An 89,978-nucleotide genomic window follows, 5' to 3' on the forward strand; every position below is an offset into this window, starting at 1 on the left:
CGCCGTCCATCACGCGATACTCCATGTCCACCGTGTGCGGCGACGCGGGCTCGATCGCGTCCGCGGAAGCCATTTCGATCGCCGCATCCGCGATGTCATCCGCGGAGGCCGAGTCGTCTGATGCCGGCTCGTCCACCGTCACCGCGCTGTCTGTCTTCAAGGCGTTTTCCGTGACTTCCGGTGAGATGGCCGCCGCGGTCACGGTCGGCTCGACGGGGATGCGCTCTTTTTTCACGCGCACCTTGAGCGACTGGCCGGGCTTGAGTTTGGCGTTTTTCTTCAGGCCGTTGAGACGCGCGATCTGATCGACCGTGGTGCGGCTGCGCTTGGCGATCGCCGAAAGCGTGTCGCCCGACTTCACCTTGGCGCGCTCGACGCGCTCCACGGTGCGGAAGGTCGGCGCGGCGGCGGCGACCGGTTCGGGCACGTTCGCCGCGAGGTCGGTCTGAGGAGACGCCCCCTGCGTCGGCATGGGAACCTCGGCGGCCGCAATCGGCTTCGTCGGCTCCGCGTTCGACGCGATCTGTGGTGTGTCGCTGTCGTCTTCCCAGGCGCCGGCCACGGGCACCTGGATCGAAACCTGTTTGCGTGTCTGCACCTTGAGGCGTCGGCCCGCCTTGAGCGCTTTGCTGCTCTTCAGGCCGTTCCAGCGCATCAGGGTGGCGGTCTTGACGCCGTATCGACGTGCGATGGCCGAAGGGGTTTCTCCCTTGCGCACCGTGTGACCGGTCCAGACCGTTTGCCAGTCCTTGATGGTCTGGAACTTCGGCATCGGACCGCGATCGACTTTGTCCAGGCTCGCCAGCGGGATGTAGCCGTTTCCCGGATGGCGCGGCGTGCCGGCCTGCGCGAGGCGCGCGAGCTGCTCGTCGGAATAGAAGTAGTTGCGCGCGGCGGCCACGGCGATGGGCGACCAGAAACGCGCATGAATGTGGTTTCGGTGGCCGCGCGCGTGGCGGATCATGGCGCGCCGGTTGTGCCCGTTCACCTCGAAGACCGTGTCGAGGTAGGAGTCGGGCGCTTTGAGCTTGTACTTCACGTAGTTGTACAGCATCGCCTGAACGCCGCTGTCGATGAAGATGTACTCGGTCTTGTTGTCTTCCATCAGGGCTTCGAGCAGCGCCCACGTGCGGGGCACGTCGAGGTTTTCCGCCGTGGCCGACTCGAAGAAGCGCGGCTGGCCCTTGCCCTTGTGATAGAAGCTGATGTCCACGTCGCGGCCCGACTGGTGCGATCGGTGCGGACGCAGTTTGCCGCCGTTATGGGCGGAGATGTCGCCCACGACGAGCAGGTGCGTGCCCCTGGGATACTGCTGGTTGACCTTGGCCACCGCGTACTTGAGCGCGGCGACGGTTTCCGGCGTGCCCCAGTTATGTCCGTCGCGCACGATCATGCCGGGCGCGGACGCCAGTTGAACGCCATTGACGAGGCGACCGCCCGAGGCGGCGCCCACCGACAGACACGGAGCCGCGGAAAGATTGCGGCCGGTCAGGTCGATGTTGTCCGGATTGATGGCCGCCAAGGTGGGGTCGACATCGTCTTCCACCTCGTCGGCGACGTCATTCTCGTCTTCCTCGCCCCCTTCTTCGGGTGGCGACGAGTTGAGGTTGCCATTCTCCGCCGGCTCTTCATCCGGCGAATTGCCCTGATTGAGATCCGAAGCACTTGCGTACGAATCCACAGAGTCTTGCTCGTTCGCGTCGGCGGAGTTCGCCGAGATCGTGTCGGTCAGGGGAGCGGCCTCGGGATCCATGGCGGCGAGTGCTCCGGTTGCCCAGAGCGCGACCACGAGGATCACGAAGATGCGCACGCCCCTCGCGGACTTGCGTTGCTTCATGCCTTGCCTTCCTTTCGTTGGACCAATGCCCATTGCGAAAGAACACCGTTGCGGTTTGGAAAAGAACATTCTGACGCGTTTTGGGCAAAAGCCGCTGAGCCGGTCGAATTTACCCGGATCGCAACGGGTCTGTCAACCGGGATAACCGGATGAAAAGCTTGGGGAAATTGGCCCTAACTGCTGAGAATCGTTCTCAAATCGGATCGTCGAGCCCGGCGAGCGCCGATGCGTCGCGCTTGTAGACGTCCGCCAGAAAGACCGCGTGGCCTTCTTCATTCGTCGAGACGGTGCTGTACTCGATGAAGATCGGCACCTTGTTCTGCAGGTTGATCTCGCGGGTCCCGTGCCCTGCCAGGATCTTGTCAATCTCGGCCACCGCGGGGTGATTGTCTTTCGTCAGCAGGAACGCGGCCATGTCCAGGGGGTTCTGGAGCCGAATGCAACCGTGCGAAAATGTTCGGATTGTCTGGTTGAACAGGGGCTTGGTCGGCGTGTCGTGCAGGTACACGTCGTGCTTGTTCGGGAACAGGATCTTCACGCGCCCCAGGGCGTTGCCCGGACCTGGGGGCTGGTAGGCCGCGACGGGCATGCCGTCCTTGTTGAAGTGGGCCTTGTAGCCCTTCTTGGTGAAGTACTCCTCGTCGGCGACCCACTTGGGGAGTTCCTCGTTCTTGAAGATCCGGGGCGTCATGAACCACGCCGGGTTGTAGACGACCTTCTGGATTTCGGCCTCGAACTCGGGCGTGTGGTTGAGCGGATTCAGGTTTCCGACGATGACCTTGTGGCGACGCAGGATCTTGCCGTCCTCGACCACCTCGACCGCGAACTCGGGCACGTTGACCCGCACATAGTAGTTCTTCCATCGCGAGCCGGACTTGCGCTGTTTGGCCATGGCGAGGCGAATGCGCTTCACGCGGTCCGAGAAGGGGATGTTCATCGCGTCGATGGTGCCCTTGCCGACAACGCCGTCCGTCGGGAGCTGGTGCGTCGCCTGATATTGGACGAGGGCTTCCTTCGTCGTGTCGTCAAACGTGCCGGTGATGGGTCCGGTATAAAAGCCCGTCATCTCCAGCCGCTCCTGGACGGCCTTGACGAGGTCGCCGCTGGATCCTTTCTGCACTTTCGACGCGGGTGCCGGAAGCTTGGGAAGGTCGGCGTGCTTGGCGGCGAGCTTGCGGTAACGGTCGAGCTCGGCCCGTAGCCGCAGGTAGTGCGGTGTGTTGGGCACGGCAGCGGCGATGGCGCCGGAGAAGTCGGCGAGCGACTTCTCCCAGTTCGCGAGGAGCATCTCGTCCTTGAGACCCATGGCGCGGACGTACTTGAAATATGCCACCGCGTTGTCGAGCTCGGTGTTGAACTCGGCCTGCGACCTCGCCAGGATCGCGGCCTTGGTTTGATCGTACGCCTTGTGCACGACTTCGTACTTCGCCCCGAACTTGGGCTGGAGCATCCATTCGAGAATCGCCGTCCCGGTGAGTTCGGGGGCGGCGTCGTTTTTCGACTCCTGGGTCAGGTGTTCGATGAGCGCCTGCTTGCCCGCTTCGTCGAGGGAAACCCGACAGGCCGCCTCGACCTCGTTGGCCCGCTCCGCAACGCTTTGTGCCTCGGCCTTGAGTTGGTCGGCCAAAAAGTTCGTCGGATTCATCCCGTCGTCGAAGGACGAGTAGAGCGTCGCGATCAACGCCTCGTGGTCCTTCGTGAGCTTGCGATCGACGACGAAACGGAATTTCTCGCCGAAGTCCTGCGTGTAGATCGCCTTCGTCTGCGGCTCGATCTCGTGGATGTCGGTCAGGCGCGCGCCGTAGAGGGCATTGATCTGGTCGCGCAGCGCGGTGTCGTTTTCGGCCCGCGCGCGGATGAGGTCGGGAAGATTGAGGCCAAGCGCCGTCACTTCCCGGGTGGCCTGCGTGCGAAAGACAGCCGTGCACGCGCTGAGAATCAGCACGCCCGCCAGCGCCGTCAACGCCGCCCTTCCGGCTTTGGAAAACCGTCCGTTCACGCCGTGCATCCTATCCGCATCGCGTTCGTGCGAGTTATGATCTTTCCCGCATTTTCCGATGCGATCGCGTTGCAGGGAGCGCTATTTACACGACCTGTGGAAAAAATTCCAGAGATTTTTCCGGCATTTTCGCGCCGCGATGGGAAGAGCCGAGAAATATTCAAAAAAATCAAGGTTTTACGCCGGGAAAACCGAATATGCGTCGATTATTCTTGGCTTCCCGGTCGAACTGTGGTACGAAATTGCCCTCGTTGGGGGAAATCGAGGTACGATTCCTTCGAGCGTACGGCGCGGTCGGGCCGATTCGCGCCGGTGATCTGCGTGATCCCTAAACCCATTTTTCGGAGAAGGACCATGAAGAAGACGCTGGTGTTGTCCTGTGTGCTCGTTCTCGTGCTCGCCGGTTCGGCGATGGCGTTCGGCGTCGGCGATATCGCCAAGGCGGCCAAGAACGTCGCGTCGGCCAAGAGCAACGATCTGATGCTGGGCGGCGCGTCCGCCGATCTCAAGAAGTACGAAGGCACGCCCTACGATCCGGGCAAAAAGACCTACAAGACCTTCGGCGACGCCACGTGGGATACCCTGGCCGCGTCGAGCTCGAAGACCGCGATGGTCGTGGAATTCTCCGACAAGGTGCTGGCCGACGCCAACGCGAAAAAAGAAGACGTCGATGCGGCGATCAAAGCCCTCGAGCCCCTCTCCACCGAAGCTCCGAAACTCGTGAAGAGCCTGATCGATTTCGTGACCGGCGTCGCGAGCGACACCTCCAAAGCCGTCATGCTGGCCGAGGCCAAGAGCGTGAAGGACAACCTGACGACGATCGCCGAAAAAGCGCCGAAGGTTTTGGCGGCCCTGAAGGACAAGGCGACAGCCATGGCCGGCGCCGCGATGTAATCGCACGATCCGAACTTCGAATTTCGAATCGCCCCGGGGGAAACCTCGGGGCGATTTTTTATTCTGGTATTGGGTGCGCTCTGGTATTCCGTGTGGTCTGGTATCCCATGTGGCGCGGGCGCCCCCGCCCGCGACGTTGGTCAATGGGTCGTCGGTCGGTGGTCATGGTCGTTGGTCGGGCGCGATGGGCGCGATAAATCGCGCCCCTACGGCCCCCGTCCATCCGTGGAATCCGTGTCCCCGGATCGCGCCGCACGTTCCCCAAACAAATCGGCGCGGACCTTGCGGCCCGCGCCGATGCGCGTTCGGGATGGTGCGAGGATTACTCCTCGAAGATGAACTCGACGCGGCGGTTGTTTTCCTTGCCCTCGTCGGTCTCGTTCTCGGCGATCGGCCGCGACTCGCCGTAGCCGATGGGCTCGAGCAGTTCGGCCTTGATGCCGTTGTCGGCGAGGTACTTGGCGACCGACGCCGCGCGCTTCTGCGACAGGTTCAGGTTGTACTCATCCGTGCCTTCGGCGGAGGTGTGACCCTCGATGATGAGCTTCTTGTAGCCGCCTTCGGCTTCCTTCAGCTTGATCTGGCGGATGACATCCTGCAGGACCGGGACCGACTCGGGCCGCAGGTTCGCGGAGTCGTAGTCGAACCGGATCGAGCCGATCTTGATGATGATCTGACGCAGTTCGATGGTCAGCACGTTGGCCTTGTTGGCGACGACCTCGAAGGGCTGATCGACGCGCTCATAGCCCTGCGCCCAACTGCTGATGACGAGGTTGCCGGCGTCGTACTTGTTCTCCCACTTGCCCTGGATGGCCTTGGCCGCCTCGACCTTGCCGCTCACCGTGTTCTTGATGAGGATCGCGGCGCCGTCGATGGGTTTTTGGTCTTTCTTGTAGACGACGTTGATGGTCAGCGTCGTGGGCTGCTTCTTCATTTCGAGCTGGATCACGACCTCGGTGGTCTTGCCGATGAGGACGAGGCCCTTGCCCGACTTGGGATTGTAGCCGTTCGCCGTGGCGACGATCGTGTACTCACCGGGGTTCATCATCGCACGGTACTCGGCCGACTCGTCGGTCGGCGTCTTGAAGGTTTTGGACGGGGTCTTGGGATCGGTCGTCTTGGGACCCGCCACGGTCAGGGTCGACACGACCGGCTTGCCGTCTTCGGAGACGACGCGGATGTTGAGCTTGCCCTGCGTGGGGCCTTCGCAGCGCGGGTAGTAGTCGATACCCGCGATCACGCGATACGACGGGGAGCCCACGCCGCTCGTGAGGCCGGCGCCGGCGCCGCCGATCACGCGCGGACCGTTCTTGCCGAACTTGTAGCGCAGCGTGCCGATGACTTCCATCGGGTTCGCCTGAAGCTGCTCGTTGGACGACGAGTCGAACTGCTGGCCCCACCATTCGATCGAGAATCCGAGGCCGTTCTTGAAGTCGCGCGAAAGGCCCGCGCCGAAAAGATAGGCGTTGCCGATGTCCGTGCCGAACACGGTGCGATTCGGACGCACCAGATATCCACCGTTCAGTCCGATGTTGAAGACGCGGAAGTCTTTTTCCAGCATCATCTTGCCGCCGAAGTTCGTCGTGCCTTCGCCGAGAAAGATGTCGGGATCGCCCGTCGGGAAGGTCGCGAAACCCGCCAGCGCGAGGCCGAGCGTCTTGTTGCGCTCCTCGTTGAAGACGCCGAGCTTGATCTCGGCCTTGATGTCGCCGAGCGCCGCTTTGTCCTCGAGCGGCGTGTCGCCCGGGTCCTCGCCCGCATCGGGATCGTTTTCCACGTTCTCGAAACTCTTGGCGCGGCTCTGCAGATGGAACGGGACATCGACGCCGAGGCTCAACCAGCGCCACGGCGAAAACGCCGCGGTCAAGTTGGCCGACGTCACCGCGTTCAGAATGCCCGAATCGAATTCGTCATCGACGCGGACTTCGACCACGCTGCTGGCGTAGTTCGCATACAGACCGAAGCCGTAGCACAGCTTGTCGAGCGTGCGCGCGTCTTCGATCGCGAGGAAGTGACCGTTGAAAATGCTGGGCCGGAACATCTGCGCGTCGATGGCTTCCTGCGCGAAAGCCGGGGCGGCGAACAATGTGAGAACGACCGCGAACAACCCCGTGACGATGCCGAAACGACGCATCCCGCACCCTCCGAATCGCCAAGCACAAAGACCGACCGTTCGCGATCGGGATCGCGGCACGCGGCCGGCGCAGGCGGATTTTCCGACCAAAACGAACGCCGTTTTGGTTTTGTCAGGGAAAAGAGAGCAAACTCGCGCCCTTCTCGCATAGCCCCCCTACCTTGTCAAGAACGAACGACCTGTTTTCGCACGCGATTCGCGTCGCCGCGAGGGCGATGGCGGGCGGACCGGATCGCGGCGCGCGCACGCGGCATATCTCGAAAACAGTTGACCGTTCATGCGATGCGACCGGGCGGGATGTGCGGCCAAATATTTACGACGTCGTGATCCATGGATCTGCCGGCGTGACCGGAAGCGATCGACGGGATGGCGAGCTCGCAACGCCCTCCGCCCGATCACCCCCGCGTCTTGGTCGCGCATGTCCCGCGCGGGACCGGAAGAAAATCCAGGCTGACCGTCCGCAGGCGCGGGTCATTCCCCGGGGGAGGATGCGCTCGGTATTTCGAAGCGGAAATCGATCTGCCGCCCTCGAATGGTCTTCATGCCCGGGATTTGAAGGCGCTCGGCGTCCGTATACGCGAGGCTGTGCGGGAAGCCATTCGGGTCATGTGGCACAGCCGCCCCCGGCTGTGCCCCGTCTTGTGCGCCCGGCATGGGCGCTGTCTTGTTGGTGGAAGTCCGACCGAGAGGAGGCCATCCCGATCGAAGCGAGGCGCAACCGCGGAAGGGCGACCGACCGTGGGGAGGAAGCGTGGAGCGAAACCGCGGACCGACGTACAGAAACCGGATTCGAGGCGCTGCCGAGCGGGGCGAGCGGGCGAGCGACCGCGAAGCTCGGACGGCCGAAGCTTGGGCGGCGTAGATCCGGCGGTCGTGCGGGGAAGGACAGCGTTCTTTCCTGGGGAGATCTCGCCTTGCGCTTGAAACGACCGCGTTCGTGGTTACGTTGAATGCACGGGCTCGTTTGGAACCCACGGAGAACGGACATGCGAACGGACAAATTCACCCTCAAGACGCAGGAGGCGCTCGCCGACGCCGCTTCGATCGCGAAAAAAACCCGACACCAGGCCGTGGACGCCGATCACCTGCTGCTGGCCGTCATCGAGCAGGATGGCGGCATTGTCGGTTCGATCCTCGAACGCCTCGGCGCGCACCGCGACGTGATCGCCCGTGAAATCGAGGAGAAGCTTGCATCGATCCCGGGCGTGAGCGGCACGAACTCCGAAACCTACATGTCGCCGCAGCTCGGGAGCCTGCTCGAACTCGCGCAGGTCGAGGCCGACCGCATGCGCGACGAGTACGTGAGTACCGAGCATCTGCTGATCGCGGCGGCGGGGATGGAGGGCACACGCGTTCACGCCATCCTCAAGACGCACAACGTCACGCCCGACGCGATCTACCGCGTGCTGGCGGCGATTCGCGGCTCGCAGCGCGTGACCGACGCAAATCCCGAAGACAAATACGAGGCGCTCAAGCGTTACGCCACGGATTTCACCGAGGCCGCGCGCAAGGGAAAACTCGATCCGGTCATCGGGCGCGACGAGGAAATCCGCCGCGTCATCCAGGTGCTCAACCGGCGCAAGAAAAACAACCCGGTGCTGATCGGCGAGCCGGGCGTGGGCAAGACGGCCATCGCCGAGGGGCTCGCCCAGCGCATTGTCGCGGGCGACGTGCCGACGTCGCTGAAGAACAAGCGGCTCGTCGGGCTCGATCTCGGCGCACTGATTGCGGGGGCGAAGTATCGCGGCGAGTTCGAGGACCGGCTCAAGGCCGTGCTGAAGGAAGTGATCGAGTCGAACGGGGACGTGGTGCTTTTCATCGACGAACTGCACACGCTGGTCGGCGCGGGCGCGGCCGAGGGCGCGATGGACGCGAGCAATCTGCTCAAGCCGAGTCTCGCGCGCGGCGAACTGCGGTGCGTGGGCGCGACGACGACGGACGAATACCGCAAGCACATCGAAAAGGACCCGGCGCTGGAGCGCCGATTTCAGCCGGTGCTCGTGGGAGAGCCGGACGTCGCCGAAACCATCGCGATTCTGCGGGGACTCAAGGAGCGCTACGAGGTGCATCACGGCGTGCGCATCACCGACGGCGCGATTGTCAGCGCGGCGACGCTCTCGAACCGCTACATCGCCGACCGCTTTTTGCCCGACAAGGCGATCGATCTGGTGGACGAGGCGGCGGGGCGGCTACGTATCGAGCTCGACTCGATGCCCATGGAACTCGATGCGCTGACGCGGGAGATCGTCGGGCTCGAAATTGAGCTGGAGGCGCTGAAAAAGGAAACCGATGCCGCGAGCGGAGAGCGACGCCGAAAGGTCGAGGAGCGAATCGGCGAACTTCGACAGCGGCAGGGCGCGATAAAGGAGCGGTGGGAGGCGGAGAAGATCGCCATCGACCGCATCAGGGAGTTGAAGGAGGAGACCGAGCGATTGCGCGCAGAGGAGCGCGATCTGGAACGCCAGGGCGACTTGGGTCGCGTGGCGGAGATCCGCTACGGGCGCGCACAGTCCCTCGCGCGCGATCTGGAACGCGCCGAAGTCGAACTCGTCCGCGTGCAAAAAGACGGCAAGATTCTCAAGGAAGAGGTCGATTCCGAAGACATCTGCGAGATCATTTCGCAGTGGACCGGCATTCCCGTGACGAAGATGATGCGCGGCGAAATGGACCGCCTCGTCGCGATGGAAGACGAACTGGGGCGCCGCGTGATCGGGCAGGACGAGGCCGTGCGCGCCGTCGCGAACGCGATCCGCCGTTCGCGCGCGGGGATTCAGGACCCCGACCGCCCGCTGGGCAGCTTCATTTTCATGGGTCCAACAGGCGTCGGGAAGACGGAACTCGCCAAGGCGCTCTCCGAATTTCTCTTCGACACCGAAGACGCGATGGTGCGCGTGGACATGAGCGAGTTCAGGGCGACGCACTCGGTGTCGCGGCGCATCGGCGCGCCGCCGGGAGACGTGGGATACGACGAGGGCGGCTACCTGACCGAGGCGGTGCGTCGCCGGCCCTATACCGTTGTGCTCTTCGACGAGATCGAAAAAGCGCACCCCGAGGTCTTTAACGTCCTGCTCCAGATTCTGGACGACGGACGCGTGACGGACTCGCACGGGCGCACGGTCGATTTCAAGAACACGATCCTCATCATGACGAGCAACATCGGCAGCCAGTTCATTCAGGAGTTCGACGAATCGCGCTACGACGAGATGCGCCGCATGGTGACGACAGAGCTGGGCGCGCACTTTCGCCCCGAGTTCCTGAATCGCATCGACGAGGTCGTGATCTTCCACCGACTCGGCCGCGCCCATCTGCACCGGATCGTGGACATCCAGATCGCGCGGCTGCAAAAGCGCCTGGGCGACCGGCGCATCGCGCTCGATCTCGACGCCGCCGCGCGCGACCTGATCGTCGAACACGGGTTCGATCCGGTCTTCGGCGCACGGCCGCTGCGCCGCGCCATTCAGACGCTGCTGATGGATGAACTCGCGAAAAAGATCCTCACCGGCGAGATCCGCGACGGCGAGTCGGTGCGCGTGAGCGCTCGCGAGGGCGGTCTGAATTTCGCGTCGCGCGCGGTTTGATGCCCACGCGCGATCGTGGCGGTCGCGGGGCCGCGGGCGCGCGAAAATGGCTCCCGGACGCGCGGCCTCAGCGTTTCTCTTCGGCCCCGCGACGCCGCGCCTCGAAGAACCCGCGCCCCTTGGCCGGTGCGCCGCCCCATTTGCCGCCGATCTCGACGCCGCCTTCCCAAAGGACTTCGTCCACCTCGTGATCGGGGAAATCCGCGGTCACGATCAGGTTCGCCCGATATTCCGGGATGCTGATCGTCCATGATGTCTCCCACGAGATGCCCGTGCGCGGCGAGAACCATGTGGATGTGGGCGTGCTGTTGAACTTGAGCCCGTGCTTGGCCGTGCCGTCGGGCAGGTACACGTCGCCGAACTGATGGATGATCCGGTCGCCCTTCCAGAAGACGAAGAGCAGCAGCTCCGTATCTCCGTCGAGTTGAAGCGAATACCAGTCCCAACGGTCGAAGTCGTCGACGTACCAGTTGCCCCACTGGCGGTCCATCCACGCGCGGCCCTGAAGCGTGACGGCCTTGTCGTCCAGCAGGCCGGTTCCGCGAATGTTGGCGTTCGTTACGCTGTAGTACCAGCTATGTCCCTTCTCCCCCATGCGCACCTGGCCATCCTGATCGACGATCAGCGGCGGCTTGTTGGCGCACACCTCGAGATCGAGTGCGAGCCGTTCGTGCTTGAAATCGAAGGTGTAGCACAGGAATTTCGGGTCGGGCTGCGTGATCGTGGCGTCGCCGATTGTATACGAGCGCGCGTAGGCGTCGTGCGACGCCGTCGTTTGCGGCGCGAGGATGGGGATCGTGATGTCCGCCGTGTGCTCCGCGACGATTCCGAATAACCGGCCGTCCTTGAGCATGGCGATCATCAGCGTGAAGCGGTTGTCGAACTGGTCGTAGAGATGCGCGTTGAGATACCACCACTCGCGCACCGCGTCGTCGTGAAGAATCGCCACGTCGAACGCGTCGCGCTGCGCCTTCGACATGCTTGGGAAATCCAATCGACGAAGCTCGTAATTCTTCGCCGCGGGGGAGGGCGTCGGGGCGGTTTTTTCGAGCTGCGTGCGGATCCAATCGCGACCCACGATGGCGGCCACCAACGCGACGGCGACGATCGCGAGAAACGCGGCCGCGGCGGCGAGCGCGAGGGTTTTGTCGGGTTTCTTCTCGGTGGTCATTTCCGCACGGTCCAAGGCCCGCGAATGTAGCAAAGGGGGGTGGGCCTGCCAAGGCGGGTCAGGGGTTCCCGACCGATGGCCACCAAGTCGTCGGCCAAATCGGATCGAACTCCTTGGGCAGCGGCGTCCGCCCGACAGGTTCGTACCCCGCGATTCCATAGGTGCTGATCGGCGCGCGCTCGGCGATCACGTGGATTCGCGCGTCCTCGTCAAGTTCGCGAAACAGGTTGCGCGCCTGCTCCGGCGGCACGCCCGACGAACGCACGAACTCATCGAGCATCGCGACCTCGCCCTCGGGGTCGTTCCAATCGACCACGACGCAACGCACCCCCTCGGCCTCGAGCGCGCCAACAATGCCGCGTGCGTATGCGTCGAGCAACCGCTCGCGGGGCAAATCGACGAGCCACGAATAGTTATGCGTCCCGCGCAGGAGCAGGTGGACGCCATCGCCGCCGCCGAGCGTGTCCGATGTCGTTCCGCACTCGACGAGCCCGGCCACGCGGCGCTGGTAGAGTTCGGCCTGTCGGGAGAGCGCGACGCGCGTGTGGATCGCGGCGTACGCCAAGGTCGAAATCGCGAATACGGCGAGTGCGGCGATGACCGCGCCATGAGCGGACGGGCTCGTCGATCTCGCGCGACCCGCCGCGAAACCGACGGCGAACAGCCCCGCGACAATGAGGGCGAAGACGGCGGGCTGGACGCGATCGAGCATCCCCAGCATCGCCATGCGAGAGGACGACGCCTCCGCGCCGACGAGCGCGAGGCCGAGGGCTGAAACGAACGCAATCACCCAGATCGAGGCGCTCCGGCGCGCGACCAGATCGCAGAGCCCGATCGCCGCAAGGAGCGCCATGGGCGCCATCGACGTGAGCAGCACGCGCGGGAATCGGTTGACCGGATTGAGCAGGTACACGGCGAGGTTGAGCGCAACGAGCGCAAGCGAATAGATTTCGATCGGGGACCGCGTGCGGCGACCGGCGAAATACGCCCCGAGCCCCGGCGCGAAAACAAACGGCGAGAGCGAATAGAGATTGGTGAGGCCCTCCCAACGCACCGACCACACCGGAATGGCGATCTCGAATCTCCAGTCCATGAGATAATCGTTGAAGATCGACCACCCGAAGGCCGGGAAGCGCCACGCGACGAGCAGTCCCGCCACCGCGCCGAAGCCGATCCCGGCGCACAGAGTTGGCACTCGGCGACTTCGCCGCTCGGGGCGCAGAAACGAAGTGACCCAGATGAACGGCAACGGCACGGCCGCGAAGGCGGCGAAGGTGTGCGTGGCGAATGCGGCACCGAATGCCAGCCCGGAAAGGAGTCCGAACCCGACCGCCGCCCAGCCGGTGCGGTCGATCGCCACCGCCCAGCAAACGACGCCCGCGAACACGAAGAACGCGAGCAGGGTGTAAGGTTTGGGCAGCGGTGCGTAGAACATCGCCAGCGCGCAGACGGCGTACAATCCCGCCGCCGCGACGCCGGTTTCCCGGTTTCTCGCCGCTTTCCCAGCGGTGAAACAAAGCGCGATGGTCCCCAGCCCCGCCAACAGGTTCGGCAGCGTTGCCGGCCATAGTCCCTCGCCGAACACGCCGAACATGGCGGTCACGATCATCGAGGGCAGCGTCAGGGATGGACTGATGCCTTGCCCGGCGAGGGTGTTGCGGGCCGACATCATCAAATTCACGCCGTCGTTTTCGATGATCGGCAGGGTGAGGAAGTCGAGGACGCGGATCGCCGCTCCGGCCGCGATCATCGACGCGAAAACGATTCGAATCGGCATTGCGCCCGAGAAATCGTCCGGTTTCTGGAAATCCATCCCGACCAATCTACGGGGGATTTCCGGACGCGCACAAGCCGGGAGGGTTTGCGCTCGGAATTTGTCGCGCCGGTCGCGCGCGCTGCACTTTTCTTTGGACTATTGGCACGGAATCTGCTATAACTGGCGTGCTCTGATGGTTGTCTTACGGATTTTCTTATTGGTTTCAATGACTTGGGCGCTGGCGACAGCGTGCGGCGAACATTCCGCGCCGACACCAGTCGCCGCGGCGGACAGCGAAGAAGGGAATTCGTCCAGGGCGCAGGGATTCACATTCACGCGAACGCAGAGCGGGCGCGTGGAGTGGGAGATACGGGCCAAGGAAGCCGTGTACACCGAAGATCGAAAAACCGTCGAGTTCCACGAGATCGAAGCGTTTTTCTACCCGGACGACGCGGGCAGCCTTCGTCTCGCGGGCGCTCATGGGAGCCTGAACACCGAAACGCAGAACGTGGAATTGGACGGCGGAGTGCGTCTCATCAGTTCCAAGGGCTATACACTCACGACCGATCGCATGAACTACACGCAGGCCGACCGCACCATCCGAACCGACAGCCAGGTCTTCATCCGGGGCGAGGGGATGGCGATGTCGAGTGTGGGCATGACGATCGCCATCGAAGACGAGCGGCTCGAGTTTCTTTCCGAGGTGAAAAGCACGCTGTGGAATGTGGACGTGCTCAAACAGGCGGCGAAATGACGCGCGCGCAGGCTGTTGCGGCGATCGTTATGGTGTTTGCCTCAACTGCGCTGGCTTCGTCCGCACTGGGGCAGGGGGCGACGGGTTCCGCCAAGTCGCCGCCGACCGCCTTCGTGTTCGATACGACCAAGCCCATCAGCCTCGCGGCCGATCGGGCCGAGGTGGACAACAAGCTCCAGGTCGCCCGGTTCATCGGAAATGTCGTCGCCTTGCAGGACACGGCGGTGTTGAACGCGGATACCGTCGTGATCCAATACGAACGCGAGCAGGCCGAATCGCCGAAACCGACGATCGATCAGCCGGCGAGCACGGGAATCGCGGCGCTCACGAGCGGCAACGGCGGGATCAAGACGCTGGTGGCGTCGGGCTCGGTGAAGATGATCCAGAACGAGCGCCGCGTCTTTTGCGAGCAGGTCACCTTCGACCAGGCGAAGGGAACCGTTACCCTGACCGGGAACCCGCGCGTGTATTCGGGAACCGATCTGCTCACCGGTAACCGCATCGTCGTACACATCGCCGACGAGCGCGTCGAGGTGATTGGATCCGGCAGCAGCCGCGTGCAGGTCACGGTGGTCCCGCAAAGCGCGCAGGATTCCCTGAACCCCGCCGCGCAAAAACGGCTCCAGGAACTCTCCGAGAACCCGCCCCCGAAAGACGAAAAACCGAAAGCGGTCAAGACCGGCGACGATGACGCCGATGCCAAGGATGAGAAGCCGATCGTCGAGGAACCCACGCCGTGAATGCGCAGCAGCTTTCCACGGAAGGGCTCGTCAAACGATTCGGCGCGCGAACGGTGGTGAGCGGCGTCTCGGTGAATGTGCAGAAGGGGGAGATCGTCGGACTGCTCGGACCCAACGGCGCGGGCAAGACCACGAGCTTTTACATGATTGTCGGTCTTTACCGACCCGAGGCCGGCACGGTTCGTCTCGGGGACGAGGACATCACCGGCGAGCCGATGTATCGCCGGGCGCGGCTCGGGCTGAGCTATCTGGCGCAGGAGCCGAGCATCTTTCGCAAGCTGACGGTGGAGGAAAACATTCTCGCGATTCTGGAAACCATGGGCCTGTCGCGACGCGACGAGCGGGAGCGCGTCGATCAGCTCCTCGAGGACCTGTCGATCACGCACATCCGCAAGAGCCCGGGATACGCCCTGTCGGGCGGCGAACGCCGGCGCGTCGAGATCACGCGCGCGCTCGTCACGAAGCCGTCGTTCATTCTGCTCGATGAACCCTTCGCGGGCATCGACCCCATCGCGGTGGCCGAGATCCAGGGGATCGTGGAGAAGCTCCGGCAAAAAGGCATCGGCGTGCTCATCACGGACCACAACGTCCGCGAGACGCTCGGCATCTGCGACCGCGCGTACATCATCCATCAGGGCCAGGTGCTCGAGCAGGGCGATCCGGAGTCGATCGCGAACTCTCCGAAAGCCCGCGAGATCTACCTGGGCGAAAAATTCCGTTTATAGGGGCGACGATGGCGCAGGAACTCCGACAATCGCTGAAACTCACGCAGCAGCTCGTGATGACGCCGCAGTTGCAGCAGGCGATCAAGCTGCTGCAACTCACGCGTCTGGAACTGGCCGACGCGATTTCGCAGGAACTGCTCGAAAATCCCGTGCTCGAGGAGATCGACGAACTCGAAGAAGCCCGTGCGGCCCAAAAGGAACTTCCGGACTCGGTCGGAGAGCCCGAAGCGCACGACCTGGGAACGGATCATGACACCGAACGGCTGCCCTCGTTGTCGGACATCAAGGACATCGACTGGCGGCAGTATTTCGAGCAGCAGGGCGTCGAGGATTATCAGGGCGGATACGAGGCGCCGGAGGATCGCGAGGAATTCGAATCGCCCATCACGAAAACCGAAACGCTGGCCGAGCACCTCGAATGGCAGGTGCGCCTATCGGATGTCGACAATGCGATTCGCGGCATGGCGATCTATCTGGTGGGCGAGATCGACGACGACGGTTATCTCAAGCGGCCGCTCGCCGAAATCGCCGAATCGCAGAAGTGGGACATCGACGACGTGGAGGAAGCGCTCGCGGTGATCCAGGAATTCGATCCGCCCGGCGTGGGCGCGCGCGATCTGCGTGAATGCCTGCTCCTGCAACTGCGCCAGATGCCGGGCGACCATGCGAATCTGCGAAAGCTGGTCGAAAACCACCTGCACGATCTGGAAACGCGCAATTACAACGCCATCATGAAGGCGATGGGCATCACCTCCGACGTCCTGTCCCGGTTGTTGCGCGAGATCGGCTGCCTCGAGCCCAAACCGGGGCGACCCTTCGGCGGCAAGCCGGTGCAGCACATCGTGCCCGACATCTACGTCGTCAAGGTCGGCGACGACTACGAGGTGCTGCTCAACGACGACGGCCTGCCCAAGCTGCGCGTATCGAACTACTACAAGGACATGCTGGCCGTGCGCGACGCGGCCACGTCGAAAAAGGAACGCGAGTACATTCACGAAAAGTTGCGCTCCGCGATGTGGATGATCCGGTCGATCCACCAACGCCAGCGCACGATCTACAAGGTCACGCAGTCCATCGTGAAACGCCAGCGCGGCTTTTTCGACCGCGGTGCGGTGGGACTCTCGCCGATGGTGCTCCGCGACGTCGCCGAGGACATCGAGATGCACGAGTCGACCGTGTCTCGCGCCACGACGAACAAGTACGTGCACACGCCGCAGGGAATCCATGAACTGAAGTTTTTTTTCAATTCGGGCATCGACTCGTCGAGCGGCGACCAGATCGCGTCCGAAGCCGTGAAGCAGCACATCCACAAGCTGATTTCCAGTGAGGACCCGAAGAAGCCGTTCTCGGATCAGGAGATCGTCACGATCCTGCTGAAAAAGCACGGGATCGTGATCGCGCGGCGCACCGTCACCAAGTATCGCGAGTTGCTCGGAATCCTGTCGTCGAGCAAACGCCGACGCGTGCTATGACCACCCGGCAGGCCAGGAGAGATCCATGAAATTTTCGGTGACTTTTCGGCACACGGAACCCACGGACGCGATCAAGGAGTATGCCGAACAGAAGCTCGGCAAAGTGAAAAAGTACCTCAACGAACCCATCGACGTGAACGTCGTCCTCAGCGTGGAAAAATTCCGGCACATCGCCGAGGCGTCGCTCACGGCCGACCGCCAGACGATCACCTGCCACGAGGAAACGCAGGACATGTACAGCGCGATCGACGGGCTCGCCGACAAGCTGGAAGTTCAGGTCAAGAAGGCGAAGGGCCGGATGCATTCGCGTCGCGTCGCGGTCGCGGAAACCGAGGCGGAAACCGACTGAACGTCCCGGCGCGGGGGTATCGTTCGCGCGGCGAACGATCCGGACCGACGGCGACGTCATGGAATCGAAATATGCGGATCGTGGAATATCTCTCACCGGGAGTGATCGCGCCGAGCCTCGCGGCCGGGGATCGTCGGGACGTCTTGCGCGAACTCGTGGAACTCGCCGGACGACAGGACCCTGACCTCGATCCGGCCGAGGCGTTTCGCGCGCTTTGGGAACGCGAACGTCTCGGCAGCACGGGTGTCGGCGATGGCGTGGCGATCCCGCACGCCAAGGTGCCGGGCCTGCGACGTATTCTCGCGGCGTTCGGCCGTTCGGTCGCCGGGATCGAGTTCGAGAGCATCGACGAGCGTCCCGCGCATTTGTTCTTTGCAATTCTGGCCCCGGACAATTCGGTCGGCGCGCACCTGTCGCTGCTGGCGCGCATCAGCAGGGTTTGTCAGACGCCGGGCGAGACCGAACGACTCATGGCGGCGGTTGACGCGACGGAGATTCGGCGCATCATCGACCTCGCCGATCAGAACGAGTGAGGGGGACGCCGTGGCGTATATCCGCGTCGGCGAAATGCTGGAGCACGAGCAGGACAACCTCGAGATGACGCTCATCACCGGGCAGGGCGGACTCGACAACAAGATCTACGTCCCGCACATCCAGAAGCCCGGCCTCGCCATGGCGGGGTACACCAAACACGTCGTCAACCACCGGATGCAGGTCTTCGGCAAGACCGAGATCAGCTATCTGCACGACCAGAAGCCCGCCGCGGCCCGCAAGATCCTCACCGCGTTTTTCGAAAAGGGCGTTTGTTGCTGCGTCGTGACGCGGTTTCAGAAAGTCCCCGAAGTCTTCGTGGAGCTGGCCGAATCGTCGAAAACGCCGGTGCTCAGGACGCGCTTGACCACGCAGGAGTTCATCAATCGCGCGACGCGGTTTCTCGAATCGCGGTTCGCGCGGCGCACCACCATGCACGGCGTGCTCGTCGATGTCTTCGGCGTCGGCGTGCTCATGCTCGGCAAGAGCGCCATCGGCAAGAGTGAATGCGCCCTCGATCTCATCCTCAAGGGCCATCGCCTCGTCGCCGACGACATTGTCGAGCTCGCCCGCGGCGGACCCGATTCCATCAACGGGCGCGGCCCCCAGATCACCAAGTACCTCATGGAGATCCGCGGCCTCGGCATCATCAACATCAAGGAGATGTTCGGCATCGGGGCGATTCGCGACAAGAAGAAGGTGCACCTGGTGGTGCGTCTCGTGGAGTGGAACGAAAACACCGAGTACGACCGCGTCGGCCTCGACGACCAGTTCTACCAGATCCTCGGCGTCGAGCTGCCGATGGTGACGATTCCCGTCCGTCCGGGCCGCAACCTCACCGCCATCGTGGAGGTCGCCGCGCGCAACCACCTGCTCAAGCTCGAAGGCTATCACGCGGCCAAGGAGTTTCAGGACGGATTGCTCGCGAAAATCGCGGGGCAGGAGGAGAAGGTCTCCGACGACGACGTGCTCGAGGAAGCGGAATGAAAGACGTCTCGATCCTCATTCTGACCGGCATGTCGGGGTCGGGGAAAAGCATCGCGATCAAAGCGCTCGAGGACATCGGTTATTTCTGCATCGACAACATGCCGATCGCCCTATTGCCCAAGCTGCTGGAGCTTTCGGACACGGCGTCGGAATACACCCGCTATGCCCTGGTCATGGACAGCCGCGCGGCGAACTTCACGGACGAGTACGACCAGATCCGCAAGTCCTCGATCGACGCGGGCTATCCCATCCACACGGTTTTTCTCGACGCGTCGGACGAGAGCCTCGTGAGACGGTTCTCCGAGACGCGTCGCCCGCATCCGCTCGACGCGACGGGCGACCTGATGGAGGCGATCCAGAACGAACGCGAGCGCCTCGCGCATCTGCGCGCCGCGGCCGACGACGTGATCGACACGTCGAGCCTGTCGGTGCACGATCTGCGCCGCGACCTGCAGGAGCGATTCGGACCCTCGGGCGACAAGTTTCCCCTGCGCATCACGTTTAAGAGCTTCGGCTACAAGTTCGGCGTGCCGACCGACGCCAACCTGATGTTCGACGTGCGCTTCCTGCCCAACCCCTACTTTGTTCCCGACCTCAAACCGTTCACCGGACGTGACGAAAAGGTCGCGGAATACGTCCTGAATCAGGACGTCACGAAACGTTTCGTCGACACCGTCGCCGAGTTCCTGCGCTTCCTGTTGCCGTATTATGAGAAAGAAGGTAAGCACTACCTCACCGTCGCCATCGGCTGCACCGGGGGAGCCCACCGTTCCGTCGCGATCGTCGAACATCTGGCGAAGACCTTTCGGACGGGGAAACACCAGTCCACCGTGGTTCACCGGGATCTCAAACGATATCAGGAGCCCTGAGCGGGACGCGCCGGGCGTTCGCGCGGCGCCGGGAGAGTTCGACGCATGGTCGGCATGGTTGTTGTGGCCCACGGAATGTTGGCCCAGGAAATCATCAAGACGACGAGCACGATCGAGGGCCGTCCCGTCGAACGCGCCATCGCCGTGGAAATCGACGCGCTGGAAGATCCGTCCGCGGTGGCCAAGCGCATCGACCACGCCGTTCGCGCGGTGGATGACGGCGACGGCGTCCTGATCCTGACGGACATGTTCGGCGGAACGCCGTCCAACGTCGCCCTGTCGCTGCTGGCCGAAGGGCGGATCGAGGTCGTGAGCGGCCTGAACCTGCCGATGATGATGTATCTGGCGCACCACCGCGACGGCCTTTCGCTCGCGGAATTGGCCCGCTCCATCATCGAAGTGGGTCGCGAACACATCTCGCTCGCCAGCGAGTTCCTGAGCGATGGCGCACGATAAAGACCCCGGGCTCACGGTCACTCGCGACGTTTTGGTGCGCAACAAGCAGGGCATTCACCTGCGCCCCGCGTCGAAGATCGTCAAGGCAATGGCCCGCTTCGAGTGCGAGATCTACCTGCACAAGGGCGATCGCGCGGCGAACGCGAAGAGCATCATGAGCGTGACCACGTTGATCGCGCCGAAAAACACCGTGCTGACGATCCGCGCGGTGGGTCCGGATGCCGAGGAAGCGAGCGCCGCGCTCGAAACGCTGTTCGTCGAAAAGTTCGGAGAGGAGTGATGAGCGACTCCGAGCTCGTCTGCCGGAAATTCAAGGGAAATGTCGGCGCGCCTGGCGTGATCGTCGGCCTCGCGTATTGCATCGACCGCGCGAAGCTGCGCGTCACGATGCGCCTCGTGCTCCCCGAGCTCGTCCTGCTCGAAAAATCCCGTGTCCACGACGCCATCGAAAAGAGCCGCGCCCAGCTCGAAGCCGCGCTCGGACGCGATCTGCAGGAGGATCACCGGCTGATCCTCGAGGCGCACCTGGCCTGGCTCGCCGACGAGTACATGATCCAGGAAGTGCTCCGGCACATCGAAACCGACCGCATCAACGCCGAATGGGCCGTCAAGAAGCTCTTCGACGGGCTCAAGGCCACGCTCGCGGGCGAATCCGAACGCACGCGCATCGAGCGCACGCAGCTCTTCGACGAGGTCGCCCAACGCCTGATCCGCAACCTGATGGGCGTGCAGGACGAGAGCCTGGACGGCGTGCCTCCGGGCGTCGTCATCGTCTCGCACAACATCTCGCCCGGCGACATGGCCCATATCGACCGCGAGCGCGTGGTCGGGCTCGCGACCGATCTGGGCGGCCCGACGAGCCATTCGTCGATTCTCGCGCGCGGGATGGAACTGCCGACGGTGGTCGGCCTCGAGCACATCACGTCGCACGTCAAGACGGGCGATGTGCTGATCCTCGACGCGCAGGACGGCCTCGTCTTCGTCCACCCGAGCCTCGAACTCATCGACGAATACCAAGAGAAGATCCGCAAGCGCGCAGCCCGCACGGCCGAGCTGCTGGAAATGAAGGACCTGCCGTGCGTCACCGCGGACGGCGTCGCCGTCGGATTGCAGGTCAACATCGACCTTCCCGAGGAAATGCGCCTCGCGACGAACGTCGGCATCCGCGACATCGGCCTGTTCCGCACGGAATTCATTTTCCTCGCCAAGGGCGGTCCCGCCAGCGAGGACGAGCAGTACGAAATCTACTCGCGACTTCTGCGGGAGGTCGGCCGCGACCACTACGCCACCATCCGTACGCTGGACATGGGTTACGACAAGGTGCTGCCCGAGTTGAACCAGCCGGGCGAATCGAATCCCGCCATGGGACTGCGCGCGATCCGGTTCTGCCTGCAACGCGAGGACATCTTCAAGGATCAGCTCCGCGCCATGCTGCGCGCGTCGGTGCACGGCAACCTTCGAATCATGGTCCCGATGATCTCGTGCCTGTCCGAACTGCGGCGCGCGAAGGGGATTCTGGAGGAAGTGCGTCAGGAGCTCGAACTCGAAGGGCGCGAGTTTTCCGATGACGTACGCCTGGGGATCATGATCGAGGTGCCCAGCGCCGTCATCATCGCGGACATCCTCGCGGCCGAGGTCGATTTCTTCAGCATCGGAACGAACGACTTGATCCAATACACCATGGCCATCGACCGCGAGAACGAAAACGTCGCTTATCTCTACAGCCCCATCCACCAGGCGATTCTGCGAATGATCAAGCAGACGGTGGACGCGGCGCGCGAGGCCCGGATCGAGGTCTCGATGTGCGGCGAAATGGCCGGCGACCTGCAGCTCACCATGCTGCTCATCGGCCTCGGAGTGGACAACCTTTCCATGAGCCCCGCGGCGACCCTGAAGGTCAAGGACCTCGTCCGGCGCATCGACATGGGTGAGGCGCGCGCACTGGCCGGGCGTGTGCTCGGCATGAAGACGCGACGCGAGATCATCGCCCTCGTCAAGGACACGATGCACACCCGGTTCCCCGTCGAATTTCGCGACCATTCCTGGACGATCTAGGGTTCAGAGCGACGCGTTCGCTCGCTCATGCCGCGTCCCCGTTCGTGGGACGATCGGTCGGCGAGAACGGCCGCGTTTCATGACCGGTGGTCATGCTGATTATTTTCTCCAACAAAAACGAACTGTTACATGGTTATTGCGTTCTGAACCGCGGTCATGATAATGTGCGTTTGGGCATGGCGGAGTTATCTTGACACGCAAAGCAGGAATGACCGGCGGTCACCATGCGTTGGGATAACTCCCCGAGACCCGGTTGGCAAGGCCAAAATTCACCGGGAGCGAGTCGAATGACGATCCAGTTGGCGGGGGCGGTCGAGCAGTTTCAGACGGCATGTCGATCGGAGCTCGGGCTCTCCGAAAAAACGGCGAGGGCGTACTCCTACGATCTCGCTCAGTTTGTCGATTTCACCCATGTCGCGAGCCTCTCCGATGTCGGCGTCGAGCGCATCCGCGCCTACGTCGAGGACCTCGAAAGTCGCCAGGATCTCAAACCGACGACCGTGCGTCGAAAGGTCATGACCCTCAAGGCGTTCTTCGGCTATTTCCGCGAACGGGGCGCGATCCCCGGCAATCCCGCGGATGAACTCGGCTACAAGCAGCAAATCCAGAAGACGCAGCCGCGCATTCTGAATTCGGGCGACCTCGTTCGCCTTCTGCAGTGCGTGGACGGCGAGGTCGAGCGTTATTCGGAGATGCTGCGCCCCGGTTGCGGTCGGCGTATTCGCCTGTTTCACGACAACGCGATTCGCGACCGGGCCATTATCGAGCTGCTGTTCTCCACGGCGATGCGCATCGGCGAACTCACCGAGCTCGACATCGAAGACGTGGACCTCGACCTTGGAACAATCCATGTCGAGGGAAAAGGCAATCGCGACCGGCATCTGGTGGTCGCGGGCGAAAAGACCCTGGCGGCCCTTCGCGAATACTGGAAGATCCGCCGACTGGCGAACGGCGGCTGCCCGGCGTTCTTCCTCAACCGCTGTCCCGGACGGCTCTCGATCTTCGCCGTCGAGAATATGTTCGAACGAATCCGCAAGGCCGCGGGCATCCGCCGCCGGGTGACCCCCCACGCGCTCCGACATACGATGGCCACGATGCTGCTCAACAACGGCATGGCCATGGAACGAATCCGCGACATCCTCGGTCACAGCTCGCTCGTGACGACGCAGGTTTACGACGAGGTCGCTCCGCGTCGGCAAAAGAAGGTGCTGGATTTTCTCAACGAGGAACGACGTCTCGACGTCGGCGTCCTCGGTGAGGACGAAGCCGACGAACCGGTGTTGCCGGTGATCGCGACGCGCGGATGAAATCGGCGGGCGCCGATGACGCGGGGCGGGAATTGTCCAGAGACGAATTCTCGGCGGACAAATCCTTGCCAGACGAGACGTTGCGCGGCTAATTTGAAGCCGTGAAACCCCAAATCGGGCGAACAATGACGAAGACTGTCATGGCGCGTGTCGTCCTGCTGATGGCGCTGTGCGCCGCGCTCGTCGCCGCCGGCGCGTGTTCGAAGAAGGCCGACGAGGACAAACCCCCCGCGCCATCGGTGCCCACGGAGGTTCCCGCCCCGGACGTTCCCATCTTCGAGCCCGCCGTCATGGACGCCCGCGAAGCGGGTCCCGGCGGGTATCGCCTCATGTACACGACGCACTCGCCGATGGAATCGGTCCTCAACTTCATCGAGACGCGTTGGGTCGAGCGGGGGTGGATCGCGGTCGCGAGCGTGCCCGAAAAGGAAACGCGAAAGATGCTCTACTTTCGCAAGGACCAGCGTCTCCTGATGGCCGTCGTGGAGTTGACGGGCGAAGACGGCGGATGCCGTTTCACCGTCATGGAGACCCTCGGCGAGAGCCCGCGCGGAAACGTGCTGACCGGGCCGGCCGAGGAAGGCGCACCCCCCGAAGCGCAGGGAGCGCCGGAAGGCGAGGCCGCGCCGTCCGGTCACTGACGCGCGTGCGTGTCGATCCGTTCATCCAGCAGGTTCTGAAAACCGCGCGCCGCCACGAGATGTGGCGCGCCGGGGACATCGTGCTCGTCGCGCTGTCCGGCGGGCGCGATTCGGTGGCGCTCGTCCGCGCGCTCGGGTCGATCGAGCGCCTGTGCGGCATCCGTGTCGTCGCGGGACACGTCGATCATGGTCTTCGCGACGGCAGCGCCGACGACGCGAAATGGGTCGATGCGTTGTGCGCCCGCGAGGGCATCCCGCATCAGCAGTCGAAGCTGGATGCCGGCGCCATCATGCGTTCGCCGCTCGGCATCGAGGCCGCGGCCCGCGAAGCCCGGCATGCGGCGCTGGAAACGATCGCCGACGATCTCGGCGCGACGAAGATCGCCACGGCGCACCATCGGGACGATCAGGCCGAGACGGTTCTGGAGCGTTTGACGCGCGGAGCGGGGACTCGGGGCTTGCGTGGGATCCTGCCCGTTAAGGGCCGGTGGATCCGACCTTTCCTCGAGGTCGACCGCGAACGCATCGCGAATTTCGCGGCCTCGAAACGGCTAAAATGGCGCGAGGACCCCACCAACGCCGACACGAATCTCGCGCGAAACGCGCTTCGCCACATCGTCCTTCCGGCGCTGCGGGAGATTCGGCCGGGTTGCGACGAGGTGCTGGCCCGTGCCGCCGAGATCGCCCGGCGCGAGGACGCGGCCCTGGACCGGGTCTTCCGCGACGTGCTCGCGTCCTGTGCGCGGCTCGAATCCGGCATCTGGGTCCTTTGCGTCGAGGCACTCTTGGCGACGGATATCGAACGCCGACGCGTGTTCTGGCACCGGTTTTTGTGGGAAATCGGCTCGAATCGCGTGGATCTGGACCTCGCCGACGACCTGGAACGGCTCATTTTCGCGGATCACCGTCAGCCGGGATTCCCGATCGGGTCGGACTTTTTCGCCCGCCGGGAGAGCTTCGTCATCACGATCGCCCCCGCCAGGACAGCCGCTCGCGGAGCGTGATCGTCGCGTTCGGTGGTCCCGATCGGATGATTTTCATCATCAATCCGCATTTTCATTTTAACAACCGTCGGTTTCCGCCGATAACTCCATTTGACGAATGGGGAGCTTGTCATGCTGGTCGTTCGCGATTGGTTTCCGGAAGAAAACTGGCTCAAGACCATGGAAAAACACTGGAAATCCCAGCCGGTGATCGTGGCCGTGGACGACGTGGTCGAGGACCTGTGGGCGCTGGACGCCCTGCTTGAAAACGACGGTTACAACGATGTGAGCCTCGTCGACGACTACACCCGCGCCATGGACCGCATCCGGTCGCAGAATCCCGACCTGCTGATGGTGTCCCTGTCGGCGTTCTGCGGGCGGGGGATCGAACTGATCGACCAGATCGCCCGTGACCCCTACCTCAAGGGCATCCCCCTCGTCGCGCTGTCGTCGTCCTCGGACAACGGCCTGCGCGCCAAAGCCTCGGCCCTGGGAGTGCTCGAGATCCTGCCCAAGCCCTACGACGCGGTGGAAACCTCCCTTCGGCTGCGCAACGTGCTGCGCGTCAAGGCGTTTCAGGACTTCCTGCAGGACGAAAACCGCATCGTCGAGGACCTCGTCCAAAACCGCACAAAGCTGCTTGTCCGCACCCGACTCGAGGTCATCCAGCGCCTCGCCAAGGCGGCGGAGTTCCGCGACAACGAAACCGGTCGCCACGTCATCCGCGTGGGGCTGTATTCGGCGCTCATGGGGCGCGGGCTCGGGCTGCCGCAGGACCAGGTGGACATGCTCGCCCACACGGCCCCCATGCACGACCTCGGCAAGATCGGCATCCGCGACGGCATCCTGCTCAAGGCCGGCAAGCTCACCGCCGAGGAATGGGACACCATGAAGACGCACACCCTCATCGGCTACGAGATGCTGATGGAACGCACGGCCACGCCCGCCGACGTCCGCTCCGTGCTCGGTGCGAAGTCCGAACACCTCGACGACAACCACTTGATTCGCACCTCGGCGATGATCGCGCTGACGCACCACGAGCATCTCGACGGCACCGGCTACCCCTTCGGACTTCGCGCCTACGAAATCCCGCTCGAAGGCCGTATCGTCGCGATTGCCGACGTCTATGACGCGCTCCAGTCCGAGCGCCCCTACAAGCGCGCGTTCCCCATGGAGAAGTGCCTCCAGATCCTGCGCGAATCCTCGGGCACGCACGTCGATCCGATGATCCTCGAGGTCTTCATGGAACATCTCGACGACGTTCGCCGCATACAGGACGAGTACGCCGAACCGCTCGGTGAGGCCGTCTGAGCGCGGTTTCCGCTCCCCATTGATCCCGGCCATATCGTCGCGAACATTCCTGCGCCAAAATGTCACATTTCCCGGATTGGGGGGCGGCATGACGGCGTGGATCGAATTCCAGGAAGGCGGACACGGCGGACCGGAGACGGAGCGTGCGCTGGACAACGTCCGACTGCGTCGCGGCAAGGTCGCGAACGTGTTTCGCGCGCAGGGTCTTCTGCCGCACACCATCGCCCCGCATCTCGATCTCTACACCGCGTTGATGTTCGGCCCGGGCCCGCTTTCGCGGGAGGATCGGGAACTCGTCGCCGTCGTCGTGTCGAGTTTCAACGACTGCGAGTACTGCGTGGCGCATCATTCGGAGGCGCTGCGCGGTTCGTGGCGCAACGACGAGCGCGTTCGCACGGCGGCGCGCGACTTCCGCCGTCTGCCTCTGCCGCGCAAGACGCAGCTTCTGCTCGAATACGCCGAGCAGCTCACGCACAAGCCGTTTTCGATGGATGTCTCGCTGATCGACGAACTGCGCGAGGCCGGGGCGGGCGACGACGAGATCCTTCAGGTCAATCTGATCACCGCGTATTTCAACTTCGTCAATCGCGTGGCACTCGGTCTCGGCGTGACGCACACCGACGAAGAGGTGTCGGGGTATCTCGACGAAGAGCGGTAACGCCCGCCGCACTTGGCCCCGCCCCGGTCTTCGTTGACGCTGCGCGGGATTTCCCCTAGGTTTTTCGCACTCCATCTCCACCCGCGCGGGGCGGTTCGGGGGCTCGGATGCGATCGTTTTCTTTGCGGATTTTCATCGGCCTGTTCGGGATTTTCGTGCTGGTTTCGGTCGCGGCCGCGGCCGGAGGAAAAGCCCCCGCGTTTTCGCTCAAGGACGCGTCGGGCAAGAGCTACGCCCTGGCCGATTACGCCGACAAAAAGGCCGTGCTCATGACGTTTTGGGCGAGCTGGTGCAAGCCGTGTTTGCTCGAAATGCCCATGATGGAAAAGATCTACCAGCAATACAAAGACCAGGGCTTCGAGATCCTGTCCATCAACACCGACACGGCGTCGGGCGTGCCCAAGGCCAAGCAGATCGTGGAGCGCAAGGCCGTCACCTATCCCGTTCTCTACGACACCGACTCCAACGTGACGGGAATCTACAACCAACAGGGCGCGTTCCCGTACACCGTGCTCATCAACGCGGCGGGCGAGATCGTGTACACGCACAAGGGATTCACGCCGGGCGACGAAAAGGAACTCGACGAGAAGATCCGCGCGGCGATCGGCGCGAAGTGACATGCGTGGCCGTACCGTCATCGTCCTCGTGGCGTGCATCGCCCTATCGGTCGGCGCCGCCGATGCGTTCGAGTGGCAAACCCCTGTCACCGACTCGTTCAACATCCTGAACAGCGCGAAATTTCTCTACGACCAGACCGCCGTGGACGAGGACGAGCGCTTCGGCGCGTGGATCAACCGCCTGAACCTCACGGCGATCAAGGGTCCGTTCACGGCCGGGGTGCGTTACGACACCGAGTTCTATTTCGAGAAGGAACAATACGCACTCAAGTACCTGCTCGAAAAGGCGTACGTGCAGTACCAGGACGGCATGTGGTTCGCGCGGGCGGGCGACTTCTACAACCGCATGGGCAGCGGCCTCGTTTTGTCGCTCACCAAGCGCGACGAATTCGGCCAGGACAACACGGTGCGCGGCGGCGTCGGCCAGTGGAGCGCCCGGGACGGTTACGTGGAGCTGCGCGCGCTGGGCGGCTTCGTCAACGAGGGCGACGACCTGTATTTCGAGCCCGCCCGAACGCGCGAAGAAGAGCCGGGCTTCGACGAGGAAGACACGGTGTACGGCGGGCAGATGGTCGCCGGCGTGCCGCGGTGGGGATTCGTTTCGGCCCGTTACGCCGGAGGAACACTTCGCTACGACGAGTCGCTGGGCGCGACGGCGCAGGAAGAGGACGACCCCTACCACGTGTTCGGCGTCGGCGCCGAGTGGCTGCAATTCGGCGGGCACGGTTCGTTCGCGGGCGAATATGCGTGGTATGAGTTGACCGACCAGAAGAAGGCCGTCGAGGACGTGGAGACCGAAGGCCGCGCGGCCTACGCGAGCCTGAACCTCAACTTCGGCCCGGTCACCTTCATCGGCGAGGGGCAGGACTATTTTCGATTCGCGTATCCGCACTGCGAGCCGCCGATTCTGGAGTTCGAAAAGCAGACCTTCGGGCACCTGCCCGATCGCACCGACATTCTCGGCGCTCGCGGGTTTCTCGAGGTCGAGGTTCCGGTGATCGACGTTTCGGTGTTCGGCAACTACTACCGCGCCGACCGGCACAATGCCGCGCCGGGCGATCTCGCCGCGCACTACGAGGCCGAGGACCTGGAGCAGTGGGTCGAGCACTCGTACGGCGGCGTTGAAAAGCAGTTCGCGAACGGCGCGTACGTGATGGGCAGCGGCGGTTACCGCGAGGAGCCCGAGGGCCGATGGCTGCACGGCGAGTTCGACGCGGGCGCGCCCGTGGCCGCCGAACACGAACTCACCATCGAGTCGCGCTGGAAGGACTTTTCCGGCATGGCGATTTATATGGGCACCGAGTACGGTTCTTACTCGGTCGCGCCGACATGGAACTGGGCGTCGCGACTGTCGGTGACGGGCCGGTACGAGCACTCGGACGAGCCGCTGTCGTCCGGGTCCGGACTCTCGCGCGAGACCAAGGACGATCCCGAGTTCTGGTCGGGCGAGGCGACGATCACGGCGGGCACGCACGTCGATGTCACGCTGTTCTATGGGCGCATCAAGGGCGGGCTCGTCTGTTCGGGCGGCGTATGCCGCGAGGTCCCGCCCTTCGACGGCGCGCGGGCCGATCTGACACTGAAATTCTAGGCCGAGAACTTATTTGGAGTGAATCATGACCATGCGTTTTGCGAACAAGGTCGTGGTGGTGACGGGCGCGAGCCGGGGCATCGGGCGCGAGGTGGCGCTGCGTTTCGCCGCCGAGGGCGCGAAGGTCGTGTTGGTCAGCCGCAAGCTCGACGCGCTCGAGACCGTCGCGGGCGAGATCCGCGCGGCGGGCGGCGAGGCGGCGGCCGTCGCTTGCCACGTCGGCGAGGTCGCGAAGATCCCCGAGGCGGTCGCGGCGATCAAAGCCGCGTATGGGCGCATCGACGTGCTCGTGAACAACGCGGCGACCAACCCCATCTTCGGGCCGTCGCTCTTCGCCGAGGAATCGGCCTTCGACAAGATCTTCGCCGTCAACGTGAAAGGTCCGTTCTTTTTGTGCAAGGAAACTTTGCCGACGTTTCAGGAGCAGGGCGGCGGCGTGATCGTCAACATCGCGTCCACGGCGGGGCTTGTTCCCATGCCGGGGCTCGGCGTGTACTCGGTCAGCAAGTCGGCGCTCATCGGCCTCGGCAAAATGCTTGCGTCCGAGTGGGCGCCGTTTCACGTGCGCGTCAACACGGTCTGCCCGGGCCTCATCAAGACGAAGTTCTCGCAGGCGCTGTGGGGCACCGACGAGATCCTGAGTCAGGTGATTGCCATGCAAAAGGTCCAGCGCCTCGGCCGGCCCGAGGACGTGGCCGGGGCGGTGCTCTTTCTCGCCTCCGACGACTCGGCGTTCATGACCGGACAGACCATGGTCGTCGACGGCGGCGTGCTGTAGGGCCGCGCGGCGCGATGCACCGACACGAAACCGACATCGACCGAATCCGCCGGGAATGCCGCGACTTCCTGCGGCAGCACTCCCTGCTCACGTGGTATCACCGCACGCAGGGCTCGACGAAAGACACCACCGGCGTGTACGCCGAGCACGAGCACCTCTTCACCTCCGAGACATTGGCGGTCGTCGTCGCGGCGATGAACGCTTCGAGCGAGGGCCCGGAGCGCCGGGCGCTCGAGTACCTGCACGCGTACCTGATGCAGGAAACGATCTACGCCGAGACGCCGGAGCTCGACGACGCGATCGGGAATTTTCTCGGCAACGCCGTCTTCCTCATCGACGGGCAGGAGTACGACTTTCAGGAGCTTTCCTCGCTGCTCGGCCGCGAACCCGACCCCGCGCGTCGCGCCGATCTCTCGCACGCCGCCACGCCGATTCTGCGCGACCTGCAGCCGCGAATGATCGAGAAGATCCGACGGCACGAAGAGCTGGCGCGCTCCTTCGGACTTCCGGGATATATCGAATTGTCGGAGCGATTGCGCGCGACGTCGTTCGCAACGCTCGCGGAACAGGCCCGCGCGTTTCTCGACGACACGCACGCCGCGATGCACCGCCTGCTCGAGTGGGCCGTGCCGCGCCGACTGGGGATTGCCGTGACCGGGCTGCGCCGTCCGGATTTGCCCGCGCTGCTTCGCCATCCCCGCGCCGATGCGTTCTTTCCTCGCGAGGGCATCGTCGCGGTGATGGACCGGTTCCTCGACCAGCTCGGCATCGACCCGGGCGTGGTCATCATCGACGATGAGGACCGACCGAAAAAGAACCCGCGCGCGGCATGTTTTCCCATCGACGTGCCCGGTGACGTGCGCATCTCGATCAAGCCGGGCGGCGGGCTCGAAGACTACACGACCTGGTTTCACGAAATGGGCCACGCGATGCACTTCGCGCACACGGCGACACCCGTCTTCGAGTTTCAACAGCTCGGGCCGAGCGCCGTCAGCGAGGCGTTCGCGTTCCTGTTCGAATCGGTGTTCGAATCGCGATATTTTCTGCGCGAGGAGATGGGGCTCTCGGTCGAAGCCGTCGAGGAGACCGCGCGCCACGGCGCGTTCGTCAAGCTCTACATGGTCCGCCGACATTGCGCGAAGCTGCTCTACGAACTCGACCTGTTCGGCGGGGTCATGGACCCGCGCGACTCGTACCGCCGCCATCTGTCGCGCGCCTACGGTATCGACCTGACCGCCGAGGACGCCGAGCGATTCCTGCTCGACATGGACGATTTTTTCTACTGCGCCGACTACCTGCGGGCATGGTTTCTCGAATCGCAACTCGAACGCGCGCTCACCTCGCGATTTGGCGAGCGTTGGTATCGAACCGTCGAGGCCGGGACGTTTCTGAAGGATCTGTGGAGCCGCGGTTCACGCGAAACGGCGGAGGAGATCGCGGCGAGCATCGGCGACCACGGCGTCACGCCGCACGCGCTGGTGGCACGGTTGACGTCGGCCGCGGCCGAGGGTGGGATCGGCGAATGAGCCCCGTGAAACTCCCTCCGCCGTGCATGGAATTCCTCAACTCGGAACTGATCGAGGCCGGCGAGGGGCGGGCGCGAATCCGCTTCGTTCCGGACGAACGCATGGAAAATCCGTACGGCGTTATCCAGGGCGGTATCCTCGCGGCGATGCTCGACAACACCATCGGCCCGGCGGTCGCGTTCACGCACCCCGACCGCGCGTCGTCAACGATCCATCTCGCCGTGAACTTCCTTCGGTCCGTGCGCGCGGGTGAGGTCATCGTCGGTACCGCCGAGGTCGTGAAGAGCGGCCGCCGCCAGGTGTACGTCGAAGCGCAGCTCGAACGTGAGAGCGACGGCGCGCTGCTCGTGCGTGCGTCGGCGACCAACGTTTTCATGGACCTGCCGGACGGCGGCGGGAAGCCGCCCGCGAATATGTGAAGAAACCCGCACGAATCGGCTATCGCGCGCGCAATTGATGCGCGTCAATGCGACAATTCCCATTCGCGCGAAAATGCCCACGTCAACCTCGAAGCCCGAGACGGGCGGAATTCAAACAGCGGAGAAGCCATGAGCGAACTCATCAACAACCGCGAACACCGCATCGAAACGATGAAGACCGTCATCCGCCACCTGCACGCGGGAAAGCCCGCCGATGAAGTGCGCGGCATGCTGCGCGACCTGGTGCGCGAGACCGACGCGACCGAGATCGCCGCGATGGAGCAATCGCTGATCGGCGACGGCATGCAGATCGAGGAAGTGAAGTCGATGTGCGACCTGCACTCCGCCGTGCTGCGCGAGGTGATGGTCGAGCGTCAGGAGGCCGTGCTCGTCCCCGGCCACCCGGTGCACACGTTCAGGGCGGAAAACGACGCCTTGCGCGGCGTGATCGGGCGGATGCGCGAGATTCAGCAGCGCATCGTGGACAGCCCCGACGACGCCCCCGTGGATGCTCAACTCATCGCGTCGTGGCGTGGCGCGGCGAACGAACTGGCTGACGTCGAGAAGCATTACGCACGCAAGGAAAACCTGCTGTTTTCGTTCCTCGAGGGCCACGGCATCACCGGTCCCTCGAAGGTGATGTGGGCGAAAGACGACGATGTGCGCGCGCTGGTGAAGAACCTCCACGAAGCCCTGCGTGCGGGCGAAGCCACCCTCGCCGAATGGAAGCTCGTCGTCTGGGGCGTCGCCGAACCGACGCTCGCGGCGATGGAGGAGATGTTCTTCAAGGAAGAGAACATCCTGTTCCCGCTCTCGATGTCCACGCTGACCGACGACGAGTGGGGGCAGGTGTACGCGCAGTCGCCGGAATACGGCTGGTGCCTCGTCGCACCCGAAAGCGGATACACGCCGCCCGAACCGAAGCACCCCGATCAGGTGCATCAGGTGCCCGCGGGCAAGTCGATCACGTTCCCCTCGGGGCATCTCACGTTCGAGCAGTTGCTCGGCCTCTTCATTGCGCTGCCCGTCGATCTGACCTTCGTCGATGCCGACGACCGTGTGCGTTTCTTCTCGGAAGGACCCGACCGCGTCTTCGCGCGCAGCCGTGCGATCATCGGGCGGCTCGTGCAGCACTGCCATCCGCCCAAGAGCGTCGACATGGTCGAGCGCATCCTGCACGACTTCAAATCCGGGACGCAGAGCGTTGCCGAGTTTTGGATCGAAATGCACGGGAAATTCGTCCACATTCGCTATTTCGCGGTGCGCGACGAGAAGGGGGCCTATCAGGGCACGCTCGAAGTCACGCAGGACCTCACGCGGCTTCGCGCTCTGACGGGAGAGCGCCGGCTGCTGCAATACGACAGCGCTCCCGCCGGGAGTCCGTCATGAACGCGGCGCGCAGTGAAATTCTCGCGACGACCCGAGTGGGCGCGCTGCTCGACGCCTATCCCGAACTCGAAGCGGAACTGCTCGACATCTCGCCCGCGTTCTCGAAGCTGAAAAACCCCATCCTGCGCAAGACGGTCGCCAAGGTCGCGACGCTGCGCATGGCGGCGGAGATGGCCGGCGTGCCGGTCGGCGAACTCGTGAACCGGCTGCGTCGCGCGGCCGGGCAGGGCGAGACGACGGTCGAATCGGCCGCGCCCGTGGATGACGACGCGACGTGGATCGCCGCCGTGCGCGAGGTGCATCGCTTCGACGCCGAGGAGATGCTGTCGCGCGGCGAGCACCCGCTGGAGCCGGCGATCGACCGTGCTGCGTCGCTCCAGGCCGGCGAGGCGATCGTCGTCGCAAGCCCGTTCCGCCCCGATCCGCTGATCGACGCCTTCCGCAAGAAGGGCTATCGCGTGGCGTGCCGTCAGGTCGAAGCGTCGGCTTTTGAGACGTGGATCTCGCCCAAGGGAACGAATGGCGCGGGCTGAAACGGAAAGAACAATAAAATGTTTGACACGGGGTGAATATGGTGAGATATTGGTGAAAAGGAGGAACGATCATGAAATCAAGGCTGGCGCGACGAGCTAGGGTTCGGTTCATCTGCCTTGTCAGTTTCCTTCTTCTCAACTCATCTCTCGCGCTGACCCAAGCGCAGGATCAGGCAATTCCCGCCCTGACGCGCGACCCCGAAATTCTGGCGCGTCTCGACGATGCCGCGCCGAATGCCCACCACGCCGAGGCGGCCTATTATTCCGAGAAGATTTTCGATGTGAACGGTAATTTTTACCGCGACGACGTGGAAGGCGCACTCTGGGGATCGGACGAAAGCGGCGAGCCGCAAAGGTTGGATGACGCCCGGACAACGGATGGCGGCTTCGAGTTCATTCACGTTGCGGGGACTGATCCCATTGCCGACGAAAAAGGGAGAGTACGGATATCGCGCGTTCACGGCGTTGACGCCGGCGGACTCGCAGCGCTGGACCGCAAGGGACTACGAGTCGTTTCTCCGCGAGTCAGGTCTTTCCGAAGACGAAATCGCGCGACGTGTTCAGAACTTCAACCGCCCGACCCCGAATGGATTCACAGCGGATTCCGACAACTCGCCGTTGATGCCAGAATTCCTGGCCGAACTTGAGAAGATGCCACTCGACGAGCCCGTTCGAGTGATGATCCGCCTGAAGTATCAGCCGGAACTCTCCCTTCCGCGACCCGATCTGACCTACGACGAGGATTATCCGGAATTTGCTCTCGAAATGGAGCTTCGCCGCGCGGAAGCCATCGACGACCGTATCGCGGAGATGGACTCGCTCCAACAGGATCTCGTCGAGGAGCTTCTCGCATCCGGTGCCGAGGACATCGTTCAGTTGTGGATCATCAACGCGGTCGCGGCGACTGCGTGCGTCGAGACTATCCTTAGCGTTAAGGAGAGGCATGATATCGAGGCTATATCCGAATATTCCGAGGCAGTAAACGATTCAACCGTCGTAAAACCAACATGGGTGCGAACCAATACCCATGGCGAAATGTTTCGAGACTATGATTTTGACGGCTCAAGATATTCGAGTCGAGGATTTAGCAGAATTACAGTCGGTGTATTGGAGTCCGCGTTTTTCGAAACCGATCATGATGCTTTTATGGACAATCAGTCGGCTAGTAGAATTTTTGGTAAAGTAAACTGTAATTGCATTGTGCCAGTCGAGGGCACCTTCTGCCAAGATTGGGTTCTCGAACCCGACGACGGTTGCATTTTAAACGGTCCATATTGTTTTGACGATCATCGCGACTACTGTTTCTTGGAATCACCCCCAGTGCCAGAAAACAGTTCAGATTATGTTAGATACGTAAAAGACAATTTTCATGCTACGTCCGTAATGGGGATCATAGGCGCCGACTGCTTGGACAGCCAATGTTCTGCTTGGGGTGGAGACGTCGACGAGCAGGCGAAACATTCCGGCGTCGCTCCGGAAGTAGGATTAGTAAGCATTAACAGGGGAAATGGCGAAGAAAGTTTCGCGGCTGCCGTGGAAAAGATGATAAAGCTAAAGTTGGATATAGCTAATATCTCCGCAGGTTACACAGGAGGGACGTATGCTCCTTGCCCTGACGCGTTTCATGCTACTGGGCGAGATCCAGTATCGCTGGCTGCAAATAACGCATATAGAGATGGCATCTTCTTTGTAGCGTCAGCGGGAAACCACAATCCAGACGGCGATACAACAACTAGTTCCGAAGATTGCATTAATGGACCACCTATCTACTCATGGGCTTGCAGTGTGCGAGCTCCGGCCACAGCGGCAGGTGTTTTGGCCGTTGGTGCGTTTGATTCATTTTTGGAATTTCCTTGGTGGCAGTTCGATACTTCTGGATTCGCAAAATCGTATAGTTCTCGAGGTCCGACTTATGATCGACGTGTTAAGCCAGATATCATGGCCCCCACAGATATAGCCTGTCTGCCAAGGTTCGACGATCCTCACCGGTTTTATGATTGCGAATCGCCGTTCGACGATACCGAGCTCGGGGGAACGAGTGCTGCCGCTCCGGTTGTCGCGGGAGCGGCAGCGGATTTGAAAGACTGGATGATTTATAACTGGGACGCGGCCACCGCAAATGACCCCGGGCGTATTTTCGCTAATATTATCAATTTTGGCGACCGGATCGATACCGGTGGACCCATGCAGTTCAGCAACACATATGGCGCAGGTCGCATTCGTTTGCGTCTTCCCACAATTTCGGGTCTTGACACACCATGGTCGTATCGAACCTATCGCTTGAGTTTTGTCGGTGCCGGGCAATCCTACACGCTACCCTTGGGACCTAACGCCACGACAAGCCCGATCCCCGCTAAGGCAAAACTGATCAAGGTAGCCGCATGGTGGTTCGAGCCGGAATTGGAGGCCACACCACTATCCAGCGCGCAACCGTCTCGTTTCGAGATGTGTCTTCGAAATACTGATACGATGGAAACTCATTGTGCACAATCGTACGTACCGTTGGGAGGATCGACGCTGTTGCAGGATCAAAAAATGCATTTGATTCTCGATTCGGTTGGAAACAGTTTTCCAGCGTTCGATTCTGGGCATCCATGGAGTCTTATTTTGACCAATACTTATATGAAGTCCAGTTTTGATATTCGACAAGTGTTTCTCACGTATTTCTGGGAGGATTCCGATCGCGATGATCTTGATTGCGCACCATGCCACGATATCCGAGGTCCTGCCAGGTGTCAATGTGATTTTCAAAACAATCGGTATCTATTTTTCAAGTGAGGTGTGCAATGAATGCAAAACCATTGCAGTCGGCGACGACAATATGTATTATTATAATTATGGCACTTGCATGTGAAGTCCAGAATCGCGGGTCGCGGGATGCCGAAACGGATGCCGAACGAGATGTGGACATAGAGGTTCGACATTTTCAGAGTGACGATGAATCGTGTGAGGCGCTCGGTTATCCGAATTTCCGAAATCAAGCAACTACTGTGAACGTATGCTTGGAGTCTCTCGACGACTCCGATAATCGTGCGTGCTTCGACGGACACAACACCGGATCAATTCTTTCATGTCGAACGAACGACCCGGCGCAAGAACGATACTCGATGAGTATTTTCAAGAGCCAAAGTGATATCGATGAATGTGATTACGCCGGACAGAGTTATTCTGTGTTTGTAGATGCGAACTTCAATTCGGAGGACGTCGTTTCGCTCGTCGAACTCTGCCACTCCTGCCGCCTCGACATCTGTCAAGTGGAATTCACGGAGTCTCGCATTGAATTCGCGGCGGTCGCCTTGGACTGCCCCGTGCTGCAGGACCCTGGGACGGACGACAAGTCGCGGCCCGCAGCGAAGGCGTTTCCGGAAGGGAACCCGAGTAATCACGTTCATGCGGTTCGAATTCCGAAGTCCGACCTGCCGATCCACGTGACGATCTACACCCAGGAACCGGAGACGGAGGAGGCGTGCTGGTACCCGGACGTACCGCCGCTGCCGGCATCATGACGCGCCGCCGAGTCGTTTGGTCGCTCGCCGCGATGCTGATGCTCGCAGCCTTCATCGCGGGTGCGTTGGCGATGGCGATGGGGACCGGCCGATCGGCGACACCGACGGCGGATAGCGGCGTCGAGAGCGCGATCGTGGCGCGCGTGAACGGTGTGCCGATCACGATTGCCGAACTGGAGCGCGCGATGGCCGCACTTCGGGAATCGTCGCGTGGGAATAATTTCGCCGCGTGGCGCGCCCGTGTGCTGGATTCCCTCATCAACGCTGAACTGTTTCGGCAGGCTGCGCGAGCCCGCGATGGCGACGATACCGCGCCGCCGGAAGCCGTGCGCGACGCGATCGAAGACGCCCGGGCCGAGAGCTTCGCTCAACCCTCGAACGCAAAGGAAGCGGGCGTCGATTTGTCAGCCGGCCATTTCGTCGATCGGGACGAATACAAGCGCGACCTGAGTGTCACGCGCGAAACGGCCCGCCGGTATCGCGAGCGTGTCGAGGCGCTGCGCCGGAGTGCAAACCTCGAGGTCGATGAGACCGCTCTGGCAGCGGCGGGTATCCGTCCGAGATGATCGTCCGCGCGCTTGCGTTTTCGGGGGTGCGTGCGTAAAACCTCGGCCGAGGGGGTCGGGCCTGACCATGAAGCGCGTTTGCACGGCGTGTCACGCCGTTTCCGACATCGATGGCGACACGTGTCCGCGCTGCGGCGGAAACGCCGTCACGCTCGACGCGTGGCGCAACTTGCGCGCGCAGATTCCGCCGGCGGGCGCACCCTCTCCCGCGTCGCCTAATCCGACCGAAGCCACGACCGTTCGGCTTTCGATGTCGAAGCCGTCGGGGCGCGGCGAGGCCGAGCGCGGCGACGGCACGGCATTCGTGCTTGGAATGTTCCTGTCCTTCCTGTGTTTCGCCATCGCGTTCATCACGGTCTACGTCGTCATCGACTGGATCGGGTGAACGCCAGACGGCAGTTTCAGACACCTTCCCGGCATTCCTTTCCTCTGAGAACCTTCGCGCACTCCAAAATAATCTCAATAAATCCAGCAGCTTAGGTTCGCATTCCACTCGGCATCCGAATTGCTTTGTTCCGGGCCGGAGGTGAGTTCATGGGGATCGAGAGTTTTCTGTTCGACAGTCCCGTCTACCGCGCGCTGGAGCGGAATCTGGAGTTCCAGACCAAGCGCATGGAAGCGGCCAGTTCGAACATCGCGAATATGGATACACCGGACTACCGAGCTGTCGAGGTCTCCTTCGAGCAGCGACTCTCGACGGAAATTCGCCGAGTGAACCCCGAGATCCCCGTCTCCACGAATCCCCGGCACTTCGGTCTCTCCCTCATGGCCGACCGCCCCGTCGCGATCACCGAATCGAGCGACCGGTCGATGCGCGTGGACGGCAACACGGTGGACATGGATCAGGAACTGATGTCCCTCGCGACCGCCCAACTCGAATACTCCGCTTCCGTCACGGGCCTTTCGCGCAAGTACAGCCTTCTCGCCACAGCCATCCAGAGCCGGTTCTAGCCGGTCCCCGTGCCCTCGTTCCTGCCCGGCGGCCCTTTTGCGTCCGCGGGCCAAATCTGTTAACACGTCGGCGGCCAGAAAAAGGGGTGCGCGGCGTGCGTGCGAATCGGAAAACCGATCGGCGGATTTGCGTGGCGATGGCGCTGGTCGGCGCGGTCGCGGCGCTCGCGTTCGCCCTGGCGGCGTGCAAGCTCGGCCCGTCCGAAACCGCGCCGACCTTCGCCGAGGGTGTGCTCGTCACCGTGAACGGCGAGGCCATCACCGTGGACGACTTCCACGCCGCCTTCGCCAAGGCATCGAAAGGCAAGTCCGGAGTGCCCGACGACCCGCCCACGCAGCTCACGATCAAGGGCTTGTTCCTCTCGGAACTCGTGGACAAGAAACTTCTCGAGCAGCAGGCCGCAACGCTCGGGATCGCCGTGACCGATTCGGAGATCCAAGAGCGCGTGACGAAACTCGCCGCCGATTATCCCGCCGGCGAATTCGAGAAAATGATGGCGGATCGCCAGGTGGACGCGGCCGGGCTTCGTGCGCAAGTGGCCGGTCAGATCCTCGTCGATCGCATTGTGGAAAAGGCGATCGCGCCATCGGTGCAGATCTCGCCGTCCGAAGTCGAGGCCGACTACATCTACCATCAGGACGAATACCGCGAGCCCGAACGCGTGCGCGCGAGCCAGATCCTCGTCAAGACCGAGGTCGAGGCCGAAGGACTGGTCGCGCAGCTTTACGCCGGGGGCGATTTTGCCCAGCTCGCCCGCGAACGCTCCATCGCCCCCGAGGCGCAGACCGGCGGCGATCTGGGCTTTTTCGGCGAGGGCGAGATGCCCGAGGCCATCAGCCAGGCCGCGTTCAACATGGCGGTCGGGCAGACCTCGGGCGTGTTGCGCACGCCGTTCGGATTCCACATCATCCGCCTCACCGACCGCCGGCCCGAGCACAATATCGCCTTCGAGACGGTGCGCGATCGGATCGCCGAGAAAATCCGGCAGAAAAAAGCGCAGGACGGCCTGCAAAGCTATCTCGAAAAGGTGCGCGCCGCGGCCGAGATCCGTTACAATCAGGCGCTCATCACGGAGATGTCATTTTGAATCGCTTCGTTGCCATTCTCCTCGCAATCGCGGTCGCGCTCGTCGCGACGGTCGCCGACGCCGAGGTCGTCAACCGAATCGCGGCTATCGTCGACGACGAAATCATCACCGTGTGGCAGGTCGAGCGCGAGTCCCGCCCGGTCGTTGCGGCCTATCTGGCCGCGTCGGAAGAGGACACCGCCGAACAGCGCGCCGCGCGCGTGAGCGAGATCAAAGCCGACATCATGCGCCGGATGATTGAAAACATTCTGCTCGAACGCGAAGTCGCCCGCTTGGGATTTCCGGTCGAGGAAGCGGATATCGACAAGTACATCGACCGCATTCTCGCGGGTAACCGCATGACGCGCGAGCAGCTCTCCGAGACGCTGGCGCGCGAGGGCAAAACGCTCGACGACATGCGCGACCAGATCCGAAAGCAGATCATGCGCGAGCGCTACGTGAGTTTCCGCATGAAGGATCGCATCGCCGTCTCCGAGGACGAGGCCCGCTCCTACTATCAAGCGAATCCGGATCAGTTCGTGGACGACACGCGGATCACGCTCGCGGAGATCCGTTTCAACCTGCCGCCCGACGCCGATCCCGAGGCCGTGCGCGGCATCTTCGACCTCTCGGCGCAGACCTACGAGAACCTGCTCACGGGTGCGGACTTCGAACAGACGGCGAAGACCGTGTCGCAGGGGCCGACGGCGAAAAACGGCGGATTTCTGGGCTCGTTCCTCATGAGCAAGGACCTCAAGCCCACCTACCAGCGCGCCGCGGAGACCCTGGAGCCCGGGCAGATTTCCACCGTTTATCGCGATACGGTGGGTTTCTTCATTCTCAAATGCCTGGAACGCACGGCGTCGGGCACGCGACCGTTCGAGGACGTGCGCGAGCAGATCGAGATGAAGTTGCGCAAGGACCTGTCCGAGCGCGAGATGCGCAAGCTCGCGCAGGAGCTCTACAAGAAGAGCTTCGTCGACATCAAGGTCAAGGAGTTTCCGGGAAACTGATCGCCCGGCCACGCGATGGGCACCGACGACAAATTCTCGATCGCCATCACGATGGGGGATCCGCTCGGTATCGGTCCCGAAGTGATCGCGAAGTCGCTGCACATCGCCGAGGCCATCGCGCGACCCGTCCTCATCGGCATTCCCGACATTCTCCGAGACGCTATTCGCAAATACAGTGACGAGTCCGTCGCGGTACGCGCCGACGAGTTCTCGATCGTGGCGCCCGAAAGTCCCACGGGCGATTCCCCCGCGGCGCGCGGAAGATTGCAGGCCGAGTGCATCGAGATCGCCGTGGCCATGACGATGCGGGGCGAGACCGCGGCGATCGTCACCGCGCCGAGCAGCAAGGCGAAATTCGACGCGGCGGGCGTGGACGTCCCCGGCCAGACCGAGCTGATCGCCCGTCTGTGCGGCGCCGAGACGCCCGTGATGATGTTGGCCGGGAAAAAACTGCGCGTCGTTCCCCTCACGACGCACTGCCCCGTCGTAGAGGTTCCTTCCCGTCTCTCGATCGAAATGATCGTGCGACAACTGCGCGTGATCGACGCGGACCTTCGGCGCTGGTTCGGCATCGGTCGGGCGCGCATCGCGCTCACGGGTCTGAATCCGCACGCGGGGGAGGGCGGTTTATTCGGGCGCGAGGAGATCGAGATTCTCGCACCCGCGGCAGCCCTCGCGCGCAGCGAAGGCATCGACGTCACCGACCCGCAGCCGGCGGACACCGCGTTCCACTTCGCGGTGCGCGGCCGGCACGATGTCGTCGTCGCGCCCACGCACGATCAAGCGCTCATTCCGCTCAAGCTCCTGCACTTCGACGACGGCGTGAACCTGACGCTCGGCCTGCCGTTTCCGCGTACGTCTCCCGACCACGGCACCGCACCCGACATTGCCGGACGAGGAATTGCGAATCCCGCGAGCATGATCGCCGCCATCCATACGGCGGTGGCGATGGCGCGGCGAGGTTCACCGGGACGGTGAACCCGACCATCGCCAACCCCAAACGGGTCAAAAATATGGACCGATCAGGCAGTTAATCGGTCATGTTTTCGTGCCGATTTCATCGTTCGGCACGCTCCCTCCACCGCGCGAGTGTGCTATAAGACGGCGCTCTCGGGGGGCGTCGTCGGGATGAGCAACAACGTCATCGCCATCAAAGGCGCGCGGGAACACAACCTGCGCAACATCCACTTGGAACTGCCGCGCGACCGGCTCGTCATCATCACGGGCCTTTCCGGCTCCGGGAAAAGCTCGCTCGCGTTCGACACGATTTACGCCGAGGGGCAGCGTCGATACGTCGAAAGCCTCTCGGCCTACGCGCGCCAGTTTCTCGAGCAATTTTCCAAGCCCGATGTCGACTCGATCGAGGGCCTGTCGCCCGCCATCAGCATCGAGCAGAAGACCACCAGCCGGAACCCCCGCTCGACCGTCGGCACCGTCACCGAGATCTATGACTACATGCGACTGCTTTTTGCGCGCGTCGGCCGCCCGCACTGCTACAAGTGCGGCAAGCCGATCGCGGCGCAGTCGCCGCAGACGATGGTCGACACCTTGATGGGCTATCCCGAGAGCACGCCGATCACGGTCATGTCGCCCGTCGTGCGTGGGCGCAAGGGCGAGTACCGCAAGGAACTGGCGCTGTTCGCGAAGCAGGGTTTCGTGCGCGTGCGCATCGACGGGCAGACGCACGAGATCGCCGACGCGCCGGCGCTTCAGAAGAACCTGAAGCACGACATCGATCTCATCGTGGACCGCATCAAAGTGCGGCCGGGCGTCGAGCGCCGATTGACGGATTCGGTCGAGACGGCGCTGCGTCACGCGGAAGGGTTGGTGAAGATCGAAGTCGGAGGCGAGACTCGGTATTTTTCACAGTCGTTCGCGTGCATCGACTGCGGCGTGAGCTACCCTGAAATCGAGCCGCGTCTGTTTTCGTTCAACAACCCCCACGGTGCCTGCCCCAACTGCGATGGTCTCGGCTCCAAGATGTTCATGGACCCGGATCTCGTGGTGCCCAATCCGAACCTGTCGATCCGCGAGGGCGCGGTGGTGCCGTGGGAATCCCGCGTGTCGTCGATGCACTTCCACGAGGTGCTCGAAAGCCTGGGCCGCGTGTTCAGCTTCTCGATTCACACGCCCTGGAAGGATCTGCCGAAGCGCGCGCAGGACGTGCTTCTGCACGGCAGCGACGGGCGCGAAATTGATTTTCACTACGGCGACGGCAAGCGGCGCTACACCTACACCAAGGCGTTCGAGGGCGTCATCACGAATCTCGAGCGGCGCTACCGCGAGACGAACAGCGAGGCGATGCGCGAAGAGATCCGACGCTTCATGAGCGTGATGCCGTGCGCCGAATGCGCGGGCTCGCGACTGCGTCCCGAGGCGCTCGCCATCAAACTCGGCGGACTCTCCATCGCCGTAACCAGCGCGAAGTCGGTCAAGGACGCGGTCCGTTTCTTCCGCGAACTCGACCTGAACGAAAAGGAAGCGCAGATCGCGGGTCGCATTCTCAAAGAGGTGAACGAGCGACTCGGGTTTCTCGAATCCGTCGGGCTCGAATACCTTTCGCTCGACCGCACGAGCGGCACGCTCTCGGGCGGCGAGAGCCAGCGAATCCGACTCGCCACGCAGATCGGTTCGTCGCTCGTCGGTGTGCTCTACATTCTCGACGAGCCATCGATCGGCCTGCATCAACGGGACAACGAGCGTCTGCTCGCCATGCTCAAGCGCCTGCGCGACCTGGGCAATACGGTGATCGTCGTCGAACACGACGCCGACACGATCCGCGAGGCCGACTGGGTGGTCGATCTCGGTCCCGGCGCGGGGCGGCACGGCGGCGAGGTCGTGTTTTCGGGCACGGTGCCCGAACTGCTCGCCGACAAAACTTCCGTGACCGGCCGCTATCTGTCGGGCGATCTCGAAATTCCCATTCCCGAAACGCGGCGCCATATCGCCAAACGCGCGATCGAACTTGTGAACTGCACCGGCAACAACCTGCGCGGCATCCACGTGTCGTTTCCGCTCGGGGTGTTCACGTGCGTCACCGGTGTGTCGGGCTCGGGGAAATCGACGCTCGTCATCGACACGCTGCGTGCCGCGCTCGAACAGCATCTTTACCGCACGAAGGAGCGGGCCGCGCCGCACGGCGGCATCAAGGGGCTTTCGTTCGTCGACAAGTGCATCAACATCGACCAGACGCCCATCGGACGCACCCCGCGCAGCAACCCGGCGACCTACACGGCGCTGTTCACACCGATCCGCGACCTCTTCGCGTCATTGCCCGAAGCCAAGGCGCGCGGGTATTCGCCGGGGCGATTCTCATTCAACGTCAAGGGCGGCCGGTGCGAGGCGTGCGAGGGCGACGGCGTCATCAAGATCGAGATGCATTTTCTGCCGGACGTTTACGTGACCTGCGACGAGTGCAAGGGCCGCCGCTACAACCGCGACACGTTGGAAGTGCACTTCAAAGGGGCGAGCATCGCGGACGTGCTGGATATGACCGTCGATCAGGGCGTCGAGTTTTTCGAGAACGTCCCCGCGATCGCGACAAAGCTGCGCACGTTGCAGGACGTGGGCCTCGGCTACATCCATCTCGGTCAGCAGGCGACGACGCTCTCGGGCGGCGAGGCGCAGCGCATCAAACTCTCGCGCGAGCTGTCGAAGCGCTCCACGGGGCGCACGCTCTACATTCTCGACGAGCCGACGACCGGCCTGCATTTCGAGGACATCCGCAAGCTGCTCGACGTGCTCGCCCGGCTCGTGGACGCGGGCAACACGGTGATCGTGATCGAGCACAACCTCGACGTCATCAAGACCGCGGACTGGATCATCGATCTCGGCCCCGAGGGCGGCGACGGCGGCGGGCAGGTCATCGCGCAGGGGACGCCGGAGCAGGTCGCGAACGCGCCGGGCAGCCACACGGGAGTCTTTCTGCGCAAGGCGCTGCATCTCGACCAGCCGCGTCGTCCGAAAAAACCGGCGAACGCCGCTCCAAAAAAGCCGTCGAGGCCACGACAGGTGCGTCTGCCGGAGATCGACTTCTAGGCGGTGAGCGATGCGAACGCGCTCGCGACGGCGGCCATGTCGTCGTCGGTGTGACCGGCGCACGCGGTGAGGCGGATGCGGCTCGTGCCTCGCGGCACCGTGGGGGGGCGGATCGCCCGAGCGAGCACGCCGCGATCGAAGAGCCGTTGCGACGCGTCGAGGGCATCGGCTTCCGCTCCGATGACAAAGGGCACGACCGCGCCGGAGACCTCGGGCCGTGCATGGCCGGTCGACTCCACGAGGTCGGCGAGTTCACCCGCACGTCCGCGCACGCGCGAGGCGAGATCCGAACCCTCGGCGCGAATGATGCGCAGCGCTTCGTGCGCCGCGCCGACCGCAGCGGGCGGCAACGCGGTCGAAAAGATCGCGCTGCGGGCGTGGTTGATGAGCGCATCGCGAAGCGCGGCGCTGCCGGCGACGAACGCGCCGAACGATCCGAACGCCTTGCCGAAGGTGCCGACCACGAGATCCACGCGCTCGATCAGGCCGAGCGACGCCGCAAGGCCGCGCCCGTCGCCGACCACGCCGAGCGCGTGCGCTTCGTCGAGAGCCAGCGCGGCATCGTGGCGCTCGCAGATCTCCACGAGCGCGGCGAGATCGGGCGCATCGCCGTCCATGGAAAAAATCGTCTCGGTGATGACCATCGCCATCCGGTAACGCGACCGGTGTTCGGCGAGGAGCGCGTCGAGCTGCGCGAGGTCGCAGTGCCGATAAATCATTCGCGTCGCGCGCGACAGGCGGCAGCCGTCGATCAGGCTCGCGTGGTTCAGTTCGTCCGATAGCACCAGGTCGCCGTCGTCGCAAAGCGCCGGGATGAAACCCGTGTTGGCGTGGTAGCCGGACCCGAAGAGCAGCGCGGTGTCCGTGCCCAGCCACTCGGCGAGGTCGTGTTCGAGGGCGACATAGGACGGCGGATTGCCCGTGACGAGGCGGCTTGCTCCCGCGCCCGCGCCCTCATCGCTCGCGGCGCGTGAGGCGGCGGCCGTCACGCGCTCATCACGCGACAGGGCGAGGTAGTCGTTGCCGCACAGGTTGACGAGTTCGCGCCCATCGAGCGCGACGCGGGGTCCCGGCGGCGACTGGAGCGCGAGGAGTTCGCGGTGAAGTCCGGCGCGCCACGTCCGCCTGGACAGCTCGTCAAGACGCTGTTGCAGAGACGAATTCAACGCGCGTCACCGATTCCGTCGCGGCAGGGGTCGGCCGCGTCGCGTCGACCGCGCCATGACCGTGCGATTCGCACGGGCGGATGCGCAATCCCAGTTCCTCGATCATGGCATGATCGGCGGTCGCGCCGCGCCCTTTGGTGGTGAGGTAATCGCCGATCATCATGCCCGACGCACCCGCGCGAAAGATTTCTTTTTGGTCGTCGCCGAGGTTCACTTCGCGTCCGCCGCACACGAGCACCTGTTTTGTCGGCAGAATGTGGCGCGCGAGGGCGATGATCTTGAGTGCGTCGCGGGAAGACAGCTCGCGGAATTCGGCGAACGGCGTGCCGGGTCGAGGATTTAAGTAGTTGATCGGCACGGAATCGACGTCGATGTCGCGCAAAAGCATGAGCAGTTCGACGCGCTGCGCCCACGTCTCGCCCATGCCGAAGATTCCGCCCGAGCACACGAACATACCCTGGCGCTTGGCGGCTTTCACCGATTCGACGTTCACCGAATACGGTCGCGTCGTGCACACTTCGCCGTAATGGCTCTCGGCGGTTTCGAGATTGTGGTGGAACATGGACATGCCGGCCTCGCGGAGCTGCGCGAGTTCGTCGTCGCCCACCACTCCCAGCGATCCGCACGGCGCGAGACCGGTTTCGCGAATGATGTCGGGAATCACCGACTTGAGTACTTCGAGTTCCGTCGTGCGAATCTTCTTGCCGGCAACCACCGTCGAAAACTCGCGCGCGCCCAGCGCTTTGGCCCGGTGCGCGGCTTCGAGGATCTTCTCACGACCGATGAACGCGTATTCGGGCGTCTCGGTCTCGTAGTGCGCCGACTGCGCGCAGAACTTGCAGTCTTCGCCGCAGTGGCCCGACTTGGCGTTGACGATCGCGCACAGCGTGACCTCGTCGCCGCGATGGGCACGGCGCAGCTTTTCGGCGCCGTCGAGCAGCGCCTCGAACGACTCGTCGTCGGGCGTGAAAATCAGCGCCAGGGCCTCATCGGCCGTCAAGGGGCGCTCGGCCGCGGTCGCGGACAGTCGGCGGATTTCGTCGGCGTACGGGATTTCGTCGGCGGACATCCGGGGTCTCCGGTCAGTGGAGTTTGAACGGCTCGCCGGCGGGACCCAAATCGATCTCGCCGCACTGCTTCTCGAAACGCGCGATCTGGTCGCGGAGCGTCAGCAACAGGCGCTTCGCATTTTTCGGCGACAGGATTGTACGGCTGTTCATGCTCGCCGTCGGTCGGCCGGGTTGCAGAAAGAACGTGTCGATCACGAACTCCGAGTCGTTGTGGTTGACGGCGCAGATATTGGCATACTGGCCGCCCGCGAGCCGCTCGTCCACCTTGAGTTCGATCTTGACGACCTGCGGTTTGGGTTTCTCTTCGGTTTCATCGCTCATGATGGCATCCCGTCGGGGTGATTGGTCGATGGTCTGTGGTCAGCGCGTTCGCCGGTCGAGCTCGGCCTCGAGCGCCGCGCGATTCGTGCTGATGTACGTCTCGAGTTCCTCGGCCGTGACGCCCAAATCGCGGAGCGTGGCCTTGACGATGTCATCCGCCCCACCGATACGCCGCGCCCCGCTTCGTTCCAGCGTCAGAACGAACAGGGCCGCCCCCTCGATCGAACGGTTGGGCTTATAGTCTTTTCCGATCGTCATCGCGCGCGTCGCTCTTGAGGAAAACTTGTACCCGCTTTCGGTCGCCGTCGCCGATACTGCGCGTCGTGACGAGTTCGTCGTCTCGCAGCGTGGTGTGGACGATGCGGCGATCGAACGCGGTCAACGGCCGCGTCAACTGCGGACGACCGTTTTTCTTCACCTTCTCGGCGAGCGACAGCGCGTCGTCTTCGAGCCGCGCGGCCTTGCGGTCGCGGTAGTTCTCGGAATCGACGACGATGCGGCCGATCTTCGGGTTGCGCCGGGCGGTGATGCGATTGATGAGGTATTGCAGCGCGTCGAGCGTCTCGCCGTGGCGACCGATGAACAGCCCGGACCCGTTGCTCGCCACCGACAGCACCAGACGGTCCGTTTCGCGGCGTACCTCGACCGCGACATCGGGATCGAGGTGACGGCACAGTGCGGCGAGCTCTTCCGCGGGGTCGTAGTTCGGATCGATGACGACATGACGCGTCGCCGATTCGTCGTCCCCGTCGTCCTCGAATGGCGCCGATTCCTCGCCCGACGCTTCGATCGCGCCGTTCTCATCCGCGACCGGTTCGGCGTCGGCCGGCCCGGGCGCCTCGGGAGGAGCGCCCTTCGTCACGCGCACGCGGGCCTTGCGCGTGGTCATTCCGAGCGTCGTTTTCGGCTCCTGAACGACTTCCACGCGGACCTCGTCGGGCGAGGTTCCCAGCTGGCGGCAGGCGTCGGCCACCGCTTCGTCGATCGTGGCGGCTTCCGTTTCGATCGTGATCTTCATCGTCGCCTCGTTCGCGACGCGCTTGAACGCGTCACGCGGCCTTGGCCACCGGCTTCGGCGGCGCGCCCGGGGTCAGCCCGGTCTTGTTCATGTAAAACTGCTGGGCGATCGTCAGGATGTTGCTGACCAGCCAGTACAGAACCAGGCCGGATGGAAAACTCAGGAACATGAACGTGAAAACCACCGGCATCAGCATCATCATCTTCTGCTGGATCGGGTCGGCCGACGACGGGGTCATCTTTTGCGTGATGACCATCGTCGCGCCCATGATGATCGGGGTGACGTAGTAGGGGTCGGGAGCGGAGAGATCCTGAATCCACCACGCGAAAGGCGCGTGACGCAGTTCGATCGTCCCGTAGAGCGCCCGGTAGAACGCGAGAAAGACCGGAAGCTGGAGCAGCAACGGCAGACAACCCGACGCCGGATTGACGTTGTGCGCCTTGTAGAGCGCCATCATCTCCTGATTGAGGCGCTCGCGATCTTCCTTGTGTTTCTCGCGAAGCTCCTGCATGAGCGGCGCGAGCGCCGACATCGCCTTCATCGATTTGTACGACTTGTACGTGAGCGGATACATCAGCACCTTGACGATGATCGTGGTGATGATGATTGCGATGCCCCAATTTCCCGTCCAGCCGTAGAGCAGCTGAAGGAAGCGCACGAGGAGTTTCGCGATGGCCGAGAACCATCCGAAGTCGATGGCCCGGTCGAAGCCGTGGCCCGCGGCGATCAGGACGTCCTCGCCCTTGGGTCCGAAGTACGCATGGAAATCGAAGGTGGCCTCGCCGCCGGGCGCAATGGTTGTTTCGGGCAGCGTCAGGATGGCGACGATCGGGTCGGTCGGATTCTGCGGCCCAAGCACCTGCACCTGCGTGGTCTCGGAAACGCCCGGCGCGACGGCCGATAGAAAATAGACGTTTTCGAACCCGGACCACATGACGTTGCCGGGATGCTGCACGCCCGCGGCTTTGTCGAGGGGCTTGGTCTCGAGGCTGCCGCCCACGAAGGCGGCGAACTGCGTGATATTGAGATTCGGTTTGAAGAAGCTGCTCTTCTCCACCTTGAATTCGTGAAAGAGCGACATCGACAGGCGACCCTGCGCCGACGCCGCGCCCAGGCTTTTGATCGTGACCTTCAGATCGACCCGGTACTTGTCGAAGTCGGGCGTGTACGCCTTCGTGATGCGAAAGCCCGCGGGGTCGTCGCGCTCGAAGACGATGCCGTCCGGCGCATTGCGCACGATTCGGTAGGTGTCCTTTTCGGCTATCGTGGGACCCGAGCCGACCCAGTACGTACTCATCGGCAGGCGACCGGTGCTCTGCGTTTGGATCAGGTCGAGGGGCTCGCCCTTGGGACCGGCCACGTCGTTGAAGCTTTTGAGTTTCCAGGACGCCACGCGGCCGCCGACGTTGCTGAACGCGGCCGCGACCTTGTCGTCGTCGATCGCGATGGGCGGGAGAACGGGGGCCAGATCGATCGGCGGGGCTGCCTCCGCGGGCGCGCCGTTCGCGGTCGCGGTGAGCGGATCGTTCGGTGTCGTCCCGGGAGGCGTCGAGGCAAGCGTCCCCGGTGTCGCCGAGCTTCCCGCCGGTGCGGTCATCGCGGGCGTCGCGGTCGCGACGGCCTGTGTCGCGGTCTCGTCCAACTCGGCGGGTTCGTCCTTGGGCGACAGATAGCTCCACCCCACGAGAATCACGAAAATCAGAATCATCCCGATGACAAAGTCGCGATCCATCGACGAATCCTGTTCGATTACGGCCGCGGCGCGGGGTCAAACCCGCCGCGTGCGAAGGGATGGCAGCGCAGGAGCCGCCAAAGCGTCAGGAGAAAAGCCCGCGGAATCGAATGCGAGGCGAAGCAATCGCGGGCGTAGTCGGAACACGTCGGTTCGAAGCGGCATGCCGCGGGCAGCCAGGGCGAGACCGCCAGCTTATACAGACGCAGGACCGCCAGAGCCGTTCGGCGGGCGGGTCGGGGCGTCGCCCGAACCGCCGCGTGGGGTTCGCAGCAGGAACGGGGCATGGCGGAAGAGTCGATCAAAATTGCTCTCCACATCGGCGAGAACGCGAAGCGCCGCTGCATCCCGCACGATCACGACGATGTCGTAACCCGGAGCAAGGAGGTGGCGGTGCGTGCGATAATACTCGCGAATCAGGCGCTTGGCACGATTGCGCCGAACCGCCTTGCCCGATTGCCGGCTGAGCGTCAGACCGACTCGGGGCCATGCCCGGCGGCCGCGGTCCACGAGCACCGTGAAATCCGGCGTGCGAAACCGTTTGCCGCGACGCCCGACGCGCAGAAAATCGCGCCGGTCGAGCAGACGCGAGGCCTTGGGAAACCGCTGCCCCGTCGGCTTCGCATCCATCGCCGCGTCATCAGCCCCGCGCCTTGGTCTTGAACACCGGGGCGAGAACCTTGCGGCCCTTGGCCCGTCGCGACTTGAGCACGGCGCGGCCCCAACGCGTGGCCATCCGATGACGGAAGCCGTGCGTGCGAACCCGCTTCAGGTTGCGCGGTTGATAAGTCTGTTTCATGGCGTCACCTCAAAAAAACCCGGCCCCGATCCTCGGGATATTCTCTCGTATCCCGGCGGAATTCGTGGGGCAAGTGTTGAAGATCTCGTAAGAATCCGCGTCGCAAAGGCCGCCTTGTGTAGCCAAAACGCCCCCGCTTGTCAACCGCGACTCCCCGTTTGCGATCGGGGATCGAATATGGGACTTGCCTGCGCCGACGAGGCCGGGCGCCGGGCCAAGTTGTCACGCACCAACCCGTCCGATATAAGGGCAATGTTCGGCCGGGGGGCGGACGTCTTCGAAAGGACCATCGCCATGTACGCATCGCGGATCCATCGCGCAGCGCTCGTCGTGTTATTGGGGCTCGCACTCCTTTTCGCTCTTGTTCCGGTCGCTCGGGCGGATTCGGCCGGCGACGCTCTTTACGCGAAAGTTCAGAAGTCGCTGGGCGCGGTGAATACGGCGACCTATCAGCTCACGCTGCAAAACCGCGTCGGGTCGAAGATGCGACCCAAGGAAGTCATCCAGTGCAAGACGACGCGCGAGGGCAAGCTGTATCTGAAGTGGACGGGCGACGCGAACAAGAATCGCGAGCTGATCTACAAGCCCGGCTGGAACAACGACAAGCTGTGGGTGAAGGAAGGCGGTGCGCTCGACTTCGCGGCGGTCGCGGTGGCTTTCGACGACCCGATCGTGAAATCCGATTACGTGCGTTCGCTGGACGTGCTCATTTTCGATCGCCTCGCGAAGGTGATCGCCGAATGGAAGTCGGCGGGGGTCGCGACCGTCGAGCCGGACGGCCAGACGCTTCGCATCACGGCGTCGGGGCAGGGCGTGTCGCTCATCACGCCGGACGCCGCGGGGCTCCCAACGAAAATCGTCGTCAAGGACGCCAAAGACCAGATCGTCGAGGAGTACGTCATTTCGAGCATGAATGCCTCGGCGCAGCTCGGCGACGCGGACTTCGACGTGAAGAACGCGGCCTACGGATTTCCGGGGTTTTCGTCGGACGGAATCCATATCGATGCCGAGCGCATGAAGGCGACGCTCGACAAAAAGTACGGGGCGGCGAACCACTACACATGCCGCATGGAGAAGAAGGAGCGCATCGCCGGCAAGCTGCAGGAAAAGCAGACCATGGAGGTCAAGTTCCGCAAACCCGGCGACATCTACATGAAGTGGGCCAAGGGACCGCACGAGGGGCGGCAGATGCTCTACCGCGTGGGCAAGGACGATAAGATCACGGTGAAAGAGGCCGGGATTCTGGGCATCGCCACCGTGAAAATCGACCCCAACGGCTCGCTGGTCAAAGCCGATACCAATCACCCCCTGACCGAACTCGACATGGGTTTCACCATCGGGATGATCTACCAGCAACTCTCCAAGGGCCAGAAAAACGGCGACATCAAGCTGAAATTCAAGGGCGTCGAGAACATCGGGGGCAAGCCGGCCTACGTCGTCGAATCCTGGTTCCAAAACGCCGAGACGCAGGGCTATTACGCTCCGCACTCCATCAACTGGCATGACAAGGCAACCGGCCTGCCGGTGAAGACGGCCTCCTTCGAGGCCAACGGCGATCTGCGCGAGGAGTTTCTCTGGACGAACATCAAGTTCAACCCCGGCCTCACCGACGCGGATTGGGACCCGGCGAACCCCGAATACGGGTTCTAAAGCCGCTTCCCGACTAGCGCGCGGATCTCGCGCCCGGAATTTTCCCCGTCGGTTCAGACGAGGAAAAATCCTTCTCGAAATATTTCGACTGTGGTATAGATCACACAATAACCTTGCGAATGCATTTTTCGCCATGTTGGGGATGGCGCGTCGATCCGGTATTCCCCGGGCGCCGCGCGGATGGATGCGGCGATGATTCCGAGCGACGGGATAGCGGCGGACGTGTCCGCAATTCCGGAAACCGGCGGACGTGAAAATGTCGACCGGGCGGGTTCGCCCTCGTCCACGCTTTCGTTTTTCCCGTTCAGCGACATTCTCGATCTGGGACGCGACGGCCTGTGCGTCATCGTCGGCGGAATCCTTCGTCATGTGAACACGTCACTCGTCGAGATGCTGGAGACCACGGCGGCGGCGATGCTCGGACGGCCCTTTCTCGATTTCGTCGATCCCGCCCATGCGGCCGCGCTCGACGAGCTGTATCGACGCCACGTCGGCGGGACGCGCGACATCGGGCTCGTCGAGTCGATGCTCGTGCGCGCCGACGGAACGAAGGTGCCGGTCGAGATCGACGGCGGCGTTATCGAGATCGGCGAGGAGAGGGCCGAGGTCGTCGTGCTGCGCGACCTGCGGGACGACGAGGCGCGCACCACGGCGCTGCTGGAAAGCGAGCGGCGTTATCGCGTTCTCGTCGAACACTCCCGCGATCTCATCGGCATCCTCGACGGCGGACGGTTGCAGTATGTGAACCGGGCCGGACGGCGCATGCTCGCCACGACGAACGCCGCCGGCGACCACGTCGACTTCGTCGAGCGGATTCATCCGGGCGACCGGCCGTCGTGGCGATCCGCGATCGAATCGGCCGCGACGCGGGATGAGATCGCGGATCTGGAAATTCGCCTGCCCGGCAAGAACCGACGAGATCTCTATTTCGACGTGTCGCTCATTCCGATGGTGCTGGCGGGCCGGCACGTGCTTCAACTCGTAGCCCGCGACGTGACGGAGCGGCGCAAGGTGCGCGAGGCGGTCGTGCGCAAGGATCGCCTCCTGCGCGAAATGATCCGGGCCGCCAAGGACGCGGTCGTGATGATCGACGCCGATGGGCTCATCCAGATTTTCAACCCCGCCGCCGAGAAGATGTTCGGCTGGGGCGCCGCGCAGGCGATCGGCAAGCCGGTCACGATGCTCCTGCCTCCCGCGATTCGCCGCCGCCACGAGCGCGCCGTGCGCGATTTCTTCCGCGATGGGGGCGGTCACGGTCTGATGAACGCCACGTCCGAACTGCACACCCGGACGGTGGACGGACGGGACATCGACATCGAGCTGTCGCTATCGTCCGGCTTTGTCGGCGGCGCCGGATTCGTGATGGCCCTGGTGCGCGACGTGACGGAACGCAAACGCGTCGTCCGTGCGCTCGAAGAAAGCGAAGAGAGGTTCCGGGCGCTCTTCGAGCACGTGCAGGACGTCGTGCTCCTGCACAAGATCGACCGCAACGGATTTCCGGGGCGGATCCTCGAAGTCAACGAGGCGACGTGCCGCCTGTTGGGATATTCGCGCGATGAACTCCTTCGCATTTCCCCGCTCGACATCCACGCGAAGCCCGCGGGTGGTGCGGCGAAGATGCGGGAGGTGATGGACGAGCTGCGCGATCGTCAAACGGCGATTTTCGAGCGCGATCAGATCGCAAAGGACGGTCGCCGGGTCCCCGTCGAGATCTGCGCGAGTCGCTTCGAGATGAACGGCCGCGCGACGGTGCTGTGGGTGGCGCGCGACATCACCGAACGCAAGAAAATCGAGACGATCATGCGGCGCACGCAGTCCGATCTCGAGGACAAAATCCACGAGCGCACGGCGGAATTGCGTCGCGCATACCGGTTTCTCGAAGAGCAGTATCAGCAGCGATTGCAGGTTGAGCAGGAACTCACCGAGAGCGAGCGGATGCTCTCGACGTTGATGGGCAACCTGCCCGGCATGGCATATCGCTGTCGCCCGGAATCGCCGTGGACGATGGAATTCGTGAGCGAGGGGTGCGTGGATTTAACCGGATTCGCCGCCGAGGATCTGACAAGTCGGACGCCCTATGTGCGTCTGATCCATCCCGAGGACTTCGTCGAGATCCGGCGAATTGTCGCGAGCGCGCTGCTCGAAAAGAAGACGTTTCGCTTCGTTTACCGCATCCAGACGTCATCGGGCGCGGAGAAGTGGGTGTGGGAGCAGGGCCGCCCGATTCTCGACTCGATCGGACGCATTTCGTCGGTCGAGGGCTTCGTTACCGACATCACGGAGCGCAAGCGCGCCGAGGAGCAGTTGCGATTGCTGGCGACGCGCGATCATCTGACCGGGCTGTTCAATCGCCGGCATTTCTGGGAACTGCTCGTCAAGCGGGTGGACGAATCCCGCATCGACAGCCGACGCCTGAGCGTCGGCATCGCCGATCTGGACGGGTTCAAGCAGATCAACGACGTCTTCGGCCATCGCGCGGGCGACGACGTGCTCAAGAACTTCGGCGAGATCGTCCGGCGCGAACTGCGTCCGATGGATTTCGCATGTCGTTACGGCGGAGATGAATTCTGTCTCGTCTTCCCGGATTCCGGTGCACGGCAGGCGGTGGTGTGCGCCGAGCGTATCCGGCGGCGGTTCGGCCAGGAGCAGGTCGTCGTCGGAGTCGAACAACAGCATCACGCGTCCGTGTCGATCGGGATCGTCGAACTCGCATCGCACCACAATACGGCGCAGGACCTCGTCGATCACGCCGACCGTGTTCTGTATATCGCGAAGCAGGCGGGGAAGAATCGCACGATCGACGGTCACGACTTTCCCGAGGCGCACGTCCCCATGCTGCCCGCTCGCCGGGACACGCCGAATTCGTGATACGGATGTTGCAAATTCATTGATTCGCCGTAACATGCCGCGCGATTTGGCGTCGCGCTCTCCCGTGTTCGCGGCGTGTATGCGTACGACTTTTATGGACGAGGAGATCAGGTCATGAAGGTGGCGGTGACGGGGGCGGCGGGATTTCTGGGCTCGCACGTCGCGGACGTGCTGGAAAAAGACGGTTTCGAGGTCGTGCGTCTCGACAAGGACGCCGACGCCGCGCGCCGCATCGTCGCGGCCGATCTGCTCTCGCCGGACGCGCTGAAAGCGGCGCTCGGCGGTGTCGAGGGCGTCTGCCATTTTGCGGCGGTCGGAGACGTTTATCTCGCGTTCGAGAATCCTCCGCTCGCGGCCACGATCAATGCCACGGGCACCGCGAACATGCTCGAAGCGGCGAAGGCCGTCGGTGTCAAGAAGTTCGTCTACATCTCCACGTGGGAAGTTTACGGCGAGCCCGAGTATCAGCCGATGGATGAGAAGCACCCGTGCCGGCCCGATCATCCCTACAACATCACCAAGCTCGCGGGGGAACATCTGGCGATGGCGTACGACCGGCTCAAGGGCGTGCCCGCGGTCGCGCTGCGCATCGGCACCGCCTTCGGCACCCGCATGCGCTCCAATTCGGTCTTCTCGATCTTCATCCGCAAGGGCATGAAGGGCGAGCCGATCACGATCAAGGGCACGGGCGAACAGGGCCGCGAGTTCGTGCACGCCTTCGATATCGGCCGCGCGTGTGCGCTCGTGCTGCGCTCCGACCTGCGCGGCGAGGTTTTCAACATCACCGGCACCGAGTTCGTGTCGATCAAACGTCTGGCCGAGCTCGTGAGCGCGAAGTTCCCGACCGAGATCAAATTCGAAGAGGCCCGGGCGGGAGACATCGCGCCGGCCAAGGTCTCGACCGAAAAGGCGCGCAAGCTGCTCGGCTGGCAGCCCGAGGTGGCGTTCGAGCAGGGGCTCGCCGGGATCATCGAGGAAGCGATCGCCAAAGCGTGAACGCGCCCGGTCGAGGCGTTTGACCGGAGCGGAGCAAGGCGGCGGGTTTCGGAGGGGATCATGTCGGAGTCGCCGTTCGTCCTGACGAGTGAACTGATTTTCCGGCAGCGCGTCTTCGCCGCGATCTTCATCGTCTTTTTCATGATTCTCACGCTCGAACTCATCCGCCGCCGCGCGCTCAAGGAGCGCTATGCGATCCTGTGGGTCGTGGCGGCCTTCGTCCTGCTGCCCATGGTCCTGTCGCCCTCCATCGTGAGCAGCGTGTCCCGTCTCATCGGCGTCAACTACCCGCCGTCGGCGATCCTGCTCACGGGCATTCTCTTCCTCACGCTCATCGTGCTGCACTTTTCGGTGGCGCTCTCGCGTTTCAAGTCGAACGAGGAGAAGCTGGTGCTGCGGATCATCGAGCAGGATCAGGATCTGTCGCAGCTTCGGCAGAGAATCCGCGTGATCGAACACCGGATCGATCAGGCGAACCCCGGCGCGCCGCCGAAAGACGACGCGCCGACGCGGGATTGATTGCGCGTCGTCAGGGAATTTGCCGCGGGCCGACCAGCCGCCACCACGCCGACAGGAGAGGGTTGAGAATGCGATCGGCGAGCGACGTGCCGAGACCCTCGAATTCGAGCTTCACGCTGATGTGAGCCTTCAGAACGCGCGCGGCGTTCGGATTCGCCATCGCCGTCCGGCGCCGAGCGGCGACCCACGCGCGGAACTCGCCCGACATCGCTTCGCGCATCGCGCGCCATTTCGCTCCGGCGAGTCCTCCGCGAGCGAGCTGGAGCAACACGGCGATTTCCATCGCCGCGAAAAACGGCGCAAGCCGTACCATCCACGACCACGGGAAGTACGAGCCGACGAACGCCCAGCGATTGCGTTCGAGGTATCGGAACTTGTCGGCGCTTTTGGAAAACGTGTAGTCGTGATCGATCATTGACGCCGGGACGACGAGGTTTTCTCCACCCGCGAGACGCACCCGCCAACCCAGGTCCTGGTCCTCCACATAAAGGAAAAACGTCTCGTCGAATCCTCCGAGGGCGCTGAAGTCGGCCACGCGCATGACGAACGCGCATCCGCTGCACGTCGCGCACGCGAAGGGCTCGCGGTCCACGTACGCCGTGGGATCGCGACCGTAGCCGTCGGTGAAGCCGAAGCCGAGCAGGTGAACGCGGTTGCCCGCGCTGTTCACGCGCCGACCATCGTCCATCAGGATCAGCGGTTGGACGCACATCGCGCCGGGCGTGTTCTCCAGGGCCGAAAGAAGGGGCGAGAGCCAGCCGCGCCGCACGCGCGTGTCGGGATTGAGCACGGCGACGTGGGTGCAACCGAGTTCCGCCGCGCGGGCCACGCCGAGATTCACCCCCGCGCCGAAGCCCCCGTTTCGACCGGATTCGACGAGTACGACATCCGATCGTTCGGCGCGAAGCCACTCGACGGTGCCGTCGCGCGAGTCGTTGTCCACGACGATGATGTCGCGCGCGAGATCGTGCTCACCATCCGCGTCGAGCGACGCGAGCAGGTTCGGCAACGCCTCGCGCGAACGATAGGCCACGGTGACGATCGCAACGCGAACGGGCATCGTTTCGGCGGCGGCAAGCTGCGAATTGGCGTGCAAGGAAGCGACTCCTTAACTGGCCGCATCTCTACCGCAACGAACGTGTCGTGCCTAGTCGTACACTCCGCCACGAGTCACCCGAGTCGGGTGAACAACTCCACGCACCACGCATACGCCTTCGCGTAAATTGATTCCGATTTCGATTCACGGGGTCCGGCAACGTTGAGCACCTCGAATCGCCCCGCGTGAACCCACGCGACGGCCTCGTCGATGGCGGGCGTCCGGGCGAGATCGACAACGAGGCACGGCTTCACGAGCCGTCGCGCCACCTCGATCGTGTAGGCGGTGCCGCCCGTCGGCGCGCCCATCGTCAGGACCAGCGTCGCGTCGGCGTCGCGCACATTCCACCGCGTGCGTTCGTCATATTCGGCGCTCGGCGTTTCGCGCAGCGGATAGCGAGCGGGAATCGGACCGTCCTCGGCGCGTCGCCCGGCCGGGCACCATCCGCCGCAGGCGAGACCGACGGTGAGGGCGCCGTCGAGCGCGGCTCGGTCCACGCCGGTCTGGCCGCCGGAGACGATCGTCAATCGGGACGGGCGTGTGGACATGCGTCGCGCTTGGGCTCCATCATTGCAACGACTTTGGGAACCGGGCGCGGGAGTGAAACATGAAAGCCATCTGGTTGGAAGACGGTCGGGCCGCGTGGCGCGACGTGCCGGAGCCCGAGCGTCGCCCGGGTTGGGATGTCGTGCAGGTAAGCGCGGTCGGCGTGTGCAACACCGATCTCGAGCTTACGCGCGGCTATATGAACTTTCGCGGCGTTCCCGGTCATGAGTTCGTCGGGCGCGTCGTTTCGGATGATTCGCCCCTCGCGGGGCGGCGCGTGGTCGGCGAGATCAACACGGGATGCGGTCGGTGCGCGGCGTGCCTCGCGGGATGGGCGCGCCATTGCGCGGAGCGCGGCGTGCTGGGCATCCTGAACCTACCGGGTGCTTTCGCGGAACGAATCGCGCTGCCGCGCGGCAACCTGAAGCCGATTCCCGATTCTCTTGACGACGAGCGAGCGGTCTTTATCGAGCCGCTGGCGGCGGCGCTGCGTCTGTCGGAGCAGGGACTTCTGACGGCGGGCACGCGCACGCTGCTCGTCGGCGACGGCAAGCTCGCGCAGCTCGTCGCGCGGGTCCTCGCCCTGCACGGCGCACGCACCACGGTGCTCGGCCGCCACGCGCGCAAACTCGATCTGCTCGCGCCGTGGGTGAACGTAATCGCGAGGGATGCCCAGCGCGTTGCGCCCGCGTCGTTCGATCTCGTGATCGAAGCGTCGGGTTCGCCCGCGGGTATGGCGGCGGCGCTCGCGACCGTGCGCCCGATGGGCACGATCGTCGTGAAGAGCACCTGCGCGGGACGTATCGACCTCGATCTCAGTCGGTGCGTCGTCGATGAAGTCCGCCTGGTCGGTTCGCGTTGCGGCCCCTTCGAGCCCGCCATCGACCTGCTGGCGCGGGGCCTCGTCGATCCGTCACCGCTCATCGACGCGCGATTCGACTTTCGCGAAACGATCGAAGCCCTGCGTCACGCGGCGACGCCGGGCGTGCTCAAGGTCGTCGTGCGTTTCCCCGCTTCGCCCTAAGAGCCGTCGCCAAAGCGCGACTTCGTGATTCGCAGATCCCGCATGTGGCACAGCCGCCCTCGGCTGTGCAGTTCTTGGCGCACAGCCGAGGGCGGCTGTGCCACATGAACTGCCCGAGTCGAGCAGCGCCGCTAAAACGTCAGCCTGACAACGCGCCACGCGATCGTCGCGGCGATGAACGCGACCATCGCGACGAGCCACGCCGCATCTCGATACCCGACTCGCGGCGCATCCATGCGCGTGCGTTTTGTCGACGCGCCGAATCCGCGAGCTTCTAGCGCGACTGCCATGCCGTCCGCCTGACGCAGAGCCGCGATGAGCACGGGCGCGACGATGGCGGCGTAGGCGCGCATGCGGGCTGCCCATCCGCCGCGATCGACGTCGAGCCCGCGCGATCGCTGCGCTTCGGCCACGATGCCCGCGTTTTCGAGAAAAAGGGGCGTGAGCCGGAACGCGAGCGAGAGGGCGAAGGCGACGCGATACGGCAGTCCGAGCCGCTCCATGCCGTACGACACGTCCTCGATGCGCGTCGAGGTGAGATAAACGATGGCCGCCGTGAGAAACGCCACGAGGCGCAGACCCATGCCGAGTCCGTAAGCAAGGGTCTCGCGCGATGGCGCGAAGGGGCCGAACACGAAGTAGGGCGTATCCGCGCCGCGACGAAAGGCCGTCCACAGCGCCAGCGTGACGACGAGAAAAACGGCGACAAGCCCGCGCGCGCGCCACAGATTCGCCCCCGCGCCGGTGGCGACGCCGACCGCGACGAAGATCGCCCAGATGGCGAGCATGGGCACGGGATCTTCCACGATGAGCGGCGGCGCGCATGCGAGTCCAAAGACCAGCAGGCGCGTGGAGGGATGCAGCCGCCCGAGCGACGTGTCATCGGAGCGGAAGAACGCGCTCATGCCCGCTCCAACCGCGCCGCGAGCGAATCGACGGTGAGCGCGCGCGTGCCCATCCGGTGCGCGAGTCGGACGATCGACGGCGCGACGAGGCGCGAGGCGCGACATGCGGCGTCGTCGGTCAGCACGCCGAACGGGTCGCCGTCCGCCACGATGCGCCCGTCGGCCATGGCGATGATGCGCGTCGCAAACGCCGCCGCGTGGGCGAGGGCGTGCGTGATGACGAGGACGGCGTGGCCCGCGTCCACGAGACGCGCGAGCGTCGCCATCATCCGCTCCTGCTCCGGGGCGTCGAGGCCGGTCGTCGGTTCATCGAGGATCAGGAGGCGCGGACGGCACGCCAGCACGCTTGCGAGGGCGAGGCGCTTGCGTTCGCCCTTGGTCATCGCGAAAGGATCGCGCCCGCCCGCGTCGGTGAGGCCCGCAATCGCGAGCGCCTCGTCCACGCGCCGCGCGATCTCATCCGGCGCGAGACGCTGATGACGCGGACCGAAGGCGACCTCCTCGGCCGCCGTCGCGCAGAAGAGCTGGTGATCGGGATTCTGAAAGACGAGCCCGACCGCGCCGGGGCGCTCGTGCGCCGCGAGCGATGCGACCTCGCGACCGCCGACCCGCACCTGTCCCGCCCGTGGGCGGAGAATGCCGGCGAGCAGCTTGACGAGCGTTGTCTTGCCGCATCCGTTCGCGCCCACGAGCGCAACGAGCTCGCCCGCGCGGATCTCCAGATCGACGTCGCGCACCGCTGACTGATCGGCCCGATAGCCGAAGGTCAGACCCGTCGCGCGGACCATCATGTCGCCGGTCGTGGGGAGCCGGTCGACGGAGGTCGATGTCGCGCGGAATCCCGAGGTTGCGAGCACGTCGCAAGCCGATTCGACGGAATCGGGTCGCTCGGCAAGCCCCAACCGTGCAAACAGATCGGCGAGCGGCGGCGGCGACGCACCGCAGGCGCGAACGCGTTCGGGATCGGTCCACATTTCTTCGGCCGTCATGACGGCGTGGACGCGCCCGTCCTTCATCGCGACGATCAGATCGGCATGGCCGAGCGACTCCAGGTCGTGCGTGACGTGAAGGACGGTTCGGAGTTCGGTCGCGAACGCCCGTACAATCCCGACGATCGCGGCGGCGGATTCGGGGTCGAGGTCGGTGGTGGGTTCGTCCAGGGCGAGGATCGGCGTTTCCGCGGCCAGCACACTGGCCAGCGCGAGGCGCTGCTTCTGCCCGCCCGAGAGCGACGCCGGCTCGCGCTCACGCAGGTCCCACAGGTCCATGCGCGTCAGCCACTCGCGCACGCGCGTCGCGATGACGGCGGGATCGAGGCCGCGGCTTTCGAGCGCGAAAGCCGCCTCGCGCAGCACGCTCGACGAAAAGAGCTGCGTCTCGAAGTCCTGAAAGACGATCCCCACGGTTGCGGAGAGCTCGGCGACGGTCCTGTCGGCGATGTCCTCGCCGAAAAGTCGCACCGCCCCGCGCCACTCGCCCTTGCGAAACGTCGGAACGATGCGGTTGAGGGTTTGCGTGAGCGTGGATTTTCCCGCGCCGTTGTGCCCGATGACACCGATGACGCCGCCAGCGGGCAGGGCGAGCCGGATGTCGCGCAGCGCGGGTGCGTCGGCGCGGCGATCGCGGAACAGTTCGATGTCGAATTCGGCGGCGGGGGAGTCGGGTTTCACGAAAGTGCGTTCCTGCTCTAAAGCAGCGCGCAGCCGACGAGCATGACGACCAGGAACGGCGCCACGCCCGCGCCGATGGCGGCGGTTCCCGTAACCCCGGCGAAGCCCGCCGCGCCGAACGACGCGTCGAGCGCACCGAAGGCGATGGCGTCGCCGACCGCGAACGCGGCGAGGGCCCCGGCCACGGCGAGGATCGCGCCGACGCCACGTCGCCCGGACGGAGGCGGCGCGAGGTCCATCACGTCGTGCCAGACGAGTCCCGCCCGTTCGACGCGGGGATAGAGCAACGCGACCAGCGGCAACGCGAGCGCCAGCGAACTGAGCAGGTTGTTGACGAGAATGATGTTGCCGAGCGCGGCAAACGGCGCGAGCCCGAGCAGGTCCACGCCCCAGCCGATCGCCGACGCGATGGCGAAGCAACCGGCAACCATCGCCGCCGCAACGAGCAGCCAGTCGGCCCGGCCGCCCTCGCCGGGGCGCGCATGGCCGCGAAAAGCCCGCCAAATCGAATAGGGCAGGTAGCCGTAGAGGAAGTTGCCGACGAACCCGAAAAAGCTGCCCGGTCCGAACATCCCGCCGAGAAAATCCGCGACGAGGTTGCCGATCGCCGCGCCCCACGCCGCCGCCGGACCGAATAGCAGGGACATGAGCACGGGCACCGCCGCGCCCGGGCGCACCTCGGTGAGGCCCGGCACCAGGACCGCGATCTTGAACGGCAACAGCACCGCGACATAACACGCCGCGCAAACCGCCGTCAGGACGACCATCCGGGTGGACTTCCACATGGTGAGCAGTTCGCGCACGGCGACCTCCGCGGGGTGTGGCGAGGGGCGGGACCACGGGGAAATTCTCACCGCGTCTCCGCCGCGTCAAGCTGGAATGCCCGCGCGGTTGCGACATTGCTCCATCGCGCCGCCGGCTCCTCCAGACTGCACGAAATCGTCACCGGCGCGCGAAGATTGTGGCAAATTGTGCACAAAAGCGGAGAATCCCGGTGAACATGCCAAATTGGGGCAGGCTGTTCACGCGGATGTCACACATTCGTCACACGAGTCGTTTTTAAGAGCGCGCGTGACGAGCACGTTCAGAAGGACACCATGACGACCCAAATCCTGATCATCGAGGACGAAGCCGACCTCGTCGCCAATTTGGAATACAACCTTCAAAAGGAAGGTTACCGTACGCGCTCGGCGCTGAACGGCAAGGCGGGGCTCGACCTGGTCGGCCACGGACCGACCCCGGACCTCGTGCTCCTCGATTTGATGCTGCCGGATGTACCGGGGACCGAGGTCTGCCGCCAGATCCGCAATCACGAAAAGACGAAGAACACACCCGTGATTTTCCTCACGGCCAAGGGTGACGAAATCGACCGCATCGTCGGATTCGAGATCGGGGCCGACGACTACATGACCAAGCCGTTCAGCGTGCGCGAACTCGTTCTGCGCATTCGCGCCGTGCTGCGTCGCACGCAGGTCGATGAACTGCCCGAGGGCGAGCAGATCCGATTCGGGCGGCTCGTGATCGATCGCGGCGCGCACCGAGCGTGGGTGGGCGAGGAAGAAGTGGCGCTGACGGCGCTGGAATTCCGTCTCCTCACGACGTTTTTGTCGCGCAAGGGTCGGGTGCAGACCCGCGAAAAACTTCTCGACGACGTGTGGGGAATCCAGGCGGACGTGACGACGCGCACCGTGGACACGCACGTGAAACGATTGCGGCAGAAGCTCGGGGATCTCGGCGCGTACATCGAGACGATACGCGGGGTCGGGTACAGGTTCTGTACGACCCCGGACGACATCAAGGTTTGATTTTCGGTTTGACCTTCACCCGTTCCAGATTCGGACATTCAAGGAGTTGCCCATGAAACGCAGTCTGCTCTTCCTGTTCGTTCTGACGCTCGTCGCGTCATTCACCGCGGCGTGCGGAAGTCCGGCGCCCGCGCCCACGGGCGATATGCCCAAAGCGGCAGTCCCGGCTCCGGCTCCGGCCGCGGAGGTGATCGCCATCGACGGTTCCAGCACCGTGTTCCCCATCACCGAAGCGGTGGCCGAGGAGTTCCAGAAGGGCGGCCAAGCCAAGGTGACCGTCGGAATCTCGGGCACCGGCGGCGGCTTCAAGAAGTTCTGCGCCGGCGAGACCGTCATCGCCAACGCCTCGCGGCCGATCAAGCCCGAGGAGGTCGAACTGTGCACGAAGAACTCGATCCAGTATGTCGAACTTCCGGTCGCCTATGACGGGCTTGCGGTCGTGGTCAGCAAGGAGAACACCTGGCTCCAGAAGCTGACCGTCAAACAGCTCAAAATGATGTGGGAGCCCGAGGCGCAGGACGTGGTGAAGAAGTGGAAGCAGGTCGATCCCACGTGGCCCGATGACGAATTGCATCTGTTCGGTCCGGGCGTGGACTCCGGCACCTACGACTACTTCACGCAGGCGATCGTCGGCAAGGAACACGCGAGCCGCGGCGATTTCACCGCGAGCGAAGACGACAACGTGCTCGTCCAGGGCGTTTCGACCGACAAGAGCGCGCTCGGATTTTTCGGATTCGCCTACTACGAGTCGAACGCCGAAAAGCTCCGCCTCATTCCGGTCGACGACGAGAACGAGACGAACGGCGCCGGGGCGATCCTGCCGAGCCTTCAGACCGTGTCCGACGGGACGTATCAGCCGCTGTCGCGACCGGTCTTCATCTACATCAGCAAGGCCGCGATCGATTCGCGTCCCGAGGTTCAGGCGTTCGCCGAGTTTTACGTGAAGAACGCCGCGACGCTCACGAAAGAGGTCGGCTACATTCCGATGCCCGCCAAGGCGTATGAACTCGTCGCTGATCGGCTGGCGAAAAAGGTGCTGGGCTCGCTGTTCGCCGGCAAAGGCAGCCAGGTCGGTGTGACGATGGACAAGCTGCTTGCGGCCGAGCAGGGCGGCGAGGCCCCGGCGGCCCCGGCCGCGGGCAACGCCCCGGCCGCGGCGCCCAAATAAGGCGCGCTCCGCACCGCATTCCATGGCTGACCAGTCCGCATTCCAGAATCGCCGCACATGGACGGAGACCCTGATCGAACGGGGTCTCTTCCTGTGCGGCGTCGTGTCGGTCGTCACGACCTTCGGTATCGTCGCGATTCTGGGATACGAGTCCTACGGGTTTTTTCGCGAAGTGCGCCTGCGGGACTTTTTGTTCGACACGCAGTGGACGCCGCTGTTTTTCACGAAACGATTCGGCATTTGGCCGCTCGTGTCGGGAACGGTCCTGACGACGGCGATCGCGATCGTCGTCGCGCTCCCCTTCGGTCTTCTCGCGGCGATCTACCTGAGCGAATTCGCCAACGAGCGGTCGCGCCGCATCGTCAAACCCGCAATCGAGATTCTCGCCGGCGTCCCCACGATCGTGTACGGATACTTCGCGCTCGTTTTCGTCACGCCGCTCCTGCAAAAAATCGTGCCCGACCTGGCTGGATTCAACTCCCTGTCGCCGGGCATCGTGATGGGTGTGATGATCATCCCGCTCATCTCTTCGCTCTCCGAGGACGCCCTTTACTCGGTACCGATGAGCCTGCGCGAGGGGGCTTACGCGCTGGGCGCGGGTAAGCTGCCGACGATCTTTCGCGTAGTGATTCCCGCGGCGCTCTCGGGCATCGCCGCCGCTGTCACCCTCGCGGTGTCGCGCGCGGTGGGCGAGACGATGATCATGGCCATCGCGGCGGGCCAGCAGCCGCGCCTGACCCTCGACCCCCGCGTTCAGATCGAGACCATGACCGCGTACATCGTGCAGGTGGCGCTCGGCGACACGCCGCACGGCACGCTTGCGTATCAGACGATCTTCGTCGTCGGCGCGTGTCTGTTCCTCATGACGCTCGGCATGAACATGCTCAGCCAGCGTCTGGCGCGCCGGTATCGGAGGAAGAACTGATGCAGGGCGCCCGGCGGGGAAAACTTGCGGAGCAGGTGTTTCGGTGGGTCTGCCTTGTCGCCATGACGTTGCCGCTCATCGTGCTGGCCGTGCTCATCATCGACGTGGCGCGCGACGGCGCGGAGCGGATCGGGTGGGATTTTCTGACCAGCTACCCGTCGCGCAACCCCGAAAACGCGGGAATCCTCCCGGCGCTCGTCGGCAGCCTCGTCGTTGTTGCGCTCACGGCGCTCCTTGCGCTGCCCATCGGGGTCGGCGCGGCGGTCTATCTCGAGGAATACGGAAAGCGCAGCTTTTGGGCGAACCTCATTGAAGTGAACATCGCGAACCTCGCCGGCGTGCCGTCGATCATTTACGGCCTGCTTGGCCTCGGCCTGTTCGTGCGCGCGTTCGGATTCGGCCGCAGCGTGATCGCGGGCGCGGGAACGCTCGCGCTGCTCGTGTTGCCGGTCGTCATCCTTTCCACGCGCGAGGCGCTCGCGACGGTGCCCAACGCCCTGCGCGAGGGCGCGCTGGCGCTGGGCGCGACGAAATGGCAGACCACGCGGCGGGTGGTGTTACCGATGGCGTTTCCCGGAATTCTGACCGGGACGATTCTGTCGGTGGCTCGCGCGCTGGGCGAAACCGCCCCGCTCATCACGATTGGCGCTCTGACCTACGTGCCGTTTCTGCCCGACGGGCTGCGTTCGCCGTTCACGGCGCTGCCGATCCAGATCTTCAACTGGGTGTCGAGGCCGCAAAAGGGATTCGTCACTAACGCGGCAGCGGGTATTCTGGTCCTGCTCGTCATTCTGCTCTTGCTCAACGGAATCGCGATCTACCTGCGGAATCGTTTTCAGAAGCGTGTGTATTAGCTAAAGTCCGTTTTTCGTCGCCCGGCCTTTGCGGTCGTGAATACGCGACGACTGGAGTCTGACGGTGTCCGCGGTCAACGGCGCCATATTTCGTGTGCGGGATCTGAATGCCTGGTACGGGCCCCAGCACACCTTGAAGTCGATCACCATCGACGTGCCCGACAATCGGGTCACGGAGGTGATCGGTCCATCGGGTTGCGGCAAGTCCACGTTCATCCGCTGCCTCAACCGCATGCACGAACTTATCGACGGCGCGCGCGTCGAAGGCGAGGTCGTGTATGGCGGCGTCAACATCTACGGTCGCGAAGTCGATCCTGTGTTGCTGCGCCGACGTGTCGGGATGGTGTTTCAGAAACCCAATCCCTTCCCGACCATGACCGTGCGCGACAATGTGCTCGCGGGCCTTCGTCTAACGGGTGCGCTGAAGCGGTCGGACGCGGCCGATCTGGTGGAGCGCGCCCTGCGGCAGGCGGCGCTTTGGGACGAGGTGAAGGACTACCTCGACAAGGCCGGATCGGGTCTATCGGGCGGACAGCAGCAGCGTCTGTGCATCGCGCGGGCGCTGGCGGTCGATCCCGAGGTCATCCTGATGGACGAGCCGTGCTCGGCGCTCGATCCGATCGCCACGGCGCGCATCGAGGAGCTGATCCACCAGCTTCGCGAGAACTACACGATCGTCATCGTCACGCACAACATGCAGCAGGCCGGGCGCGTGTCCGACCAGACCGCGTTTTTTCTCATGGGCGAACTGATCGAATTCACGGACACGAACGTGCTGTTCCGATCGCCGAGCGACCGCCGGACCGAGGAATACATCACGGGCAAGTTCGGTTGACGCCTTCGCGCGCGCCGCGCGCGAGGGATATGGAGACGCCGGGAGAGATGGAGAAGACGCACACCGACAGCGCTTACGAGCGGGAACTGCACGACCTGCGCGAGACACTGCTGCGCATGGCGGGGCTTTGCGAGGAGATGATCGCCGACGCGATCCGCTCCATCGTCGAGCGCAATTCCGAACTCGCGCGGGAGACCATTGAGCGAGACTTCGAGGTCAATCGCGCCGAGGTGCAGGTGGACGAACTCGTCTTCCTGGTCCTCGCCAAGCGCCAGCCGGTCGCGAAGGACCTGCGTTTCACGACGCAGGCCATCAAGATGGCCAACGATCTCGAGCGAATCGGCGACCTCGCGGTGAATATCTGCGAGCGCGCGCTCTTGCTCAATCTCGAGCCGCAGCTCAAGCCGTATCAGGACATTCCGAAGATGGCCGATATCGTCATGTCCATGGTGCGCGAGTCGATCGACGCCTTCGTGAAAGAAGACGCCGACCTCGCGGAGCAGATCATGGAGCGCGACGATGAGGTCGACGACCTCTACCATGTCATCATCCGCGATCTGCTGGCGATCATGCTCAAGAATCCGGACGCGGTGGAACGCGGGATTCACATCCAGTCGATCGCGAAGTTTCTGGAGCGCATGGCCGACCACAGCACGAACCTATGCGAGCAGGTCGTGTTTCTGGTCAAGGGCAAGGACGTGCGTCAGATCGACGGGCTCGAAAAGGTCCGCAAGGGTTAGAGTTTACCCATTCTCGCAGGCGTCGCGATCCGTCCGATGTGCAGGCGCACCCTCACGCCGCCGTGCAGCATGGGGAAGGCGGCGTCGTAGCGCAGCCGCATCGCCTTCCACATGGCTTCGTCGGCGGTGAGCACGCCGAAGCGCCAACCGACGAAGCGCTCGCGCAAAACGTCGCCCGCCTTGGAATAGAGTGTTCCGAGCGAACCCGGCGAACCGACGCGACTACCAAAGGGCGGGTTGAAGGAGACGAGTCCCGGCTCGCGCGGGGGCGACAGGCGGTGGATCGGCACGTGTCGTACCTCCACTTGCGAGGCGAGCCCGGCGCGGTCGAGATTGCCATGGGCGGCGGCGGCGGCCGACGCGTTCGCGTCCGCGCCGACGATGGGGGCGCGAAGCATATCCCGCGCGTTCGCCACGGCTTCTTCGCGCAGACTCGACCAGAGCTTCGCGTCGAAGTCCGCGAAGTCCATGAACGCGAAATCCCGATCGGCGCCCGGGGCGCGACGAAGCGCCCACAGAGCCGCTTCGAGCACCAGCGTGCCCGCACCGCACATGGGATCAACGAAAGGCTCGGCCGGATCGAACCCCGCATACCGCAGCATCGCCGCGGCCATGGTCTCACGCAGGGGTGCGAGGGCGGTTTCGCGCCGATGCCCGCGCCGGTGGAGCAGATCGCCCGAGGTGTCGAGCGAGATCGTGCAGGTGTTCTGGTCGAACCGCGCGAGGACGAGTACCGGCGCGCGACCGGGCTTGGGTTCTCCCAAACGCTCGCCGATGGTGTCCGAAACGACGCTTTCGATCTTCTTGCGGATGTTCAGCTTGGACCCGTGGCTCGCGGCACGCACTTCGATGGGTGTGCCCGGAGCCAGCCAATCGACCCACGGAATGCGCCGGACCTTGCGCGCGAGTTCGGGAAACGACATCGCGACGAACTCGCCGACACGCATGAGCACACGTCCCGCGGTGCGCAGCCACAGATTCGCGCGATAGAGGTCGCGCGACGTGCCGAGGAACTCGACCCCGCCGTGCACGGCGCGCAGCGGCTCGACGCCGATTTCGCCCATTTCGTCGTACAATGCCGGCTCGATGCCCGGCGCGCACATCGCGAACAGGTCGAATCGGCGCTCACCCTGCGGGCGAACACCGGTGGGTTGCGAATTGTTGACGCGCCGGGGATTCGAGGGCATGAAAGGGCGCCTGCCGAGGAAAATGAATGGACCGATATCGACTGATCGACACCTATACGCCGAGGGGCGACCAGCCACAAGCCATCGCGGAGCTGGTTGAGGGCGTCGGGCGCGGCGAGAAGCACCAGGTACTGTTGGGCGTGACGGGCAGCGGGAAAACGCTCACGGTCGCGAACGTCATCGCGCAAAGCGGCCGGCCCGCGCTGGTACTGGCGCACAACAAGACCCTCGCCGCCCAACTCTTCTCCGAGTTTCGGGAGCTCTTTCCCGACAACGCGGTGGAGTATTTCGTCAGCTATTACGACTATTACCAGCCCGAGGCGTATATCCCACGCTCGGATACCTACATCGAAAAAGACAGCTCGGTGAACGAGCGCATCGACCGGCTGCGTCACTCCGCCACACGATCGCTGCTGACGCGCCGCGACGTCATCATCGTGGCGTCGGTCTCGTGCATCTACGGCCTCGGCAGCCCGCACGAATACAACAAGATGCTCGTGGTCGTGAACAAGGGCGACCGCATGGACCGCGACCAGCTCATGCGCCGTCTAATCGAGATGCAGTACACGCGCAACGACATCGACTTTTTTCGCGGCACGTTTCGCGCGCGGGGCGATGTGCTCGAGATCTTTCCCGCCTACGAAGACGAAAAGGCGATCCGCATCGAGTTTTTCGACGAGGACGTGGAACGCATCGCCGAGATCGACCCGCTGCGCGGCAAGGTGATCCGCGACCTTCCCCGCATCGGGATATTTCCAAACAGCCACTACGTCGCCGACCGCCCGACCATCGAGCGAGCCATCGCGGATATCCGCGCGGAGCTCAAGGAACGCTGCGAGCAGCTCCTGTCGCTGGGCAAGCTGCTGGAGGAACAACGCCTGCGGGAGAAGACGCTCTACGACATCGAAATGCTCGCGCAGCTCGGCTACTGCTCGGGCGTCGAAAACTACAGCCGCCACCTCGATGGCCGCGAGGCCGGCTCGCCGCCGTGGACGCTCCTCGATTACTTCCCGTCCGATTTTCTGACGTTCATCGACGAGTCGCATCAGACCGTTCCGCAGCTCAACGCCATGTACAACGGCGATCGCTCGCGCAAGACCGTGCTGGTGGAATACGGCTTCCGCCTGCCGTCGGCGCTCGACAATCGTCCGCTGCGTTTCGAGGAAATCCAGCAGCGATTCGGTCAGATCGTGTATGTCTCGGCGACGCCCGCCGCGTGGGAGCTCGAGAAGGCGGGCGGAGTGGTGGTGGAGCAGATCATCCGTCCGACGGGGCTGATGGACCCTCGCGTCGAGGTCCGGCCCGCGGGAAATCAGGTGGACGACCTGCTCGACGAGATCAAAGCCCGCATCGACAAGAACGAGCGCGTGCTCGTGACGACGTTGACCAAGCGGATGGCCGAGGATCTGACGACCTACTATCAGGATCTCGGGCTGCCCGTCCGCTACCTGCACAGGGAGATCGACACGCTCGAACGTGTCGCGATTCTGCGCGATCTGCGCCTCGGCGAATTCGCGGTGCTCGTCGGCATCAACCTGCTGCGCGAGGGCCTCGACTTGCCCGAGGTCTCGCTCGTCGCGATCCTCGACGCCGACAAGGAAGGGTTTCTGCGCTCCACGACGAGCCTCCTGCAGACTATCGGCCGTGCCGCGCGCAACGTGAACGGCACGGTGATCCTCTATGCGGATCGCATGACGGCCAGCATGAGCACGGCGCTTGACGAGACCAATCGTCGCCGCGAGACGCAGCGCCGGTACAACACGGACAACGGCATCACGCCCGAGTCGATCGTGAAGGGCGTCTCGAACGCGCTGCTGGCGATCTACGACAAGGACTACGTGACCGTGCCGACGCTCAGGCCCGAGGACGACGACCAGATCGTGCCTGCGCACATTCCGATGATGGTCGAATCGCTGCGCCGCCAGATGAAAGCGGCGGCGAAGAGCCTCGACTTTGAGCGCGCGGCCGAGTTGCGCGATCAGATCAAGCGGCTGGAGGAGCGCGAGATCGTCGGGCTCTAAATCTCACTTCCGGTCCTATCACTCCGCCTATTGCCTTCTCGGCCACATATAGATATATTGCTATACAAGAGGTGGTCATGGCGACCGACATGCTTCCCCAGTTCGACTTCGCGCCCTTTACGAACCGCCAGTGCGACGGCATCGCCGAGCTGCTCAAGGCGGTGGGGCACCCGGTGCGTCTTCGTGTGATCGACACGCTCGCGCGCGGTGAGATCTGCGTGGGCGATCTGGCGCTGGCGATCGGCGAGAAACAGGCGATCGTGTCGCAGCAGCTCAAGATCCTGCGCATGGTGGGGCTCGTGAAGACCGAGCGGCGGGCTGGCAAGGCGTTCTACCGGCTCAACAACCAACACCTCTACGACCTGCTTTCGTGCATGCACCGATGCGCGTGTTCGCAGTTTCCGGAGGAGTGAGAAACCGATGTCCGTGAACGACCTGTGGATTGTGGGCTTCCTCGTCTTCTGGATTCTGCTCCAGACGGTGATTCTGCCCAAACTGGGCGTGCCCACCTGAGCGAGCAACGCCTGTCGTCTGGATGACGGCAAAAAGCCCAAAGCGCGCGAATCCGAAAACGTCGAAAACGCCCCCGGCCCGGAGGGAGGGTGAGTCATGCCGATTTACGTCTATCGTTGCCGCGTCTGCGGCGAACAGTTCGATAAGCTCGTTTCGATCGGGGCCGCGAGCCAGCCCCAGACCTGCCCGCAATGCGGCGCGTTCGACGCGCAGAAGCAGATCGCCGCGCCCAGCGCGGTGCCGTCCGCGAAAGGCGGCGGATGCTCCTCGCCCGCGGGCGGCGGATTCACCTGAGGTTGAGGGGTGGGCCGCCGTGTGCGGCCGGATTCACTTCTTCGGGTATTCGTCGACGATGATGCTGACGAGGTTGCGCGCCGAGACCGCCTCGCCTTCCATGCCGAGCCCGGGCAGAACCGCCTTGCCTGTGTAAAAGACGGACTTGTGCGGCGTGCGGTTGTGGAGCAGGGCGACGCCGAGTTTGTCGTCGTCGATGTTCTGCGACCATGCCTCGGCCCGCTCGATGCGATACAGCTCGTAACTTTCTTTCTTCGCGACGAAATCCGTGAAGTCGTCGAGAAACGGCATCAGTTCGCGCAGTGCGGCGTGAATGCGTTCGCAGAGCATGTCCGCTGTGCGCTCTTCCATCACACCGTTTTGCGGGCGGATCTTGATGCGGGCCGCGAGCAGGCGCTTGCCGATCGGCGCGAGGGCCTCGTCGTCCGGCGCGGAGAGGCTGATCATGATGAGGTTGTCGTCGATCAGTTCGTGCCGGGGGTCCTGAACGAGAATGACGTTCGGCCCCATCCCAACCGGCACCACATTCGCGTCGATGCCGACGTAAAGCACGAAATCGTGCCGGCCGGGGGGAGGCAGCTCAAGCTTTTCCTTGAAGTCCGACTTCAGGTGCTTGGGCGACCACGCCTTGAAGAACTCTTCCGGGTTGTCGCAGACGGCAATCGCCTTCGTCTTGATCGGTTCCTTCTGGTCGGCGAACTTGATCTCGGTGTACTTGCCGAACTCGATGTGCTCGATGGCCGGCGTGCGGTGGCACACGCCCCGATACGCCGAGATGCGCTCGCGGTAGAGCGTTTCGAGAACCTTGATGCCGCCTTCGACCTGGAAGATGCCGTTGTTGGTGAGTCCGAGCAGGTTCGCGGCGTAAGCCAGGTTCGGAGCGTCGGGATATACCGGCGATAGATACTGCACCTGACCGTCTACAAACGTCCGCGCCTCGGGCGACAGTTCGTAGCGGTCCAGGAACTCGCCGTAATCCGTGCGGATCGCCTCTTTGTAGAGGTCCGAGACGTTCGCGAGCGCTTTCTTCGCGGCGCGTCCCTCGCCCCAGGTGGACGGTGGATAGACCACGTCGTTGACGAAGAACCCGCGGATGACCTGCGCGTAGCGGTCGACGTCGCTGATGAGCGAGACGACCTTGCCCGACTCCTTGGGAAATTCAAGCGAGACGGTGCGGAACAGCTCGTCGCGCGACTGCGGGAGATCGACCCGGCGCGCGGGCGTGACGATCTGAAAACCGGGCTCCGCCATCAGAAAGCGTTTCTTGTCGAGGAACGGAATGCCGAGCTCGGTGAAGATTTCGGAAAAAATCTGGCCCTTGCCGAAACCGAAGAACATGCCGGGAAAACGGCGAAGTCGATACTCACCGATTCGTTTCACATGCGCCTGCGCCTCGACGTCCGCGATCAGCACGTTGTACCCGCGCTTGACGAGCAACGCGCCCGCGATGAGCCCGGACAAGTCCGAGCCCAAAATCGTGACGTCGAAGAGCATCCCGATCATCAGCCGACCACCTCGACGGCGGGGGATTCCCGGTCCTCGCGCGCGACGATTTCGCCGATCACCCACGCGCGTTCCTGCAGGCCCGAAAGCCGGATCAGGATGTTCTCGACCTCATCCTCCGGGCAGACGATCGCGAGCCCGATGCCCATGTTGAACGTGCGCCACATCTCGGCGTCGTCGATGCCGCCCGCGCGGCGAAGCGTCTCGAAGACACCCGGCGCTTCCCACGATCCGCGCTGGAAACGCACGGCCGCGCGCTCGGGTAGGATGCGCGGCACATTTTCGAGCAGACCGCCGCCCGTGATGTGCGCGACGCCCTTGATCGCGAAATTGCGCGTCAGGTTGCGCAGCGTTTTCGCATAGATGCGCGTGGGCGTCAGCAGTTCTTCGCCGACGGTCCCGCGGAATCCTTCGATGCGGTCGTCGACTGTAAGCCCGAGCTGCTCAAAAACGATCTTGCGCGCCAGCGAATAGCCGTTGGAGTGAAGGCCGGTGCTCGCCACGCCGATCACGCGGTCGCCTTCGGCGATGCCGCTGCCGTCGATCAGCACGTCGCGGTCCACCACGCCCACGGCGAAACCCGCGAGGTCGAACTCCCCCGCCGGGTAGAAGTCGGGCATTTCCGCCGTTTCGCCTCCGACCAGCGCGCAGCCCGCTTCCTTGCACCCCTCGGCGATGCCCTTGATCACCGAGGCGGCGGCCTGCGGTTCGAGCTTGCCGCAGGCGAAATAGTCAAGGAAAAACAGCGGTTCCGCCCCGCAGGTGATCACATCGTTCACGCACATTGCCACGAGGTCGATGCCGACCGTGTCTAGGCGGCCCGTCATGAATGCGATCTTGAGCTTGGTGCCCACGCCGTCGGTGCCCGAGACGAGCAGCGGATTTTTGTAATTCAGCGTATTCAGGGCGAAAAGCGACGCAAATCCGCCGATGTCGGCCTTGACCTCGGGCCGAAAGGTGGAACGCACATAGGGCTTGATGAGGCGCACCAACTCGTTTCCGGCGTCGATATCGACCCCGGCATCGCGATAAGACCGAAACACCTTGGTATTCAATACAATCCTCAACGTGAAGGGCAGGCGGCCCCAATTGCCGAAACCGCCAAGGCCAACGATCTTAGGGAGCGGTCCCGAAAAGTCAAACGCGGCGGGGGCATTTTTGCGCCTTCACCCACGACATCCGGGCGACGTTCGCCGCACGGATTCGCACGTTCGACGAATCACCGTTCAGCGTTTCGGAAACCGGTAGTGCCCGATGATTATCCACGCGAACAGGACGTTTTCGAGGCGCGGTCCCGCGCCGATGTTGTGGACGACGGCGGGCGTGACGCCGTCCGACGTGTCGTCGGTCAGCACCCCAATGTGCGTGAGCCCGTTGTCGAGCCGCCACGCGACCACGTCGCCTGGGGCGTAATCCGTCGGTTTGTCGGTGATCGGAAGCGAAAAGCCGCGGCGCGCGAAAAACGCCATGAGATTCGGCACGCGGCGGTGATCGATATGGGGATCGGGGCGCGGCCCGGGCCACGAGTTGGGATACGCCCCCGGCGCGGCGCGCAAGTCGTCGTGAACGAGCTTTTGCAGGTCGTGCCCCAGCGCACGGAAAATCCGCACGACCTCATCCGTGCACACGCCGCGATCGGGCGCGACGTCGCCGCCGGGAAACGGGATCTTCACATACGCGCCGTCGTACACGACCTCGTGACGTAGTCGCTCGCGCGCGGCCTCGACGATGCGCGCGGCGGTGTCGTCGGGTACGGCGAGTCGCGTCGGCGAAGCGGGGACAGGGGTCGGAGTCGGTTCCTGCGCGAATGGACGGTCACACGCCATCAAGGCCATCGTTACCGCGAGTGCGATCGCAAACGAATGCCGCTCGCCCGGGCTCACAAATTTTTTCCTCCGATACGCACGATGAGTTCCACGCGCGCCGCCTGCTCCTGCGCGCCCTGCAATTCCTTGAGGATCCGTCGCCGCTCGTCCGCGTCGATACGCCCGTCGCGAAGCGCGTCCTCGACGATCCGCTGTACGTCGCCGGCTTCCGCGCCCAGACGCAACACCTCACGCAGCAGTCCCTCGTGCTCGGTGGGGAGACCGGACTCACGCACAAGCCGGTACCCCGCACGGCTCGCCGACCAACGCAGCGCCTCGACCGCAAGATCGGCGTGCCCGGCGTCCTGCAACGCGCGCCGGATCACGTCGAGCCGGTCGACCGGATTGAGCCGCCCCGCGCCGGAGAGCGACTCGGGGTCTTCCTGCCATTGCGCCACCGTCGAATATCCGAGATTCAGCTCCGACGCGAAATGCTTGATGCCCAGCGGTTCGAACATGCGTTGCAACACGCGCCAGGACGGTTCGTCGAGGCGATCTTTTGGGGTCGTCGACATCGTGCGCTCCGAATTTGATCGACGCCGTTGTAGCACCAAAGCGGATGTGAGGGCACAGCCGTATTCGCTGCGCCGGTCGCACGCCCGGGCGACGGGGACCCTGGCTGCCGGCGGTCGCCGATTGTTTGCCCGACGGACGATGCTGTATGCAAATAACCGTTTAAACGGTTATTCGGTTACACCAATTGATCGCCGGGGATTGGCCGGTCGGGAGATCGATTTCTGGTTGTCGCGGGGTCAGGTCTCGCCGGTCGCCGCTCAGAGCCCCGCCACGGTCACGGTCAACGTGGCCGCGTATCCGGCCCCATCGGGGCTCACCGCCGGCAGTGGCGGTACGGAGCCCGGCGTCACACCGTCGCTGAGGTTCGTCGTGTCCTTCTGCCCGCGCGCGTCGTAGGGGGCGGTGGCGTACACCGTCTCTGTCGCGTCTTCGGGAAAGTAGAGCTGCGACGTGGCTTCGAGCATCCCTGTCAGATGCACCTTGAAATGGATGTGCGTGGTGCGACCGGGGTACCAACCCGGGTAGATCGTCATGAAACGCACGCGGCCATCCGCACCGGTGATCTGCGTTCCGCGCAGAAAGGTCAGCCCCGAGGTGTCGACCCCGCCGAGCTGGCCGAGGTAGCCGGAGTACACGCCATCGGCGTCGCAATGCCAGATGTCCACGGCGATGTCCTTGATCGGCTCGCAATCCGACGCACGCTGAAGCAACAGGGTGAGCGAAAGCGCCGCCCCTGGTTTTCCCTCGGTGACGTCCTCACGGATCATGTCGAGATCGAGGAAGTAGGGGCCTTCCGTTTCCTCGGGATAAACGGTGCACGTGTTGCCGGCGTCATCGTTTCCGGCGTCGTCATCATCGGTCGAACCCGCGTCGTCGTCCGTCGCGTCGTCGTTCGACGCCGAGCCCTTCGGTGAGTCGTCGTCCCCGCCCCCGCCCCCGCAATGCACCGCCAATGCCGCCGCGGCCGCGACGCTGAGCGTGCCGGCGAGAAACGTCCTGCGCGTCGCGCGGTGGAAATCCGCCGTCGACTCGAAAGGACTCAAGGATTTTTCGTCGATCCGATCCGCATCGCCCACGTTCACCTCCGCCGCGAGATTCGTGGAGGGAATATTGTTCGGAGATCTCGGGGCGCCGAAATGACGGACGTCAGGCGAATGCATGCTCGCCCGCGGACGGATTCCCACTGCGTGGGAAAGCTCGCGCGAAGCAGGTTCGTCGCTTGACACGCAAACGGGCGTTCTGCTATGAAACGCTCCGTCGTCCGTCGAGGTTTTCGCCGAAACGGCGGCATGGGGTTGTAGTTAAGTTGGTTATAACGCCGGCCTGTCACGCCGGAGGCCGCGGGTTCGAGTCCCGTCAACCCCGTCCCGAAGAAGCCCGCAACCGATTGACGTTGCGGGCTTTTCCATTTTCCGCCGATGCGCGCACTCCCGAATGTGACCCAAACGTGACCAAGGAGCCTTTCTCCAGATGCACAGGAACGTCTCCTGGATGGCGACGCGCGTGGGCGATCGTCGCGCTTCCTTGACCCTTCCTGTCACGCGGCGGGAGTATAAGTGGGCAGGTAACCTTCGCCCCATCAACGGGGAGAAATAATCATGAGCTTCGGATTTGACGCTAGGCGAAAGCAAGCGGTTTTCCGCCAAACGCTTAGCACGGCGGCCCGGACACCGACCGACGACAAAATGAGGCGCAACAGACATCTGCTTGCCCACGGGTGCGAAGAAGAGAATCTCATGCCCTGCTTGCGTGGTCCGGGTGGCGCAACCGACTTCTTCGGCAAGCGCAGCATCGAATGGTGGAATGACCCTGAGCGGACCGGCGACAGAGCGGGTGCGGCTCCGACGCGCAACCTAGCGAGCTCGCAGGTCGCCTGCGTGAACTTCCTCCTACCGCTCGCCTCCATTCCCGATGCACTCTTGGAAGTGCTGCGTGCCATCGACTCCGACGTCATCGAAGTCGTGCCCATCGTCGACTGGGACGGGAACTCGTCACCCGTCGAGTTCGAATGGATCGGATGGAGAAAGCCGCTGGAAGGCGGCCAGTTTATTCGTGGCAAGTACAAAACCAGCGCCGATGCAGTGATCGTCGCGCGCACTCCGAGTGGACAGCGTGCCTACGTGTTCGAGTGGAAGTATAGCGAGAAGTACAAGGGAGAGCCGCTCCATGGCAACGACGACACGCGACGCGGTTGGTACGCGGCCCGCTTCGCCGCGCCGACCTCCGCGTTCATCGGCGCCGCACCCCTCGACGACTTCCTCTTCGAGCCGTGCTACCAGATCATGCGCCTGCTGCTGCTCGCCGACCGCATGATGGAAGAAGGCGTCACGCGGGACCTGCGCGTCGACGAGGCGCGGGTCGTCGTGGCCTGCCCCGCCGCCAACGACGACTATCGGCGCATCGTGAAGAAGACGCAGCTCGCGCGGCGCTTCCCACATCTGGACATGGTGGAGGAAGTCGTCCGGGCGACACTCAAGGAGCCGGGGCGGTTCTCCATCGTCGCGCAGGAGAACCTCGTCGCCACGCTACGGGCGTCTACGCTCGCGCCGAGTCTTGCGTTCTGGCTGGACTACCATCGGGAGCGCTACGGCTGGTGAGTGGCGATAGTGGGTCAGCCGCGCCCCGGCACCCTCGTCGCCTCGGGAAACGGCACGACGACTCCCCCCTCGAGCGCGACGCGGAAACCGCTGCCGAGCGCCTCGACGGCGTCGCGCGTCGCGGTCGGGTACAGGTGGCTGTACCGCTCGGTCATCTGAACCGTCGCATGGCCGAGCAGTTCCTGGACGACGCGCAGGGGCGTTCCCCTCATCACGAGCTGCGACGCGAACGAGTGCCTGAGGTCGTGGAAGCGGATGCGTTTCAAGTCGGCCCGCTTTATGACGCGCGCGAACGGTTTCCTATGGCTGTTGCAGGTCAAGGTGTCGTCGATCCCCGACAGAAAGACCCGCCCATTCGGGTCTTTCCCTCGGCGGTGGCGCGCCAGAACGTCGGCGAGGAAGGCGTTGATCGGGACGTAGCGATTCCGCCCGCTCTTCGTCGACCCCTCGCAGCCGCGCCAAATCGCCCGCCGGATCAGTACGATACCGCGCTCCAGGTCGATGTCGCCCCAGCGCAGGGCGGCGAGCTCGCCGAGTCGGGCGCCGGTCATGAACGCCGCCGCAAAAAACGGATGCCATTTGGGCTCGGATCGGAGGCATTCATCCAAGAAGCGACGCGTCTCGTCCTCGTCGTAGAAGTCAAAGCTGGGATCCGACAGCTTCAGCTTGCGCACGCCGAGCATGGGGCTTCGATCGATGACCTCCCATTCGACGGCGGCGCGTAACAGGCGCGACAACGTGCCCCACAGGTTGTTTACGGACTTCGGCGACAAGCCCTCTTGGACTTTTGCGGCGACGAACTCCTCGACGTCGCGCCTTCTGATAGAATTCATGGGGCGGTGCTGGAAGTAGGGGGCGAGGTGGTTCTTGATCATCGCCACCTTCGCCGTGACCGTTGAAGGCTTGTTGAAGACTCTCGCGTGGTCGTCGACGAACCTTTTGGCGAACGCGGAGAAAGGCACGTCGCCCGGGGAAGCCGCGGGCGCGGGCGGCTCGAACTCGGGCACGCACCCGAGCCGCTCGGCCTCGCGCATCCATTTGAGACGCAGCCGCTCAGCCTCGTTCTTGGTGACGCGACCAATCGTACGGCGGAAGTACATCGGCTCGCCGTCGTTGCCTTTGTACCTGAATCGTATGGTCCACGACTGGCCGCGCTTGCTGACCCCTGTCGACACCTGCTCTCCTCTTCCGCGACGCGCCCCGGCGGTCGCCGACGCGCAGCCAAGCAATCACTTCTTCTCGAAGAAAACGCCAGTCGCGGCCGATTTTCTTCGCCGGGATCCGGCCCGCCCGCGCCATCGACTCGACCGTACGCGACGGCACACGGAGGAGCTCGGACACATCCTCGACGGTCATGATCTCCCGCGCGTCGCAGTGTTCGCAGTCGGCTGCTTCAGTCGCACTTCCTCCCGAGCTCTCTCGCTCGGTCCGTACGATCCCAGCGACGGCGACGACCCCACCTGGCAGCAGCAGCGGCAGCGACTGCTCGGCGATCGGCCGCGTAGATACCAGTGTCGACGGCGGCCACGTGATGACCTGTATGTCGTCGCCGATCGTCATCCAAGTCCTCCCGCCGCTCGTCGTCCTCTCATCCATGTATACCCCCCTGGAATAGCGGTTTTGGGCCCACCTCGAAGTTTTTTTCATCGCCGCCGTCGATCCCCCCGCGACAGCCCCGTGTCGGCCCCAAACCGCAAAACGACTAGGGGGCTGACCGAGACGCGGTTCGGCCTACACGCGGCCCCAGCGCGCGAACGTGGGGCGTTCAGCCGACGGCGCCGTTGGCGGTGGACGACGGCTGAACCGCCGCTGGATGGGTCGGCTGGACGGTGTTGGGGTCTCTGCGTTTTCACGACGCCCATCGGGGGTCGCGGCGGAGAATATCGGGGGTCGCGGCGGAGAATATCGGGGGTCGCGGAGATGCATCCCGAGATAGGCCCGCGAAACAACGCGCAATCTCAAACTCCGCTTCCAAGAACAGAAGAAGAGAGAGAGAGGGAGACACGCACGATCAGCGGACAACCAGCAGGTCGTCGGATAGCTCAATCTCAGTGAACACCCCCCTGAACCGTAGGTCACCAATTCGCCTGTACCACAGACTACGGGTACTACCCGGTTTGCTGCTGTACCTCTGCACGTTCCAGGCACCAGCGTCACGAGCTGTCGCCGAGATGCTCAGTCGCAGATCACCCCCAGCAGGAGTCCGCCAGCGGCGGGCGAGGACCTCCAAGCAGAAACGGAGGGCATCGTCGTCGCCGAGCCGAAGGGCACCGTGGCCGACGTCGAACCAGTAGCGGTGACAGGTGACGTCGGCCCAAAGGGCGGGATGAACACGGCGGCGACCGTCCCGACCGTCGGGGCTCGATACCAGAGGCGCCGCCTCGTCGCGGCAGCGTCCCGCCCGTTGGATTTTGGCGGTGAACTCGACCTGCGCCAAAAACCGCATGGCGAGGCTGATCGGGCGCAGTTCGTCGGCGCTGGGTCGCCAGTGCTCGTCGCGGCCGCGCAGCAGGCGGGCGATCGCGGTGGGGGTCGCGTGGCAGCCGCCGTCGGCGGCCTGTTGGGCGAGGGCGAGGATGGCGAGCAGGGTGCGCACGCCGCTGCCGCCGAGGTTGCGGGCGAGGTGGGTGCGGACGGCGCTAGGGTCGGTCGTGTCGACGTCGGGCGGCAAATCGGCGGAGGGTACGGAGAGGCAGTAGATTTGGTTGGTGCCAAAACGCAGTCCGACGCGGGTGGCGTCGGCGTATGGTGTGACCAGCGTTTTCGAAGGGTGCGGCGCGAGGGCGCGGAGGATCGGCAGCAGCAGGTGTGGTACGTGGAATCCGTCGGGGCGTGGCTCTCGTGCTGGAGACGGGACCAGCTCTGCTGCCCAGGCGCTCACCTCGGGCCGCCGGCTCCATGTCCACGGCGGCTCGTTTATTCCACAGGACGAGCAGCGGTAGCGCCCGCTGTCTCCGAACACGACGGCGGAGGGATGCGCGTCGTCGTGGAAGAGACAGTTTAGGGAGACCCTGTCGCGCTCGCGGTTCCACGTCGGGTGCGACGTTGGGCAGTTCGCGACGACGGCCTCGAGCAGGCGATGATGCCCTGCTGGTCGCTCGCGCCCTTCGCCGTTTCCCATGTGAGTCGACGGCGCCGCTGGGGCGGGATCCTCGGCGGGCTGCTGGCGTGCGTCGGACTCGATGATCGCGGCGCGTTCCTCGTCGAACTCGTTCAACGCTGCGGCGTCGAACTCCTGATCGGCGCTGTCGACCGCGGCTGGCGGCAGCCCGAATCGAACGGCCAGCGTTTCGAAGCGGTGGCGGCGCCAGTCGTCGCAGAGGACGAGATTGGCCCAGGTGTCGTCGCCGTAGTCGGGTTTTCTGTTACGAACGCCGGGCAACTTCATAACCCGCGCGGCGTCGCAAGCGTTCGGGTCGCCTCCGATGGCTGCGACCATCGCCCTGTTCAGCGCCACAACGTCGGTGGATGCCCGAGGTTCGGTCAGGACCCAGTACGCGGCGTGCCTGCCGGGGCTGGTTTCGAGGATGATGGTCGGCGGCGGAACGACGGACTCCAGTTCATCCATCCCGACGATTCCGTCGGCGTCGATCCACGCCGCGCCTAGGAGCGGCGTGTCCGACGCGGTGCCGCTTTTTCGGGAACGCCTGCCGACGCCGACGTAGACGTTCAGCCCTTCGTCGTCCCACTCGAGCGCGTTCTGGGCAGCCTCCTCGATGATCGTTGCGAAGGCCGATCGCGCGGCCGGACCCCCGCCCTTGGGAATGTGCCGAATCTCCACCAAGCCGCTGGTGCGGCCGTGCAGCGTGTTCAGAAACCTCATCAGATGGTCGCGTCGGTCGTTGTCTTTCATGCGTACATCCTGATCCAGCCGTTAAACCCGTAGGCCGATCCCCCTTTTTCTTGTGTACTCGCCTGGAATACGTTTTTTGGTCGGATGCTAAAAAAAGGGGCTTTGCCTGTGGACGACACTCTATTTCGCGGGAGTCGAGGGCTGGCGCCGAGTCGTGCGGTCGATGCGTCATCGAGACGAATTCGCCGCGACGACGGGGGAGTGCGCCGCGGCCAAATGGAAATCGGTACGGTGACGCGGTAGGCGAATCGCGACTAAAGGGCGGCGATGTGGAACACCTCGACCCGAGTTCGGATCTTGATTTCGCCGTCCGTCGTCGAGGCAGCCCGTTGGCACGAGGAGGGCGGGTGGCTGACGTCGTTGCCGCCGTCTTGTAGTAGGCGGATGGGGAGGCCCCCGGTGCGGCCGAATCCTGCACGCAATCTAGGGTACCCCTGCTCTCCGCGATCGATGCGGTTCCCGCGGCGGCGTGCTTCGAAGGCGCCGGTGCGTACGGCGAGGTAACGCGTACGGCACCGCCGCCGTAGCGAGAGTCAGAACCTGTTCCGGATCGGCGGATTACTTCGTGCTCTTGCCCCTCGGGCTCAGCAGGCGATCAAGGACCTCGACGGCTAGGCGGAGGTCGTCGTTCGCGGCGTCTTCATGTCGGGACATCGAGGCCATCTCTGGCCCTGTGGATGGGTTATAGGTCGTGACACGTCGCGGGCCTTGGTCGTCAGGCGCTTTGTCGCCTCGGGTGACCGACCCCAAGGGATGACGACGCACGTCTCGTGCGTGGCGAACCTCGGCAACGTTGCCGAGGTAGGGCTAAGGTTCGTAGCTCTCCGCCTTCGAAGCGTCGGCGTAGTCGCCGCGCAGGTCGGCCAACGCCACGAAGAACCACTCCAGGTGGTCGTAGAAGCGTTCCCCGGCTGCGGCAAGAGCGGCGTCGATGCCTGTCTCGTCCATCCCGCCGCAAAGGTACGACGCGAACGCGACGTTTGCTCCCGCGACCTTCCTCAACTGTTCCCACTCCCTCGCGCCCTCGTTTTCCAGCGCCAGTCGCAGATCCTTCAGCGCGCGCTGGGGCAGTATCCCAGCGACTACGTCCGGTTCCCGCCGCAGGAGGTTGCGGAATGCCCGTTCCACGCCATCGGGGCCGCCCGCTTCCCGCTCCCAGTCGGTCAGCGACAGGACGCCTTCCAAAGCCAGGAGCGGCCTGTCGTCGTCCGCGGCCAGATCGTTGACGCGCTCGTCCAGCGCCGCCGCAGCCGCTGCCAACTGCTCCTCGGGCGTCGGGGGCTTGCCGACCAGGTCGGACCAGCGCGGGAAGCGCGTCGCGCCGCCGTTGAGCACTACGACGAGGTCCTCGATCCGCTCGCGCGCGAAGCCCCAGAACTCGGTGTTCTCCTCGAAGCCGTGGTACTTCATGCCGTACTGCATGGCGACGACGGCCCCGCTCGCCATCCCGGCACAGCTCTCGACGATGGGCAGGTCTCTGGGATTGAGGAGGGCCAGGGTCAGGGCGATCAGTTGCGGCGGCTTGGGACTCGGGTGCTTGCCAATCCAAGGGAACTCGCGCCGCAGGTGGTCGACCTTCGCCCAGATTCGGCCGGGGGTCATGCCGCGGTCGGCGACGTGCATGCGGACGTCCGGTAGGTTCAGCTTAATCCAGTCGCGGTTCAGCGGCGGGATATCCGGAGATCCCATCCGCCTGCCCTTGGCGGCGAGGATCAGGACGTCGTCGCCGCGCACGACGCCGTGGTGGAGGCCGGTCTCCTTGCTTGGTGTCGAGGAGCGGCGGGTCATGTTGTAATCGACGTAGACGGTCTGCTGCTGCCCGAGGTCTTCGCGGCCGTCCAGCCACGCGCGCAAGGGGGCGTCGGTGTTCTTCTCCTGGAAGATGGCCAGCGTCCCCCGGTCCCGCAGTATCAGGATCGCGGCTTCGACGTCGCGCTTGACCTCAATCCGCACGGCCTCGGCCGACTTTTTCTTGAACTTCTTGGCGTCGCGCTCGCTGGCGTAGATGGGGTCGGTCAAGACGCAGCCGGCGACGACTCCGCGCCGCGCCAGCCCTGCGAGCCCGACGTCGTTGGAGCAGCAGTGCAGGACGATGGGCTTACCCCCTGGTCGCTCGGCGATCAACGCGTCATGGCCATCGATCTTTTCAACGCGGGTGGTCCAGCCGGGCGAGTGATCCGCCGACGGCAGCGGCACTACGGGTCGGTTGGCGTCCTGCAGTCGCCGCTGCGTTGACCGGACGTTTTCCCCCCGCGCCCGCTCGACGTGGGCGGCCCACTCGTCCGGGTCTTCGACGGCGCTGGCGATGTCGGCCATCGTCGTCAGATTCGGCAGCGGCGGCTCGGACGGCGAGCCCAAGTGACGCCAGAGGACGCCCGCCCAAACGACGCGGTTGATCGTCCGCTCGCTGCGGTACTTGGTATGGACGAGCTGCGGGTCCGCCGCCAGATTGGCGATCGACGCATCCTTACTGGGGTCGTTCCGCCGCTTCTCGGCTAAGTCGCCGCGCCAGTACAGGTCGAACAGCCGCGCCCCCAGGCGCAGTCGCGTCATCGTCTCGTCGCCCAGGGCTTCGAGCACCGCCTCCACCGCGAGGTCGTGCGTTGTAGTTCTTTTTGTCATGCCCGCGAACGTATCACCCGGAGCGCGAGGCGACAACCGTTTACTGCGCGGGAGGCGGTCAGGTCGGCGGGCCGTCCAGAGGCGAGGACCAGAGGTAATGGGAACACTATCGACAACGACGTTCGCGAGGCGAGTCGGCCCGTGGTGCCGCCCGCTATCAACTGCGAGTGGCGGCGGTCAGCCCCGCTCGTCCCGCGGCAGGGGCACAGCGTCGATCTTGCCGCACTCGTGGGCGTGGGCGAGCGCCTGCCGAAACGCCCTCTTGATCTGCGCAATGGAGAGCCCCGCCCTGGGGCTGCCGTCGGGTTTTTTCGTGACAGGGTCGCTCTTGAAAAACCCTGCGACGTGGGCGGCGATCATCCGCCGAAGGTCCCGATCCTCGCCGAAGTGGTCCACGGCGATCTGCAGGCACCTGGCGTACGTGCTCCTCGTCGCCTCGCTCGCGCCCATCTCGGCCAGCCGTGCCAAGTAGCCGTCGACCCCTTGCCGTAGAGTGTACCGCTCGCTCATTCGAACCCCCTTTGGCGCCCTGATCGGCGCGTCCGCATCCATGCTTCGCCGGCGGGGTTAGTCAAGGGATTTATCTTCAAAAACAAGCACTTGAGTCGCATCAAAAGCCTTGACTTCTTCGGACACGGAAGCGATGTCACAAGCCGACGGTCGGGACAGGAGAGCGCGCATGGCGACGATTCAAACACAGAAATTCGGCATCGAAATCGAGTGCGTTTCGATCACCCGCCAACGGGCGGCTCAAGCTGTTCAGAGCATCGTCGGCGGCGAGGTCGCGCACGTCGGCGGCGGCTCGTACGACCCCTGGGAGATTCGCGACGCACGCGGCCGGACCTGGCGCGTCGTGGCCGACGCCTCGTTGAACGACTACCCCGCTCACCTCCGCGCCGAGGTCGTGTCGCCGATCTTGGATTACGCAGACCTCGACGAGCTCCAGCGCGTCGTTCGCGCCCTGCGCGCGGCGGGGGCGAAGGCCACGCCGACCTGCTCGATTCACGTCCACGTCGACGCCGCGGGCCACACCGCCGCGACGCTGGCCAACCTGCTCAAACTCGTCGCGAGTCACGAAAAACACTTGATCGAGGCGCTGGGCGTGCAGGCCGACAGGCGCGCGCGATACTGCCGCGACGTCGACGAGCAGGTGTTGCAGAGGATCTGCTCTCGACGCCCGCGCTCGATGGCCGAACTCAATCGCGACTGGTACGGCGCGCCGACGGAAAACCCAGGTCGCCTGCACCATTCCAGGTATCACGCGGTCAACCTGAACGCCGTTTGGGCCCTGGGCACCTTGGAGTTCCGACTTTTTAACGGCTCGCTCCACGCGGGAAAAATCAAATCGTACATTCAACTCTCGCTTGCCCTGAGCGCGCGGGCGCTGCGCATCCGCCACGCCCGCGGCGAGCGGCGCACCTACGACGCCTCGACGACTCGGTACGACGTGCGGGTTTTTCTGCTCGGCCTCGGGCTGATCGGGCCGGAATTCGCCACCGCCCGCTACCACCTGCTGTCGCACCTCAGCGGCAGCGCGGCGTTCCGGAGGGCGGCCTGACAGGAGGTGAATTTGTGAAATACTTTGCTTTCGGCTCCAACCTGAACCTCGGCCAGATGAGGTCGCGCTGCCCCGACGCCGTGCCTCTGGAGCGGGCGCTGTTGCGCGACCACAGGCTGGCGTTTCGCTCACGAAACGGAGGGCATGGCGTTGCGACTGTCGTCCGCGCCCGCGGGTGGAACGTCAGGGGCGGCCTCTACCGGATCAGCAACCGGGACCTGATGGCCCTCGACAATTACGAGGGCTGGCCGATTTCGTACTCGCGGGCGACCGTCGAGGTCGTCGGCGAGGTGAGCGGCCCTGTCGGCGCCATCATCTATTGGCTGAACCCGCCCCACGCCGACGCCCCGCCGAACCATTGGTACCGCGAGGCCATCGTCGAGGGTCTCACCGACTGGGGCATCAGGGTGCCGTCGATGCTCGCGCGGTTCGAGCGTGAAGTTGAACGGGAGGAGGCATGAATGAAGAATGAACACGGCAAGATCGCCATCCCGCGCGCGGTATTGGACGGCATCCTGGCCGTGCGCGCGAGCGGCCTGACGAACATGTTCGACTGGTGCGCCGCCACCGAGATCGCGGCGGAACTGGGTCACGCCGAGGCGGCGAGGTGGATCCCCGACAACCTCGGGCGGTACGCGGCCGGAATCATCCACGGGTTCGTCCACTACGACGAGCCCGCCGCCGCAGCCGAGATCGCCCCCGGCCGAGTCATGAGGTACGTCGGTGCCGCCCACCCGGCGCTAACCGGCCTGACGGTGCGCGTCGTCGGGCGGATCGGGCGGCGGCGGTGGGAGTTCGCGCCCTGGGTCGCAGAGGAGCGGCGCTACTCGTGGATCACCAGCGACGCGCGCGAGGACGAGCTGGCGCCGCTGGAACCGGAGCGTAAGCCGTGACCACCGCCGTGACGAGGGCGAACAAGGCCGTCGTAGTGTGGGAGACTGTAGCACCGGACTACTCTGGAGCGCGTGATGACGAACACCTGATCAGCCTCTTCCTGAGCATCCGGACCCGCTGTCCCGCCACGGCCAAGGTGTACGCGTACGAACTGTCGCGTTTTCGGCGGCTTGCGCCCAAGCCGCTGGCCGCAGTGACCCTCGACGACCTGCGGGTGTACGTCGAAGCACTGCGCGGTGCAGGGCTTGGGGAAGTCTCAGTTTCGCGTGCTGTGACGGTCGTAAGATCGCTTTTCCGGTTCGGCCACGAGGCGGGCTACCTGAGATGGAACGTGGCTCGGGCGATCCGCGTTTCCGCGCCGCGCGGAACTCCGCCGGGCAAGTTCCTGACGGCGGGTGAGGTCGAAAGACTTCTCGACGCCGCTCGCGCCCGCGGCCTGCGGTCGCTCGCGATGATCGGCGTCCTGCTCGCGACCGGCCTACGCCGCGCCGAGCTACGGGCGGCCAGTTGGTCCGAACTCTTCGACGACGGCGCGGGTCGCGTCGGACTCAGGGTCGTAGGAAAAGGGAACAAAGTGCGGACCGTGAAGATCCGCGCCGACCTGCTCGCGGTACTGCGCGCCATGCGAAGGCAACTTGGGCTGCCCGAGGACCTCGACCCGTACGACCGCACGCCGCTCGCGATGAACCGCCTCCGGGGGCGGATCAGCGACCGTGGCCTGCACCGCGAGGTCGCCGTATGCGCCCGGTGCGCGGGCATCCGCAAGAAGGTCTCCCCCCATTGGCTTCGGCACACGCACGCGACGCTCGCGCTTCAGGGCGGCGCGTCGATTCTCCAGGTGCAGCAGGCGCTCGGCCACAGCAGCGTCGCAACTACGGGCGTCTACCTCCACGCGGCCCGCGGCTTGGAAGACACGGCGGCGGACCACCTACCGTTCGGCATCCAGGGAGGCTGACGTGCTGGAATTCTACCGTACCCAGGCGGGCCGCACCTTTATCGACGCGACCTTGCCCAACATCGCTCGCGAGCTTGCCCGTCTCTGCGACGTGTTAGAGCGAATCGCCGCGGCTCTGGAGAAGCCGACCGGCAATGACGACGACGACGAGGCGGGCTGGAAACGCTAGGGGATCGCCGCGCGCTGCCCGGCGCGGGGGTCGTGCTCCGAGCCTAACGCGACGCCGCCTCGGGATCTCAGGCGTCGTAGGTAACCCGCGGCGGGAACAGAAACGCCTCGACGGACGGCGTCCAGCGACCGAGACGCACCGGAGGGTCGACCTCGCGGAGGACGTTGTCCTCGGCGACGCAAAACCGCAGGACGCAGACGCCGCGTTCCTTGTAAACACGGAACGTCATATCCGCGGCGAACACGAACCCGGTGAGCCTCTCTCCCTCGCCCGCGTCTACCCCGTACCCCTCGACGACTGCCCGCGCCGTGAGGCCGTCCACGACCGCGACCAGCATGGTGCCCTCCCTGTTTGTTGCCTTGGAAAATAGCGGTGTCGCGGAAAACCGTCGCGAGGAAAATCGCGGCGGATCACGCCGTCCAGCGTCGTACTACGACGAGTCACCCGCGAGGGAGTCGAGCCAGGCGCGTCACACCGATCGCGAGCGGAATGCGCGCAACGGAACCGCGACGGTCGGTCCGCC

Annotated in this window: 86 protein-coding genes and 1 tRNA gene; 56 read left to right on the forward strand and 31 right to left on the reverse strand. The window is 64.1% G+C overall.

Features of this window, described 5'->3' with window-relative positions:
• Window positions 1-1,837, reverse strand: a 1,837-nt coding sequence (locus tag IT350_12165; protein MCC6158798.1) for a penicillin-insensitive murein endopeptidase, incomplete at its 3' end; no start/stop codon positions are given.
• Window positions 1,838-2,030: 193 nt separating this feature from the next.
• Window positions 2,031-3,836, reverse strand: coding sequence for a L,D-transpeptidase family protein (locus IT350_12170; protein MCC6158799.1), 1,806 nt, complete (start codon window positions 3,834-3,836; stop codon window positions 2,031-2,033).
• 354 nt (window positions 3,837-4,190) lie between these two features.
• Between IT350_12170 and IT350_12175 the strand changes: the two genes are divergently transcribed.
• Window positions 4,191-4,730 carry a hypothetical protein gene (locus IT350_12175; protein ID MCC6158800.1) on the forward strand — a complete coding sequence of 180 codons (540 nt, stop codon included), beginning with the start codon at window positions 4,191-4,193 and terminating at the stop codon, window positions 4,728-4,730.
• A gap of 322 nt (window positions 4,731-5,052) precedes the next feature.
• On the opposite strand, the gene IT350_12180 is transcribed toward IT350_12175, so the two are convergent.
• Complete coding sequence (locus IT350_12180; protein ID MCC6158801.1) at window positions 5,053-6,864, reverse strand: OmpA family protein; 1,812 nt, start codon at window positions 6,862-6,864, stop codon at window positions 5,053-5,055.
• Window positions 6,865-7,850: 986 nt separating this feature from the next.
• On the opposite strand from IT350_12180, the gene clpB reads away from it, so the two are divergent.
• Window positions 7,851-10,442 carry an ATP-dependent chaperone ClpB gene (clpB, locus tag IT350_12185; GenBank protein MCC6158802.1) on the forward strand — a complete coding sequence of 864 codons (2,592 nt, stop codon included), beginning with the start codon at window positions 7,851-7,853 and terminating at the stop codon, window positions 10,440-10,442.
• A gap of 67 nt (window positions 10,443-10,509) precedes the next feature.
• Here clpB and IT350_12190 read toward each other — a convergent pair whose 3' ends face one another.
• On the reverse strand, window positions 10,510-11,613 hold the full coding sequence (locus IT350_12190; GenBank protein MCC6158803.1) for a hypothetical protein: 1,104 nt from the start codon (window positions 11,611-11,613) through the stop codon (window positions 10,510-10,512).
• Window positions 11,614-11,671: 58 nt separating this feature from the next.
• The gene (locus tag IT350_12195; protein ID MCC6158804.1) at window positions 11,672-13,390 is read right to left on the reverse strand and encodes a glycosyltransferase family 39 protein; all 1,719 of its coding nucleotides are present in this window, start codon (window positions 13,388-13,390) and stop codon (window positions 11,672-11,674) included.
• Window positions 13,391-13,586: 196 nt separating this feature from the next.
• Here IT350_12195 and lptC point away from each other — a divergent pair, with 196 nt between their 5' ends.
• From lptC to uvrA, 33 genes are all read left to right on the forward strand, one after another.
• Complete coding sequence (lptC, locus tag IT350_12200; protein MCC6158805.1) at window positions 13,587-14,123, forward strand: LPS export ABC transporter periplasmic protein LptC; 537 nt, start codon at window positions 13,587-13,589, stop codon at window positions 14,121-14,123.
• The gene (locus tag IT350_12205; GenBank protein ID MCC6158806.1) at window positions 14,120-14,863 is read left to right on the forward strand and encodes a hypothetical protein; all 744 of its coding nucleotides are present in this window, start codon (window positions 14,120-14,122) and stop codon (window positions 14,861-14,863) included. The genes lptC and IT350_12205 overlap by 4 nt, the downstream gene beginning before the upstream one ends.
• Window positions 14,860-15,588 carry an LPS export ABC transporter ATP-binding protein gene (gene lptB, locus IT350_12210; GenBank protein ID MCC6158807.1) on the forward strand — a complete coding sequence of 243 codons (729 nt, stop codon included), beginning with the start codon at window positions 14,860-14,862 and terminating at the stop codon, window positions 15,586-15,588. The genes IT350_12205 and lptB overlap by 4 nt, the downstream gene beginning before the upstream one ends.
• A gap of 8 nt (window positions 15,589-15,596) precedes the next feature.
• Complete coding sequence (gene rpoN, locus IT350_12215) at window positions 15,597-17,060, forward strand: RNA polymerase factor sigma-54 (protein MCC6158808.1); 1,464 nt, start codon at window positions 15,597-15,599, stop codon at window positions 17,058-17,060.
• A 25-nt stretch (window positions 17,061-17,085) separates the two neighbouring features.
• On the forward strand, window positions 17,086-17,409 hold the full coding sequence (gene raiA / locus IT350_12220; protein MCC6158809.1) for a ribosome-associated translation inhibitor RaiA: 324 nt from the start codon (window positions 17,086-17,088) through the stop codon (window positions 17,407-17,409).
• A gap of 71 nt (window positions 17,410-17,480) precedes the next feature.
• Window positions 17,481-17,942, forward strand: a complete 462-nt coding sequence (locus IT350_12225) for a PTS sugar transporter subunit IIA (protein ID MCC6158810.1) — start codon at window positions 17,481-17,483, stop codon at window positions 17,940-17,942.
• 34 nt (window positions 17,943-17,976) lie between these two features.
• Window positions 17,977-18,927 (forward strand): HPr(Ser) kinase/phosphatase, encoded by a 951-nt coding sequence (gene hprK, locus IT350_12230; GenBank protein MCC6158811.1) that lies wholly within the window; start codon window positions 17,977-17,979, stop codon window positions 18,925-18,927.
• A complete protein-coding gene (gene rapZ / locus IT350_12235; GenBank protein MCC6158812.1) occupies window positions 18,924-19,796 on the forward strand; it encodes an RNase adapter RapZ in 873 nt (290 codons plus the stop codon). Before hprK ends, rapZ begins: the two co-directional genes overlap by 4 nt.
• Window positions 19,797-19,841: 45 nt before the next feature.
• Window positions 19,842-20,252, forward strand: a complete 411-nt coding sequence (locus IT350_12240; GenBank protein MCC6158813.1) for a PTS fructose transporter subunit IIA — start codon at window positions 19,842-19,844, stop codon at window positions 20,250-20,252.
• The gene (locus IT350_12245; GenBank protein ID MCC6158814.1) at window positions 20,239-20,532 is read left to right on the forward strand and encodes an HPr family phosphocarrier protein; all 294 of its coding nucleotides are present in this window, start codon (window positions 20,239-20,241) and stop codon (window positions 20,530-20,532) included. Before IT350_12240 ends, IT350_12245 begins: the two co-directional genes overlap by 14 nt.
• Window positions 20,532-22,307 (forward strand): phosphoenolpyruvate--protein phosphotransferase, encoded by a 1,776-nt coding sequence (gene ptsP, locus IT350_12250; GenBank protein MCC6158815.1) that lies wholly within the window; start codon window positions 20,532-20,534, stop codon window positions 22,305-22,307. Before IT350_12245 ends, ptsP begins: the two co-directional genes overlap by 1 nt.
• A 287-nt stretch (window positions 22,308-22,594) precedes the next feature.
• Window positions 22,595-23,614: a tyrosine-type recombinase/integrase gene (locus IT350_12255; GenBank protein MCC6158816.1), complete on the forward strand. Its 1,020-nt coding sequence runs from the start codon at window positions 22,595-22,597 to the stop codon at window positions 23,612-23,614.
• A gap of 140 nt (window positions 23,615-23,754) precedes the next feature.
• Window positions 23,755-24,255, forward strand: coding sequence for a hypothetical protein (locus IT350_12260; GenBank protein MCC6158817.1), 501 nt, complete (start codon window positions 23,755-23,757; stop codon window positions 24,253-24,255).
• Window positions 24,256-24,260: 5 nt separating this feature from the next.
• Complete coding sequence (gene tilS / locus IT350_12265; protein MCC6158818.1) at window positions 24,261-25,259, forward strand: tRNA lysidine(34) synthetase TilS; 999 nt, start codon at window positions 24,261-24,263, stop codon at window positions 25,257-25,259.
• 111 nt (window positions 25,260-25,370) lie between these two features.
• Window positions 25,371-26,549: an HD domain-containing protein gene (locus IT350_12270; protein ID MCC6158819.1), complete on the forward strand. Its 1,179-nt coding sequence runs from the start codon at window positions 25,371-25,373 to the stop codon at window positions 26,547-26,549.
• A gap of 88 nt (window positions 26,550-26,637) precedes the next feature.
• Window positions 26,638-27,207, forward strand: coding sequence for a peroxidase-related enzyme (locus IT350_12275; GenBank protein ID MCC6158820.1), 570 nt, complete (start codon window positions 26,638-26,640; stop codon window positions 27,205-27,207).
• Window positions 27,208-27,314: 107 nt separating this feature from the next.
• A complete protein-coding gene (locus IT350_12280) occupies window positions 27,315-27,824 on the forward strand; it encodes a TlpA family protein disulfide reductase (GenBank protein ID MCC6158821.1) in 510 nt (169 codons plus the stop codon).
• A gap of 1 nt (window position 27,825) precedes the next feature.
• Complete coding sequence (locus tag IT350_12285) at window positions 27,826-29,415, forward strand: hypothetical protein (GenBank protein MCC6158822.1); 1,590 nt, start codon at window positions 27,826-27,828, stop codon at window positions 29,413-29,415.
• A 25-nt stretch (window positions 29,416-29,440) separates the two neighbouring features.
• Entirely contained in the window at window positions 29,441-30,193 is a 753-nt protein-coding gene (locus IT350_12290; GenBank protein MCC6158823.1) for an SDR family oxidoreductase, read from the forward strand.
• A 14-nt stretch (window positions 30,194-30,207) separates the two neighbouring features.
• Window positions 30,208-31,719 (forward strand): hypothetical protein, encoded by a 1,512-nt coding sequence (locus tag IT350_12295; GenBank protein ID MCC6158824.1) that lies wholly within the window; start codon window positions 30,208-30,210, stop codon window positions 31,717-31,719.
• The gene (locus IT350_12300; GenBank protein ID MCC6158825.1) at window positions 31,716-32,138 is read left to right on the forward strand and encodes a PaaI family thioesterase; all 423 of its coding nucleotides are present in this window, start codon (window positions 31,716-31,718) and stop codon (window positions 32,136-32,138) included. Before IT350_12295 ends, IT350_12300 begins: the two co-directional genes overlap by 4 nt.
• Before the next feature lie 129 nt (window positions 32,139-32,267).
• The gene (locus tag IT350_12305; GenBank protein MCC6158826.1) at window positions 32,268-33,527 is read left to right on the forward strand and encodes a DUF438 domain-containing protein; all 1,260 of its coding nucleotides are present in this window, start codon (window positions 32,268-32,270) and stop codon (window positions 33,525-33,527) included.
• Window positions 33,524-34,060 (forward strand): DUF1858 domain-containing protein, encoded by a 537-nt coding sequence (locus tag IT350_12310; GenBank protein ID MCC6158827.1) that lies wholly within the window; start codon window positions 33,524-33,526, stop codon window positions 34,058-34,060. Before IT350_12305 ends, IT350_12310 begins: the two co-directional genes overlap by 4 nt.
• A 71-nt stretch (window positions 34,061-34,131) precedes the next feature.
• Window positions 34,132-34,707 (forward strand): hypothetical protein, encoded by a 576-nt coding sequence (locus IT350_12315; protein ID MCC6158828.1) that lies wholly within the window; start codon window positions 34,132-34,134, stop codon window positions 34,705-34,707.
• A complete protein-coding gene (locus IT350_12320) occupies window positions 34,682-36,838 on the forward strand; it encodes a S8 family serine peptidase (protein ID MCC6158829.1) in 2,157 nt (718 codons plus the stop codon). The genes IT350_12315 and IT350_12320 overlap by 26 nt, the downstream gene beginning before the upstream one ends.
• A 329-nt stretch (window positions 36,839-37,167) precedes the next feature.
• Complete coding sequence (locus IT350_12325; GenBank protein ID MCC6158830.1) at window positions 37,168-37,566, forward strand: hypothetical protein; 399 nt, start codon at window positions 37,168-37,170, stop codon at window positions 37,564-37,566.
• Window positions 37,527-38,132 (forward strand): SurA N-terminal domain-containing protein, encoded by a 606-nt coding sequence (locus IT350_12330; GenBank protein ID MCC6158831.1) that lies wholly within the window; start codon window positions 37,527-37,529, stop codon window positions 38,130-38,132. Before IT350_12325 ends, IT350_12330 begins: the two co-directional genes overlap by 40 nt.
• 67 nt (window positions 38,133-38,199) lie before the next feature.
• Entirely contained in the window at window positions 38,200-38,517 is a 318-nt protein-coding gene (locus IT350_12335) for a hypothetical protein (GenBank protein ID MCC6158832.1), read from the forward strand.
• A 149-nt stretch (window positions 38,518-38,666) separates the two neighbouring features.
• The gene (flgB, locus tag IT350_12340) at window positions 38,667-39,083 is read left to right on the forward strand and encodes a flagellar basal body rod protein FlgB (GenBank protein ID MCC6158833.1); all 417 of its coding nucleotides are present in this window, start codon (window positions 38,667-38,669) and stop codon (window positions 39,081-39,083) included.
• 131 nt (window positions 39,084-39,214) lie between these two features.
• Window positions 39,215-40,171 (forward strand): peptidyl-prolyl cis-trans isomerase, encoded by a 957-nt coding sequence (locus IT350_12345; protein ID MCC6158834.1) that lies wholly within the window; start codon window positions 39,215-39,217, stop codon window positions 40,169-40,171.
• A complete protein-coding gene (locus IT350_12350; protein MCC6158835.1) occupies window positions 40,168-41,163 on the forward strand; it encodes a peptidyl-prolyl cis-trans isomerase in 996 nt (331 codons plus the stop codon). The genes IT350_12345 and IT350_12350 overlap by 4 nt, the downstream gene beginning before the upstream one ends.
• Before the next feature lie 51 nt (window positions 41,164-41,214).
• Window positions 41,215-42,141 carry a 4-hydroxythreonine-4-phosphate dehydrogenase PdxA gene (gene pdxA, locus IT350_12355; GenBank protein ID MCC6158836.1) on the forward strand — a complete coding sequence of 309 codons (927 nt, stop codon included), beginning with the start codon at window positions 41,215-41,217 and terminating at the stop codon, window positions 42,139-42,141.
• A 150-nt stretch (window positions 42,142-42,291) separates the two neighbouring features.
• Complete coding sequence (uvrA, locus tag IT350_12360) at window positions 42,292-45,201, forward strand: excinuclease ABC subunit UvrA (GenBank protein MCC6158837.1); 2,910 nt, start codon at window positions 42,292-42,294, stop codon at window positions 45,199-45,201.
• Here the strand turns inward: uvrA and bioF are convergent.
• From bioF to rpmH, 9 genes are read right to left on the reverse strand one after another with little or no spacing between them, the layout of a single operon-like run.
• A complete protein-coding gene (gene bioF, locus IT350_12365; GenBank protein MCC6158838.1) occupies window positions 45,198-46,334 on the reverse strand; it encodes an 8-amino-7-oxononanoate synthase in 1,137 nt (378 codons plus the stop codon). The genes uvrA and bioF overlap by 4 nt on opposite strands.
• Before the next feature lie 4 nt (window positions 46,335-46,338).
• Window positions 46,339-47,436: a biotin synthase BioB gene (bioB, locus tag IT350_12370; GenBank protein ID MCC6158839.1), complete on the reverse strand. Its 1,098-nt coding sequence runs from the start codon at window positions 47,434-47,436 to the stop codon at window positions 46,339-46,341.
• Between the two features lie 13 nt (window positions 47,437-47,449).
• Entirely contained in the window at window positions 47,450-47,758 is a 309-nt protein-coding gene (locus IT350_12375; GenBank protein MCC6158840.1) for a DUF3467 domain-containing protein, read from the reverse strand.
• 39 nt (window positions 47,759-47,797) lie between these two features.
• Window positions 47,798-48,016, reverse strand: coding sequence for a hypothetical protein (locus IT350_12380; protein ID MCC6158841.1), 219 nt, complete (start codon window positions 48,014-48,016; stop codon window positions 47,798-47,800).
• The gene (locus IT350_12385) at window positions 47,994-48,776 is read right to left on the reverse strand and encodes a KH domain-containing protein (GenBank protein ID MCC6158842.1); all 783 of its coding nucleotides are present in this window, start codon (window positions 48,774-48,776) and stop codon (window positions 47,994-47,996) included. The genes IT350_12380 and IT350_12385 overlap by 23 nt, the downstream gene beginning before the upstream one ends.
• Window positions 48,777-48,807: 31 nt before the next feature.
• Entirely contained in the window at window positions 48,808-50,508 is a 1,701-nt protein-coding gene (gene yidC / locus IT350_12390; protein MCC6158843.1) for a membrane protein insertase YidC, read from the reverse strand.
• 17 nt (window positions 50,509-50,525) lie between these two features.
• Window positions 50,526-50,795, reverse strand: coding sequence for a membrane protein insertion efficiency factor YidD (gene yidD / locus IT350_12395; protein MCC6158844.1), 270 nt, complete (start codon window positions 50,793-50,795; stop codon window positions 50,526-50,528).
• A complete protein-coding gene (gene rnpA / locus IT350_12400) occupies window positions 50,704-51,138 on the reverse strand; it encodes a ribonuclease P protein component (protein MCC6158845.1) in 435 nt (144 codons plus the stop codon). The genes yidD and rnpA overlap by 92 nt, the downstream gene beginning before the upstream one ends.
• A 10-nt stretch (window positions 51,139-51,148) precedes the next feature.
• Window positions 51,149-51,307 carry a 50S ribosomal protein L34 gene (rpmH, locus tag IT350_12405; GenBank protein MCC6158846.1) on the reverse strand — a complete coding sequence of 53 codons (159 nt, stop codon included), beginning with the start codon at window positions 51,305-51,307 and terminating at the stop codon, window positions 51,149-51,151.
• A 294-nt stretch (window positions 51,308-51,601) separates the two neighbouring features.
• Here rpmH and IT350_12410 point away from each other — a divergent pair, with 294 nt between their 5' ends.
• From IT350_12410 to IT350_12425, 4 genes are all read left to right on the forward strand, one after another.
• Entirely contained in the window at window positions 51,602-52,957 is a 1,356-nt protein-coding gene (locus IT350_12410; GenBank protein ID MCC6158847.1) for a DUF1571 domain-containing protein, read from the forward strand.
• A 222-nt stretch (window positions 52,958-53,179) separates the two neighbouring features.
• Complete coding sequence (locus tag IT350_12415; protein ID MCC6158848.1) at window positions 53,180-55,825, forward strand: PAS domain S-box protein; 2,646 nt, start codon at window positions 53,180-53,182, stop codon at window positions 55,823-55,825.
• A gap of 114 nt (window positions 55,826-55,939) precedes the next feature.
• Window positions 55,940-56,821: an NAD-dependent epimerase/dehydratase family protein gene (locus IT350_12420; protein MCC6158849.1), complete on the forward strand. Its 882-nt coding sequence runs from the start codon at window positions 55,940-55,942 to the stop codon at window positions 56,819-56,821.
• Window positions 56,822-56,881: 60 nt separating this feature from the next.
• Entirely contained in the window at window positions 56,882-57,340 is a 459-nt protein-coding gene (locus IT350_12425; protein ID MCC6158850.1) for a DUF2304 domain-containing protein, read from the forward strand.
• Window positions 57,341-57,350: 10 nt separating this feature from the next.
• Here the strand turns inward: IT350_12425 and IT350_12430 are convergent, their stop codons facing one another.
• The gene (locus IT350_12430; protein ID MCC6158851.1) at window positions 57,351-58,436 is read right to left on the reverse strand and encodes a glycosyltransferase family 2 protein; all 1,086 of its coding nucleotides are present in this window, start codon (window positions 58,434-58,436) and stop codon (window positions 57,351-57,353) included.
• A 74-nt stretch (window positions 58,437-58,510) separates the two neighbouring features.
• Window positions 58,511-58,984 carry a putative molybdenum carrier protein gene (locus tag IT350_12435; GenBank protein ID MCC6158852.1) on the reverse strand — a complete coding sequence of 158 codons (474 nt, stop codon included), beginning with the start codon at window positions 58,982-58,984 and terminating at the stop codon, window positions 58,511-58,513.
• Between the two features lie 59 nt (window positions 58,985-59,043).
• Here IT350_12435 and IT350_12440 point away from each other — a divergent pair, with 59 nt between their 5' ends.
• On the forward strand, window positions 59,044-60,006 hold the full coding sequence (locus IT350_12440) for an alcohol dehydrogenase catalytic domain-containing protein (GenBank protein MCC6158853.1): 963 nt from the start codon (window positions 59,044-59,046) through the stop codon (window positions 60,004-60,006).
• 131 nt (window positions 60,007-60,137) lie between these two features.
• On the opposite strand, the gene IT350_12445 is transcribed toward IT350_12440, so the two are convergent.
• Genes IT350_12445 through IT350_12455 form a run of 3 tightly spaced genes read right to left on the reverse strand, consistent with a single transcriptional unit; the run spans window position 60,138 to window position 63,384 of the window.
• Window positions 60,138-60,911: an energy-coupling factor transporter transmembrane protein EcfT gene (locus tag IT350_12445; GenBank protein ID MCC6158854.1), complete on the reverse strand. Its 774-nt coding sequence runs from the start codon at window positions 60,909-60,911 to the stop codon at window positions 60,138-60,140.
• Window positions 60,908-62,581 carry an ABC transporter ATP-binding protein gene (locus tag IT350_12450; GenBank protein ID MCC6158855.1) on the reverse strand — a complete coding sequence of 558 codons (1,674 nt, stop codon included), beginning with the start codon at window positions 62,579-62,581 and terminating at the stop codon, window positions 60,908-60,910. The genes IT350_12445 and IT350_12450 overlap by 4 nt, the downstream gene beginning before the upstream one ends.
• Window positions 62,582-62,598: 17 nt before the next feature.
• The gene (locus IT350_12455) at window positions 62,599-63,384 is read right to left on the reverse strand and encodes a QueT transporter family protein (protein ID MCC6158856.1); all 786 of its coding nucleotides are present in this window, start codon (window positions 63,382-63,384) and stop codon (window positions 62,599-62,601) included.
• Window positions 63,385-63,678: 294 nt separating this feature from the next.
• On the opposite strand from IT350_12455, the gene IT350_12460 reads away from it, so the two are divergent.
• The 6 genes from IT350_12460 (at window position 63,679) to phoU (ending at window position 68,908) form a co-directional block, all read left to right on the forward strand.
• A complete protein-coding gene (locus tag IT350_12460) occupies window positions 63,679-64,386 on the forward strand; it encodes a response regulator transcription factor (protein ID MCC6158857.1) in 708 nt (235 codons plus the stop codon).
• 52 nt (window positions 64,387-64,438) lie between these two features.
• A complete protein-coding gene (locus tag IT350_12465) occupies window positions 64,439-65,554 on the forward strand; it encodes a PstS family phosphate ABC transporter substrate-binding protein (GenBank protein ID MCC6158858.1) in 1,116 nt (371 codons plus the stop codon).
• A 22-nt stretch (window positions 65,555-65,576) separates the two neighbouring features.
• Entirely contained in the window at window positions 65,577-66,479 is a 903-nt protein-coding gene (pstC, locus tag IT350_12470) for a phosphate ABC transporter permease subunit PstC (protein MCC6158859.1), read from the forward strand.
• Window positions 66,479-67,333, forward strand: coding sequence for a phosphate ABC transporter permease PstA (gene pstA, locus IT350_12475; GenBank protein MCC6158860.1), 855 nt, complete (start codon window positions 66,479-66,481; stop codon window positions 67,331-67,333). The genes pstC and pstA overlap by 1 nt, the downstream gene beginning before the upstream one ends.
• Before the next feature lie 64 nt (window positions 67,334-67,397).
• Window positions 67,398-68,168 carry a phosphate ABC transporter ATP-binding protein gene (pstB, locus tag IT350_12480; protein ID MCC6158861.1) on the forward strand — a complete coding sequence of 257 codons (771 nt, stop codon included), beginning with the start codon at window positions 67,398-67,400 and terminating at the stop codon, window positions 68,166-68,168.
• A gap of 47 nt (window positions 68,169-68,215) precedes the next feature.
• Entirely contained in the window at window positions 68,216-68,908 is a 693-nt protein-coding gene (gene phoU, locus IT350_12485) for a phosphate signaling complex protein PhoU (GenBank protein ID MCC6158862.1), read from the forward strand.
• Here phoU and IT350_12490 read toward each other — a convergent pair.
• Window positions 68,905-70,095 carry a class I SAM-dependent RNA methyltransferase gene (locus IT350_12490; GenBank protein MCC6158863.1) on the reverse strand — a complete coding sequence of 397 codons (1,191 nt, stop codon included), beginning with the start codon at window positions 70,093-70,095 and terminating at the stop codon, window positions 68,905-68,907. The genes phoU and IT350_12490 overlap by 4 nt on opposite strands.
• Window positions 70,096-70,121: 26 nt before the next feature.
• Between IT350_12490 and uvrB the strand changes: the two genes are divergently transcribed.
• The 3 genes from uvrB to IT350_12505 all read left to right on the forward strand — a co-directional run bounded on the left by uvrB (window position 70,122) and on the right by IT350_12505 (window position 72,923).
• Window positions 70,122-72,116 carry an excinuclease ABC subunit UvrB gene (uvrB, locus tag IT350_12495; protein MCC6158864.1) on the forward strand — a complete coding sequence of 665 codons (1,995 nt, stop codon included), beginning with the start codon at window positions 70,122-70,124 and terminating at the stop codon, window positions 72,114-72,116.
• 77 nt (window positions 72,117-72,193) lie between these two features.
• Complete coding sequence (locus tag IT350_12500) at window positions 72,194-72,529, forward strand: helix-turn-helix transcriptional regulator (GenBank protein MCC6158865.1); 336 nt, start codon at window positions 72,194-72,196, stop codon at window positions 72,527-72,529.
• 196 nt (window positions 72,530-72,725) lie between these two features.
• Entirely contained in the window at window positions 72,726-72,923 is a 198-nt protein-coding gene (locus IT350_12505; protein MCC6158866.1) for a zinc ribbon domain-containing protein, read from the forward strand.
• A gap of 33 nt (window positions 72,924-72,956) precedes the next feature.
• Here the strand turns inward: IT350_12505 and IT350_12510 are convergent, their stop codons facing one another.
• From IT350_12510 to IT350_12530, 5 genes are all read right to left on the reverse strand, one after another.
• Entirely contained in the window at window positions 72,957-74,426 is a 1,470-nt protein-coding gene (locus tag IT350_12510; protein MCC6158867.1) for a hypothetical protein, read from the reverse strand.
• Window positions 74,426-75,469 (reverse strand): phosphoribosylformylglycinamidine cyclo-ligase, encoded by a 1,044-nt coding sequence (locus IT350_12515; protein MCC6158868.1) that lies wholly within the window; start codon window positions 75,467-75,469, stop codon window positions 74,426-74,428. The genes IT350_12510 and IT350_12515 overlap by 1 nt, the downstream gene beginning before the upstream one ends.
• A 183-nt stretch (window positions 75,470-75,652) precedes the next feature.
• Window positions 75,653-76,252, reverse strand: coding sequence for a DUF1287 domain-containing protein (locus IT350_12520; GenBank protein MCC6158869.1), 600 nt, complete (start codon window positions 76,250-76,252; stop codon window positions 75,653-75,655).
• 53 nt (window positions 76,253-76,305) lie between these two features.
• On the reverse strand, window positions 76,306-76,806 hold the full coding sequence (locus IT350_12525; protein ID MCC6158870.1) for a hypothetical protein: 501 nt from the start codon (window positions 76,804-76,806) through the stop codon (window positions 76,306-76,308).
• Window positions 76,807-77,064: 258 nt separating this feature from the next.
• A complete protein-coding gene (locus tag IT350_12530) occupies window positions 77,065-77,883 on the reverse strand; it encodes an intradiol ring-cleavage dioxygenase (GenBank protein MCC6158871.1) in 819 nt (272 codons plus the stop codon).
• Between the two features lie 215 nt (window positions 77,884-78,098).
• On the opposite strand from IT350_12530, the gene IT350_12535 reads away from it, so the two are divergent.
• Together IT350_12535 and IT350_12540 are read left to right on the forward strand one after the other, a co-directional pair.
• Window positions 78,099-78,172: transfer RNA gene (locus IT350_12535), tRNA-Asp, on the forward strand.
• A 554-nt stretch (window positions 78,173-78,726) separates the two neighbouring features.
• The gene (locus IT350_12540) at window positions 78,727-79,404 is read left to right on the forward strand and encodes a hypothetical protein (protein MCC6158872.1); all 678 of its coding nucleotides are present in this window, start codon (window positions 78,727-78,729) and stop codon (window positions 79,402-79,404) included.
• A gap of 14 nt (window positions 79,405-79,418) precedes the next feature.
• Here IT350_12540 and IT350_12545 read toward each other — a convergent pair whose 3' ends face one another.
• From IT350_12545 to IT350_12565, 5 genes are all read right to left on the reverse strand, one after another.
• A complete protein-coding gene (locus IT350_12545; GenBank protein ID MCC6158873.1) occupies window positions 79,419-80,504 on the reverse strand; it encodes a site-specific integrase in 1,086 nt (361 codons plus the stop codon).
• The gene (locus tag IT350_12550) at window positions 80,458-80,964 is read right to left on the reverse strand and encodes a helix-turn-helix domain-containing protein (GenBank protein ID MCC6158874.1); all 507 of its coding nucleotides are present in this window, start codon (window positions 80,962-80,964) and stop codon (window positions 80,458-80,460) included. The genes IT350_12545 and IT350_12550 overlap by 47 nt, the downstream gene beginning before the upstream one ends.
• A gap of 451 nt (window positions 80,965-81,415) precedes the next feature.
• Entirely contained in the window at window positions 81,416-83,257 is a 1,842-nt protein-coding gene (locus IT350_12555; protein MCC6158875.1) for a hypothetical protein, read from the reverse strand.
• A gap of 807 nt (window positions 83,258-84,064) precedes the next feature.
• Entirely contained in the window at window positions 84,065-85,837 is a 1,773-nt protein-coding gene (locus IT350_12560) for a hypothetical protein (GenBank protein MCC6158876.1), read from the reverse strand.
• A 219-nt stretch (window positions 85,838-86,056) separates the two neighbouring features.
• A complete protein-coding gene (locus tag IT350_12565; GenBank protein ID MCC6158877.1) occupies window positions 86,057-86,389 on the reverse strand; it encodes a hypothetical protein in 333 nt (110 codons plus the stop codon).
• A 169-nt stretch (window positions 86,390-86,558) separates the two neighbouring features.
• On the opposite strand from IT350_12565, the gene IT350_12570 reads away from it, so the two are divergent.
• The 5 genes from IT350_12570 to IT350_12590 are packed head-to-tail and all read left to right on the forward strand — an operon-like array spanning window position 86,559 to window position 89,455.
• Window positions 86,559-87,437: an amidoligase family protein gene (locus IT350_12570; protein MCC6158878.1), complete on the forward strand. Its 879-nt coding sequence runs from the start codon at window positions 86,559-86,561 to the stop codon at window positions 87,435-87,437.
• Between the two features lie 14 nt (window positions 87,438-87,451).
• Window positions 87,452-87,898: a gamma-glutamylcyclotransferase gene (locus IT350_12575; protein MCC6158879.1), complete on the forward strand. Its 447-nt coding sequence runs from the start codon at window positions 87,452-87,454 to the stop codon at window positions 87,896-87,898.
• The gene (locus IT350_12580) at window positions 87,899-88,330 is read left to right on the forward strand and encodes a DUF5049 domain-containing protein (protein ID MCC6158880.1); all 432 of its coding nucleotides are present in this window, start codon (window positions 87,899-87,901) and stop codon (window positions 88,328-88,330) included.
• Entirely contained in the window at window positions 88,327-89,286 is a 960-nt protein-coding gene (locus IT350_12585; GenBank protein MCC6158881.1) for a tyrosine-type recombinase/integrase, read from the forward strand. The genes IT350_12580 and IT350_12585 overlap by 4 nt, the downstream gene beginning before the upstream one ends.
• A gap of 1 nt (window position 89,287) precedes the next feature.
• The gene (locus IT350_12590) at window positions 89,288-89,455 is read left to right on the forward strand and encodes a hypothetical protein (GenBank protein ID MCC6158882.1); all 168 of its coding nucleotides are present in this window, start codon (window positions 89,288-89,290) and stop codon (window positions 89,453-89,455) included.
• Window positions 89,456-89,522: 67 nt separating this feature from the next.
• On the opposite strand, the gene IT350_12595 is transcribed toward IT350_12590, so the two are convergent.
• Window positions 89,523-89,792, reverse strand: coding sequence for a hypothetical protein (locus IT350_12595; GenBank protein MCC6158883.1), 270 nt, complete (start codon window positions 89,790-89,792; stop codon window positions 89,523-89,525).
• Window positions 89,793-89,978 lie beyond the last annotated feature (186 nt).

Source organism: Deltaproteobacteria bacterium, assembly GCA_020845895.1.
Classification (GTDB): Bacteria; Lernaellota; Lernaellaia; order JACKCT01; family JACKCT01; genus JADLEX01.

Excerpts from the sequence above, each read along its gene's own strand:
- IT350_12275 (MCC6158820.1), top strand. The coding sequence starts at position 26,638 with ATGACGGCGTGGATCGAATTCCAGGAAGGCGGACACGGCGGACCGGAG.
- IT350_12260 (MCC6158817.1), top strand. The coding sequence starts at position 23,755 with ATGGCGCGTGTCGTCCTGCTGATGGCGCTGTGCGCCGCGCTCGTCGCC.
- IT350_12270 (MCC6158819.1), top strand. The coding sequence starts at position 25,371 with ATGCTGGTCGTTCGCGATTGGTTTCCGGAAGAAAACTGGCTCAAGACC.
- IT350_12305 (MCC6158826.1), top strand. The coding sequence starts at position 32,268 with ATGAGCGAACTCATCAACAACCGCGAACACCGCATCGAAACGATGAAG.
- phoU (MCC6158862.1), top strand. The coding sequence starts at position 68,216 with ATGGAGAAGACGCACACCGACAGCGCTTACGAGCGGGAACTGCACGAC.
- IT350_12320 (MCC6158829.1), top strand. The coding sequence starts at position 34,682 with ATGCCAGAATTCCTGGCCGAACTTGAGAAGATGCCACTCGACGAGCCC.
- IT350_12280 (MCC6158821.1), top strand. The coding sequence starts at position 27,315 with ATGCGATCGTTTTCTTTGCGGATTTTCATCGGCCTGTTCGGGATTTTC.
- uvrA (MCC6158837.1), top strand. The coding sequence starts at position 42,292 with ATGAGCAACAACGTCATCGCCATCAAAGGCGCGCGGGAACACAACCTG.
- flgB (MCC6158833.1), top strand. The coding sequence starts at position 38,667 with ATGGGGATCGAGAGTTTTCTGTTCGACAGTCCCGTCTACCGCGCGCTG.
- IT350_12445 (MCC6158854.1), bottom strand. The coding sequence starts at position 60,911 with ATGAGCGCGTTCTTCCGCTCCGATGACACGTCGCTCGGGCGGCTGCAT.
- IT350_12465 (MCC6158858.1), top strand. The coding sequence starts at position 64,439 with ATGAAACGCAGTCTGCTCTTCCTGTTCGTTCTGACGCTCGTCGCGTCA.
- IT350_12385 (MCC6158842.1), bottom strand. The coding sequence starts at position 48,776 with ATGAAGATCACGATCGAAACGGAAGCCGCCACGATCGACGAAGCGGTG.
- pdxA (MCC6158836.1), top strand. The coding sequence starts at position 41,215 with ATGGGGGATCCGCTCGGTATCGGTCCCGAAGTGATCGCGAAGTCGCTG.
- IT350_12380 (MCC6158841.1), bottom strand. The coding sequence starts at position 48,016 with ATGACGATCGGAAAAGACTATAAGCCCAACCGTTCGATCGAGGGGGCG.
- rapZ (MCC6158812.1), top strand. The coding sequence starts at position 18,924 with ATGAAAGACGTCTCGATCCTCATTCTGACCGGCATGTCGGGGTCGGGG.
- IT350_12195 (MCC6158804.1), bottom strand. The coding sequence starts at position 13,390 with ATGCCGATTCGAATCGTTTTCGCGTCGATGATCGCGGCCGGAGCGGCG.
- IT350_12310 (MCC6158827.1), top strand. The coding sequence starts at position 33,524 with ATGAACGCGGCGCGCAGTGAAATTCTCGCGACGACCCGAGTGGGCGCG.
- IT350_12285 (MCC6158822.1), top strand. The coding sequence starts at position 27,826 with ATGCGTGGCCGTACCGTCATCGTCCTCGTGGCGTGCATCGCCCTATCG.
- IT350_12510 (MCC6158867.1), bottom strand. The coding sequence starts at position 74,426 with ATGATCGGGATGCTCTTCGACGTCACGATTTTGGGCTCGGACTTGTCC.
- IT350_12295 (MCC6158824.1), top strand. The coding sequence starts at position 30,208 with ATGCACCGACACGAAACCGACATCGACCGAATCCGCCGGGAATGCCGC.
- IT350_12240 (MCC6158813.1), top strand. The coding sequence starts at position 19,842 with ATGGTCGGCATGGTTGTTGTGGCCCACGGAATGTTGGCCCAGGAAATC.
- IT350_12460 (MCC6158857.1), top strand. The coding sequence starts at position 63,679 with ATGACGACCCAAATCCTGATCATCGAGGACGAAGCCGACCTCGTCGCC.
- pstA (MCC6158860.1), top strand. The coding sequence starts at position 66,479 with ATGCAGGGCGCCCGGCGGGGAAAACTTGCGGAGCAGGTGTTTCGGTGG.
- IT350_12290 (MCC6158823.1), top strand. The coding sequence starts at position 29,441 with ATGACCATGCGTTTTGCGAACAAGGTCGTGGTGGTGACGGGCGCGAGC.
- IT350_12325 (MCC6158830.1), top strand. The coding sequence starts at position 37,168 with ATGAGTATTTTCAAGAGCCAAAGTGATATCGATGAATGTGATTACGCC.
- IT350_12505 (MCC6158866.1), top strand. The coding sequence starts at position 72,726 with ATGCCGATTTACGTCTATCGTTGCCGCGTCTGCGGCGAACAGTTCGAT.
- raiA (MCC6158809.1), top strand. The coding sequence starts at position 17,086 with ATGAAATTTTCGGTGACTTTTCGGCACACGGAACCCACGGACGCGATC.
- IT350_12180 (MCC6158801.1), bottom strand. The coding sequence starts at position 6,864 with ATGCGTCGTTTCGGCATCGTCACGGGGTTGTTCGCGGTCGTTCTCACA.
- IT350_12255 (MCC6158816.1), top strand. The coding sequence starts at position 22,595 with ATGACGATCCAGTTGGCGGGGGCGGTCGAGCAGTTTCAGACGGCATGT.
- IT350_12440 (MCC6158853.1), top strand. The coding sequence starts at position 59,044 with ATGAAAGCCATCTGGTTGGAAGACGGTCGGGCCGCGTGGCGCGACGTG.
- IT350_12580 (MCC6158880.1), top strand. The coding sequence starts at position 87,899 with ATGAAGAATGAACACGGCAAGATCGCCATCCCGCGCGCGGTATTGGAC.
- IT350_12520 (MCC6158869.1), bottom strand. The coding sequence starts at position 76,252 with ATGGCGTGTGACCGTCCATTCGCGCAGGAACCGACTCCGACCCCTGTC.
- clpB (MCC6158802.1), top strand. The coding sequence starts at position 7,851 with ATGCGAACGGACAAATTCACCCTCAAGACGCAGGAGGCGCTCGCCGAC.
- IT350_12410 (MCC6158847.1), top strand. The coding sequence starts at position 51,602 with ATGTACGCATCGCGGATCCATCGCGCAGCGCTCGTCGTGTTATTGGGG.
- pstC (MCC6158859.1), top strand. The coding sequence starts at position 65,577 with ATGGCTGACCAGTCCGCATTCCAGAATCGCCGCACATGGACGGAGACC.
- rpoN (MCC6158808.1), top strand. The coding sequence starts at position 15,597 with ATGGCGCAGGAACTCCGACAATCGCTGAAACTCACGCAGCAGCTCGTG.
- IT350_12490 (MCC6158863.1), bottom strand. The coding sequence starts at position 70,095 with ATGCCCTCGAATCCCCGGCGCGTCAACAATTCGCAACCCACCGGTGTT.
- IT350_12545 (MCC6158873.1), bottom strand. The coding sequence starts at position 80,504 with ATGTACTTCCGCCGTACGATTGGTCGCGTCACCAAGAACGAGGCTGAG.
- IT350_12420 (MCC6158849.1), top strand. The coding sequence starts at position 55,940 with ATGAAGGTGGCGGTGACGGGGGCGGCGGGATTTCTGGGCTCGCACGTC.
- IT350_12595 (MCC6158883.1), bottom strand. The coding sequence starts at position 89,792 with ATGCTGGTCGCGGTCGTGGACGGCCTCACGGCGCGGGCAGTCGTCGAG.
- IT350_12225 (MCC6158810.1), top strand. The coding sequence starts at position 17,481 with ATGCGGATCGTGGAATATCTCTCACCGGGAGTGATCGCGCCGAGCCTC.
- IT350_12565 (MCC6158877.1), bottom strand. The coding sequence starts at position 86,389 with ATGAGCGAGCGGTACACTCTACGGCAAGGGGTCGACGGCTACTTGGCA.
- IT350_12315 (MCC6158828.1), top strand. The coding sequence starts at position 34,132 with ATGAAATCAAGGCTGGCGCGACGAGCTAGGGTTCGGTTCATCTGCCTT.
- uvrB (MCC6158864.1), top strand. The coding sequence starts at position 70,122 with ATGGACCGATATCGACTGATCGACACCTATACGCCGAGGGGCGACCAG.
- IT350_12205 (MCC6158806.1), top strand. The coding sequence starts at position 14,120 with ATGACGCGCGCGCAGGCTGTTGCGGCGATCGTTATGGTGTTTGCCTCA.
- IT350_12175 (MCC6158800.1), top strand. The coding sequence starts at position 4,191 with ATGAAGAAGACGCTGGTGTTGTCCTGTGTGCTCGTTCTCGTGCTCGCC.
- bioB (MCC6158839.1), bottom strand. The coding sequence starts at position 47,436 with ATGTCCGCCGACGAAATCCCGTACGCCGACGAAATCCGCCGACTGTCC.
- rnpA (MCC6158845.1), bottom strand. The coding sequence starts at position 51,138 with ATGGATGCGAAGCCGACGGGGCAGCGGTTTCCCAAGGCCTCGCGTCTG.
- IT350_12555 (MCC6158875.1), bottom strand. The coding sequence starts at position 83,257 with ATGAAAGACAACGACCGACGCGACCATCTGATGAGGTTTCTGAACACG.
- IT350_12550 (MCC6158874.1), bottom strand. The coding sequence starts at position 80,964 with ATGACGATCGGCGACGACATACAGGTCATCACGTGGCCGCCGTCGACA.
- IT350_12500 (MCC6158865.1), top strand. The coding sequence starts at position 72,194 with ATGGCGACCGACATGCTTCCCCAGTTCGACTTCGCGCCCTTTACGAAC.
- IT350_12375 (MCC6158840.1), bottom strand. The coding sequence starts at position 47,758 with ATGAGCGATGAAACCGAAGAGAAACCCAAACCGCAGGTCGTCAAGATC.
- IT350_12335 (MCC6158832.1), top strand. The coding sequence starts at position 38,200 with ATGAAGCGCGTTTGCACGGCGTGTCACGCCGTTTCCGACATCGATGGC.
- IT350_12525 (MCC6158870.1), bottom strand. The coding sequence starts at position 76,806 with ATGTCGACGACCCCAAAAGATCGCCTCGACGAACCGTCCTGGCGCGTG.
- IT350_12570 (MCC6158878.1), top strand. The coding sequence starts at position 86,559 with ATGGCGACGATTCAAACACAGAAATTCGGCATCGAAATCGAGTGCGTT.
- yidD (MCC6158844.1), bottom strand. The coding sequence starts at position 50,795 with ATGCCCCGTTCCTGCTGCGAACCCCACGCGGCGGTTCGGGCGACGCCC.
- hprK (MCC6158811.1), top strand. The coding sequence starts at position 17,977 with ATGCTGGAGCACGAGCAGGACAACCTCGAGATGACGCTCATCACCGGG.
- IT350_12245 (MCC6158814.1), top strand. The coding sequence starts at position 20,239 with ATGGCGCACGATAAAGACCCCGGGCTCACGGTCACTCGCGACGTTTTG.
- yidC (MCC6158843.1), bottom strand. The coding sequence starts at position 50,508 with ATGGATCGCGACTTTGTCATCGGGATGATTCTGATTTTCGTGATTCTC.
- IT350_12190 (MCC6158803.1), bottom strand. The coding sequence starts at position 11,613 with ATGACCACCGAGAAGAAACCCGACAAAACCCTCGCGCTCGCCGCCGCG.
- ptsP (MCC6158815.1), top strand. The coding sequence starts at position 20,532 with ATGAGCGACTCCGAGCTCGTCTGCCGGAAATTCAAGGGAAATGTCGGC.
- IT350_12435 (MCC6158852.1), bottom strand. The coding sequence starts at position 58,984 with ATGTCCACACGCCCGTCCCGATTGACGATCGTCTCCGGCGGCCAGACC.
- IT350_12300 (MCC6158825.1), top strand. The coding sequence starts at position 31,716 with ATGAGCCCCGTGAAACTCCCTCCGCCGTGCATGGAATTCCTCAACTCG.
- IT350_12425 (MCC6158850.1), top strand. The coding sequence starts at position 56,882 with ATGTCGGAGTCGCCGTTCGTCCTGACGAGTGAACTGATTTTCCGGCAG.
- rpmH (MCC6158846.1), bottom strand. The coding sequence starts at position 51,307 with ATGAAACAGACTTATCAACCGCGCAACCTGAAGCGGGTTCGCACGCAC.